We start from the raw sequence: 111723 nt of genomic DNA, 5'->3' as shown, positions 1-111723 counted from the left end.
GCGCCCACCCGGGTCAGGGTGGCGACCGTCGGCGCGACGCCGCCGTCGGCCTTCACGTCGATGTTGAAGCGGACCTGCGGCCAGGCGTCCAGCACCTCGTCCAGCCGGGGTACGACGGCAGCGCCGCCGACGCGTACCGAGGCGAGGTCGGCCCAGCTCAGGTCGGCGATGCGCCCCGCCTCACCGGTGACCCGCGTGAGCGTCGGGTCGTGGAAGATCACCGGGACGCCGTCGGCGGTGGCGTGCACGTCGGTCTCCACGTACCGGTAACCGAGTCCGACGGCCCGGGCGAACGCCGCGGTGGTGTTCTCGTCGCCCTCGGCGGCGCCGCCGCGGTGGGCGAACGCCAGCGGCGCGGGCGCGTCGAGGTAGGCGGATCGGTTGAGCACGCGAGGCAGTATGCACGCGACCGGTGGAGCGCAGGTGGCCTGTCGGCGACATTCGTCCGCGCGCGGGGCCCTGGCGCCCCCGTCACCCCCGTGGGACGGGAGCGCCAGGGGGCTTACCGGTCGGCCCCGCCGCGCACCACGTACCCGCCGGCGAGGATCGGGTACCGGGGGCGTACGCCCGCCTCCGGTGGCAGTTCCGTCTCGGGATCGAGGCAGCCGGTGGGTGGCGGCGCGGTCCCGTTCTGGGCCTGGGCGTCGACGATCACGTCGGGCTGCCGACCACCGTCGATGATCTTCACGTAGTAGCCGTGGTTACGGACCGGGTCGACGCCGTCGGGCACGATCGCCGTGAACACCGCGACGTTCCCCCGCACACGCAGGCAGGTCACGTCGGCCCGTCCCCGCGCGATCTCGGTGCCGTCCGGCAGCGCGTGCCGGTAGCGGAACTCCCCACGCGTCGCACCGTCGGCGGTCGTGACCGCCGCGACGCCGAACCAGATCCGGTGCCCCACCGTGTTCGGCTCGTCGTACACGAAATGCCCCGACCCGGCGACCAGCGCCAGCGGCCTCGGAGGCGACGTGCCGTTCGGCGCGGTGGACTGCGCCCACGCCGTCGTCGACCCTGCGGCGACGAGCGCGACTGTCGCCGCCGCTGCCGTCCCGACCCGTGCGTACCAGAGCATGGAAAACTCCCTCGCGTCGATGGCTTGACGGTCTCCAGCCTCGTCGCAGCCCCGAGCGCGCTGATCCCCACGCCGAGCCAACCGCCTCCCCTGCCCGGGGGAAACCCCCCGGTCGCCCCCCCGGTCGCGCCGATCTTGCAGTTTGTGTCGCCGTTATGGCCGGCTCGCCCGGTATGTCGCGACAGAAAGTGCAAGATCGCGAGGGCGGGGGCGTGGGCGTGGGCGTGGGGTTAGGGGGTGCGGCGGTGGGTTCGGGTGGTGTCGGTGGGGCGGCCGGGGTCGACGTGGTGGGGGCGGTCGGGTTCGTCGGGGCGTAGGGGGGCGAGGGTGTCGGTGAGCGCGTCGACGATCCGGTTGGTGGCCCGGCGGGCCGCGCCGGGGTGGGCGGCGTCCGACTCGCCGAGGTCGACGGGTACGCCGAAGTGCACCCGGATCACCGGCCGGCGCCACAGCGCGCGGGCGATGCCGCGCAGCATCCCCTTCGGCGTCCGGTAGGGCAGCACCTCGTGCGCGCCCCACTGGGCGACCGGGATGACGGGAGCGCCGCACGCCAGCGCGAGGCGGGCGACGCCGGTCTTGCCGCGCTCGGGCCACATGCCGGGGTCCAGGCCGATGCGTCCCTCGGGGTAGATGAGGATCACCGAGCCGGCCGCGACGGCCTCGGCCGCGTCGTCGAGGGCCTGGTGTACGGCGCTGGTGCCCCGGTCGACCCGGATGTGCCCGACGTGGCGCATGGCGGCCCCGAGCACGGGGGCGCGGAACAGTCCGGCGGTCGCCATGATCCGTGGGGCGATGCCCCGCTCCCGGCAGGCGGCGATCATGACCAGGGGGTCGAAGGGGCTGATGTGGTTGGCGGCCAGCACGAGCGGTCCCCGGCGCAGGTGCGCGGGGACGTCGCCGGTCACCTCGAGGCGGGCGAGCGGACTCACCAGGGCGCGGGCCAGCACGAGGGCGGCCCGCCAGAGCAGTGGTGGCTGCCAGGTCGTCGTGTCCATCAGCGCGCCATCCTCGCACGAGGCGGTGGGGCCGCGAGGGCGAGCGGCCGGGGTGATCAGGGTCATTGGTCCCGGGCCGGTTCGGGCCGCCCGGCCCTGCCCTTCTCTCTACGACGAGCAGTAGTATTTACTACGTCTCGTAGTACGCATAGTTGGGGGTTCAGGTGGACGCGTTGGACGTCGCCCGGTGGCAGTTCGGTGTCACGACCGTCTACCACTTCCTGTTCGTGCCGCTGACCATCGGCCTGTCCGTGCTGGTCGCGATCCTGCAGACGATGTGGCACCGCACCGGCAACGAGCGCTACCTCAAGCTCACCAAGTTCTACGGCAAGCTGTTCCTGATCAACTTCGCCATGGGCGTGGTCACGGGCATCGTGCAGGAGTTCCAGTTCGGCATGAACTGGAGCGACTACTCCCGCTTCGTCGGTGACATCTTCGGCGCGCCCCTGGCCATCGAGGCGCTCGTCGCGTTCTTCCTCGAATCCACCTTCATCGGCCTGTGGATCTTCGGCTGGGACCGGCTGCCCAAGCGCGCGCATCTGGCCAGCATCTGGGCCGCCGCCATCGGCACGAACCTGTCCGCGTACTTCATCCTCGCCGCGAACTCGTTCATGCAGAACCCCGTCGGCTACCGGATCAACCCGGACAGCGGACGCGCCGAGCTGACCGACTTCCCGGCCGTGCTCACCAACAAGGTCGCCCTGATCACCTTCCCGCACACCCTGGCCGGCTCGTTCCTGGTCGCCGGGTCGCTGATCGTGGCGGTCGGCCTGTGGCACGTCATCCGCAACCGCGACTCCGCCGACGCCGGCGCGTACCGCTTCGCCACGAAGTTCGGCTCCTGGGTCGTCCTGGTCGCCTCCGCCGCCGTGCTGTTCACCGGCGACATCCAGGGCAAGATCATGACGGACGTGCAGCCCATGAAGATGGCCGCCGCCGAGGGTCTCTACACCACCGAGAGCCCCGCCTCGTTCTCCGTACTCACCATCGGCAGCCTCGACGGCAGCCGCGAGGTGTTCGCCCTGAAGATCCCGTACCTGCTGTCGTACCTGGGCACCGGCGACCCGAACGGCACCGTGCACGGCATCAACGACCTCCAGGCCCAGTACGCCACCCAGTACGGCGCGGGCAGCTACACCCCGATCATCCCGGTCACCTACTGGAGCTTCCGCTTCATGGTCGGCTTCGGGTTGGCGGCCGGGGCCATCGCCCTGCTGGTCCTGTGGAGCCAGCGCAAGGGCCGTACCCCGCGCAGCAGGTGGCTGCTGCGCGCCGGCCTGGCCATGCCGGTGCTGCCGCTGCTGGCCAACTCCTTCGGCTGGATCTTCACCGAGATGGGCCGCCAGCCCTGGATCGTCTTCGGCGAGATGCTCACCCGCAACGGCGTGTCCCGCAGCGTCTCGCTGACCGAGGTGCTGACCTCGTTCACCGCGTTCACGCTGATCTACGCCACCCTCGCCGTGATCGAGGTCAAGCTCCTGCTGCGCTACGCCCGGGCCGGCGTGCCCGACGTCAGCGAACAGCCCCCCGCCGACGACACCGACGACGCCGAGCGCCCGCTCGCCTTCGCCTACTGACCCCGGAGCCCACCGTGGACCTGACCACCATCTGGTTTCTCCTCGTCGCCGTGCTGTTCACCGGCTACTTCATCCTGGAGGGCTTCGACTTCGGCGTCGGCATGCTGCTGCCCGTACTCGGCCGCGACGACCGCGAACGCCGCGTCCTGATCAACACAATCGGCCCGGTCTGGGACGGCAACGAGGTATGGCTGATCACCGCCGGTGGGGCGATGTTCGCCGCGTTCCCCGAGTGGTACGCCACCCTCTTCTCCGGCTTCTACCTGCCGCTGCTGCTCATCCTGCTGGCCCTGATCGCCCGCGGGGTGGCCTTCGAGTACCGGCACAAGCGCCCCGAGGCGTCCTGGAAGCGCCGCTGGGACGCCGCCATCGTCATCGGCTCGCTGCTGCCGGCGATCCTGTGGGGCGTCGCCTTCGCCAACATCCTGCGCGGCGTGCCCCTGGACGCCGACCACGAGTACGTCGGCGGCCTGGTCGACCTGCTCAACCCGTACGCCCTGCTCGGTGGCGCGACCACCCTCGCGCTGTTCCTGACCCACGGCGCGGTGTTCCTCGCCCTGAAGACCACCGGCGACATCCGCGAGCGCGCGGGCGCCCTCGCGGTGCGCCTGGGCGTCGGGGCCGCCGTGCTCGCGGTGGGCTTCCTGGCCTGGACGTTGAGCATCCGCTCCAGCGCGGCCGCCGTCGTGCTCGCCGTCGGCGCGGCCCTCGCGCTGCTCGGCGCCCTCGCAGCCGCCAGGGTACGCCGGGAGGGCTGGGCGTTCACGGGTACGGCCGTGGCGATCGGTCTGGCCGTGGCGACCCTGTTCGCGGCGCTGTTCCCGAACGTGCTGCCGTCCACCCTCGACGCGGCGGGCACGCTCACGGCCACCAACGCGGCCTCCACCCCGTACACCCTGAAGATCATGACCTGGGTGGCGGTGATCTTCACTCCGGTGGTGCTGGCCTACCAGGCGTGGACGTACTGGGTGTTCCGCAAGCGCATCGGCGTAGCCAACATCCCCCAACACTGACCCCACCCCCGCCCCCGCCCCGCCCCGGGCCCGCCCCCGCCCCGCCCAACCCCGGCGATCATGGACTTGTGGTGCCCGACGTGTACGTGTCGAGGGAGATTTGTCATCCACCACAACTCCATGATCGGCGGGGGTCGTCGGGCCGGGGATATCGGCTGGTCGGCATCGGGGCGCGCCGCTACGGTGTGCCGATGCGCGTTCGTGAACTCACCGTCGACGACCTGGACGACGCCTGGGAGCTGGGCCGGTTGGCCTTCGGCTCCAGCCAGGAGCGTCCCCCCAGCACCAGGGTCGAGGTGCCCGGCATGACCCGCTACGGCGCGTTCGACGACACCGGCCGGCTCGTCGGCAAGGCCGTCGACCTGCACCACGACCAGTGGTGGTCCGGGCGGCCCGTCGCCGCGGCCGACGTCGCCGGGGTGGCGGTCGCCCCCGAGGCACGGGGACGGGGCGTGGCGCGCGCCCTGCTCACCGCCCTGCTGGCCGGCGCCCACGAGCGCGGCGCGGCGATCAGCGCCCTGTACCCGACCATCGCCGCCCCCTACCGCGCCTGCGGCTGGGAGACCGGCGGCGTGCTGCGCACCGTCCACCTCGCCACCGCCGCGCTGCCCCGGCACCGGCCCGCGTCGCACCTGACCGTCCGGGCCGGCACGCCCGCCGACCTGGACGCCGTCGCCGACCTGTACGAGCGGGTGGCCCGCCACCGCAACGGCATGTTGACGCGCCGGGGAAAGATATTCGACTTCTTCGACGCCGACGCGAAGCTCCCCGGTGACGGGCTCACCCTCGTCGAGGACGACGGCGACCTGGTCGGCTACGCCACCTGGGAGCGGGGCCGCGGTTACGGCGCGGACTCGGTCCTCACCGTCGACGAGGCCCTGGCCACCACCGCCGACGCGGCCCGGGAACTCGTCGGCGTGCTCGGCAGCTGGGCGAGCGTCGCGCCGACCCTGCGGTGGTGCCCCCTCGACGGTGACGCCGTCAGCACCGTCCTGCCGCTGGAGGCCGCCCGCGACCACGAGCGGGACCTGTGGATGCACCGGCCGGTCGACGTCGTACGGGCGGTGAGCGAGCGTGGTTGGCCCGTCCACACCCGAGGCGTCGTCGACTTCCACCTCACCGACCGGCTCGCCGAGTGGAACACCGGCACCTGGCGGTTGGCCGTCGCCGACGGCGCCGCCGAGCTGACCCGACTCAACGGCGACGCGGACCTGCGGCTGGACGTGCGTGGCTTCGCGCTGCTGTATGCCGGGGCGGCGCGGGCCCGTTCGGTGGCCCAGGCCGGACTGCTGCACACCGCGGGCGTCGAGCCGGACGCCCTGGACCTGCTGGGCGCTGGCGGCCCGGCGCAGCTGCTCGACTACTTCTGAGCGGTCCCGTCGGCCAGTTCGTCGTTGGCCCGTTCGGTGACGAGCGCGAGGACGCGGGCGGCGACGTCGGCCTCGGCGGGCGCGATGTCCCCGTACAGCCGGGCGGTGATACCCCCGACGGCCTCGGCGACGCGGGCCTGCGTGGCGTGGCCGGCGTCGGTGAGCCGCACCTGCGGGTCGGTGGTGTCGTCGAGCCGCGCCAGGCCGGCGTCGACGAGGCCGGCGATCGCCTCGTGCACGGTCGACTCGTCGACCTTGCGGGCGTTGGCGAGGCGCTGCACGAGCGGGGTTCGGCTGACGGGGCCGGCGGTGAGGGCGTTGAGCGTGAGGACCTGGCCGAAGTCGACGCCCAGGGGCGCGACGGCGAGGTCGAGCAGGGCGCGGGTGGCGAAGTGGGCCTGACCGATGACCTGACCGTTGAGAGTGGACACGATGCCTCCTTCGAAACGTTGGCTTGACCAACGTTGGTGGAGCCAACGTAGCACGCTTTGTGGGTCACACCAACGATTGCTGTTAGGCTGCCGCCATGGACGCCTCCGCCCCGCAGTCACCCGCCGGGCTGCGTACCACCCCGAGTTGGCTGCTCAGCCAGACCGCCGCCCACGCCGGCCGGCTCATCAGCGCCGGCTTCGCCGCGCACGACCTGCGCGGCTACCACTACCGGCTGCTCGCCGCGCTGGCCGAGAGCGGACCCGCCAGCCAGGCCGACCTGGGACGTCGCTGCGGCATCGACCGCAGCGACGTCGTGGCCGCCGTCAACGACCTGGCCGGTCGGGGACTGGTGGTGCGCGCCCCCGACCCGGCCGACCGCCGCCGCAACGTCATCAGCCTCACCGACGCCGGGGCCGACACGGCCCACCGGATGACCGACACCGTCGCCCGCGTGCAGGACGACCTGCTCGCGCCCCTGTCCAGCGCCGAACGCGAGCAGCTGACCCGCCTGCTCACCCGCCTGCTCGACCATCACGGCGGCTCCTGACCCGACATGACGCCGGCCCCGGCCGTCCCCGGCAGGAGGCAGCGCTCAGCTCGCCTCGCGCAGCTCCGCCAGCCGGGCCTCGATCTCGGCCAGCTCCGCACGCAGCTTCTCCGCCTGCTGCTCCGCCTCGGCCCGCTCGGCGCCCAGGATCTGCTCCACCGCCTCCTGCACACCCGGCACGTCCACCAACGCCACCATCTTCAGCGCCTCGGCCGGCTTCACCACGTACGGCTTCGCGAGGGCCTTGCTGCCCTGCTGCGCGGCGACCGTCCACTCGCCGTCCGCGTACGCCAGCGTCACCGTCAGGCCCGCGGGCCCCTTGGGCTTCGCGGCCTTGACCGCCCGCCGCGCCGGCGGCTTCTCGGCCTGCTCCACCTTCGGCTCCTCCTGTCGCTGCGCGGGCACCCGCGGCGTGTCCAACACGAACTCCGGCGCCGCCACCGCGGGCGCCTCCGGCTCCGGCTCCGGTTTCGGCTCCGCCACCCGACGGCCCGCGCCCTTGGGCGCGACCGCCAGGTCGGCGGGGGAGAACGGCAACTCGTCACGGCCGAAGCGCACCACGACGAACTCGTCGGACGCGTCCGGATCGGTCAACTCGACCACCTGGCCGACCTGACCGGCGATCTGCCCCGCCGACGCGGTGAACACCACCCTCGGCTTACGGCCGGCCGCCAACGCCTCCCGGATGCTCTGCACCTCGTCAGTGGACAAACCCTGGCCGGCATCCATCACAACCCTCTTCCGTACACCTGTTTGATTGCTGTCTTGATACCAGTCGGCTCCGACACCCGCCGCACGGGGCTCAGGGCGTGTGTGAAAGCCCCTGGCCGGCCTGCGGCAGGCCCGGCCGTTGGCTGGACTCCGCCTCGGCTCGACCGAGGACTTTCACACACGCCCTAACCGCCGAGGGCCCGCAACGCCCGATCGGCGTGGTCGTTCATGTTGACCTCGCTGTGGATCACCTCGATGACCCGCCGGTCCGTGCCGATCACGAACGTCATCCGCTTCGTGCTCAGCGCCTCCAGCGGCACCCGCCGCCGCACCCCGAACGCCCGCGCGACCGTGCCGTCCACATCCGACAGCAGCGGATAGTCGAACCCGTGCAGCGTCGAGAACTCGGCCTGCTTGGCCACCTCGTCGCGGCTGATACCCACCCGCGACGCGCCCAGAGCCGTGAACTCCGCCGCCAGGTCCCGGAAGTGGCAGCTCTCCGCCGTGCACCCACGCGTCATCGCCCCGGGATAGAAGAACAGCACCACCGGCCCCGACGCCAGGAACTCCGACAGCCGCCGCGGCGTGCCCGTCTCGTCCGGCAGCTCGAAGTCGTCCACGACATCGCCGACACCCACACCCGCCACCGCGCACCTCCGTTGTCCGACCGACCGCGCGGTGAGCGTAAGCGATCAGCCCTGCGGCGCCTCGTGCGCCACCAGCACCACCGCCCGCCGCGTGTGACCCTCCTTACGACGACTCGTTCACGCCGGTCGCGGTAGCGTCGGCGCAACCCCACCGACACCCGTGGAGACGCCATGGCACCCGTCACCGTCATCACCGGCGGTGGCCGCGGCATCGGCGCGGCCACCGCCCGCCGCCTCGCCGCGGCCGGCCACCACATCGCCCTGTGCTACCGCCGCGACGACGCCGCCGCCGCGACCGTCCTGGCCGACCTGCACGCCGCCGGCGTCCAGGCCATCGCCGTACGCGCCGACACCACCGACCCCGACCAGGTCACCGCCCTGTTCGACGCCGCCGCGCAGCTCGGCCCCCTCACGGGCCTGGTCAACAACGCCGGCGTCACCAGCCTCATCGGCCCGTTCACCGAGCTGCGCGTGGACGACCTGCGCCGCGTCGTCGACGTCAACCTCATCGGGTACGTCCTGTGCGCCCAGCAGGCCGCCCGCCGCCTCACCGACGGCGGCGCCATCGTCAACGTCTCCTCCGCCGCCGCGACCCTCGGCAGCCCGGGGGAGTACGTGCACTACGCCGCCGTCAAGGCCGCCACCGACACCCTCACCGTGGGCCTGGCCAAGGAACTCGCCCCGCGCGGCATCCGCGTCAACGGCGTCGCCCCCGGCCTCGTACGCACCGACATCCACACCGACTCCGGCGTACCCGACCGCGCGGACAGCGCCGCCGGTCGCATCCCGCTGGGCCGAGCCGGCGAACCCGACGAGATCGCCGCCGCCATCGCCTGGCTCCTCAGCCCGGACGCCTCCTACACCGCCGGCGCCGTGCTGCGGGTCTCCGGCGCCCTGTAAGCGCGGGCGGTTCGTGGGCCGGGACGTCACGCGCCCCGGCCCACCGCTCTCAGTGCGTGAACAGCTTCGCCGCCGTGATCACCGTCTGCACGACCCCGTAGCCGAGCAGCACCGCCACCACCAGCCAGGAAATCCACAACCGGGCCTGCTGCCCCTGCCGACCGTCGTCACTCATCGCGTCCCGCTCCTCTGCGCCGCCGTGACCTCGTCCACGTCCTGCTCCGCCGGCTCGTGGTAACGCTGCGGCACCGGTCGCACCAGCAGGTTCGCCACGAACCCGACCGCCAGGACACCCACCATCGTGAACAGCGCCGGCCGGTACGCCGCCGCTGTCAACGTGCCCGGCTTGCCCTGCGCGTCGAGGAACCCGTTCACGATCAACGGACCCGCGACACCCGCCGCCGACCAGGCCGTCAACAACCGACCGTGGATCGCCCCCACCTGGTACGTGCCGAACAGGTCCCGCAGGTACGCCGGCACGGTCGCGAACCCGCCGCCGTAGAACGACAGGATCACGCACGCGAACAACACGAACAACGCCGTCGCCGTGTGCCCGAACAGGGCCAGCAGCGCGTACATCGCCATGCCCACACCGAGATACACCAGGTAGATCGGCTTACGGCCGATGACGTCCGACGTCGACGACCACACGAACCGGCCCGCCATGTTGAACAACGACAGCAGACCCACGAACCCGCCGGCCGCCGCCACCGACACCGCCGACGTCCCGTTCTCCCGGAAGAAGTCCTGGATCATCGGGCTGGCCTGCTCCAGGATGCCGATACCGGCCGTCACGTTGCAGAACAACACCACCCACAACAGCCAGAACGACCGGGTCTTCACCGCGTTCGCCGCCGACACGTTCGCGTTCGTGACCAGCGGCTTCGCCGCCACCGACGCGGGATCGAAGCCCGCCGGCCGCCAATCCTCGGCCGGCACCCGCACGTTCGCCACCCCGAACATCATGATGACGAAGTAGCCCAGGCCCAGCGTCACGAACAACCACACCAACGCGCTGCCCGACGCCGTCGAACCCGCGTTCGACGGGTCGTAACCGGGGTCGTAGAACGACAGCAACTGCCGCGACAGGGGAGAGGCCACCATCGCCCCACCACCGAACCCCATGATCGCCAAACCGGTCGCCAGACCCGGCCGGTCCGGGAACCACTTGATCAGCGTGGACACGGGGGAGATGTAGCCGATACCCAGACCGATGCCGCCGAGCAAGCCGTACCCCAGGTACAGCAGCCACAACTGCTTCGTGGCGATGCCCAACGACCCCACCAGGAAACCCGCCGCCCAGAAGCAGGCCGACACGAACATGGCCTTACGCGGCCCGTTCGCCTCCACCCACGTCCCGGCCACCGCGGCCGACAACCCCAGCATCACGATCGCGATGCTGAAGATCACCCCAATGGCCGTCTGACCCGTGTCGAAGTGCGCGATCAACGAATTCTTGTAGACGCTCGTGGCGTAGACCTGGCCGATACAGAGATGGATGGCCAACGCCGCCGGGGGAATCAGCCACCGGCTGTAGCCCGGTGGCGCGACGGTGTGCCGACGATCGAGTGCGGACAGCATGCGCTGCTTCCTCTCCGAGGCGGACGAAACGTGGCCACAACGTGCCCACCCCACACCCGAGGAGCAAACCTCACCGTCGCCGGACGGTCCCTCCCGTGAGCTGAGCGGTCACTCAGCCCACGCCGCGACTACCCCAGGTCCGGCGCGTGCCAGCCACCCGCCAACGCCTCCGCGTCCGCCGGACCCCAACTACCCCTGTCGTACGACCGCACCGGCGCCGCCAGATCAAGGATCGGCTCCACGATCCGCCACTCCTGCCGAATCGTCTCCGCCCGCGCGAACCGCAGATGCTGCCCGTCCATCGCGTCGTCGAGCAACCGCTCGTACGCCTCCTGACGGCGACCCAACGCCGCCCCGAAGTCCACCGACAGGTCAACCGGCCGACTCGCCACCTCCGCGCCCGGACTCTTCGCCTGGATCGACATCGTGATGCCGTCCCCACGACCCAACCGGAACCGCAACAGGTTCGCCGGCGCCACCGCCCCACCCTCGGCAGGGATCAACGACCGCTGCGGCCGCTTGAACTCGACCACCACCTCCGTCGCCGTCCCCGGCAACGACTTACCCGTCCGCAGATAGAACGGCACACCCGCCCACCGGGGCGAATCCACCGTCAACCGCGTCGCCACGAACGTCTCCGTGTTCGAATCCGGCGCGACACCCGGCTCGTCGCGGTAACCCCCGTACTGCCCCCGCACCGTTGAGGCCGGCGACAACGGCACGATCTGCCGCAGCACCGCCGCCTCCGCCTCGCGGAACGCGTCCACGTCGTCACCCGCCGGCGCGTCCATCGCGATCAACGCCACGACCTGCAAAATGTGGTTCTGCAACACGTCCCGCGTCGCACCCACCGTGTCGTAGAAACCGGCCCGACCCTGCGTACCGAAACCCTCGGCGAGCGTCACCTGCACGTTGTCGATGTGCTCACGGTTCCACAACGGCTCGAACAGCCGGTTCGCGAACCGGAACGCGTACAAACCCTCCACCGCCTCCTTACCGAGGTAGTGGTCGATCCGGAACACCCGACTCGCGTCGAAGGCCGCCCCCAGCGTCCGATCCAACTCCTCCGACGACGCCAGGTCACGCCCGAACGGCTTCTCCACGATCACCCGACCACGGTCGGCCAACCCGACCGCCGCCAACCCCCGCACCACCGAACCGAACACCATCGGCGGAATCGCCAGGTAGAAGATCGGCCGCTGCGCGTCACGCAGACGCTCCGCCAGCCGCTCGTACGTCGCCGGATCCGCGTAGTCCCCGGAAATCATCGACAGGTTGGCCGCCAACGCGTCGAACGTCGCGTCATCCACCTCGTCCGTGGCCTCCGCCACGGACTTACGGGCGGTCGTCACCAACTGCTGGTCATCCCAGGGGGAGCGGGCCACCCCGATCACCGGAACGTCGAGACGCCCCCGCCGCGTCAACTCGTACAGCGCCGGAAACAGCTTCTTCGAGACAAGATCACCTGTCACACCGAACAGCACAACCGCGTCTGAGCGCACGCGCATGACACTTCCATCCGATCATGTGGACCTGATCTTCCGAACGGACAACGGCGCGTCCCGCCGGAGGAATTCCCAGCGAGCGGCCCACGTGAGGTCGGCGACAACGACGGCGCATACCCGGCCAAAAAACCGCAGCTCAGGCTGTGACGCGCACGACACCCACCCTGATCGACGGCTCTCGATCATCCTACGGTCCGCGAACCCCGCCACTCCACCCCCGCACGCCGATGCGCCACAACGGGAGATGATGCGACAGCAGCCCGTGCACCCCCGGAAGGACCGGAATGACCCTGGTAGCCGACCGCTCACCACACGCCGGCCCCGACGTGGTGTGCCTGCCGATGTTCGGCACGACCCGCGCCACCACCGCCGCCGCCTTCCACCCCGCCCTCGCCGACACCGGCCTACGGGAGACGTACCTGGACCTGCCCGGCCACGGCGACACCCCACCCACCTGCCGGCCCACCTCCCAGGCGCTGCTCACCACCATCTGCGCCTGGCTGGACCACCACATCGACGGACCGGCCCTGCTGGCCGGCGCCTCCTACGGCGCCTACCTCGCCGCCGGCATCGCCCGCCAACGCCCCGACCTCGTCCGCGGCCTCCTCCTCGTCTGCCCCGGCATCACCATCGCACCGGCCAGCCGCACCCTGCCCGAGCACCGCCCGCCCCCGGGACCCACCGGCTGGCTCGACGACGCCCCCACCGACCTGCGCCCACACCTCGACACCGCACTGGGCCACCGCACCCCGACCGTCGTCGCCACCGTCCTGCGCGCCCTGAACACCGGCGGCCCCGGCGACGACACCTTCCAGCAGGAACTGCGAACAGGACCCGGGTACGCGCTCCCCGACGAGACCACCGACACCCCCTTCGACAGGCCCGTCAGCGTGCTCACCGGCCGCCAGGACGGCATCGTCGGCTTCGCCGACCAGTTCCACGCCATGCGCCGCTACCCCCGAGGCACCTACACCACCGTCGACCAGGCCGGGCACTACCTGCCCTTCGAACAACCAGCCCTGCTCCGCGCCCACACCCAGGACTGGCTCCGCCGAACCTGACAGCCCGGGGCCGGTACGCGACAATGACCGCCATGGCTGACCTGGGCGACATCAAAGCCGCGCTGCACTACTACCTCCGCAGGAACCGCGACGACCTGATCTGGAAACTCGACGGCGTCAGCGAACGCGAGGCCCGAACACCCCGCACCACCACCGGCAACAACATGCTGGGCGTCATCAAACACTGCCTCAACGTCGAGGCCGCGTACTTCGGTCCCACCTTCGGCCGCGAGTTCGCGACACCCGAGGAACTGGTCCCGCTCGACGCGTTCGACGACGACCCCCAGGCGGACTGGTACGCGTACGAGAACGAGACCAAGGACGGCCTCATCGACCTGTACCGCCGTGTCGCAGCGTTCGCGGACGAGACGATCGACCAACTGCCGCTCGACGCGCCGGGGCAGGTGTCCTGGTGGCAACCCGGCCGCCAGGACGTGACACTGGCCCGGATCATCGCGCACGTCAGCGGTGACCTCTGCCGGCACGCCGGTCACCTCGACATCATGCGCGAACAGCTTGACGGAGCGGTCGGGTGGCGGCAGGACGGCACCAGCATCCCCGACTACGACTGGCCGGCGTACGTCGACAAGCTGCGCAAGCTGGCCGACCAGTTCGACTGACCGAGCCCGGGGGACAAGGGCCGCCCGAACCGCGCTGCCCGGCCGACGCATCCCCGCGCCGGCCGGGCAGCCACCCCGCCTCGATCACCCACACCACACGGCCGAGGCGGCACTAGTTACCGACGCCGAGGCCCGACATGAACGCCGTCGGGTAACGGTCACCCCGCGCGGCACCCTTCGGCACGGCCGCCTCGATCTCTTCGAGATCCCCGGCCGACAGCTCCACGTCCAGCGCCGGCAACGCCTCGGCCAGCCGCGCCCGGGTACGCGCACCGACCAGCGCAACGATCGACGAATCCTGCGCCGCCACCCACGCGATCGCCAACTGCGCCACCGTGCACCCCTTCGCGTCGGCGACCCGGCGCAACGCCTCCACCAGCGCGAGGTTGTGCGACGCGTTCTCGGCCAAGAAGCGAGGACTGCGGTTACGCGCATCGTCCGCCCGCCCCGGCACCCAGTTCCCCGAGAGCAGGCCACGGCTCAGCACCCCGTACGCGGTCAGCCCGATGCCCAACTCCCGCAGCGCGGGCAGCACCTCGGCCTCGACCGCCCGCGACAGCAGCGAATACTCGATCTGAAGATCAGCGACCGGATGGACGGCGTGCGCCCGCCGAACGGTCTCCGCATCAACCTCGGAAAGCCCCACATACCGTACGTAACCGGCGTCGATCAGCTCCTTGATCGCGCCGATCGTGTCCTCGATCGGCACCGACCGGTCCAACCGGGCCGGCCGGTAGATGTCCACGTAGTCGACGCCGAGCCGGGTCAGCGAGTAGCTCAGGAAATTCCGCACCGAAGCCGGGCGGGAGTCCTGGCCGGCGAACCGCATGCCCGGCCCCACCTGCTGCCCGAACTTCACACTCAGCAGATAGCTGTCCCGCTCGCGTCCCCGCAACGCCTCCGACAGCAGCAGCTCGTTGTGCCCCATCCCATAGAAGTCACCCGTGTCGACAAGCGTGACCCCCGCGTCCAACGCCGCCCGTACGGTGGCGATGCTCTCCTCACGATCGGCCGGGCCGTACGCGCCCGACATACTCATCGCCCCCAGCCCCACCGCCGAAACCGTGGGACCCGTGTTGCCCAGAGTGCGTGTCTGCATCGAAACTCTCCCTCAGCGGTCGATCTCGCCTCCACCCTGCGCCGCATTCCGGCCCGCCGGCAGCGGAGCGCTTATCGTGGGAGCGCCACTCCCTGGCTCGGCGACCAGTCCCCGAGGCAGCATGGACGCATGCAGCGTGAGCAGCTCGCCGACTTCCTGCGGCGCCGGCGCCAGGCCATCCGCCCCGCCGAGGTCGGCATCACCGACGGCCCCCGCCGCCGCACCGCCGGCCTGCGCCGCGAGGAGGTCGCCATGCTCGCCGGCATGTCCGTCGACTACGTCGTCCGCCTCGAGCAGGGCCGCAGCAGCCAGCCGTCGACCCAGCTGCTCGGCGCCCTTGCCCGCGCCCTGCGCCTGAGCGACGACGAGCGAAACCACCTGTTCCACCTGGCCGGCCACCAACCGCCGCCCGCCGACGGCACCGCCCGCCTCGCCCGGACCGGCCTGGTCCGCATGCTCGACCTGCTGGGCGACACCCCCGCCATGGTCCTGTCCGACCTCGGCGAGATCCTGGCGCAGAACCGCATGTCGATCCTGCTCAGCGGCGACCACACCACCGGGCTGACCGGCGATCGACGCTACGTCGCGTACCGCCACTTCACCGACCCGACCATCCGCGACCTCCACGGCCCCGACGAATGGCAGCGGCATGCCCGCCAGCAGGTCGCCGACCTGCGCGCCGTGGCCGGCCGGCGGGCCGGCGACCCCGTGGTGACCGGCCTGATCGAGCGGTTGCGGGCGGCGAGCGACGACTTCCGCCGACTGTGGGCCGAGCACGAGGTGGCGGTGCGCCGGGCCGACCGCAAGACGTTCCGGCACCCGCGCGTCGGCCGCCTCACGATGGACTGCGAAACCCTCGTCACCCCCGACCTGGGCCAGCAACTGCTGGTGCTCACCCCGGCTGACGCGGAGGCCCGGGAGAAGCTTGAGCTGCTGCGCGTGCTGGGGATCGAGGAGTTCCCTGCCGGCGTACCGCACTGATACCAATCAGGTCGGCAAGCCGAGCTGGGGGAGAGGCGGCCGGAACGACGCTGCCCGGCCGGCGCGTCTCCGCACCGGCCGGGCAGCCACACCGCGCCGATCAGTTGTCGGCGCCCAGGCCCTTCAGGTCCTGCATCATCTCGGCGAAGTCGGTGGTCTCCGCCGCCGGCGGCGTCTCGATGGTGACCGCCCGGCCGTAGTCGGTGTAGTCGACCATGAAGTCACCCATCGTGCCCATGTTCGTACCCGCACGACGCGGCCGGTACTGCTCGTCGACCCAGAGGTCGATCTTGACCTCGTTGACATCCGCCGCGGCGAACTGCTTCTCGACACCGGCCCGCAGCTTGGCATCGACCTGAGCCAACTGCGTGGCCACGGGAGTGGTGACGGCGTAGTGGACCGTCCGCGCCCCGTTCACGGTCTCCTCACCGACGACCGTCACACCCTCGGACGCGAGCAGCGTCTTGACCTGCTTGGTCGGGTCGATGTCCTCGAAGCGCTTGCTGAAGTCCATTCCGGCCTGCTGGCCGATGCTGGACATGTCCATCTTCAACCAGCGCTTACCGCCCATGCTGGCGCGGTCCTTCGCCGGTACCTCGACGTAGAACGCGGTCCCGATCAACCGGACGGTGGTCGGGCCGTCGCTCGGGTCCGCCATGGTCACCTCGGCCTTGACCGGGTCACCCAGGTCCAGGACACCCTGCATGGAGATCTTCTGGCCGCCGGCGGTTCCCGTCATCGTCAACGTCACCGAGTCGCTCTTGTCGGTGGCGTCGATCGTCTTCTGCAAGGACCCCTTGAGGTCGCTGGCGAGAAGCTCAAGGACGCTGGTCTGCTTCGGCGCGTCGGACGGGCCGGAGGTCATGCCGCAGGCCGACACGGCGAGCGCGGTGAGCGCCGAGACCGACACGACAGCGGTCTTCTTCCACAGTGACACGTGTGCTTCTTTCCCGGATGGATGGTGGGGATCTCCCCAGTAGATCGACGACACGGTAGCCCACACTGTCGATATCCGAGTCCCGTCCGGACATTCGATAATGCACATTATGTAAAGTAGCCTCCTGGGGGCCCGCCTCCGACCTCCCGCGCCGGGCGACCCAGCTCCGCGATCCTGAACGGTCATGATCGTGCTCGAACCACGAAGTAGTGGCCTCCACCGCGTACCCAGACCACTCGATCCTGGATCGAGCACGATCATGGGCGAGTTCGCGGCCGAGGAGCGTCGGGGTTGCGCCGCTTCGGCGGACGGAACGGCGCGCCCCAGGCGTCAACGCCGTCGCTGGTTGCGGGGCCCGGCCGGGTCGGCAGGCCGCGACATCCTTCTCCCCCTCTCCCCTCCCTGTCGGGCAACGCGAGAATCATGCATAATATGGCTTATGCATGACAAACAGGACGAATCGCTCAAGGCGCTGATCGAGGAGTTCCTGACCGCCCGGGCCACCCGTAAGCCCTCCCCCCACACCCTGGCGGCCTACCGGCGTGATCTGTACGCCGTCGCCGCCCTGGTCGCCGACGGTGACGCCACTCCCCTGCCCCTCGACGATCGGACGATCACCGACCTGTCCCCCCGTGTGCTGCGGGCGGCGTTCGCCCGGTTCGCCGCTCCCCGGGCCCCCGCGTCGGTGCACCGCGCCTGGTCCACCTGGAACAGCTTCTTCACCTTCCTGGTGACCGACGGTGTGGTGGCGGGCAACCCGATGTCGGCGGTCGATCGGCCGCGGGCCGTCCTGCCCGAGCCGAAGCCGCTGCGCGGCGCGGACACGCCCGAGGTGCTGCTGGCGGCGGTGGCGCGTGAGGGCGGGCGGCAGCGGGACCCGTGGCCGGAGCGGGACGTGGCGGTGTTGGCGGTGGCGTTGTGCGCCGGGTTGCGTCTGTCGGAGCTGCTGGCGTTGCGGGTGGGGTCGCTGGGTGGGCGTCCGGGTGAGCGGCGTGTGGAGGTGGCGGGCAAGGGCGGGCGACCCCGGGTGGTGCCGATCGAGGCTGATCTGGACCGGGTGCTGCTGGACTATCTGGCCAGTCGGGCGCGGCGTTTCGGGTCGCGGTCGGTACGCCCGGACTCGGCGTTGCTGGTGGATCGGCGGGGTGAGCCGTTGCGTCGTGGTGGTCTGCAGTATCTGGTCGAGTCGTGTTATCGGCGGGCGGGTATCGGGGACCGGGTGCCGAAGGGGGCGCGGTTGCACGCGTTGCGGCACACGTTCGCTACCCGGTTGGCGGAGGACGGCGCGGGCGCGGCGGAGATCATGCGGTTGTTGGGGCACGCGTCGTTGGCGTCGTCGCAGACGTACATCGAGGTGACGGCCGGGCAGCAGCGGGAGGCGATCCGCGCGAGTCGTACCCATCGGGTGTTGGCGGCTCTTGTGTCGACGGAGGGTGACCCTCCGCGCTGAGGGCGCGCGGCGGGTCAGCCGAGGTCGACGAGCAGGGGTCGGTGGTCGGAGATGGTGGACGCCGGGGTGGTGACGGCCCGTACGGGTGGGAGCGCGTCGAGGGCGTGCCGGTCGGCGAGGATGTGGTCGAGTTGGACGCGGGGTTGTCCGGCGGGGTAGGTGGGGCGTCGGCCGAGTGGCTGCCAGCGGGACACGAGGCGGGCCGGGCCGGCGGGGAGGTTGAGGTCGCCGAGCAGGACGCGGGGGGCCGGTAGGGCGCGCAGGGCGCGAACGGTCTGGCGGAGTTGGCGGGCGTTCCAGCCGGGTACGAAGGACAGGTGGGTCGCGGCGACGGTGAGTGGGCCGTGGGGGGTGTCCAGGAGGGCGGCGAGGACGACGCGGGGTTCGTCGTCGAGGAGGATGAGGCCGCCGCCGGGGCCGGGGACGTAGACGGGTGAGCGTACGGGGGCGGGTTTGAGTCGGGTGATGTGCCAGCTGCGCACGGGGTGGCGGCTGATGAGGCCGATGCCGTAGCAGGGTTCGCCGTGGCCGTCGTCGTCGTGGCGCAGGGGGCGGAACCGTTCGCCGGGGGTGCCGACGACGGCGGCGGCGAAGCGGTGGTGTGGGGCGTCGAGGGCGCGGGCGGCGATGGCGGTGAGGTCGAGGTTGCCGCTGCGGCGTTGGTCGCGGTCGACCTCCTGTAGGGCGAGGACGTCGGCGTCGAGGGCGCGTACGGCGGCGGCGAGTCGGTCGGGGTCGACGAGGCCGTCGGTGAGGGATCGTCCGTGCAGCAGGTTGAAGGTGGCCAGGCGCACTCCTGCACCTTACGTGCCCGTGGCAGGGTTGCCGTGTGGTGAAGCTGTTGCTGTGTTCGAAGCTGGTGTTCGTGGCGGTCGGCGCGTGGGGGGTGTGGTTGCGGCGTCGACGTGGCCGGTGAGCGGTGAGTCGTGCCACTTGAGGGCCGCTGGGCACGGGTCGGGTGGGCAGAATTGCGGCCCGTGGACGCTGTATCGCTGAGTACCCTGCTGGCCGCCGCGGCGATGGCCGGGTGGGTGGACGCCGTGGTCGGCGGTGGCGGGTTGTTGCTGCTGCCGGCGTTGTTGGTGGCGGCTCCGGGGGTGCCGGTGGCCACCGCGTTGGGTACGAACAAGTTGGCGGCGATCTTCGGTACGGCGACGGCGGCGGCGACGTACGCGCGGCGCACGAAGGTGGACTGGCGTTTGGCGGGGCCGGCCGCGGGTGTGGCGGTGCTCAGCGCGGGGGTGGGTGCGGCGTTGGCCGGGGCGGTGCCGGCGTCGGCGTACCGGCCGGTGGTGTTGGTGGTTCTGGTGGCGGTGGCCGTGTTCGTGCTGCTGCGTCCCCGGTTGGGGGTGGTGGCGGTGCCGGCGCGGCGGACGCGGGTGCGGGTCGCGGCGGCGATCGGTGTGGCCGGGGTGGGGATCGCCCTGTACGACGGGTTGATCGGGCCGGGTACGGGCACGTTCCTGGTGTTGGCGTTCACGGCGTTGGTGGGTGCGGACTTCGTGCACGGCTCGGCGATGGCGAAGGTCGTCAACGCGGGTACGAACCTGGGTGCGTTGGTGGTGTTCGCGGTGACCGGGCACGTGTGGTGGTGGTTGGGCGCGGCGATGGCGGTGTGCAACATCGCCGGCGCGGTGGTGGGTGCGCGGATGGCGTTGCGTCGCGGTTCGGGGTTCGTGCGGGTGGTGTTGCTGGTGGTGGTGTTGGCGTTGGTGGCGAAGCTGGGTTACGACCAGTGGGTGGCCTGAGGGGCCGGGCGTCAGCTGCGGCGGCTGGGTGAGTCGAAGCGGCCGGCGCGGATCTCGCGCAGGGCCCGGCGGCGGGTGTCGCCGCGCAGGGTGTCGACGTAGAGGGTGCCCCGCAGGTGGTCGGTCTCGTGTTGCAGGGCGCGGGCGAGGAATCCGCTGCCGCTGATGGTCAGTGGTTCGCCGTGCTGGTCGACGCCGGTGGCGGTGGCGTGCAGGGCCCGTACGGTCGGGAAGTACAGCCCGGGGATGGACAGGCAGCCTTCCTCGTCGTCCTGGGTCTCGTCGGACAGTTCGAGGGTGGGGTTGATGAGGTGGCCCCGGTGGCCGTCGGCGTCGTAGACGAAGACCTGGGCGTCGACGCCGATCTGCGGTGCGGCGACGCCGGCGCGGCCGGGCTCGCCGAGCAGGGTGTCCATCAGGTCGGTGACCAGGGCGCGCAGTTCGGCGTCGAAGGTGGTGACCGGCTCGCATTCGGTGCGCAGGACGGGGTCGCCGATGATCCGGATGGGCCGCATGGTCATGGGGGTGAGCCTATCGCCGGCGGTGGTGGTGTCGGCGTCCGGCCAGGGTGGCGCGTACGGGCGCAGTCTTCGCGGCGGCCTCGGCGACTTCGGCGGTGGGGTCGCTGTCCCAGGTGATGCCGCCACCGGCCCAGGTGTGCAGGGCTGCGCCGTCGGCGGCGGCGGTGCGGATGGTCAGGCCGAGGTCGATGCGGCCGGGGGCGACCCAGCCGAGGGCGCCCATGCTGGCGCCGCGGCCGACGGGTTCGGCGGCGGCGATGTGGGTGAGGGCGGCGAGTTTCGGCGCGCCGGTGACGGAGCCGCCGGGGCAGGTGGCGCGCAGCAGGTCGGCGAGGCCGAGGCCGTCGGCGGCGTGCGCGCGGACGGTGGACTCGGCCTGCCACAGGTCGCACCAGCGGCGTACGGCGAACAGTTCGTCGACGGTGACGGTGCCGGTGCGGGCGATCCGGGCGAGGTCGTTGCGTTCCAGGTCGACGATCATGATGTGTTCGGCGCGTTCTTTGGCGCTGGTGAGCAGTTCGGCGCGGCCGGTGGCGGTGGCGGGGCGGGTGCCCTTGATGGGTCGGGTGATGAGGTGCCCGTTGTGGACCTCGACGAGGGTTTCCGGGGAGGCGCAGCCGATGGCCCAGGTGTCGCCGGTGAGGACGCCGCCGTAGCGGGCGCCGGGGAGCGCGCCGAGGCGGCGCAGGGCGGGCAGCGGGTCGCCGGTGTAGGGGGCGCTCGCGTGGCCGACGAGGTTGGTCTGGTAGATGTCGCCGCGGCCGATGGCGGCGCGGACGGCGTCGACGGCGGCGGCGTGCTGCGCGGGTGTCCAGCTCTCGGTCCACGGGCCGAGCCACCACGGGGTGGCCGTGTCGGCGGGGGCGGCGCGGGTGGGTCCGTGGTCGTAGATGACGACGGCGAGGTCGGGCAGGGTGGGCGCGGGTTCGGGCGCGGTGAGCGGGGCGCCGGCCAGTAGGGCGCCGGCGGCGGCGGACAGGTAGAGCGCCGCGCCGCAGGCGTGGTCGCGGGGGTGGGTGGGCGCGGGTCGGTTCAGGTCGCGCAGGTCCAGGCCGTGTGCGGTCAGGAATTCCTCGGCGAGTACGGCGGGGTCGCCGCCGTCGGCGCGTCGCCAGTGCAGTCGGGTTCGTTCGACGAGGCTGTCGCGGCATCCGGGCGGTGCTGCGGGCACATCGACCAGCACCTGTGGGAGCGTTTCCACGCCGTATGGTCCGATCTTCCTCATCCGTTCAGTGGATTTCCCGTACGCCAGGCCGACACCTGCTCGATGCTGGACACCTTCGCTTGGTACTGTGCGTCACTGGTCATGTGAACCATGACACAGTGCCCCCACAGTCCGGAGAACCCGATGTGCCAGCACCAACCGACCTGCCCCTCCGCTGAAGCCACCGACCGGGAAGCCGCCCGGGTCCTCGCCTGCTTCCCTGAGCAGGGCTGGAGCCTGCTCTGCAACGGTGTCATCGTCTTCGAGGACACCGGCGAGCTGCTCCCCGACGGCAGTAGCATCGCACCCCACCGCGGTCCCGCCCGCCACGCCCTCGTGGCCTGACCACAACACGCAGCGTCACCACACCGCGCCGCTGCCGACGTCGCAGCGGCTGCCGGGGCGGTCTGATACCGCCCGCCCCGGCGCCCGTCGTCAGTCCTCGAACGCCTCCGGCGACGGGCACGAGCAGACCAGGTTCCGGTCGCCGTACGCGCCGTCGATACGCCGTACCGGAGGCCAGTACTTCCCGGCCCGGTCCACGCCCGCCGGGTACGCGCCCACCGACCGCGGGTACGGGTGCGGCCACTCGTCGCCGCTGACCATCGCCGCGGTGTGCGGCGCGTTCGCCAGGGGGTTGTCCCCCGCCGGCCACTGCCCCGAGCCGACCTGCTCGATCTCGGCGCGGATGGCGATCATCGCGTCGCAGAACCGGTCCAGTTCGGCCAGGTCCTCACTCTCGGTCGGCTCCACCATCAGCGTCCCGGCCACGGGGAACGACATCGTCGGCGCGTGGAAGCCGTAGTCGATGAGCCGCTTCGCCACGTCGTCCACGCTCACGCCGGTCGCCTTCGTCAACGGCCGCAGGTCCAGGATGCACTCGTGCGCGACCAGGCCCTTGTTGCCCGCGTACAGCACCGGGTAGTGCTCGCGCAGCCGCGCCGCCACGTAGTTCGCGGCGAGGACCGCCACACCGGTGGCCCGGGTCAGCCCCTCGGCGCCCATCATCCGCAGGTACGCCCACGGGATCGGCAGGATGCCCGCCGACCCGTACTTCGCCGCCGAGATCGCCGGGGTGGCGTCGACGTGCGCGCCGAGGGGGTCGCCGGGCAGGAACGGCGCGAGGTGCGCGCGTACCGCGACCGGGCCGACGCCGGGGCCGCCGCCGCCGTGCGGGATGCAGAACGTCTTGTGCAGGTTCAGGTGCGACACGTCCGCGCCGAACCGCCCCGGCTTGGCGAACCCGACGAGGGCGTTGAGGTTCGCCCCGTCGACGTACACCTGACCGCCGGCGTCGTGGACCTTCGCGCACAGCGACGCGATGCCCGTCTCGTACACGCCGTGCGTCGACGGGTACGTCACCATGATCGCGGCGAGCGCGTCCCGGTGCTTGTCGATCTTCGCGTCCAGGTCGACGAGGTCGACGTTGCCGTCGTCGTCGCAGGCCACCACGACGACCCGCATACCGGCCATCACCGCCGACGCCGCGTTGGTGCCGTGCGCCGACGACGGGATCAGGCACACGTCGCGGTGCGTCTCACCCCGCGACGCGTGGTACGACCGGATCGCCAGCAGCCCGGCCAGTTCGCCCTGCGAACCGGCGTTGGGCTGCACGCTGACCGCGTCGTAGCCGGTCACCTCGGCCAGCCACGACTCCAACTGGCCGATCATCTCCCGGTACCCGACGGTCTGGTCGTCCGGCGCGAACGGGTGGATGTGCGCGAACTCCGCCCAGCTCACCGGTTCCATCTCGGTGGTCGCGTTCAGCTTCATCGTGCACGACCCCAGGGGGATCATGCCCCGGTCCAGGGCGTAGTCGAAGTCCGAGAGCCGCCGCAGGTAGCGCAGCATGGCCGTCTCGGAGTGGTGGCTGCGGAACACCGGGTGGGTCAGGAAGTCCGAGGTCCGGGCCAGGTCGGCGGGCAGGGCCGCGTCGGCGTCGCCGTCGAACGCGGGAACGCCGAACGCCTCCCACACCTGCCGCAGGTGCGCGTCGGTGGTCGTCTCGTCGCAGGACATCCCCACCCGGTCGGCGTCGACGAGGCGCAGGTTCACACCCCGCTCGGCGGCGGCCGCGACGACCCGCGCCGCGCCGCCGGGCACCGTCGCGGTGACCGTGTCGAAGAACGCGACGTCCGCGACGTCCACGCCCCCGGCGCGCAGTCCGGCCGCGAGCCGCGCCGCCATGGCGTGGGTACGCGTCGCGATGTCCCGCAGCCCGTCCGGCCCGTGGTAGACGGCGTACATGCCGGCCATCACGGCCAGCAGCACCTGCGCGGTGCAGATGTTGCTGGTCGCCTTCTCCCGCCGGATGTGCTGCTCGCGGGTCTGCAACGCCAGCCGGTACGCCGGGTTGCCGTCCGCGTCGCGGGACACCCCGACGAGACGCCCGGGCAGCATCCGCTCCAGGCCCGCGCGCACCGCCAGGTAGCCGGCGTGCGGCCCACCGAAGCCCATGGGTACGCCGAACCGCTGGGTCGTGCCGGCGGCGATGTCCGCGCCGATCTCCCCCGGCGCCCGCAGCAGCGTCAACGCCAGCAGATCCGCCGCGACGGTCGCCAGCGCGCCGGCGGCGTGCGCCGCCTCCACCAGGGCCGCATGGTCACGGACCGCGCCGGACGCCCCCGGGTACTGCAGGTGCAGGCCGAAGAACTCCGCCGGCAACTCGTCACGCGCCACGTCGACGACCCGCACGTCGATACCGAGCGGCACCGCCCGGCTGGTGATCACCGCGATGGTCTGCGGCAGGGCGTCGGCGTCGACGACGTACACCCTGCTCTTGCTCTTGGACGCGCGGCGCGCGAGGGTCATGGCCTCCGCCGCGGCGGTGCCCTCGTCGAGCATCGACGCGTTCGCGGTGGCCAGGCCGGTCAGGTCGGTGACCATGGTCTGGAAGTTCAGCAGCGCCTCCAGGCGCCCCTGGCTGATCTCCGGCTGGTACGGCGTGTACGCCGTGTACCAGGCCGGGTCCTCCAGGACGTTGCGGCGGATCACCGCCGGGGTGTGCGTGCCGTGGTAGCCCAGGCCGATCATGGACACGGCGACGGTGTTACGGGCCGCCAGGGCCCGCAGCTCGGCGATGGCCTCGGCCTCGGTGGCCGCCGGCGGCAGGTCGAGGGTGCCGTGCCAGCGGATCACCTCGGGGATCGCGGCGTCCATCAGCTCGTCGATGGAGTCGTGCCCGACGACCTCCAACATGCGGCGCTCGTCGTCGGGGCCGGGGCCGATGTGACGGGTGGCGAACTGCTCTACGGACATCAGGGGCGCTCCCGGGCGAGGTCGACGGGTCGGCCTCCCCCTCTGTCACACCCCCGGAGAGGAGCGCTCCACAGTGCCTGCCCACGAGGTCCTTTTGCCTGAGAGGTTCCGGGGAGGATTTGCCCCTTCGGCGCCGCCCTGAGCTTCCGGGCGGTCTCTCCCACGTGGGTGGTACCGGCATGGTCAACGCTACCAGCGCCGGTGTTTCCGGCGGATGTCCTACCCCCGGGGCGGCTGTCACACCGGCACGGTCGACGCCCCGGTGACGCGGTCGGCGAGGATCGGCAGCACCTCGCCCAGCGGCGCGTCGACGCGCACCGTGGCGTACCCGTCACCCCGGGTCGGCCCCTGGTTGACGATCGCCACCGCGATGCCGCTTTTCGCCGCCCGGATCACGAACCGCCGACCGGACATGACCGTCAACGACGAGCCCAGCACCACCACCGCCCGCGCCTGCTCCACCAGCGCGAAACATTGCGCCACCCGCTGCGGCGGCACCGTCTCGCCGAAGAACACCACGTCCGGTTTCAGCATCCCCGTCCCGCAGATCCCGCAGTCCACCGGCCGGAACCGCGCCACCTGCTCGTCCGGGAGATCAACATCACCGTCCGGGTTGATCGCGGCGACCCGGGCCACGAAGTCCGGGTTCGCCTCGCGCAGCCGCCGATCCACCTCCTCACGGGAAGTCAGGTTGCCGCAGTCCAGGCACGTCACCTCGTCCAGGCGCCCGTGCAGCTCCACCACCCGGTCGCTGCCCGCCGCGCCGTGCAACCCGTCCACGTTCTGCGTGATCACCGCGTCGACCAGGCCGGCGTCCTGCAACCGCGCCACCGCCCGGTGCCCCGCGTTCGGCGTCGCCCGGGCGATCAACCGCCACCCCAGGTGGCTACGCGCCCAGTACCGCCGCCGTGCGAGGGGATCCCGGGTGAACGCCTGGAACGTCATCGGGGTGTGCCGGCGGGCCACCCCGCTGGGCCCCCGATAGTCCGGGATGCCCGACTCGGTGGACAGGCCCGCCCCGCTGAGCACGACCACCCGACCACCGGCCACCAGCGAGGCCAACTCCTGCACACTCGTCGTCACCCTCCCATGCTGCCTCAGCGCACCCCCCGATGCCGAACACCGGCCGGCGGCGGTGCTGCTGTCCGTGCCAACGGCGGCGAGGGTGGTGCACGGATCCTTTGGAGCTGATGCCGTCAACGAATCAGACGGTCACGACTGACCTGGGGAACACGGTGCCCCTGCTGATCTCCCCCGGCCCGCGGCCCGCGGCACACCGGTACGGCGGACGATGTCGCAGGGCCCGCAGCACACCGGTACGGCGGACGATGTCGCAGGGCCCGCGGCACACCGGTACGGCGGACGATGTCGCAGGGCCCGCGGCCCGCGGCACAGCCGGCACGGCGGACGATGTCGCAGGGGTCCGTGGCCCGCGGCACAGCCGGCACGGCGGACGATGTCGCAGGGGTCCGTGGCCCGCGGCACAGCCGGCACGGCGGGCGATGTCGCAGACGAGTCAGCTCCAAAGCGGGCGAGGGACACCCGGCCCACCGTCGCGCCCGACTGTCCGGCAGAGGCGAACCACACCGCGACCGGGTCGACGACGCCGGTAGGTTGGGCACATGCGTGTTGTCATCGCCGGAGGCCACGGCAAGATCGCCCTGCTGGTGGAGCGGCGCCTCGCCGAGCGCGGCGACACCGCCGTGGGCCTGATCCGCAACCCCGACCAGGTCGACGATCTGCGCGCCGCCGGCGCCACCGCCGTCGTCTGCGACCTGGAACACGCCGACGTCGACGAGGTCGCCGCGCATCTGCACGACGCCGACGCGGTCATCTTCGCCGCTGGCGCCGGCCCCGGCAGCGGCACCGCCCGCAAGGACACCGTCGACCGGGGCGCCGCCGCGCTGCTCGCCGACGCCGCCACCCACGCCGGCGTCCACCGCTACCTGCTGGTCTCCTCGATGGGCGTGGACCGGCCACCCGCCGCCGGCACCGACGACGTGTGGGCCGCCTACCTGCGCGCCAAACGCGCCGCCGAGGACGACCTGCGCGCCCGCGACCTCGCGTGGACGATCCTGCGGCCCGGCCGCCTCACCGACGACGAACCCACCGGCCACGTCACCCTCACCCCGCACGCCGACCGGGGGGCCATCAGCCGCGCCGACGTCGCCCTGGTCCTCGTCGCGCTCCTGGACGAACCCCGCACCGCCGGCGCGACCCTGGAACTCGTCGACGGACCCACACCGATCGCCGACGCGGTCCACGCCGCCACCACCTGAACCACCACCGGGGTGAGGCCCCACACCTGGGGCCCCCACCCCGGGCGCTCAGCGCTGGTGGTGACGCGGCAACGCCGTCTGCCCCGCCGGACCACTCACGAAGGGCGCCCCCGGCGTCTCCTTCGCGATCCGGTCCATCGTGCGCACCAACTGCTCACTGCCATCGTCGAGATGCCGCGCCGCCGCCTGCATGTGCGACACCATCATCTCGCCGAAGATCCGCAACGCCTCCCGGGTCGCCACCGAATCGTCGAAGCTCGACCCGGCCGAACTGCGGTACTCCGCCACCGCACGCTCAGCCTCCTGCTTCGCCTCCTCCGCCGCCGCCCGCATGTAACTCTCGTACTGCACCCGGGCGTACTCCGCGACCCGCCGCGCGTAGTCGTGCGCCTGCGCGATGATCTGCTCGGCCTCCCGCTGCGCCGCCGACAGCAGGTTGACCTCCTTGGCCGCCGGCACCTTCGCCGCCGCCCCCGCGCTCGGGATCACCCCGTGCCGGTGCAACTCCACCCGATCGGTCAGCCGCTCGTTCTCGGCCCGCAGATGCGCGATCTGCGTCGCCAACAGATCCAACTCGTCGGCGACCTGCACCCGGAACCGATCCACGTCCGCGTGGTCGTAGCCCCGCCGCGCGAACGGCGCCGTACCGAACTCCCACCGCCGAACCCGGTCGGAGGTCATCCGCACCTGCACACCGCCGGACACCTGAATCCCGTCGTACCGGCTGATCGGGTTCGCGCTCATTGGTCACCCCCTGCACTCGACTGCTGGACCGCCGTACGCCACGCCGGGCCGTACCACTGCTTGCCCAGACCCTCGTGATGCACCTGACCCTCGTGGTATCCCGCCCGCGCCAACGTCTGCGCCGAATGCGACACCATCTCGTCCGACCCGCACACGTACACGTGCCGCGAACGCCAGTCGCCATCGGCCAACGCCCGGTCCACCGCGTGCACGAACTCACCCGGCCGGTTCGCGTCCGCGCCCACCACGTACGTCACCGTCAACCACGGAAACGACGACGCCATCTTGTCGATCGCGTCACTGTCGTAGAACTCGCTGCGCGACCGCGCCCCCACATACAGGTCCACCCGGCGACGGGAGCCCTCCGCGGCGATCTGCTCCACCAACGCCTTCATCGGCGCCCAACCCGTGCCCGACGTCAACAACAACAGGTCACTGGAACCCGCCGACCACAACGCCAACCGCTCCCCCACCGGCGCGGCCAGATTGACGCGGTCACCCACCGCCGAGCCGTACACCAACCGCGACGACACCGCGCCACCCGGAGCCGCCCGCACATGCAACTCCAACGTGCCGTCCGCGCGCGGCGCGTTCGCGGGCGAGTAGTACCGCCACGACCGCACCGACGGATGCGACACCCCGATCGACTGCCCCGGGGTGAACGGCAACAGGTACTGCGGACGCACCGTCAACACCGCGACATCGAACGCCCGCCGCTCGTGGGCCACGATCTCCGCCACCCACCACGGCGGGTTCACGGCCTCGGCGGCCTGCGCGGCCTCCGTCATCACCTGCGCGACCAACCCGTACGCGCCCGCCCAGTCCTGAGCCAGCTCGTCGGTCCACTGCTCGGCCAGGAAATGCTGCAACGTCGCCAGCAGCGCCTCACCGACCGCCGGGTAGTGCTCGGCGCGCACCGCGAACTTCCGGTGATCCGCGCCGAGGTCCTGCAGGAAACCCACCAGCCGATCGACCTGGTCCACATGCGACACGATGTGCCCCAACGCGGTGACGAGACGGTCCCGCTGCCCCGCCATGTTCGTCGGGAACATCTGCCGCGTCTCGGGATGCGCCAGGAACAACGTCGAATAGAAATAGAGCGGCACCTCGTCGCCGTGCGCGGCGACGAGGGACCAACTCTGCTTGAGTCGGGCCGCGTCCACGCTCAGACGCCCGGACGCTCTCCGGTGGACACCACCTGGTCCTGCACCTGCCCCAACACCACGCGCACGTGGTCCAGGACGTCGGCGGGCACACCCAGCTCGGTCAGCGTCGTGATCAGGTGCACGCCCACCTTCGCGTAGTGCTCCGCCGGGATACCCAACGGCTGGTGCGCCTCGGCCAGACCACGACCCGCGTACTCGTTCGGGCCGCCCAACACCACCGTCAACATCAACGCGAGGTGCCGACGCTGGGTCGGCATGTCCACAGTGGCGAAATAGCCCGCCAACTCGGGATCGGCGAGGACCTTGTCGTAGAACAGCTCGACGGCCGCCTTAACCGAACTCGCGCCGCCGATGCGGTCGTAGTGCGAGGCGGCAGCGGTCTCTTCCGTAACCGTCACGGTCGTTCCTTCCGGGGTGAAAGGTCGCGCGCGGGGTGACGCGCAGGGGCTACGGCCACCGACGCGACACCCGCATGCCATGGGCACCACGGCGGGGACCGTGACGGACCATAGCGTGCCCGCGACCTCCGGTCAGGGCCCCCCTATCCGATTCCCGACAACTGGTGGACACAGACCGTCATCACGGTTCACCCGAGAATCCACCCACGGCAACCGGAACACCACGGACAGTGTCCAGTGTGGATTCATCGACCGGGGAACGACCACCCGACGTCGACCGCCCTGACCCACAGTCACCAAACAGGTGCGTCCAAAAACTTCACCCACACCAACGGACCGCGCACCGACAGACGCGCAGCGCTACTCAGCCCGCACGCCGCCGCGCCCGCCGCGCCGCCAACTCGTCACCCACCGGATCCGACGAGGACGCCGCCGGCTCCGCCGGGCCGCTCACCGCCGGCTCCGCCGGCAGATGCGACAACGAGCCCTGGATCTCCTTGAAAGCCCCACCGATAGCGATCCCGAACACGCCCTGCCCACCCTGCAACAGGTCGACGACCTCCTCCGGGGAACGGCACTCGTACACCGTCGTCCCGTCCGAGATCAGCGTGATCCCCGCCAGATCCTCCACACCACGCGACCGCAACGCCTCGATCGCCTTGCGGATGTTCTGCAGGGACACCCCCGCATCCAACAACCGCTTCACGACCTTCAACACCACCAGATCGCGGAACGAATACAACCGCTGCGTCCCCGAACCCGACGCGTCCCGGACGCTCGGCACCACCAACGTCGTCCGAGCCCAGTAATCCAACTGTCGATAACTGATGCCCACCGCGTGGCACGCCGTCACACCTCGGTAGCCCACCGAGCCGTCACCCTCAGTCGCCACACCCGGCGACGAGGCACCCGGCTCGTGGACCTGTGTACCCGGATCGGGATCCTGCGGCTCGTGCATCCGGACAACCTCCCCGTCAGTGCGGCGACGCGTCGTTTCTCCGACGCGCACCCCTCGACACGGCAACCCTAACGCCACCTTCAGGGGTTACCGCGGAGGAACCGACACGACACGCCGCGCAGCCACCGAGAAAGATCACCGACCAGACGCCGGCGTCACCCACCGTGACACCAGCCGGCATCCGAACCGCTCAGCCCGCGAAGTCCTCCGGACGCACCTGCTCCAGGAACTCGCGGAACTTCTCCACCTCATCCTCCTGCTCGTCAGGGATAACGATCCCCGCCTCGCTGAGGACCTGCTCGGCACAACGAATCGGCGCACCAACCCGCAACGCCAACGCGATCGAATCGCTCGGACGCGCCGACACCCGCACCCCGTCACCGATCAACAGATCGGCATAGAACACGTTCTCCTTGAGCTCGGTGATCTCCACCGCCTGCAACGGCGCCTGCAACGCCGCCAACACGTCCCGCAGAAGATCATGCGTCAACGGGCGGGCCGGCTTGACCCCCTGCTGCTCATAAGCGATGGCCGTGGCCTCGACCGCGCCGATCCAGATCGGCAGATAGCGGTCGCCCTCGACCTCCCTGAGCAGGACGATCGGCTGGTTGCTGGGCAGCTCCACCCGAACTCCGACCACGCTCAGCTCGCGCACCGCCGCCTCCGTGTCGTCGTCAACCTACGCACCGCGCCCTTCCCTGCACGGTACACGGACCGCAACACGGCCGTCCCATGCGCTACAGCACCACGCCCGCGCCAGAAAGGGGTTACCCCGGCAAGCCTACGGCACGCTTCCCCGAAGAGATCTTTCCGCTCCGCCGCCACCTGCCGGGCACCTCACCGACCCAACGTCGACCGCAAACCCACCCGCACCAACGCCGCGTGCAACTGCTCCGACAACGCCACCAACTCCCGCGCCGTCTCCGCAGCGCGCGCCCGCGCCGCCGGATCACTCTGCCGCGCCAACGGCGCCACCAACTGCGCGAACAACCCGACCTCACGATCGGCCGCAGTCCGATAACCCCGCAGATGCCGCGGCTCCAACCCGTACGCCGCCAGACCCGCCACCGCCGACGCGATGATCAACGCATCCGCGTCATACCACCCCGGCGGATCCGACACCAGCACACCGAGCCGCTCCAACTCCACAAGCGTCGACTCATCGATCCCACTGCGGGCCACCAACTCAGCCCGGCCGAGCCGCACCTGCGACGACTCGGCCGACTCCCGACCCGGAACCGCACCATCGGGCCCCACCGCCACCAACGCCGGCCGCGACCGCTCCGGCTGCTCACCGGACGAATCCCACTCGGCCAACTGCTCACGGATCACCCGCAACGGCAGGTACCTGTCCCGCTGCGCGGTCAACACAAACCGCAACCGCGCCACATCGTCCCAGCTGTACTTCCGGTAACCCGCCGCCGTCCGCTGCGGCTCGACCAGCCCCTCGGCCTCGAGGAACCGCAGCTTCGAAATCGTGGTGTCCGGAAAATCCACCCGCAACTGACCCAGCACCTCACCGATGCTCATCAGCGGCTGGGACCGGGCCGCCCCGGGTGGCGTGGAGGCCGCAGGCTCGTTCACCCCCGGCCGGCCTCCTCCTCCGGGCGCGGACCGGCGATGAACACCACCCGGAACTTACCGATCTGAACCTCGTCACCATTGCTCAACGTGGCCGCCTCGACCCGCTCACGATTCACGTACGTGCCATTCAGGCTACCCACGTCCCGCACCGTGAACGTCCCACCATCACGGTGGAACTCGGCGTGCCGACGCGACACCGTCACGTCATCGAGGAAGATGTCACTGTCCGGATGCCGGCCACTGGTCGTCACATCATGGTCCAACAGGAACCGGGCGCCCGCATTCGGGCCGCGACGAACCACCAGCAGCGCCATACCCGGCGGCAACGAACCGGACATCCGGCTCGGCACCACATCGGTGTCCGGCCCCTCCAGCACTTCGTCGAGCGAGCCGAGATTGAGCGTCGAAGTGACGTCGAGCGGGGGGAACTCGTCGTCTGGCCGCGTCATGGGACCACCTCACGGATCTGATCGGTCGGCGTCGGGTAATGGCGGGTCTGGCCGCCGGGCACTCCCACACCCGGCGGCTGGCTCCCCGTGCCCGGGAAGGCAATTCCGCAACGCACAACTAATGGGTTCTTCTCGGTCGACTGGGCGAGCCTAGCCAGCGCCGAAATGCAGGGCAACCGGACGCGCGCAGACAACCCGCACGCCGGATCAAGCACACTCAGCCTTCGGTGATCTTCTGGTACGCGCCCGCCGTGAGCAACCCGTCCGTCGCCGTCGGATCAGTCGGCGTGATCTCCACCAACCAGCCCGCACCGTACGGATCCGTGTTGATCAGCTCAGGAGTGTCACCCAGCGCCTCGTTACGCGCCGCCACCGTACCCGCGACCGGCGCGTAGATCTCCGACACACTCTTGGTCGACTCGATCTCGCCCAACGAGTCACCGGCCGCCACGACCGCACCCGCCTCCGGCAACTGCACGTACACGATGTCACCCAGCGCGTCCTGCGCGAAGTGCGTGATGCCGACCCGGACCGAACCGGTACCGTCACCCGCCACCCACTCATGCTCGGCGGTGTATCGCAGATCCTCGGGAATCACCAGACGCGTCCTCATCCATCGTGCCCCGGACCACCCGGGCCCGGAGCGGCCGCGCCGGTCAGGAGACCGGACGGGCGTGTTTCCTACTTGGTCGGCGCGTGCAGCGCCGAAACCTCGGCAACCTCACGCTCCCCAAAGGTCACGTTACCGCCGTCACCCCGGACCGACGCCACCACCCCACCAGGAATGTTCAACGCCGTACGCATCGTCGCCGGATCACCGATCACCGTAATCGTGTAGGGACCCGTCAACCGACGCCCCTCCACCATCAACGACCCGTTCTCCCCATCCAGGAAGTACGTCGACGCGATCACCCGCACCGTCGCCCGGTCACCACCGGAGATCTGCATCGCCTCCGCGCCCGCGCCCCGCAACTCCTGCACCGCGTCCAACACCCGGTTCGCCGTGATCGGCTTCACCCCACTGGTGAACTGCACGGTCAACCCCGGACCCACCGCCGGCAACGTACCCGCCAGAATCCCCAGCTCGTCCGCCCGACGCGTCGCCTCGTCCAACGCCGCCTGCCGACCCTGCTCACCCGAGGCCAACTGCCGCTGACTGTCCTCCAACGCCCGGATGTCCTGCTGCAGGCGACTCTCGCGCGCGTCCAGGTCCGACAGGATCCGCACCAGGTCCTCCTGACGCGTCGCACCCAACGTCGGATCCGTCGACGTCGTCTTCAACTGCACGACCAGCGTGAAGCCCAACAACGCCAACAACACCGCGATCATCACCCCGGCCGCGCTCCACCGCGACCGACCCGCCACCGCAGGCGCGGCCGACGACACCTCGGGCTCGTCCGACACCGCCGCCGGCTCCCCCGCCCGCGACACCGCGCGCAGATCCACCGTCGCACCGTCGTCGACCGGCGCCACCTCGGGCTCCGCGTCGGCCGGCTCCGACTCCCGTACCGGCTCGTGCGGCGCCAACGGACTCAACTCGTCCGGATCCGGCGCGTCCGGCCGCGGATCCGGCTCACCCGCCGGCCCACCAGGCCGTCCCGGCGCCGCCGGCTGCGGCCAGCCCGTCCCCGTCTCCGCCTGCTCGTCGCTCATCGCTGTCAAACCTACGCCCGGAACAGGTGCCGACGGATCGCCGCCACATTTCCGAAGATGCGCACACCCAGAACGACCACCACACCGGTGGACAACTGCCCACCCACGCCCAACTGGTCACCCAGATACACGATCAGCCCCGCCACCAGCACGTTCGAGATGAACGACACCACGAACTGCTTGTCGTCGAAGATGCGGTCCAACTTCGCCCGCACCCCACCGAACACCGCGTCCAACGCGGCCACCACCGCGATCGGCAGGTACGGCTGCAACGCCCCCGGCACCGTCGGATCAAGCCACACCCCGAGCACCACACCGGCGAGCAACGCCAGCACCGCGATCATCCGCCACCTCCGGAAGGACTAGCGGTCCCCGGCGAACCCGACGACCCAGGACTGCCGGACCGGCCACCCGACCCCGAAGGGCTCGGACTGACCGACGGCCTGGCGTAGCGTAGCTGCGGCTCCGGAGCCGCCGGCAGGGTGAGGTCCTCCGCCTCCCGCACACCGAACGACAACCCGGTCTTCTGCGCGACCTCCCGCATCAGCGCCGCGTTCCGACTGTCCTCGAACTTGCGGCGCATCGACCCCGGACCCGTCGCCGACACCTCGTACGGCCCCGTCACCGGCCGGAAATCCACCAGGATCGCCTCACCCGCCGAACGGATCGTCGACGTCGACGTCAACCGCTGCCCGTTGATCGCGATCGCCTCCGCGCCGGCGCTCCACAACGCGTTCGCCACACCCTGCAGGTCGCTGTACAGCACCCGCGGCGGCCCCGCGCCCGCACCGGTCACCGCGTCCGCGTTCCCCGGAGCGTCCGCCAGGCGCACCACCACACCGTCACCCCGCACCCGACCCAGCCCGGTGCTCGCCTCCAGGTCCCGCAGACGCGCCGCGGCCGAACCGCTCAACGCCGCGTCCCGCTGCCGGCTGACCTCCTCACGGAGCTGGTCCGCCCGCTCGGACAACCGGTCGGTCTGACTCTCCCGCTCCTTGATCTGCGCCACCAGCCCCGAGCGCGCCTGGGCGCGCCCCGGCTCGTCCGCCATCGTCTGGCGGTACGCCACCGCGAACAGGAAACCCAGCACCACCACCACGACCAGGCCGACCGACCGCGCCGCCCAGCTCCGCGGCGCGTCCGGGGATGATCCCCGCCGACGCGCGGCGGCCGCCGCGTCCGCGTACCCCGGGTCCAGGGGGTTGCGGAACAGCTCGGTGAGGAAGTCCGGCGCGTACACCCGGTCCGGGCGGGGCCGCTTCGGCGGCGTCGCGCTCACGCGGCTGCTCCCCGATTGCGCGCCGCGCGCACCAGCCGCGACGCCTGCACCACGTACATCGCGCCGGCCACCCAGTAGAGCACCAGCCCCCACCAGGCCAGGCCCCAGCCGATCGCGGCCGTCGCCGTCGCCGCCGCACTCCACTCGGTGGCCAGCAGCAGCACGGGGAACGCCGCGAGCAGCAGGAATGTGGCGGTCTTGCCCACGTAGTGCACCGGCGGCGGCCCGTACCCGAAGCGGCGCAGCACCGTCAGCGAGCCGAGCAGCAGCAGCTCGCGGGCCAGCAGCGCCGCCGTGAACTGCCACGGCACCACCTCCCGGGCGGTGAAGGCGAGCAGGGTGGCGAGGATGTAGAGGCGGTCGGCCAGGGGGTCGAGCAACTCACCGAGCCGGCTCACCTGCCGCAGTCGGCGGGCGATCCAGCCGTCGACCCAGTCGGTGGTGCCGCCGATGGCCAGCACCACCACCGCCGCGACGTCCGCCCGGGCCACCAGGAAGAGATAGAGGAACAGGGGTACGCCCAGCAGCCGCCCGAAGCTGATCAGGTTGGGCAGGGTGAGCACCTGGTCGCCGGGCGCCTGGTCACCGGTGTCCCGCGGGTGCTCTGCCTGAGCGGGCCGACGCGACACCGAACCTCCTTCACGGCACGCCCCGACGCCAGGCCGAGATCGGGCGCGGCGGAGGTCGTACGCGCTGTCGGGCCGGCAACCACCGGCTCCCCTGCGGCCCCGGGACGGGACCTCTGCCCTGATACGGCCCGCGATCGTGGTGATCGCGGGCCGGGTAAGTGCGCTGCCACTATATCGGGCTCTCGTCGTCGTCCCGGTCGCCGCACGGCGTCGTGGCCGTGCTGTGGCGTTGTGGTGTGGATCACCACCGCTAGAGCGTCCTAGGACACTGGTGGAAGACGTCAGGCCGTCTGGACCGCTGTCTGCTCGGTCTGCTGCTCCGGCACCGTCTGCGTCGCCGCCCGGCCGAACGCCAACAGGGACGCCAGCAGGTCGTGCTGCGTGCGGGGCGGCATCCTGTCCAGCACGGCCTGCACCGCGCGCTGCCGCCGCTCCGCCAACTCCCGCAGCAGCGTCAATGCGGCGGCCGTCGGCACCAACCGCACCTCCCGCCGGTCGCGCGGATCCGCCACGCGACGCAACAGTCCGGTCGCCTCCAACCGGTCGCACAGCCTGCTCGCCGAGGAGGGCACCACGTCCAGCAACTCCGCCAGACCGTTGACATTGGTCTCCGGCCGACCGCTGATCAGCATCAGCACCCGCAACTGCGTCGGTGGAACCTGGTGCCGCGACGCCGCCGAGTCGAGCACGGCGATCAGCGTCTCTGCGGCCGCGTTGATCGCCGCGGCGAGATCCGTCGGTCGCTCCACCCGATGTCCCCTGCCGTCGTCGCGCTGGTGCCCGCCCGGGACGGTGGCGGCGACTCTCATCCGCCATCCCGCCCACGCGGACCATGCCAGTCGAGGCAGACGACGACAGCGTCGTCGCGCAAATCGGAATCCGCGTGGTAAGCGTGTAGTTCGCGCATCACCGTACCAACCGCCTCGGTCGCCGGCTGCAACCGAGTGGCGCGCAGCGACCGCGCCATCATCCGCTGACCGTACGGCTCCCGGCCGGCCGGCTCGGCCGCCCACACCCCGTCGCTGACCACGAAGATCCGGTCACCGGGCGCGAGCTGGAACTCCTGTAGCTCGTAGCGGGTCTCGGCGAACATGCCCAGCGGCAGCTGCTGGTCCAGCGTCATCGGCTCGACGGTCGCGCCGCGCATCCGCAGCAGGTGCGGCGAACCGGCGTCGACCGCCCGTACCCGCCCGGTGACGATGTCCAGCTCCAGCAGCAACGTGGCCACGTGTCGACGGCCCCGGTGCTGGTAGTAGACCGTGTCCGAGGCAAGCTCCGCCTGCTCGACGAGGCTGCCGTCCGAGCGGCGGGCGTTGCGCATGGCGTTCACGGTGACCGCCGTCAGCAGGGACGCGGCCAGGCCGTTGCCCTCCCCGTTGAGCACCGTCAACGTCAGCCGCTCACCGTCCAACGACCAGTCGAAGTGGTCGCCACCGACGGTGTACGCGGGTTCCAGCTGCCCGGCCAGGTGGAAGGAACGGTGTGCCACGCTGCGCCCCGGCAGCAGGTCCCACTGCATTTCGGCGGCCATGCTGAGCCGCTCCCGGCGACGGGCCCGGCGGTACCGGTCGGTCTCCCGGTCCGCGGCCCGCATCGCCACCGCCAGGTCACCGGCGATGTCGGTGGCACGGCCGGTGACCGCCGGGCCGGGCACGGTCGGCAACTCGATCAGCAGCACGCCGAGGCGCTCCCCCCACACCGTCAGGGGCAGGTAGAGCCGGCAGGCGCCGTCCTCGAGACCGTCGCGCACCGGCTGCTGGCTGGAGAAGCAACGCTGCGCCACGGTGTGCCGGGCCAGGGCCCCGGCCGCCGGCAGGTCCGGATCCAGCACGGGCCAGAGCCCACTGATCCGGTAGTCGGCGACGAACACGTCGGTGCGCACCGCGCCCAACGCCGCCCGGATCGCCCGGTCCGCCGCCTCCGCCAACTGGTCGGGCGCGGCTTCGCGCAGCGCGCGCGACACCCCGTCCGGCGCGTCCACCATGCTTGGCCGTCCCTCCAGAAACTTGCTACAAGGCAAGCATCATACGGAGGCGTCCGGACAACCCGACGTCGCGGGTCAGTCGGCGCCCCGTGTCGCCAGGACGCCGTGGAAGGCGTCCGGCACGTCGACCGGCACGCCGGCGGGCCGCCACCGGTTGACCGGGACGATTCCGTCCGCCGTCGGCGTCCACCGGCCCAGCAGCGGCGCGAACGCCGCCGGAGGTCGCATCCGGAACGCCGGCCCCATCATCGCCAGCGCCCGCGGGTGCGCGGCCAGCTCCTCGGTGTCGAAGTCCACGGCCAGCAGGCTGCCCGGCGCCGCCGCCGCGTACAGCTCGTCGAGAGTACGGGTCAGCGTGCCGTCGTCGAGGAACGCGGCGAGCCCGAGGAAGACCAGACCCACCGGTCGGCGCCCCCACCCGGGGACGAAGCGGTGCAACTGGGCCGGATCGATGGTGCCGATGTCGGTGGCGTCGCCGTAGCCGTAGCCCGCCCGATCGCTGCCGGCGAGGATCCGCTGACCCAGCCGGATCGTCACCGGGTCGACGTCGGTGTAGAGCACCGTGGCCTCCGGGGCGACCTCGTGGACGTTGCCCCTGCTGGGTACCCCCGCCCCGAAGACCAGGAACCCGTCCACGCCCTGCTCGACGATCGCCCGGACCGCCCGGCCGAGGAACGCCCGCAGCTCCGCGAAGACCGGCGCGCACGGCCCGTACGCCTGCTCGAAGGCCGTCGCCGCGGCCACGTCGACGTCGAAGTGGTGCTCCCCGCCGAGCCAAAAGTCGATCATGCGAGCGGTGCTCGGCTCGTCCGGTTCACCCATCGACGACGCTCCTCCCTCAGGTCGTCGCCAGCGTACCGACCGGGGCCCGAGCCGCGGTATCGCTCCGCCGCGCCGCCACGCCCGCGATACTGGCCCGGCAGGGAGGTGGGCGGTGAACTCGGCGAACAGCGCGGCGGTGGTGGTCGGCGTGGACGGCTCGCAGCCGTCCCTGCGCGCCGTGCGCCTGGCCGCCGCCGAGGCGGTCCGCCGGCGCCGGCCGCTGCGGGTGGTGCACGGCTTCATCTGGCCGCTGCTGCGGGTGCCCGTCGCGCCCGCCCCCGACGCGCCGATGGGCGCCGGCCTGCGCCAGCGGGCAGAGGAGCTGGTCGCCGCCGCGGTGGCCGAGGCCGAGGCGACCACGCCCGGGCTGACGGTCTCCGGGGAGATCATCGACGGCGAGGCCGCCGCGGTGCTGGTCGGCGAGTCCCCCACCGCCGCGCTCATCGTGCTCGGCGACCGGGGACTGGGCGGCTTCTCCGCGCTCGTCGTCGGCTCGGTGGCCGTGCAGGTCAGCGCGTACGCCGACTGTCCGGTGCTGGTCGTGCGCGGCGAGCAACGCCCGGACGGGCCGGTGGTGGTGGGGATGGACGGCTCGCCGCCGTCGCTGCTCGCCGCCGATGTCGCCGCCGAGGCCGCGGTGGCGCGCGGCGTGCCGCTGCGCGCGGTGCACGCCTACCGGCACCCCGGCAGCAGCGGTCCCGGCGACATGCAACCCCTGGTGTACGACGAGGCGCGGTTGCACGGGGAGCAGGAGCGGCTACTCGACGGCTGGTTGGACGGGCTGGCCGGACGTCATCCGGGGTTGCGCCTGACGTGCCGGGCGACGCGCGGACGCGCCGGGGCCGTGCTCGCCGAGGCGTCCGCCGACGCCCAACTGCTGGTCGTCGGGGGGCAGGGGCGCGGCGAGGTGACCGGGTTGCTGCTGGGGTCGGTGAGTCAGTCGGTGCTGCACCACGCGCGCTGCCCGGTCGTCGTGGTCCGCGGCCCCCGCTGACGCCCCGGGGTTGGCCCGCCGCCCAACGGGTAGACGGCCGCGGTACGCCAACGGCGACGAAGGAGGCAGCAGATGCCAGGACCACGGCCGGGCAGCAACGCGTACGACAAGCAGCGGGCGCGCCTGCGCAACGCGATCGACGACTCCGGACGCCGGGTACCCGACGGCAAGGCCAACCAGGTCGCCAACCGGATCCTGCAGGAGGATCGCGGCCAACGGGGCGTCGTGCGCGGTGAGCGCACCTACGGTCCCAAGAGCGAACGCGAACCGGGCGACCCGAAGTGAGGGGCGTCGACCTGGCCGACGGCGCGATCGCCGGCGCCGTCGGCAGCACCGCGCTGAACGTGGTCGGCTACCTCGACATCGCGCTGCGGGCGCGGCCGGCGAGCAGCACCCCGGAGCAGACCGTCGACAAGCTGGCCCACCTCGCGCACGTGGATCTGGGGCCGGAGCCCCGGGCGGCCACCCGCCGCTCGGGGCTCGGGCCCCTGATCGGTTACGGGCTGGGCATCGCCGCCGGGATGGCGTTCGGGCTCTACGCGGGCGGCCGACGGCAGCCGTTGCCGATGGCCACGGGTGTGCTGGGCGCGGGCGTCATGGCGATGACCGACGGGTCCATCACGGCGCTGGGCATCAGCGATCCCCGCACCTGGCGCCGCTCGGACTGGATCTCCGACATCATCCCGCACCTGGCGTACGGGTTGACGGCCGCCGCCACCTGGAACAGGCTGCGACGGCCGTCAGGTAACGGTCGTTAGGAGCGGGTGTCGCTGTCGTCGTCGGCGACCGGCTCACCCGCCGGGCCGTACGGCGACACCTGCCCCTTGGGGACCGGCCGGCCGGCGTCCCCGCCCGACGAGCCGCGGTTGAGCGGATGACCCGACGGTCCGGGCCCCTTGCTGTCCTGGCTGGTCGCTCCCTTGGCGTTACGCCGGAACTCCTCCTGCTGCGGGTTGACCACGAGCGTCTCCCTCCCGGTACGGCGGGCGGCATTGACCGCCTCCACCGGCCGCATACCCGCCGGGCCCGACGGCATGCTCCGCGCGTCGGCCGTCGGGAGGGCTAGCCGGGCGCGGGACGGGTACCCCGCTGGTGTGGGTGACGATCGAGCGGTTGTGCGGGTCCTGCTGGACCGGCGGGGCGACACGTACGCCGAGGAGGCCGGTATCCGGCTCTCCGATCGTCCCGGTCCGCTGTACCAGCTCCTGGTGCTGGCCACCCTGCTGAGCACCCGCATCCGGGCCTGCGTGGCGGTCGACGCCGCGCGGGAGCTGTTCGCGGCCGGCTACCGCACGCCGCAGGCGATGGAGGCGGCGAGTTGGCAGCAGCGGGTCGACGCGCTGGGCCGTGGTCACTACCGCCGCTACGACGAACGCACCGCCACCATGCTGGGCACCGGCGCCCGGCTGTGTCTGGACCGGTGGCACGGCGACCTGCGCCGGCTGCACCGCGACGCCCAGGGCGACCCGGCCGGGCTGCGGCGCCGGCTCACCGAGTTCCCCGGCATCGGGCCCACCGGCGCGGACATCTACCTGCGTGAGGCGCAGACGGTCTGGTCCGACGTGCGCCCGTACGCCGACCGTCGGGCTCTCGCCGGCGCGAAGCGGCTGGGCCTGCCGGGCTCACCGGACCGGCTGGCCTCCCTGGTCGACGAGCCGGATTTCGGTCGCCTCGCCTCGGCGCTGGTACGGGTGGCGCTCGGTGAGGAGTCCGCCGGGGAGGTCGCCCGCGTCGCCGCCGGTTGAGCCGCTCACTTGACGGTCTTGTCCCCCGGTCGGGTCAGATGCCACACCAGCAGCGCGGCGAGCAGCGCCAGGACGATGACGCCGCCGGAGATGCCCCGGCCCTCCTCGGGGCTGCGGCCGGTGCTGCCGAAGTAGATCACCGCGAGGCCGGCGAGGACGGTGACGAACGTACGCAACCCTCGGTCCTTCACGTATCGCACCGTAGGCGTGCCGCAGCCGTCCGGTGCCGTTTCGCGCGTGTTGTCCCTCTTCGGGGTTACCTGCTCAGCGCTCGGTGACGAAGCCGCGCAGCCGTACCCGCCGCACCGCCCGGTCGGCCACCTCCACCACCTCGATGGTCAACCCGGGCAACCGCACCGTCTCCCCGGGAGACCCCGGCAGGTGTCGCAACCGGGACAGCACCAGCCCGGCCACCGTCGTGTACTCCCGGGACAGCGGGAAACTCAGCCGCACGCCCACGTCGGGCAGGTCGTGCAGGGGGAAGTCACCGGGCACCAGCAGCGACCCGTCCGACTCCCGGACCACACCCCGCACGTCCCGGTCGGTCTCGTCGTACAGCTCGCCGACGACCTCGGCCAGCAGGTCCTCCAGCGTCACGATGCCGTCGATGCCGCCGTGCTCGTCCACGACGAGGGCCAGTTGCTGGTGCTCCTGACGGAGGGTGCGCAGCGCGTCGGCGACCGGCAGCGTGACCGGCAGCAGCAGCGGCGGCCGGGCCCGCTCCCCCACCGTGCCGACCTCGGCGCGGACCAGGTCGCGGATGTGCACCACGCCAATCACCTCGTCGAGACCACCCGGGCCGGTCACCGGCGCACGGGACCGGCCGGCGGCGGCGAGCAGCCGCACCCCCTCGTCGCTGGGCAGGTCGGCCGGCAGCGTGGTCACCTCCCGCCGGGCCACCAGGATCTCCCGTAGCGTCCGACCGGCGATGTCGAACGCGCCGGTCAGGATCTCCCGCTGCTGCGCCGACAGTCCCCGCTGGCTGGCCAGCATCTCCCGCAACTCCTCCTCGGTCGTCTCCTCGCGGCTGGCCCGCGGGTTGCCGCCGGCCAGGCGGACCACCACGTCGGTCGCCAGGCTGAGCAGCCACACCGCCGGGCGGGACACCCGGGCGAGCAGGTCCAGCGGTCCGGCGCTGAGCAGCGCCCACCGCTCGGCGCGCTGCATGGCCAGCCGCTTCGGCGCCAACTCGCCGACCACCAGCGTGACGAAGGTCAGGGCCACCGTCACCAGCAGCACCGCGGCCGGGCGGGCCGCCGCGCCGAGGAAACCCAGCGGGCCGACCAGCGGCTGGGCGAGCGACACGGCAGCCGCCGCCGAGGCGAGGAACCCGGCCAGCGTGATGCCGAGCTGGATGGTGGCCAGGTAGCGGTTCGGGTCGCGGGAGAGTCGTACCAGCCGCTCGCCGGCCCGACTGCGCCGACCCAACCGCCGCAACTGCCCCTCGCGCAGCGTGACGAGGGCCATCTCGCTGCCCGACAGCGCGGCGTTGACCAGCACCAGGACGGCCACCAGCGCCAACTGCCCCAGTTGACCGCCCACCGCGCACCCCCGTCGACCGCCTCCCGTCACTCAACCGCAGCGCGCCCAACTCCCGGGCCTCTTTAGTCGACCTCCAGGTCGTCAAGCGAGATGGAGTGCGTCATCAACCACCGGGCCAGCGCCGTCATGCCGAACAGCCACAGCGGCACCGACTCGGTGGGGCCGTTCGTCGCGTAGATGGCGAACCGCAGGTCCGGGGCGCGGTACGCCTCGATCCGCCACTGGTGCTGCCGGTCCCGCCAGACCGCCGAAGGGTCCATGGCGTCACCGTAGGTGACCGAAGCCGTCCCGGGGGGCGGCTTGGCGTTCAGGTGACGACGACCCGCGCGTCGTCGGGCAGCCGGCGGGTGGCGCCGCGCCGGTCCAGCAGCTCCAGCAGCGGCACCGCCACCCGTCGGGTGGTGTCCAGCGCCTGCCGGGCCGCCGACAGGGTGAACGGCTGGGGCAGGCCGGCCAGCACGGTGACCGCCGCGTCGAGCGCGTCGGGCAGCAGCACCACGGTGTCGGCCAACCGCAGCAGCGCGCCGGCGCGCACCGCCGCACCGATCTCCCGGGGCCCGAGGCCCAGTTCGATGAGGCGGTCCGCCTCCGGGGCGCGGAACGGCCGGTCGCCGTACTCGGCGCGGACCCGCCGTACGGCCTGGGCCACCGGCTCGGGCAGGGTGTCGACGGCGGCCGTGCCGATCCGACCGGCGTGCACCCGCAGCGGTGGACGCACCAGCGCCTCGACCAGCGCCCGGTCGGGTAGGGCGAGACGCTGCCGCAGCGCGTCCACCGGCATGCCCGGCTCCAACGGGTGCTCCCGCGCGTAGCGGGTGACCTCCTCGGTCACCTGGTCGCCCAGCCGCCGCCAGTGCCCCGGGTCGGCCAGCCAGTCACCGGCGACCGGTGTGGCCTGCACCGGCACACCCATGCGCCGCAGCGCGCCGACCCGGACCAGGCGACGGCGACGCAGCTCACCGGCCAGGTCGGGACGGCCGTCCAGCTCGGCGAGGACCGCCGCGCGGGCGGCCGCCGCGCCCCGGCGGGACAGTGGCGGCGGCGCGACGTCGAGGACCCGCACGCCACCGGCCACGTGGTGACGGCCGGGATCGCGCAGCAGCGCCCGGTCGCCGACCAGCAGCGGCAGCGGGCGGGCCAACCGGAGCCGGACGGTGTCCACGCCGAGCGGCCGGACCCGTACCGGCACGGCCGCCGACCCGACGTGCAGGGTGAGGGTGGCCGGCAGGTCGGCGGCGGGGTCACCGGACAGCCGGACGTCGATGAGGTCGGTGCGGTGGAAACGGCCCGGCGTGAGCAGCGCGTCGCCACGGCCGAGCCGGTCTCGGGGCGTACCCCGGAGGTTGACCGCGACCCGGGCCACGGCCGACACCTCCGGTCGGGCCTCGCCCAGGCGGTGCAGGCCGCGGACCCGCACCGGCTCGTCGGCGCCGGCCAGCTCGAGGGTGTCGCCGACCCGCAACCGGCCGGCGCCCAGCGTGCCGGTGACGACGGTGCCGCTGCCCCGCACCGTGAAGCTGCGGTCCACCCAGAGCCGTACCGGAGCGTCCACGACGGGCTCGGGCAGCCGCGCGACGAGCCGGTCCAGCGCATCGCGCAACTGCGGCAGTCCGGCGCCGGTCAACCCGCTGACCGCCACCGTCTCCACCACGCCGAGGCTGCTGGCCGCGATCTCGGCCCGGGCGCGCTGCGCCGCCGGCCCCGGGTCGGCGAGATCGGCGCGGGTCACCACCAGCAGGCCGTACGCGACGCCGAGCGCGTCGAGCGCGGCCAGGTGCTCGGCGGACTGCGGCATCCACCCCTCGTCGGCGGCGACCACGATCAGCGCGGCCGGCACCGGGCCGACACCCGCGAGCATGTTCGGCACGAACCGCTCGTGCCCGGGTACGTCGACGAACGCGATCGTGCCGCCGGACGGCAGCGTCGTCCAGGCGAACCCCAGGTCGATGGTCATGCCCCGGCGGCGTTCCTCGGCCCACCGGTCGGGTTCCATCCCGGTCAACGCCCGGACCAGCGTCGACTTGCCGTGGTCGACGTGCCCGGCGGTGGCGACGACGAACATGCTCAGTCGTCCCCGGGGACGCGCAGCACGGCCGCCAGGACCGCATCGTCGGCGTCGACGGGCACGCAGCGCAGGTCGAGCAGGAGGCGGCCCCGCACCACCCGGCCGAGCACCGGTTGCTCGCCGGTGCGCAGCGACACCGCGTACCGCTCGGGCAGGCTCAGCGCCCACGACTCCAGCTCGACGCCGGGGGCGCCGCCACCACCGACCACGGCGACCGCCGGGACGACCTCGGCCTTGCGTCCGTCCGCGCCGAGCCGGTCGCGCAACAGCTCCACCCGCCGGCGGAGGGCGCCCGGATCGGCGTGCAGCGCGGCCCGCGTCGGGGTGTCCGGACGGTGCAGGGTGGCGGCCAACGCCGCCAGGGTGAGCTTGTCCACGCGCAGCGCCCGGGCCAGCGGATGACGGCGTAACCGTTCGACGAGCGCGGCGTCGCCGAGCAGCAGGCCGGCCTGCGGGCCGCCGAGCAGTTTGTCGCCGCTCGCCGTGACCAGGGCCGCGCCGGCGCGCAGGGTGGTGGCCGCGTCGGGCTCGTCGGGCAGCAGCGGATCCGCCGTGAGGAGCCCGGAGCCGATGTCGGCGACCACCGGCACGTCGAGGGTGGCGAGGCGACGCACCGGCACGGCCGAGGTGAAGCCGGTGACCTGGAAGTTCGACGGGTGCACCTTCAGGACGAACCCGGTCCGCGGGCCGACGGCGGCGGCGTAGTCGTCGAGCGTCGTGCGGTTGGTGGTGCCCACCTCGCGCAGCCGCGCGCCGGTGCTCTCCAACAGGTCCGGCAGGCGGAAGCCGTCCCCGATCTCGACCAGCTCACCCCGGCTGACCACGATCTCCCGGCCGGCGGCCAACGCCGTGGCCGCCAGAACCAGCGCGGCGGCGCCGTTGTTGACCACGTGCACGGCGGCGGCGTCGGGTACGGCGGCGGCGAGCGCGTCGAGCGCGTCGCGGCCACGGCGGGCCCGCCGCCCGGTGTCGAGGTCCAGCTCGACGTCGGTGTGCCCGGCGGCCGCGACGACCGCCGCGACGGCGGCCGACGACAGCGCCGCCCGGCCCAGGTTGGTGTGCAGCACGACGCCGGTGGCGTTGAGGACCGCCCGGGGGCCGGGCGCGGGCAGGCCGGCGACGGCGGCGTCGCGGACCTCGTCGGGGGCGATCTCACCGCTGCGGGCCCGCTTCTGCGCCTGCGCGACGACGGCCTTGACCCGATCGCGGCCGAGGGTCGCGATGGCCGCCGCCAGCCGCGGATCGGCCAGGAGGGTGTCGGTGCGGGGCACCCGCCGCCGCGGGTCCTCGCTGCCGTCACGCATCACGTCACTCCTGCCGCCGTTGGCGGAGACGGACGGGAATCGAACCCGCCTGGCCCGGGTCCCGGACCACACCGGTTTTGAAGACCGGGAGGGGCACCAGCCGCCTGAACGCCTCCGTCGCACATTCGATCACAACGACGGTGCGACCGCTCAGTCAGTCGCCGGATCCGCCTCGGTCCGTCGGGCGTTCACCCGCTCGCGCTGCGGCACGACCGTGTAGCGGGGGTCGCGGGCGGACGCGACACCGCCGTAGAAGATGCCGAACCGCGTGGCGACCGACGCGCTCAGCAACGCGGCCCCGGACAACGCCCCGACGGCGCGACTGCGCCGACCCAGCAGCGCACCGGCCACCCCGACGGTGGTCAGCAGCCGGCCGGCGCGCAGCAGCCGACCCGGCCGTCCCGACCGGTAGGGCTCGCTGAGCAACCCGAGACGGGTCTCCACCCGGTGCGCGCCGTACAACTCCAGGGCCGCGCCGGCCACCGCCATCCGGCGGGCCGGCCCCGCCTGCGACGGCGGCGCGGCCAGCAGACCGACGCCCGCGCCGCTGGCCAGCGCGCTGCCCGCGAAGATGACCGGCAGCTCGGGGTACGCCTCATGCCACGACGGCACCGCCGTGTCGGCGAGCAGAACCCCGGTGTACGTCGCCAGGGCGGGCGCGGTGACGGCGGCGACCAGCCCGGCGGCGTGCCCGACCGGCGGCAGAGCCCGACCGACCAGCCCGAGCGGTCCGCGCCGGGGCAGCCAACCGGCGGTCTCGGCGATCGCCGCCACCCCGGCGGCCGGCCCGAACGCGCTGAGGATCCAGGTGCCCACGGACATGGGCGAGGTCAGTTTGACGACCCGCAGCATGTGGTGGAACCGCTCCGGCCGGCCCAGGTCTCGGATGAGGAAGACCGCGCTGGCGCTGACGGCGCCCAGCGCGGTGACGCGGCCCGCGCGGCGCAACGCCGGCCGCCGGGTGAGTTGACCTCCCGCGGCCAGCAGCGACGAGCCTGCGGCCAACCCGCCGGTGAACAGGTAGGCGGCGATGTCCCACTTCCAGACCGGGGCCTTGAGGATGGGCCGGCCGTAGTAGGAGGTGAACTCGGCCTCGGGGACCCGCAGCTCCTCTCCGCCACCGCGACGGCCGCGCCGGGGGCGGCGCGCGGCGTTCTCCTGATCCTCGTGGGCTTTCGCCGGCACGGACACGTCGGTGCGGGCGTCCGCCTGCCTCTGGGCCGGCAGGTCGACGTTCGCGGTGGCGAGGCGGTCGCGGAACCGACGGAACCGGTCGCCCACCGGGAGGCGCTCCGGACTCACGAGGATCTCCCCACGAAGGCGGCGACGGTGGCCGCCGCCATGGCCAGGGCGGCGATGCCGGCGCGTTTCCACATCGCCGGCAGGTCCCGGGTGGTCACCACCGGATCCGGCGGCAACCCGTACACCTCCGGCTCGTCCAGCAGCAGGAAGAACGCCCCGTCACCACCCACACCATCACCCGGGTCATGCCCGTACAACCGGGCCTCCGGAACACCCCGCTCGTGCAACGTCGCCACCCGCGCCGCCGCCCGCTCCCGCAACTCCTCCAGAGGCCCGTACTGGATCGACTCCGTCGGACACGCCTGCGCACACGCCGGCGTCATCCCCACACCCAGACGGTCATAACACAGCGTGCACTTCCACGCCCGACCATCACCCTTACGCTGATCAATCACCCCGTACGGACACGCCGAAATGCAGTACCCACACCCATTACAGATGTCCTCCTGCACCACCACCGTCCCGAACTCCGTCCGGAACAACGACCCCGTCGGACACACATCCAAACAAGCCGCATGCGTGCAGTGCTTACACACATCCGACATCATCAACCACCGAAAATCAGACCGACCCTCCACACCGGAACCACGCCCCGGCGGCTGCGCCCCCGGCATACCCAGGAACTCCGGGCCGCCCGACATGCGGGTCGCCGCGCCGGGCGAGCCCGGTGGCAGACCCGGATCCGTGCCGGTGTCGGCCTCGGTCCGCGCCCCGACGGCCGCCGTCGCCGGGCTGACCGCCGGCCCGTCCGGGTAACCGGCGAACGCCGGCGTCGCCCAGCCGGTGCCGCGGGGCTGCTCGACGAACGCCACGTGCCGCCACGAGTTCGCCGTCAACGCCCCCGTGTTGTCATACGACATCCCCAACAGATCCAAACCACTCTCCGGGACGCCGTTCCACTCCTTGCACGCCACCTCACACGCCTTGCACCCGATACACACACTCGTATCGGTGAAGAACCCCATCCGCTCCGGCGCGTCCACATACCCCGCGTCCGGCGCCGGATCGAGCGGCCCGTACAGGGCGTTGGCATGCGGCATCGCTCAGTCCTCCTGGTCGCTGCTGCTGTCGGCGACGTCCGTCGTGACCAGCGGTGGGTAGCGGTGGCTCAGGTTCCCCGATCGCCGCCGGTAGTCCATGACGAGATCCAGCAGGTCCTGGCCCCTCGGACGCCGGCCGGGCCGTACGTCGCACGTGCCGACCTTGCTCTCCTGGATCAGGACGTTGGGGTCGAGGGTGATGCCGAACAGGTCGTTCGCCGAGTCGCCGGTGACCAGACCCTCGAAGCCGAAGTGGTACGGCAGCCACACCTGGTGGATGACCCGCCCGTCCACCCGCAACGGGGTGAGCCGGTCGGTGACCAGCACCTTCGCCTCGATCACCGCCCGGCCGCTGACCAGGTGCGCCCACCCGAGGTGCGCCAACCCGGTCTCGGCGGCCAACTCCGGCGACACCTCGACGAACATCTCAGGCTGCAACTCGGCGAGGGGGCGTACCGTCCGGCTCATCCCGCCGGCGGTGTGGTGCTCGGTGAGCCGGCTGACCGTGAACACGTACGGGAAGACCTGGCTGTGCTCCTGCGGCGGGCTCGGGTTCACCGAGTTCACCGGGTGCGCGTACGACTTGCGCGTCGGGTTGGCCTGCTGTCGGTAGAGCGGGTTGCGCACCGGCGACTCGACCGGCTCGTAGTGGGTGGGCATCGGCCCGTCCAGGACACCACTGGGCGCGTACAGCCAGCCCTTGCCGTCACCCTGCATGACGAACGGGTCGTCGCCGGCGATCCCCTCCGGACCGGACGCTCCGGCCGGCGGCCGGTACGACGGCGGTTTGGTCTTCTCGAAGTCCGGCACGTCGTGGCCGGTCCACTCGCCCTTGTCCGGGTCCCACCAGACGTAGCGTTTGCGCTCGCTCCACGGGTTGCCGTCCGGGTCGGCGGAGGCGCGGTTGTAGAGGATGCGCCGGTTCGCCGGCCACGCCCAACCCCACTCGGCGGCCACCCAGTCCTGCTCGTGGCGGGACTTGCGGCGGGCGGCCTGGTTGACGCCGTCGGCGTACACGCCCGTGTAGATCCAGCAGCCGACGGCCGTGGAGCCGTCGTCGCGGGCCTCGGCGAAGCTGGACAGCGGCTGGCCGGTCGTCACGTCGTACCCGTTGATCTCGCGCAGGACCGACTCGGCGCTGGGCTCCGCGTGCGGACCGTGCGTGGGGTAGTCCCAGGTGAGGTCGAGCAGCGCCCGGTCGCGCGGCAGCGGCGAGCCGGCCAGCTTCTCCCGGAGCTTGCGGCCGAGGTGGTAGAAGAACCACAGCTCGGAGCGGGCGTCACCTGGCGGTTCGACGGCCTTCTCCCGCCACTGCAACAACCGCTGCGTTTGCGTGAACGTGCCCTCCTTCTCCACGTGCGACGCGGCCGGGAGGAAGAACACCTCCGTCCGGCACTCCTCGGGCACGATCTCGCCGGTGGCCACCTCGGGGCCGTTCTTCCAGAAGGTCGCGCTCTCGATCATGAACAGGTCCCGCACGACCAACCAGTCCAGGTTCGCCATGCCCAGACGTTGCGCCCGGCCGTGCGCGGAACCGACGGCCGGGTTCTGCCCGAGCAGGAAGTACCCCTTCGTCTTCCCGTCGATCATGTTGAGGACCTGCTGGTACGTGCCGTGGTCACCGGTCATGCGGGGCAGGTAGCCGTAGCCGAAGTCGTTCTCCGGCGTCGCGGCGTCCCCCCAGTACGCCTTCAGGAGGCTGGCGGCGAACGACCGGGCGTTGCCCCAGAAGCCCTTCTGCCCGGGGTGCCGGATGCTGTCCACCCACTCGTCGAAGGTGGGGTGGTCGGCGTGGTGGGGCATGGGCAGGTAGCCGGGCAGCAGGTTGAACAGGGTCGGGATATCCGTGGAGCCCTGGATGCTCGCGTGCCCGCGCAGCGCCATGACCCCGCCACCGGGCCGACCCATGTTGCCCAACAGGAGCTGGATGATCGCGCCGGCGCGGATGTACTGCACGCCGACGCTGTGCTGCGTCCAGCCCACCGAGTAGATGAGCATGCCGGTGCGTTCCCGACCGGAGTTCGCCGTCCACTCCCGGGCCAGTTCGAGGAACTTCTCCCGCGGGATGCCGCAGACCCGCTCGACCATCTCCGGGGTGTAGCGGGCGTAGTGGCGCTTGAGGATCTGGTAGACGCAGCGCGGATGCCGCAACGTCTCGTCGCGTTGCGTCTGCCCGCCGACCTGCGCGCCGTGCGACTCGTGGCGCAGGCCGGCGGCCGTGTCCCGCTCCTTCGCGGTGTGCCCACTGCCCGAGGAATCCTCGTGCCCCTCGTACTGCCAGCTGTCCTGCACATAGCTGCCGGTCTCGGGATCGAAGCCGGAGAAGAACCCGTCGCCGTCCTCGGTGTCGCCGAACTGGTCGCTGACGATCGTCGCCGCGTTGGTGTAGGCGAGGACGTACTCACGGAAGTCCAGCTCGTTGTCGAGGATGTAGCGGATCACCCCGCCGAGCAGCGCGATATCCGTCCCCGCCCGGATCGGCAGGTACGCGTCGGCCACCGCACTGGTCCGCGTGAAGCGGGGGTCCACATGGAACACCTTCGCCCCGCGACGCTTGGCCTCCATCACCCACTGGAACCCGACCGGGTGCGCCTCGGCCATGTTGGAGCCCTGGATGACGATGACGTCAGCGTTGGCGATGTCCTGCTGGAAGTCCGTCGCACCGCCACGACCGAAGCTGGCCCCCAGACCGGGGACGGTGGCGGAGTGTCAAATACGCGCCTGGTTCTCGATCTGCAACGCCCCCATCGCCGTGAACAACTTCTTGATGAGGTAGTTCTCCTCGTTGTCCAGCGTCGCCCCACCCAGACTGGAGATCCCCAACGTCCGGTTCAGCGGCCGACCCTCGTCGTCGCGGTCCTCCCAGGTCTGCTCGCGGGCCGCGAGGATCCGATCGGCGATCATGTCGAGGGCCGTCTCGAGGTCCAGGTCCTCCCACTGGGTGGAGTAGGGCCGGCGGTAGCGCACGGTGGTCTGGCGCAGTGGACTCGTCACCAGGCTCTTGCTCGCCGCGCCCTTGGGACACAGCCGGCCCCGCGAGATCGGGCTGTCCGGGTCACCCTCGATCTGCGTGACCCGACCGTCCGCGACGAAGACCCGCTGACCACACCCCACCGCGCAGTACGGGCACACCGACCGCGCGACAGAGTCGGCCGTCTCGGTGCGCGCCGTCAGAGCGGCCGACCGCGCCGACTTGGCGGCGGCGCCCCGCCCCAGCGGGTCCGTGCCGGTGAGCTGGCGGTACACCGGCCAACCCTCGATGAACGTCCGTAGACCCATCCCCGACACCCCCTCGCGCGTGACCCCCCGAACATAGGTCAGATGAGGAGTCTTCGCTAATCGAGGGAACGGTCCCACCGGGCCAGGCCCCACACCAGGGCCGGGATCATCACCGCCGCGGCGACGAGGTGCAGCACGACGAGGGTGGCGACGGTGGCGACAGCAGCCCCGCAGACAAAGGGCGGGACCAGCGAGATCGCGGTCAGCGCCACGGCCGTCCACAGGAACCGGTCGGCGGGACGGGCGCTCCACCGACCGAGGACGACGGCGAGAACGACCCCCACCACCGAGAAGACGCCGGTCACCACCGCGAAACCGGCCAACGGGATCGCCTCGCCACCCGCGGGGACCTCGAAGTCGACACCGACCCTCTCGGCGAGCGCGGCGACAACAGTGGTGATCACCATCGCCGCCACGGTGGCGGCCAGACCCACACCGACGAGGCCGAGGAGCCGGTGGGTGCGGTGGGCCGGGGCCGAGACGCTCATCGCACACCGCCCGCCGGGAGGCGCTCCGGCAGCCCGAGCCGCGGGAACTGGTCGGCGTGGAAGATGACGATCTCGGTGATCGCTCCACCGGTGATGCGCAGGACGTCGACGGTCAACGGCAGGTACGCGCCCTCGGCCTCCCGCCAGTGGTAGAACGCGACGGCAGGCTGCCGGTTCACCGAGGTGGCGACGCCCCGCAGGCCCGTCATGCGGTCGAAACCGTCCGCGATCCAGTCGTGCACCACCGCGTCCCGGCCCACGTGCAGACCCGGGGTGGGCGGCATCGAACAGCGCACGTCCTCGCGGAGCATCGTGGTGAGCCGGCCGATGTCCGTGGCCACGCTCGCATCGGTGAAGTCCCGCACCAGCTCGCGCGTCCCGGCGTCCTGCGCGCCGCCGGTCCAGTCCTGCCGCTCGGCCGGCAGGTGCTCCCGCATGCCGGCCCGAGCCCGTTGCAGGGCGCTGTTCACCGAGTTGACCGAGTCGCCGAGCAGGTCGGCGACGTCCTTCGCGGGCCAGCCGAGCACGTCCCGCAGGATCAACACGGCCCGGGGACGCGGCGCGAGGTGCTGGACCGCCACCACGTACGCCAGCTCGATCGTCTCCCGCGCGACCGCCACCGCCTCCGGCTCGTCCGCGTCGCCCGCCGGCACCTCGTCGAGCAGCCGGTCCGGGTACGGCTGCAACCACCGCACCTCACCGCCCCGGGCCGGCTCCGGCCGGCACCTGGCCAACAGGTCCAGGCAGGCGTTGGTGGCGATCCGGTACAGCCAGGCCCGCACCGTCGACCGGCCCTCGAACGTCTCCCGCCGCCGCCAGGCCCGCAGGAACGTCTCCTGCACGGTGTCCTCGGCGTCCTCGAACGACCCGAGCATCCGGTAGCAGTGCACGTGCAACTCCCGCCGGTGCCGCTGCGCCAGCCCCGCGAAGGCGGTCTCGTCGACCTCGGCCAGAGCGCCCGCGCCCTCGCTGCGCGTGTCCGTACCCGTCACGTCATGCTCCCGTCTCGTCGTGTCCCGTCACAGTTATGACGGGCGCGGGCCCGAGAACTCATCACCCGCGCCGACCACGCGTCCGTACGCTCCTCGGCGACACCCGCACCGACGGGCGTTACCCTGACACCATGCAGGCCGTCTCGCCCCCCGCGACCGGCGTGGCCTTCCTGGCCCGCCCGGGTCGCCCGGCTGTCGTGGCGCGAACGCTCACCGAGCTGGCCGGTCCCACGCGGGGCGTCGTCGAGCTGCCGGTGCGGTTGATGTGGAACGCCGAGCGCACCTTCGACCTCGGCGACCCCGACGAACTGCTCTGGATGTACGAGAACGTGCTGCGCGAGACGGCCAGCGCCGACGACCTGCGCACCCTCATCAACGGGCGCACACTGCGGCGGGTGTGGCGGCTGCTCAACCTCCCCCGGGGCGTCCGCCTGGCCTGGGAGAGCCGGCACCGCGGCCTGCGCGCGGCGTGATCGCACCTCACCTGCACGACTTCTACCGGGAAGTGGCCCGGGTGGCGTTGACCGCCGCCGGGCCGTACCGGTTCGTGCTCGGCGGCGGGGTGGCGTGGGCCGCGCACGGCCTGGTGGCCCGGCCCACCGAGGATGTCGACCTGTTCGCCGACGTGGAGGGCGCCGCCGCCGCAGCCTCCGCCGGGGTACGCGCCGCGCTGGAACGCGCCGGATTCACCGTCACCGACGCCGACCCGGACAGCGAACTCGCCGACCTGTTCGACGGGTACGGCCGGGACATGAAGGACTTCGTGGTGAGCCGCGACGGTCGGGAGATCCGACTCAGCCTGGCCCGACTCGACCGGCAGCAGAGCCCGGTGGTGATGGACCTCGGCCCGGTGATGGACGTCCGCGACCTCATCGCCAACAAGATCGCCGCACTGGTCAACCGGCGGGAGGTCCGGGACTTCATCGACGTCGCGGCGGCGCTCGAGCACTACGACGTGACGCAACTGCTGGTACTGGCCCGCCAGGTCGACCCCGCGCTCGACCCGGACGACGTCCGCGCCGCCGGGCGCTACCTCGACCGGCTGTCCGAGACGCGTTTCGGCAGGTACGGCCTCGGCCCGGACGACGTCGCACGGGTGCGCCGGCGCTTCGCCGACTGGCCACGCTGAGACCGGGTGATCGCCGCGGGCGACCACCCGGCCATCGCGGTCACTTGGTCGGTCGACCGCCGGTGACCCCCAGGATCTCGCCCGTGACATAGCTGGACTCCTGGGAGGCGAAGAACACGTACGCCGGGGCCAGCTCGGCCGGCTGCCCGGGCCGGCCCTCCGGGGTGTCCGTGCCGAACTGTTCGACCTTCTCCTTCGGCATGGTGGCCGGGATCAGCGGCGTCCAGACCGGGCCGGGCGCCACCGCGTTGACGCGGATGCCCTGCTCCGCCAGGTCGGCCGCGAGCGCCTTGGTGAAGTTGGCGATCCCCGCCTTGGTGGTGGCGTAGTCGAGCAACTGCGGCGACGGGTCGAACGCCTGGATCGACGCCGTGTTGATGATCGCCGACCCCTCGGACAGGTGCGGGATGGCGAACTTGCAGAGCCAGAACATCGCGTACAGGTTGGTCTTGAGCACCCGGTCGAACTGCTCGGTGCTGATGCCGAGGATGCCCTTGTCCTGCGACATCTGGTACGCCGCGTTGTTCACCAGGACGTCGATACCGCCCAGCTCGCGCACCGTCCGGTCGACGAGGTCCTGGCAGTGCGCCTCGTCGCGGATGTCACCGCGTACCGCGATGCCCCGCCGACCGGCCTCCTCGACGAGCCGGACCGTCTCGCGGGCATCGGCGTCCTCCTCCTCACCCAGGTACGCGATGAGCACGTCGGCGCCCTCCCGGGCGAACGCGAGCGCCACGGCCCGGCCGATCCCCGAGTCACCGCCCGTGATCAACGCCCGCTTGCCGTCGAGCTTGCCGCTGCCCCGGTACGACTCCTCACCGTGATCCGGCCTCGGCGTCATCCCCGCCGTCGAACCCGGCGGCGACTGCTGCTGGCCGGGCTGACCCGACTGCTGGCCGTACTGGCTGGTCGGGTCCTGCTGGGTGTGCTGGTCCTCGTTCACCGGATCTCCTCGCGCTGGTGCCTCCGGTACCGCCCTACCCCACCTCGTCCTGCGGAAACCGGGGCTCACGTGGCGGGAGTGACAGACGGTCGTTATGGTGCGCGAGGCGCTCACGAGGCGCGTCAACCCCCATGGAAAGGCACGTCATGACCTCTGGATCCGGTCCGTCGCGTCGCCAGGTGCTCGCGGTCGCCGCCGCCGCGGCGACCGCCCCGCTGATCGCCGCCGCGCCCGCCCAGGCCACGGGCCCCGCCCGGTCGCGCACCTGGGACCTCACGCTGCTCGGCACGTCGGACACGCACGGCAACGTCTACAACTGGAACTACTACCGGGACGCCGAGTACGACGACAGCAAGCACAACGACGTCGGCGTCGCGAAGCTGGCCACCCTGATCAACCAGATCCGCCGCGAGCGGCGCGGCAAGGCGACGCTGGTGCTCGACGCCGGCGACACCATCCAGGGCACTCCCCTCGCGACGTACTACGCCAAGCAGGAGCCGATCACGGCCACCGGCGAGAAGCACCCGATGGCGCGGGCGATGAACGTCATCGACTACGACGCCGTGACCCTCGGCAACCACGAGTTCAACTACGGCCTGCCGCTGCTGGACCTGTGGATCCGCCAGCTCGGCTTCCCGGCCCTCGCCGCGAACGCGGTCAACGCCAAGACCGGCAAGCCGGCCTTCCTGCCGTACGTCATCAAGAAGGTCTCCCTCGGCTTCGCCGCGCCGACCCTGCGGGTCGGCATCCTCGGCCTGACCAACCCGGGCGTCGCCATCTGGGACCGGGGCAACGTCGAGGGCAAGCTCCGTTTCGACGACATGATCGCGACCGCCGCGAAGTGGGTGCCGATCATGCGGGCCCGCGGCGCCGACATCGTCCTGATCTCCGCCCACGGCGGCGACAGCGGCACTTCCAGCTACGGCCCGGAGCTGCCCAACGAGAACCCGGTGGCGCTGATCGCCCAGCAGGTGCCGGGGATCGACGCGATCCTCTTCGGGCACGCCCACAACGAGGTGGTCGAGCGGTTCGTCACCAACGAGCGGACCGGCACGCAGGTGCTGCTCTCCGAGCCGTCGAAGTGGGGTCAGCGGCTCACCCGCATGGACTTCACCCTCACCCGTGAGCGCGGCCGGTGGACGATCACCAAGAAGGCCGCCACCATGCTGAACACCAACACGGTCGTCGAGGACCCGAAGGTGCTCGCCGCCGTACGGGCCCAGCACGCCAAGACCGTGGCGTACGTCAACCAGGTGGTCGCCACGTCCACCGTGGAGTTGTCGGCGGCGGAGTCCCGCTACAAGGACACCCCGATCCTCGACTTCATCAACCACGTACAGACCGAGGTGGTCGGCGCGGCCCTGGCCGGCACCACGTACGCGGACCTGCCGGTGCTGTCGATCGCGGCGCCGTTCAGCCGTACCGCCGTCTTCCCCGCCGGGGACGTCAAGATCCGCGACGTGGCGGGCCTCTACGTGTACGACAACACCCTCGAAGCCGTCGTGCTCAGCGGCGCGGAGGTCCGCGCGTACCTGGAGTACTCGGCGAAGTACTTCCGCACCGTCGCGCCGGGCGCCCCGGTCGACCCGGAGCAGATCAGCGACGCGGCCGTGCCGGACTACAACTACGACGTGATCTCCGGCCTGGACTACGACATCGACATCTCCCAGCCGGTCGGTCAGCGCATCATCCGACTGGTACTGCCCGGCACCGACACCCCGGTGGCGGACGACGCGCAGTTCGTGGTCGCGGTGAACAACTACCGGCGCAGCGGCGGCGGCAACTTCCCCGGCATTGTGAAGACCCAGGTCTACAACGCGCAGCAGGAGATCCGCCAGCTGCTCATCGACTGGGCACAGGCCAAGGGGACCATCAACCCGGACGACTTCTTCCAGCCCAACTGGCGTCTCGTCCGCGAGGGCGTACCGGTCTTCTGACCGTGGCGCGACGGCGGGCCGTGGGTGGCGACACCCGCGGCCCGTCCGTGTTCTCTCAGCCCTGCACGTTCCAGCGGACCGGGTCCTCGGCCTTCTCCGGCCGGTCCCGCCCGGGATCGGTCTCGGTCAGCGCGACCTGATCCTCCGGACGGACGGCGGGTGGCAGTTCCCCGAACCGGATGTGGCGCAGGAACGCGTACTCGTCGTCGGTGAACGGTTGCTCGGCCATCGGCGCCCCCCTACCTCCCCGTCATTGTCCAACGGCGAGCGCCCGGCACATCGGTCCGTTGGCTGACAGCGTGTCGCTCTCAGGTGGACACCGACACACCCCGTAGAGCGTCCTAGGATCCTGGGTGTATGGCTGACGAGCGCCACAGTTCGCGCCGATCTTGCGCTGACGGTGGGAGAAGTGTTCAGGTTGGGGTGGATTGTCGCCGCAGAAACTGCAAGATCGGCGCGGGCTGCGGGTCAGGACGGGGCGTTGGCGGGCGGGCGGTCTGGGGTGGGTAGGCGGTCCAGCACCGCGAGCGCCGCCCGGATCGGTCGGCGGCGCAACATGTCGTCGAAGCTCGCCCGCCCCTGACAGAAGCGCACGAACATCCGCCAGCCCGGCGGGGTCGCCAGCAGCCCGTGGAACACCTCCGGGCGACGGGTGAACAGGTCGAGCAGGCGGAACCCCGCCCGCATCTCCGACGTCAGGCGGTCGCCTACCGCCCGCTCGTACCCGGCCAGATCACCGGCGGCGACCGCCGCCCCGGCCATCTCGCCGGAACGCAGGGCGAAGCTGATGCCCTCGCGGCTCCACGGCTCCAACAGCCCGGCCGCATCCCCCACCACCAGCACCCGGCCGTTGCGCAACGGCGAGTCCTCCTCGCGACACCGGGTGAGGTGACCCGAATCGTGCGCCGCCGGCAGCCCGGTCAGACCCAACCGGTCGACGAACTGCCGCAGGTAGGCACGCGTCCCCTCCCCCGCGCCCCGGCCCGCGATCACACCGACCGTCAACCGGTCACCCTTCGGGAAGACCCAGGCGTACGAGCCCGGCATCGCCCCCCAGTCCAGCAACAGTCGACCGCGCCACCGCTCCTGCTCGGCGGGCGGCACCGGTATCTCCAGCTCCAGCCCCAGATCCACCTGGCGGTAACGCACCCCCACGTGCCGGGCGGTCACCCCCGAGGAGCCGTCCGCGCCGATCACCGCGCGGGCCGCCAGGGTCGTACCGTCGGCCAGTCGCAGGCGTACCCCCTCGGGATCCTGCTCGATGGCGCGGACCGCGACCTGCTCGCGCACCTGCGCCCCGGCGGCGACCGCCGCCGCGCGCAGGCGGTCGTCGAACTCCTCCCGGCGCACCATCGTCACCACCGGGCTGCCGTTGCGGCGGGTGAACTCCCGCCGGCCGTCGCGGGTGAACGTCACCCGGTCGACCCGGTCGTGCGCCGGCACGTCGATCCGTCCCCGCACGGCGGCCAGGGACGTGCCGATGAGGCCGCCTCCGCAGGTCTTGTAGCGCGGGTGCGTGGCCCGCTCGACAACCAGGGTACGAACGCCCGCGCGGGCAGCGGCGTGTGCCGCGGAGAGCCCGGCGGGGCCCGCTCCGACAACGACCAGATCCCAGACGATCACCGTTGCAGCGTAGGGCCAGCTCGCCCTCCACCGCCCGAACGGGTGGGCATCTTCGGTGCGGCAGGGGGTAACCGAGGCGGCGCAACCGTCCGCGTCCGGCGGGTGGTCGAAGGAGGAGATCATGCAGCGGATGGAGCTGTCGGAGGTCGAGCAGCGGGTGTACGAGGCCGTCACCGCGCTCGAAGCACGCGGCCAGGTGCCCTATCCGGATCTGATCGCCGAAGGATCGGGGCTGACCGAGGAACAGGTGCACGCCCCGCTGCACCAGCTCACCGAGAAGGGTCTGCTGCACCGCGAGGACTCGCCGATGGCCGGCCTCGACTTCGGCCCCCGGTTCTGCGCCCGTCAGATGGCGTGACCCGCGACGGTTGGCCCCCGGTGGTCGGGGTAGCGGTCAGGAATGCATGATCGACCGTCAACGGAGGCCACGATGAACGCGGCGCGCGAGCCGCAGCCGGTCGACGCGGCCGAGAACCGCCGACGCTGGCAGGCCGTCGGCGTCGGGCTGGTCGCCGCGTTCATGACGCTGCTCGACGTGAGCATCGTCAACGTCGCGGTGCCCTCCATCGACCGCTCGCTGCACGCCTCGCCGAGCGACCTGCAGTGGGTCCTCTCGGGGTACGCGCTCACCTTCGGCCTGGTGCTCGTACCGGCCGGCCGCTTCGGCGACTTCCGCGGCAGGCGTAACGCGTTCGTCTTCGGAATCGCGTTGTTCACCCTGACCAGCGCGCTCGCCGGTCTGGCGACCTCACCCACCTGGCTGGTCGCCGCCCGGCTGCTCCAGGGCGCCGCCGCCGGCATCGTCAACCCCCAGGTGATCGGGCTGATCCAACAGCTGTTCCGGGGGCCGGAGCGGGCCCGTCCCTTCGGATTGCTCGGCGCGACAATCGGCATCTCCACCGCCGTCGGGCCACTGCTCGGCGGACTGCTCATCGCCCTCGGCGGTGAGGACCACGGATGGCGGTGGGTCTTCTTCGTCAACGTGCCGGTGGGCATCGTCGCGGTGATCCTGGGCTGGCGGCTGCTGCCCGGTCGACCCGACGGGCAACCCGGCCGCAAGCGACTCGACCCGATCGGTGTGCTGCTGCTCGGCGTCGGCGTGGTGCTGATCCTGCTGCCCCTCGTCCAGGAGCAGCAGTGGCGTACGCCGTGGAAGTGGGCGCTCATCCCCGTCGGCCTGGCGGTGCTGGTCGCCTTCGGGCTGTGGGAACGGTGGTACGCCCGACACCGCGAGCCGCTGTTCGACCTGCGCCTGTTCACCTTCCAGTCGTACACGCTCGGGTCGCTCATCGCGCTCGTCTACTTCGGCGGCTTCACCGCGATCTTCTTCATCTTCACCCTGTTCCTGCAGAACGGCCTCGGCTACAGCGCGCTCGTCGCCGGTCTCGCCATCACGCCGTTCGCGCTCGGGTCCGCCGCCGCGTCCGCTCTGGGAGGACGCATCGTCAACCGGTTCGGCCGGCCCCTGGTCGCCATCGGCCTGCTCGGCGTGGTGATCGGGTTGGCCGCCACGGTGCTCGCCCTGCACCTCGCGCCGGATGCCCCTGCGCCCTGGGTCACCGCTGGTCCGCTCCTCGTCGCCGGCATCGGCAGCGGCCTGGTCATCGCCCCCAACCAGACACTCACCCTCGCCCAGGTGCCCGTACCCCAGGCGGGCAGCGGGGCGGGCATGCTCCAGACCGGCCAGCGGATCGGCGCCGCCGCCGGCATCGCGGCGGTCGGCTCGATGTTCTTCTCCTCGCTGGCCGACAGTCATGGCGACTGGACGACGGCCTTCGAGAAGTCGCTGCTGCTCGCCACGGGCATCATCGCTCTCGCCCTGGTGGCGGCGTTGATCGACATCGTCCGCAACCACCGCCGCTGAGGGTCGTCCGCCGTCAGATCCCGCACGGCTTCCGTCAGTGGTGACGGAGAGACGGCGATGGCCGGCGCCCGTTGTCGGGTGCCGGCCATCGGTCGTTGTTGGCTGTTCGGTGTGTCAGCTGTTCCAGTGCTGGCCGACGAGGTCGGTGGCCTGCTGCTCCCACTGCGCGTAGGCATCGGGGTAGGCGGAGACCTGGACGGTCTGCGCGGCGTCGGTCAGGGGCATGTCCTGCCAGCCGTCAACCTGGCGCAGGCCCTTGAGGAACGCGGTGGTGGAGTACTCGGGGTTGGTGATCTGCTCGGGGGTGCCCCAGCCGGAGGTGGGGCGCTGCTGGAACAGACCCAGCGAGTCATGGTCGTTGGCGTCGCCGAGGTGACCCAGGTTCTCCAGCTTCGACTCCTGCAGGCTCGTCGCGATGGAGATGACCGCGGCGCGCTCGGGTAGGCCGGCCTTCTTGGTGGCGGCGATGATGGCCTTGGCGTTGGCGGTCTGCTCACCGTTGAGGGTGATGTGGGACTGGTCGCCCTGCGGCTTGGGCGCGGCCGTCTGCACCGCGGCAGCGGTGGGCTTGGTGTCCACGGCCGGGGTGGCGGCGTGGGCGGCGATCGGGCCGGCGAAGACGCCACCGGCGAACGCGAGACCAGCAACGGACAGCATGCTCTTGCGGAAGATCGTGTTCATGGGGGTTGCTCCTTCGGGGGTAGGAAACACCCACACGCCACCTGTTGCGGGGGTCGGTGAACATGGGGGTGTCAGCACCTCGTCCGGGCGCTGTGCAAAGACGTGAAGAGGGGGCGGCGGCCGGCGAGCCGGAGGGGCTTGCGGCGCCGGATCCGGGTGTAACGACCCGGGGGGGCCGGGGTCATTCCCGGGGGGCGTGGCGGCCTGCGAGCGGGGGGCTCGTGGCGGCCGGTCCGTGTGTAACGACCCGGCGGGCGGGGCCATTCCCTGCGGCCTGCGGGTGGGTTCCTCGCGGCGGCCGGTGCGTGTGTAACGACCCGATGGCCGGGGCCATTCCCGCAGGCGGGGTGGCCCGGTGGTCCTGCGATCGTCAGGGTGTGTAACGACCCCCGGCCCGCCACGATTCCGGCCGGCGGGTGCCGCCGGTCACCACAGACACCCCACAACCGGACATAGCGCTCAATCGAGGCGATCACGCGGGGGTGATCGACTCCAGATCGCCGATGTCGGGGTATCCGGGACCGGTCGATACCCCCGGATCGGCGATGTCGTGTCGATCATGTTGGTCCGGGACCGGTCGATACCCCCATTTCCGCCAACTCGCGTCGATCATGACGGGAGCACGGGGCGGTACGGGACCGGGCGGACGCGACGACGTGAACTGGCGCCCGTCGGGAGATCCGACGGGCGCCAGTTCGGGGTACATCCGGGGCACTGCCCCGTTGGGTGGTGCCGATCAGTGCGCGGCTCCGCCGAAGCGCTGGCGGCGACGCCAGGCCAGGGTCAGCAGCAGCATGATCGCGCCGGCGCCGACGAGGCCGCCGCCGAGCTTCATGGGCGTACCGATGCTGTCACCGGTGACGGGCAGCGGCTGCTTGCGGTGCAGCACCCGCAGCTCGGTGGACGCGGTCCGGCCGGACTCGCGGCCCGTGGCCGTGAAGGTCAGCAGACCGGTCACCGACGGCTTGTAGCTCTTGGTGAAGCGCCCCTGGGCGTTCGTGTACGCCGTGAAGTTCAGCGGCGCGCTCGCCTGGTACGCCACCGGCGCCATGGCCACGGTGGTGCCGTCGCTGCGGCGGGCCGGCGCGTTGCCGGCGGCCGGGGCTGCCAGCGGTGTGACCGTCACCGAGATGTCGACCGTCTCATTGGGGCCGAAGCCGGTGCCGGTGAGCAGGACCGTCTCGCCCAGGAAGATCGTCGGCCGGTTGACGGTCAGGGACGCGGCGGCCGGCGGGTACGGCGGCGGTTGAGGCGTGCCGCTGGGGGTCGGCTGAGCCGGTGCCGCCCCCGCTGCCGACGGCACGGCCACCACGGCCAGGCCGACCGTGAGCGCCATGATGATGCGGGATAGCCGCATGATTGGTTCCCTCCTACTGGTCACAGCTTCGTGCGGAATGAACTTGGGTGGTCCAAGGGCTGGCGGTGGGGGTCAGCCACAGCTCGGCCTGTCCGACGCCGGTCTTGGCCGTCAGGACGGTGACCTCCAGCGCCCTCTCGACGCCGGGGCCGATGTCGACGTTTGCCGTCGCCACCTGGCGGCGGCGTTCGGTGCCGCTGCCCAGTGCCGTCTCGGCCCCGTCGAGCCGGGCGTCGAGCACGGAGCCGCCCGCCGGGCTGTAGATCGACACCAGCGTGCGCACGGTGTACGGATCGCCAGCCAGACCGAGGCCAAGGATCGACGTGCTGAGCCCTGACTTCGGCGCCGTCGAGCGCAGAGTCACCCGCAGTCGGAGCTCGCGGCGGCCGTCGGGCCGGCATTCGCCGACCGTGAGGCTCGCCGTCGGCCGCAGGTAGTAGCCGAGCTTCGCGCCGCTGCCGTCGTTGAGGAACACGCCGACAGTCGGCACGGTGTCCTGTTCCGGGAGCGTCCCGGCCATCCGGCTGTTGCCGAACGTCCGCTGTTCCTCCGGGTGGGCACTCCAGAACAATATCCGGCGTTCCGTGATAGCACGGTCAAATGCGGACAACAACACCCTAGGGTTGACATTCTTCTTGAAGAAGGCGTCAAACACCGCAGCGGCCGAGGACGCGAAGTAGGCGTCCTGCTGCGTGGTGTCCAGCCGCTGGTAGGTCTCGTTGAGCAGGGTCTGCACGGCCTTTTCGCTGGCCAGCGGCACCCCGCCGGGCACCAGCACCGGACCGGTCGCCTTGAGCAGATAGGACAGCACCACCGGATCCACGGCGAGCACACCGTCGACGGTGGTACCGGTCTTGCGCCGGTACATCTCCCGGTACAGGGCGGCGGCGGTCGGAAAGTGCGGGCTCAGGTTCACGTCGGCGGGATAGATGCCCGGCAGGTCGGTCCAGATCGCCCGGGTCTCGGCGGGCAGCTTCAACGCCGGCGTGAATCGACCGAGGGAGGCGCTGCTGCCCTGCTGGCCCATCCGGACCCGCCCGTTCTCGGCCTCGATCATCGCGTACGCGCCGAACATGCCGCCGGTCGCGCGCAGCTCGGCCAGGTTCTGCGAGACGAGCAGGTAGCGCCGCGAGCCGCCGGCACCGAGTAGCGGCGGCAGCAGCCGAGCACCCTGGTCCGCCGCGGCGGTGAGGCTGGCCAACCGGTCGATCTCGGCACGGAGATCGGTCAGCGCCTGGCGGACCTGGCTGACCAGCGTGTCGGCCGGCACGGCGGCCAGGTCCCGACGGGTGCCCTGCACCGAGTCGTTCACCCGGGTCAGCTCGGCGGAGACCGACGTGAGCCGGGCCAGGTCCAACCGGCCGCCGGCCGGCACGAGGCTGGTCAGGTCCGTGTGTAGCAGGCTGGGGAACGCCTGCCGGGCCAGGTCGTCGATGGCGATGGCGATCAGCCGGACCGCGTCGAGGTCGTCACCGGCCGCCGGGGTGTGCCGACCGATCCTCCAGCTGGGGTCGGACGTGGCGGCCCGGGCCGCACCGGACTGCTCCTGGAGGGCGGAGAGGGTGCGCAGGGCACGGTCGGTGTCCCCGCCGACGACCTGGGCGCTCAGCTCCCGAGCGAGACCGGCGGCGTTGAGGAGATGAGCGCGCGCCTGCCAACCGCGAAAGCCGATCCAGCCACCGGCGGCCAGCAGCAGCGATCCGACCACGAGCGCGCCGAGCAGCGCCCGGCGCAGTCGCGCGCGGCGGCGACGCCGGGACCGGCTTCGTCGTCGACGCGGTCGTTCGCTCTCCGTCACACCACACTCCCGATCTGGGAATCGGACAGTCTGTCGAATTCCCTGACGTTCTTAGCACGTTACGAGGACTCTCGTACCGTTATGGCATTTCTGGTCCTTTACGCGAGTTTTCCTCGCGGCGTCGTCGCTTCCTGCGGGACGCGGCCGGCGGCCTCGTGCAGCAGCCGTTCGATCCGGTCCACGCCGGCGGGCAGCGACATTTCCCGCAGGTACGTCTGCCGCCCCCGGCGACCCATCTCGGTGCGCGCGGGCGGCGGGATGGTGGCGGCCAGCCAGAACCGGTCGGCCAGGGCGGCCCAGTCCTCGGGAGGGCAGGACAGCCCGGCGCGGGCGCGTTCGACCAGCTCGACGGTGTCCCCGCCGGCCGACGCCACCACCGGCGCGGCGCACGAGAGCGCGGCCTGGAGCTTGCCCGGCACCATGCCGCGCAGCTCGGGCAGGTCACGCAGCATGATCAACTGGTAGTCGGCGGCGGCGTACAGCTCGGGCATGTCGACAGGTGACCGCCGTTCCAGGAAGCGGACGTTCTCCGCCTTGAGGTCGGCGGCGAGCCCCCGCACCCGCCGCTCGTCCGCGCCCGAGCCGACCAGGACCAGGTCCATCGTCCGGTCCAGTGCCGCCGCGGCCCGCACCGCCGTCTCCAGACCCTGGCGGGGTCCGATGGTCCCGGCGTGCATGACCACGCACCGACGATCCCGACGGACCATCTGCCGGGCCGCCGCGCCGGGCGTCGCCGGGTAGAAGATGCGCTCGTCGGTCCAGTTGAGGACCAGACGGACCCGGCCGGGGTCGGCACCGGCCGCGACCACCAGGTCACGCATCGACGGCGCGGCCACGGCGACCCGCGCGGCCGAGCGGTAGATGCGGGTCATCGCGGCGTCCATCCGCGCCAACCAGCGGCCGCCGCCGGACGCGTCGACGCCGTCGCGAGCCCAGACATCCTGTACGTGCAGCACGGTCGGCACCCTCGCGAGGAGCCGCAGGACGGCGGCGGTGGCGAAGGTGGTGGCGGGCAGTTGGAAGACGTAGAGCGCGTCCACGCCACCCAGGAACCGGCGGGCCGCCAGCGACGCGCTCCCGGCGAACGACAGGTAGCTGGCCATCCGCGCCCCGGTGGTGGTGGCTCCGCCGGACACCCGCGGCACCCGGCGGACCGACAGCCGGTCGCTGTGCGTCTCGTGATGCCACCGCTGCCGCCACCCCGGATAGACGTGCCCGCCCGGGTAGTCGGGGAATCCGGTGAGCACGCGGACCTCGTGCCCGCGCGCGGCCAACTCCTCGGCGAGGCTGCCGGGGATGAACGCCGGCTCGGGCGGGAAGTGGTACGACAGGATGCCGATCTTCACCGCGGCACCGCCGGTGGGCGCGGCTCGGACTCGGCCGGCGCGGCACCGCGTCCGACGGGGCGGCCCGCGTAGGATGCTGGCAACCCCTTCCCGCGCGCCCAGCGGCGTCGACGCATCACCCTCGCGGTGTGCCGACCCGTGTCCGCATCCACGAGAGGGCTCCCGATGGCCGACCGCGTGCTGTTCGTCTGCCACGCCAACCTGTGCCGCTCGCCGATGGCCGAGTACCTGGCCCGACGGCTGTTGGCCGACCGTCCCGTGCTGGTGTCCAGCGCCGGCACCGACGCGCTGGACGGGTTGTCCATGCACCCGTACGCGGCGGAGGTCGTGACCGAGGAGGGCGGCGACGCGACGGCGTTCAGCAGCCGCACGCTGCGTGCCGAACAGCTGACCGATGCGACGCTCGTGCTGACCGCGACGCGGCGGCAGCGGTCGGTGTGCACCTCGCTCGCGCCCGGCGCGCTGCACCGGACGTTCACCCTGCGCCAGTTCGGCCGGCTTGCGGCGGCGGCCGAGCCGCCCGTCGGATCGACCGACGATCCGCTGGGGGCCGCCATCGCCGCCGCGGCCAGCGCCCGGGGGCGGCTGCAACCCGCCGCCCCGGACGCGGACGACCTTCGGGACCCGATCGGCGGTACCGTCGCCGACTTCCGTCGCTGCGCCGAGGAGATCGAACGCTCGCTACGACCCCTCGCCGCGCTCATCGGGGCAGCCGGGTGAGTTCCTGGGTACGGTCGCTGACACCGTTGACCCCGGCGCCCTCGCTGTGCCGGGCGGCGGGGGCCCGGTCGGTCGGGACCGACGGCGTGGCGGTCGAGGCGACAACCCGGTAGGCCTCGTACTGGTACGCCTCGGCCTTGGCCACCTTCGCCATGTTGAGCACGCAGCCGAGCAGCCGCACCGAGACCGAGTGCAGCGCGCGGGCCGCCGCGGCCACCTGGGTGCGCGACGTACGACCCTGCTGGCTCACCAGCAGCGCGCCGTCGGCCTGGACGGCGACCACGACGCCGTCGGTCACCGCGAGCAGCGGCGCGGTGTCGATGATCACGATGTCCGCGGACTCCCGCAACGCGAGCAGCAGGTCCGCCATCGCCTTGGAGCCGAGCAGCTCGCTCGGGTTGGGCGGCGCGGAGCCACTGGGCAGGACCAGCAGGGACTTGTCGCCCCAGCGCTGCACCACGTCGCCGACCTGGACGTCGCCGACCAACACGTCGGTGAGGCCGACACCGGCGTCCAGGCCCAGGTAGTCGTCGACCTTCGGGCGGCGCAGGTCGGCGTCGACCAGCAGCACACGCCAGCCCGCCTCGGCCAGCGCGATGGCCAGGTTGCACGACATCGTCGTCTTGCCCTCGCCCTGCAACGCGCTGGTCACGGCGATGACCCGGGCCGGCTCGTGCACGTCCACGAAGCGCAGGTTGGTCCGCAGCTTGCGGACCGCCTCGGCACGGGCCGACGTCGCGGCGTCGCCGACGATCAGCGGGGACGTGCGGGCGGCGCCCTCGAACGGGATCTCGCCGAGCAGCGGGCTCCCGGTTGCGCGTTGCAGGCCGGCGGCGTCGCGCAGGCGGACGTCGGCGACGCCGCGCAGGATCGCCAGACCGACGCCGAGGACGAGGCCGAGCAGACCGCCGAGTACGAGGTTACGCACCGGCTTCGGCGAGACGGGGCTCGCGCTGACCCGTGGGCCGCTGACCACCTCGATCTTGATGGGCGACTTGCCCTCGGGTGGCGTCTCGACCTTCTGGACGAGTTCGACGAACTTCGCGGCGAGGGTCTCACTCACCCGCAGGGCACGGGCCTGGTCGGTGTCGGTGATCGAGGCGCGCAGCAGGACGGTGCCCGTCTCGGTGGAGGTGGTCACCCGGCGCTGCACCTCGTCCGCGGTGAGCCCGACCGGCGTCTCGGCCGCGACACTCTGTGCGAGGCGGTCGCTGCTGAGCAGGTCGGCGTACGACTTGACGCGCTGCTGGAGGAACAGCCCGCCCTGGTAGGCATCGGAGACGCCCTGGTTGGGGGTGGTGACGAAGAAGGTCACCGAGGCGACGTACCGGGGCTGGGCCCGTACGGTCAGGAACGCCGAGACGCCCAGGGCCACCATGATCGTGACCAGCACGACCCACCAGTGCCGACGCACGTGACGCAATTGGCGGAGCAGGTCCATCAGGCTTGCCTCCGGACGGGTCCGGTTACGCCAAAGAACTTCACGAAAACCCCCAAGGTCGTCTGTCAACTCGTGAAACCATTAAAGCCCCTCATAGGTCTTATGTCCGGAGTTATGCATTTTCGGCGTCAGTTAGCGTGCCGCCCCGCATGACCAACCCGACAAAGGGCCATTCGGCAGCGGCGACGCCCGGAAAAGTCGGCGACCGATTCCCCGCGCCGATCTCGACCGCAGCGTTGTGTCCCGCGCGATCACGACGTGCCGCGCACCGGATAGGGTCGACAGCGGTGTGCCGGGAAGTCTGGTCGGCGATTGGATCCCTGCCGTCCCGACACCAGAGGTGAGCCCCTTCATGACCGGCCACTCCCCCCACCGCGACCGACTCTTCTCGCGGTCGTCCTGGCCGGAGGCCCGACACCTGGCCGACGTGCTGCGCACCGAGACGGTCGGCGGCGCACTGCTGCTGCTCGGCGCCGTTATCGCGCTGATCTGGGCGAACTCGCCGTGGAGCGCGGCGTACGTCCGGCTCGGCGCCTGGGTGCCCTGGCCGGGCGGCGAGCGCTGGCACCTCGACCTGAGCCTCGCCACCTGGGCCGCCGACGGCCTGCTCGCCATCTTCTTCTTCGTGGTGGGCCTGGAACTCAAACGTGAGTTCGTCGCCGGGGAGCTGCGTGACCCGCGACGGGCGGCTCTGCCGGTGGTGGCCGCCCTGGGTGGAATGGCGCTGCCCGCGTTGATCTACGTGGCCGTGCTCCTCGGCACGGGCGGGGAGGGACTGCGGGGCTGGGCCATTCCGACCGCCACCGACATCGCCTTCGCGCTGGCCGTCCTCGCGGTCGTCAGCTCACACCTGCCGCAGGGCCTGCGCGCCTTCCTGCTCACCCTGGCCGTGGTCGACGACCTGTTCGCGATCACCATCATCGCGGTCTTCTACACCGCCGAGTTCCACCCGCTGCCGCTGCTCGCCGCGCTCGCCCCGATCGGACTGTTCGCCTGGCTGGTACGGCGCGGCCGGACCTGGTGGTGGGCGCTCATCCCGCTCGCGGCCGCCACCTGGGCGCTGGTGCACGCCTCCGGAGTGCACGCCACGGTCGCCGGCGTGCTGCTCGGCTTCACCGTGCCGGTGCTGAACCGCGCCCCTGGCGGGGCGGCGGCGGCCGACCGGACGGAGCCGGACGGCGCGGGCGGGCTCGCCGCGCACCTGGAACACCGGTGGCGACCCGTGTCGGCCGGCTTCGCCGTACCGGTCTTCGCCCTCTTCGCGGCCGGTGTCACACTCCGAGGCACCGACCTCGGGGCCCTGCTGACCGACCCGCTGGTGATCGCCGTGGTGGCCGGCCTGGTGCTCGGCAAGAGCATCGGGATCTTCGGTTCGACCTACCTGCTGGCCCGATTCACCCGCGCCGAGCTGGACGAGGACATCACCTGGTCCGACCTGTTCGGCATCGCCCTGCTGGCCGGGGTCGGGTTCACCGTCTCACTGCTCATCGGCGACCTGGCGTTCGGCGCGGGCAGTACCGCCGACGAGCGGGTCAAGGCGGCGGTACTCACCGGGTCGGTGATCTCCGCGGCGCTCGCCGCCGCCGTACTCGCCCGCCGCAACGCGGCGTACCGGCGGGTGGCCGAGAAGGAGAGTCTCGACGCCGACGGCGACGGGGTGCCGGACGTCTACCAGCGGCCCGGCAAGGACTGACCGGCCGGCCCGCGACGCGCCGTGGTCAGCGGTGGCGGTCGTGCGGCGCCCGCTCCTCGGTCTCGTCGGCGAGGGCGTCGGTCGTGGGGGCGGTGAGATCGTCGGCGGGCACCGCCACCTCCTCCGCGAGGTCCTGCTCGTCGGGCTTGCCGCCGGGCTGCGGCTCGGGAGCGGTGGCGCCGCCGGCGTAGCCGTACTCGTTCGGTTCGTCATGCCGGCTCATGTGGTTATCCTCCCGCTTTTCCCTGTTTCTCTGGTACCGCCCACGGTAAGCGGTGATGGTCGTCCCCGCAGCGCGGCGGGGATTGTCGCCGCGACCACGGCGGCGGGGAACTCAGCGCCGCCGCGAGCAGTTGCCGCAGCGCGACGATCGCGGCGGTGGAGGCAAGGCCGCCCCACGCCGGATCCCCGGCGAGACGCAGCAGCCCGGCCGCCGTCAGAAGGTCCAACAACACGCGTACGGCGACCCGCACGTCGCCCGTGCACACCGCCGTGACGACCCCGACGACCAGAGCCAGTGCGGTCACCACCTCGACCAGGCCGCTGATCACGTCCGTGTCTGCCCGTCGGCGACCTGCCGTTGCTCCTGCCGGATCTCCCGGCCCAGGAAGTAGTTCAGCGCCGTCCGGATCGTGGCGATGGCCGCCAACTGACCGATCTGGGTGAACGACGGTGACACCGCGGTCCGCAACACGTCGGCCGCGAGCTGGAACTCCAGACCGAGCGTCAGGAACCGGCCCAGCGACAGGCGGATCGGGGTGAAAACAGCGGCGGTGCGGTGCCGCAGCCCCTCGACCACGAACCGCACCGCCGCCCAGAGAGCGCCCACGACGATCACCAGCGCGCCGGCCACCTCCACCACGGCGACCAGCACCTCGTCGCCGTGCCGCAGCAGCTCCGCCGGCTCCACCCGCAGGCGTTACCCGCCACCGGGGCGGCTAGTCGGCGCTCACGTCAGCTCGTTGACGGCCTCCAGGATCAGCCAGAGGCCACTGATGGCGAAGAGCACCGCGGCGCCGTACCTGATGGTCTTCTCCGGAAGCCGGCGGCCGAGCATCCGGCCGACCAGGATGGCCAGCGCGTCCGCGGCCACCATGCCCACCGTGGAGCCGAGCCAGGTGCCGAACCAGCCGTACTTGGTGGCCAGGGTGATCGTCGCGAGCATCGTCTTGTCGCCCAGCTCGGCCAGGAAGAACGCCACCGAGACCGCCACGATCGCCGTCTTGCTGGTCTTCTCGGCCTTGCGCTTCTCCTCCTCGGTGAGCTTGTCACCGCGCAGGGTCCACGCGCCGAAGCCGAGGAACGCCACGCCGGCCACCAGCGAGATCCAGTCGGTGGGCAGCACAGCGCCGAGGCCCGAGCCGATGGCGACCGACGCCAGGTGCACCACCGCCGTGGCGACGGTGATGCCGATCAGCACCGGAAGTGGCTTGAACCGCGTGGCGAAGGTCAACGCCATCAACTGGGACTTGTCTCCCAGCTCGGCGACGAAGATGACACCGAAGCTGATGACCAGCGCGGCGAGGAATCCCTCCATGACATCCTTCCCGTTCACGCCGGGAGGAGGTACGGGGGCGCCCTCGACCCGGCTGCTACAGCCTGAGTCGAAGGTCTCGCCCGCCCCGGGGACCGGGGCCGCGTGGCCGGATGCGGAACGCACCAGTATGTCGACCACGACATTGGGGGCTACTCCCCTTCGCGGGATCAGCCTAACCGATCAGCGGGCGAGCCGGACGTCGCGGGTGAAGAGGCTCACCGCGCCCGCGCCAGCGTCACCCCGAAGAGTCCGTCCGGGTCCGTCCAGAAGTGCGCCGCCGCGAAACCCGCCCCGCCCAGTTCGGCGGCCACCCCCTCCGGGCGGAACTTCGCCGACACCTCCGTCCGCAGCTCCTCCCCCGCGTCGAACACCACCGAGAGGTCCAGTACGTGAACCCGCATCGCCCGGGTCGCCCGCAGCCGCATCTCGATCCACTCCCGGTCCGGGTCCCAGCGGGCGACATGCGCGAACGCCTCCGGGTCGAAGTCGGCCCCCAACTCCCGGTTGATCACGTACAGCACGTTGCGGTTGAACTCGGCCGTGACCCCGGCCGCGTCGTCGTACGCGGGCACGATCACCGACGGGTCCTTCACCAGGTCGGTGCCGAGCAGCAGCCAGTCGCCGACCTCCAGCGCGGCGCGCATCGCAGCCAGGAACTCGGCCCGCTCGGCCGGCAGGAGGTTGCCGATCGTGCCGCCCAGGAACACCACCAACCGTCGCCCGCCGGTCGGCAGCCGGTCGAGCTGGCGGGTGAAGTCGCCAACGATCCCCCGGACCCGCAGCCCCGGATAGTCGGCGGCGATCTGTGCGGTCGACCCGAGCAGGGCGCTGACCGAGACGTCGAGCGGGACGAACGTGCCCAGCCCTCCCCGGCGGGTGAACGCGTCCAACAGCAACCGGGTCTTCTCCGACGAGCCCGAGCCCAGCTCGATCAGGGTCTTCGCGCCGGTCAGCGCCGCCACGTCGTCGGCGTGCGCGGCGAGCACCGCCCGCTCGGCCCGGGTCGGGTAATACTCGGGCAGCTGGGTGATCTCCTCGAACACCTCGCTGCCCCGCGAGTCGTAGAACCACTTCGGCGGCAGCCACTTCGCCTCGGCGGTCAACCCCGCCCGGACGTCCGCCCGCAGACCACGCTCCAGGTCCTGCGGCTCAAGGTAGATCTCCAACGGTTCCGCGCTCATCGCCCCCGCCTCTTTCGTGATCGTCAAACACCTCGCGAAGCCCGGCCGGCCACGCTCACCCGGCCGGCAGTCCGCACACCCGCACCTCGTCCGCCGTGGCGGTGACCAGGCGCTGCTGCGGCACCGGACGCCACCCGGCGTCGTCGTCGTGCGGCTCGGACGCCACCACCACCGAGTCCGCGCCCGCGCGCACCGACAGCGCGTGACCGACCGCGGTCGCCACCGCCCGTCGCCCGTCGGTGAGCAGCAGATTCAGCCGCGACCCCGGGGCGGCGGCGTCGACCTCGACAACCGTCCGCCCGACGGCCTCCACCGGGTCGTCGCCCGCGCGCAGCCGATGCCGTACCAGCGCCCACAGCAACGCCGAGTCGGTGGCCGCGTCCAGGGTCAACAGGTCACGCACCGGCAGGCCGGAGGCGAGCGGCACCATCGAATCGGGCCAGCCCCGGATCACGCCGTTGTGGCTGAACAGCCACCGGCCCTCCGCGAAGGGCGCGGCCGCCCCGTCGACCACCGCCATCCCCACGGTGGCCGAACGGACCGCGGCGAGCACCGCGCCGGCACGTGTCACCGCCGCCAGCTCGGCGATCGTCGGGTCGCTCCAGATCGGCTGTGCACGCCGGTAGCGCACCGGAACGCCGTCGTCCGGATACCAGCCGACACCGAACCCGTCGGCGTTGATCGTGCCGCCGCCGCGCATGTCACGCGGCGCCCACGACTGCCGGACCAGCGCGTACGCCGGCTCGAACAGCAACGCGGCCAACGTCACCGGCGGGCCGAGGTAGACCAGGTGCCGGCACATCAGCGCACCCCGCGTCGCGTCGGGCGCCTCACCGCGGCGACTCGTCCGGACCGGCGTCGCGGGCGCAGCGGAAACCACTGAAGATCTGCCGCCGGATCGGATAGTCCCAGTTGCGGAACGTCCCCCGGCACGCCGACCGGTCCGTGCCGAACGAGCCCCCGCGCAGCACCCGGTGGTCGTCGCCGAAGAACACCTCGGAGTACTCGCGGTACGGGAACGCGGCGAAGCCGGGATGACCGGTGAACGTGCTCGACGTCCACTCCCAGACGTCCCCGATGAGCTGGTGCACACCCAGCGGCGAGGCGCCGGCCGGGTACGCGCCCACCGGCGCTGGCCGCAGGTGACGCTGGTCGAGGTTGGCGTGCGCCCCGGTCGGGTCGTCGTCGCCCCACGGGTAGCGGCGGGACCGCCCGGTCGCCGGGTCCCACCGCGCGGCCTTCTCCCACTCCGCCTCGGTCGGCAGACGCTTACCGGCCCACGTCGCGTACGCCTGCGCCTCGTGGAAACACACGTGCACCACCGGCTCGTCGGGGCGTACCGGGTCCCACCGGCCGAAACGCCGGTACGCCCAGCCGTCGCCGTCACGACGCCAGTGCAGCGGCGCGACGAGTTGCTCACGCACCCGATGCTCCCAGCCCTGCGCGCTCCACCACCGCCGGTCGAGGTAGCCGCCGTCGGCGATGAACGCCTCGTACGCGCCGTTGGTGACCGGCGCGGCGTCGATGACGTACGCGGGCAGGTGGACCTGGTGCGCGGGTCGTTCGTTGTCCAGGGCCCAGGGATCGGTGTCGGTGCCCATCGTGAACTCTCCGGCCGGCACCAGCACCTCGCCGTCGACCCGGACGGTCGGCTCGGGCGGCGGCGGTGCGTGCAGGACCGCGTCGCCCGCGCGCAACTGGTGGGTCGCGAGCATCGTCTCGTCGTGCTGCTGCTCGTGCTGCACGATCATGCCGAACGCGAAACCGTCGGCGACCAACGGCCGGTCGGTGAAGCGCACCGCGTCGAGCAGGTCGTACACCTTGTCGCGGACCGTGCCCACGTAGGCGCGCGCCTCCGCCGGCGGAAGCAGGGGCAGCCGTGGGCGGTCCCGGCGGGGCTGCTTGAAGGCGTCGTACAGGTCGTCGATGTCGCGGCGGACCGGCTCACGGCCGCCCACGTCGCGCACCAGCCACAGCTCCTCCTGGTTGCCGACGTGCGCCAGATCCCAGACCAACGGCGACATCAGCGGAGAGTGCTGGCGCATCAGGTCGGCATCGTCGACCGCCTCGGTCAACAGGGCCGTGCGGGAACGGGCACGCGCCAACTCGGCCGCGATCCGCCCCCGCAGCAGCTCACCCTCGGCATGGTCCGTCGTACTCGCGCTCACCGTCGTTCCTCTCGTTCGCGACTGCGGGGCTCGCAAACCCGGCTCACTCCTCGCGCTCACCGGTCGGCCCTGCGGATGGCGGCCAGTCGCCGCCGTAGACCCTCGTGGATGTCGTCGTCGGTGCCGGCCGGCAGCCCCAGGCGGGGCAGGGCGGTCAGGGCCAGGTCGAGCAGCGCGGCCGCGGCGGCGGCCAGCGCCGGGTCGGCGAGGCCGCGCCGGGCGGCGGCCGACCAGCGGTGCGCCACCGGGGCGCCGATCGTGTATGCCGCGTCCACGGTGCCCGCGTCGGCGAACAGCGCACTCAGCACCGCCAGCGGTAGCCGCCAGTCCCGTCCGGGCTGGGCGTCCAGATACCGCAGTTCGAGGTAGCCGCGCGGGCGCACCGGCGGGAAGAGGGTGCTGACGTGGTAGTCGAGGTCGTCGGTGGTGGGCGGGCGGGCCAGCGCGCCGTCCAGCCAGTCGGCGAAGGTGACACCCGGTGGCGGGGCCCAGTCCTGGCCGGGCCGGCGCAGGCACAGCAGCGGCGCGGCGAGCACATAGCGCGTCCAGGCGGCCGTCGGATCGTCGGCGGCGCGGTCGGGCGCCCACACCGGGCGGGTACGCGCCGGATCGATGGCCAGCCACGCGGCCATCCGCGCGGATGCCCAACCGGTGCGCCGCCCGGCGTGCCGGCTGGCCGAGGCGAACGCCGCGAGCAACGGTGGGCCGACGGCGTGCGCCGCCGCCCAGCGCGGGGCGACCTGGTCCGGCTCGCCGATGTCGAGGCACACCTGGAGGCCGGCGGTGCTGTACATCATCGTCCGGCCGGCCGGGCCGCGCCGGTCGAACGCGCGGCGCATGGCGCGGTAGCGGGGAGTGTCCAACACCGGGCGGGGCCGACGGTGCGGGTCGATGCCGCTGCGCCCGAGGGTCAGCCCGGCGGCGGCCAGCAGCCCCGTGACCTGGGCGATGTCGGCCTCGGTGGCCTGGATCAACGCGCCGGTCGAGGTGCCCGGCGGGGTGGAGATCTCCAGCTGGCCGCCCGGTTCGAGGGTCACCGTGCCGCCGTGTCGCAACGGCTCGGCGGGGCTCGCCGGATCCAGCGTGACGGGGCTGTGCCGCCCCAGCGCCGCCCGCAGCCGCGCCGGGTCGACTGCTCGGGCGGGGTCGGCGGCGTCGTGCACGGTCCATTCCAGTTCGACGCCGGTGTACGTCGGAGGGCCGGTCTTGAAGCAGATGCGCGCGAGGTGTCGATTCGCGGCGGCGGACTCGCGCAGGATCTCGCTCTGGTCCAGCTCCGGCGACGTCACCATGGGTGCAGCCTCCCTCGTCGTGCGACGACCGCGTGCGCCGTGCCCCGGCTCCGGAGCACGGGTGCCACCGTAGTCCCGGCCACCGACACTCCCCTGTCCGAGCGTCGACGGGACCGCCAACCCCTGTCTAACAGAAGCGTTTCCCGGTGCAGGGCAGAACGAACCGCGCCGTCCGTACGCTCAGTCGCCGGCCGGGCCGGCCGGGTGCGAGGGCTTGACCTTGGCCTGACCGGGTGGCGTCGCCCGGGCGGACGGCTCCGCAGGCGGCGGCGACGGCGACGGCGGAGCCGATGGGGACGGGGACGGCGGCGGTGGGGACTTCTTCTCGGGCACCAGCCGCTGGCAGTACTCCTCGACCGCGCCGATCCCGCCGGCGGCCGTCACCAACCGCTCGAAGGCCGGCGTTCGCAGTGCCTTCTCCCGCTGCTCGGGCTTCTTGGCCTGCCACGCCTTGCACAAACCGTGCACCTGACCGTTCGGCGACGCTCCGATCGACGGCGAGCCGGACAGCGAGGGGCGGCCGGGCGGTGTCGACCCGCTCGGCGCGACGGACCCGGTCGTCGCGTGCGCGCTGGCAGTGGGTGGCGCGCTAACCGGTGCCGGCGGCGGCGGTTCCGGTGCCGTCTCGAACCCGGCCGCGGCGAATGCGACGCCAGCGGTTGCCGTGGCCGCCAGCGCGCCGATCCACGCCACCGCGCCGGTCGTGAGCCGCAGACGGCGTGGTCGTCGGGCCACGGCGGGCTTCGGGACGGCGCGGGCGGCCCGGAACGCGGACAGCGCAGCCTCCTCGCCCGCCATCTCCGTCGGCCGGGCCGGGCCAGCGGCAGCGGCGAGCAGCCGGGCCAGCGGCTCGGTCCCGGAGTCCGGCGAAGTTCCGGACTGCCGGACGTTCGCCGCACCCGGGTCGGCGATGTCCCGCGGGAGGGCGGAGGCGGCGTCGATGCGGGCGGCGTCGAGCAGCCGTTCGGTTTCGGCACGGCCGGCACGCCGGTCCGACCGGTGCAGGTTCATCCGGAATCTCATCACGTCAGCCCTCCGCCTGCTCGGCGTGTGAGGTCTGCTGCCGGGAACGCCCGATCCGGCGACGAGGGGGCGGGACCACCTCGGCGCCGACCGCCGGTGGGCCGCCGTCGGCCGGCGCGCTCGACGTGTCGGGCGCGAGCAGCGGGGCGGTGGCGTCGCCGTCGACCGACGGCGTGGGTACGGCCTGCCGGTCCAGCAGGGTGGCGAGTCGCCGCAGACCTCGGTGGGCGGCGGTCCGGACGGCTCCGGCCCGGCGGCCGAGCACCCGTCCGGCGGACTCCGCGTCGAGCCCGATCACGGCCCGCAACAACACGGCCTCGGCCTCGCGGGGTGGCAGCGTGGCGATCAGCGCCAGCGCCGCCTCGGTGCTGATCGTCTCGTCGGCCCGCTCGGCGGTGTCGCCGTCGCCGGCCAGCTCGGTGAGCGCCTGCACCGGCACCGGCAGCGACGGACGTCGCCGCATCCGCCGCAGGTGGTCCATGGCCCGGTTGCGGGCGATGGTGACCGTCCACGCCCGGAACTCGCCACCGGTGAAGGTGGGCAGGTCCCGGGAGATCTGCAACCAGGTCTCCGAGGCGACGTCCTCGGCGTCCGCGCCGACCAGGGCGGTCAGGTAGCGCAGCAGGCCCGGCTGGAGGCTGCGGTACAGGAAGCGGAAGGCGTCCTCGTCCCCGGACTGCGCGGCGGTGACCGCTTCGGACAGTTCGGCGGTCACCGGCGGCTCGCGGGCTGCCGGGAACGGATCGACACCACACGCGCCGGCGTTGTGCGGGCATGGCGATCCGGCGGTCCCATCAGCTCCCGCACCCGCACCGCCCCCCGCCGAATCCGATTCGGGCCCGCGCCCTCCGAGGTGTCCACACCCGGCGCGTCGACCCGACGCGCTGCCCGTCGGCGGCCCGAGCCGGGCTAACGGTAGGAGGGGGCGTCTGATGCGACAAGTTGGGATCGCATTACGGAAGAGTGACAATTATCAAGCCGTTCGACCGGCGTGCCGCCGTAACGGACCACGCCCGCAGGGCGCTCCCCGACTCAGGCGATCCTCTTCCGCGACGGACCGGGCATGCGTACGCCGCAATGTGTCAGCTTTTGTGACGTGGTGTCATCGGAGCGTCACACACCGACCCGGCCGCCGGAGGTCGGCCCCCGCGGACCGACGGGTACGAACCCTCGGCGACTCCACCGCAGCGAGCCGTTGGACGCCACTCTGGGTACGGTAATGCTGTGTTGTCATCGGAGGTCGTGCTCAGCGGTCGGTACCGCCTGGACGAACGTGTCGCCACGGGCGGCATGGGCGACGTCTGGCGTGCCTCCGACCTGGTCCTCGGCCGACAGGTCGCGGTCAAGGTCCTGCTGCCGGCGCTGGTCTCCGACCCGGACTTCATCGCTCGCTTCCGGGCCGAGGCGCGGATCATGGCCGCGCTGCGGCACCCCGGCATCGTGCAGGTGTACGACTGCGGCGAGGACGACCTGCCCGACGGCAGTCGGGCCGACTACCTGGTCATGGAGTTCGTCGAGGGCGAACCGCTGTCCAAGCGGATCGAGGCCGCCGGTCACCTCGACGTGGCCGAGACGATGTCGATCGTGGCCCAGGCGGGGCACGCGCTGGGCGCGGCGCACCGGGGCGGCATCGTGCACCGCGACGTCAAGCCGAGCAACCTTCTGGTGCAGGAGGACGGCACGGTCGTCCTGGTCGACTTCGGCGTCGCCCGCTCCACCAACGTGACCAGCATCACCAGCACCAACGCGGTGCCCGGCACCGCCCTCTACATGGCGCCCGAGCAGGCCGCCGGTCGGCCGGTCAGCGGCGCCACCGACATCTACGCGCTCGGGGCCGTCGCGTACTGCTGCCTCACCGGCGGTCCGCCGTTCACCGGTGACAATCCCCTCCAGGTCGCCGTCCGGCACCTCGACGACGAGCCCCCGGAGCTGCCACACGACATCCCGGAGGCGGTCCGCGCCCTGGTGTCGCGGGCTCTCGCGAAGGATCCACTGGATCGCTTCACGAGCGGCTCGGCGATGGCCGAGGCGGCCCGCACCGCGGTCACCGGCGGCGAACCGCCGACGGCGCTGGCCTCGGCGGTGCCGCTGCGCGACGCCGGTCCGGGCACCCGCACCGACGTGCCGGTCGGCGCTGCGGTGGCGGGCACGTCCGACGCGGAACGCCCGCGACGCCGTGGCCCGCTGGTCGGCGCGGCGGTGGCCATGCTGGTCGCCCTGGTCGGCCTCGGCGCGGCCCTGGGCGCGGCGCGCAACACCGGCAACGATCCGGCCGTCAAGGTCCCCACGCAGGGGCCGACGCAGGGGCCGACCCAGCAGGAGGAGTTGCCGGCGGCGAACGAGCAGATGACCGACGACCCGGGCCGGCCGAACCGGCCCACCGTGCCGGACGCCACCACGTCCGCGTCAGTCAGCGCCACGCCGAGCGTGCAGCCCAGCCAGTCGTCCACGCCGCCGTCGCCGACGCCGAGCGCGACCACCGCGCCGCCGCCCAGCGATCCGCCGAAGACCCCGGCGTCGCCGAGCAACTCGCCGGCGACCGAACCCAGCCCCTCCACCGACCCGTCGACCGGCTCCGGGGACACGGTGGGCGGCTGACCAGCCGTCCCACCAGCACCGATATCCCCAAAACGGACTTAGGTCGCCGAAAACCGCTCTAGGCTCTCCGCAGGTCATTTCCACCGTCTGCGGGAGCCCGGGTGAGCGCTGAGAAGCTGGTCGTGATCGGCCAGGGGTACGTCGGACTGCCGCTGGCCATGCGCGCCGTGGAGGCGGGCATGGATGTCGTCGGCCTGGACGTCGACGCAGACCGGGTGAAGCGGCTCGCGTCGGGTGAGTCGTTCGTCGAGGACATCCCCGCCGACCGGCTGGGCCGTGCGCTGGGCAGCGGCCGGTACCGCCCCAGCACCGAGTACACCGACGCCGACGGTTTCGACGTCTGCGTCATCACCGTGCCCACCCCGTTGCGCGACGGCACCCCGGACCTGAGCTTCGTCGAGCAGGCCGGCATCGGCATCGGCCCGTACGTCCGGCCGGGCTGCACGGTCATCCTGGAGTCGACCACCTACCCCGGCACCACCGAGGAACTGCTTCGGCCGCTGTTGGAGTCGGCCAGCGGGTTGACCAGCCCAGGGGACTTCCACCTCGGCTACAGCCCGGAGCGGATCGACCCGGGCAACCCGACGTGGCGACTGGAGAACACCCCGAAGGTGGTCTCCGGGGTCGACGCGGCGTCGCTGGACCGGGTGCAGGGGTTCTACCAGCGGCTCGTGGAGCGCACCGTCGCCGTCGACACCACCCGTGTCGCCGAGCTGACCAAGTTGATCGAGAACACGTTCCGCCAGGTCAACATCGCGCTGATCAACGAGCTGACGATGCTCTCGCACCACCTCGACATCGACGTGTGGCAGGCGATCGACGCCGCCGAGACCAAGCCGTTCGGGTTCCTGCCGTTCCGGCCCGGCCCGGGCGTCGGCGGGCACTGCCTGCCGATCGACCCGTGCTACCTGTCCTGGCAGGTCAAGCGACGCCTCGGCCGGCAGTTCCGGTTCATCGAGCTGGCCAACGACATCAACCACGAGATGCCCGAGCACGTCGCGCAGCGGATCATGGCCGGGCTCAACCGCTCCGGCCGGGCGGTGAGCGGCGCCCGACTGCTGCTGCTCGGGCTCGCGTACAAGCGGAACACCGGCGACATGCGGGACTCGCCCGCCGTCGACGTGGCCCGCCGGTTGCAGGCGCTCGGCGCCGAGGTGCACGCGGTCGAGCCGTACGCGGAGGCCCACCAGATTCCCGCCGGGGTGACCGTCGTCGGGCTCACCGAGCGGGAGGTGCGGGCCGCGGACGCGGTCGTGGTGGTGACCGACCACGACTGCTTCGACTACGACCTGGTGGTCCGGCACGCCCGCTATGTGTTCGACACCCGCAACCGGTGCGTCGGCGAGATGGTCGAGCGTCTGTAGGGCGGACAGGCCCGGCACCGCTGGCCGGTCCCGCCGCCGGGGAAGACGGCGGGGCCGGCCGGCGGATGTCGCTTCGGGCACCCTAGGTCGCTAGTCGGCGAGCGCCTCGACGACGGGCCGCGACAGTGCCCGGCGGGCCGGGAGCACCGAGGCGAGCAGAGCGGCCAGCACCGCCACGCCGAGGATCGACCCGAGCTGACCGAGTGGCAGCACCACGTGGAAGTCCCCGCCGAGGCGGGCCAGCAGCGCCATCCCGGCGGCGCTGACGCCGGTGCCCAGCCCGATGCCGAGGACCGCGCCCACGACCGTCATGAGGATCGCCTCGACCGCGAGCATGGCCCGCATCCGGCCGCGGGTCAGGCCGACCGCCCGCAGGACCCCGTTCTCCCGGGTGCGCTCGACCACCGACAGGCTCAGCGTGTTGGCCACGCCGACGAGGGCGATCACGACGGCCAGCCCGAGCAGCGCGGTGACGGAGGCCAACAGCATGTCCACAGTGCCGGTGAGCATCTTCTTGTACGCGGCCTGGTCCATGAGGTTCGCCGTCGGGTAGCGGGCGAGCACGGCCTCGATCGCGGCGCGGGCCCGCTCGGCGCTCACGCCGCTGGCCGGGTCGATCTCGGCCAGGAAACCCCGTTCGCGGGGAAAGAGCACGGCGAAATCCCGGTCGTCCAGCTCGATGACGTGTCCCTCGGCCGCCGCGCTCCCGACCATGGCCGGTGTGTCGTCGGCGACCACTGCGGCCACCCGGAACGCCCGCCCCTCGATGGTGACGACGGAACCGACCTGCCAGCCGTGCGCCCGCGCCAGCTCCTGGTGCACCAGCACCCGCCCGGGACCGAGTCGGTCGACGTCGCCGGCCACCACGCCGGACAACGTCCGGCCGACCAGCGCCGGGTGGGCGGCCCGGACCTCGATGTCGCCGGTGACGGTGCTGCGCTGCTCGTGCACCACGCCCAGCTCGGGGCGCGCGGCCAGCTCACCGGCGAGCGCGGCGGGCAGATTCTGGCCGATACCGCTGACCACGAAGTCCGTCCCGATCTCGGCGTCGACGCTGCGTTCGATGCCGTCCTTGGTGCTGCGCGCCCCCACCACGAACGCCGACACCAATCCGATCCCGATGACCAGGGCGGTCGCCGTCGCGGCGATCCGACGCGGATTGCGGACCGCGTTCGCGACCGCCAGGCCGACGGTCGTGCCGAACACCCGGCCGGCCGGCCAGCCGATCAGCCGGACCAGCGCCGGGACGAGCAGCGGGCCGAACAGCACGATGCCGAAGAACGCCAACACACCGCCCACCGCCACGAGGAGCACCTGACCGGCGCTGGCCGCTCCGGCGAGCGCCGCGACTCCCGCGCCCAGCACCACCGCGCCGAGGGCCAGTCGCACCCGGCCCGCTCCCCGGGCGGGCTGCACGGCGGCGTCGGTCAGCGCGGCCACCGGGGCGACCCTGGTGCCCCGCCAGGCCGGCAGCAGGGCGGCCGCGACGGTGAGCCCGGTACCCAGCAGCAGGCTGGTCAGCACGGTCGAGCCGGCGACGGTCAACCCGCCGGAGAGCGGCACGTCCAGTCGGGATATCAGCAGCCGGAGTCCGCCGGCGAGGGCCACCCCGAGCAGGACGCCGAGGACGGAGGCGACGAGGCCGAGCACCGCCGACTCCAGGAGCGCGGCCCGGAAGACCTGCCCCCGGGTCGCGCCCACCAGGCGCAGCAGCGCGGTCCGTCGGGTGCGCTGCGCCAGCACGATCGCGAAGGTGTTGGCGATGACGAAGCCGGCCACCACCACCGCGACGCCGACGAAGATGAGCAGCAGCATCAGAAACTGGTTCAGATTGCGGACGGCGTCCTCGACGCCCTCGTCGAGGATCTGCTGGCGTCCCTTCACCTCGACGTCGGCGCTCCCGACGGCGGCGCGCAGCCGCTCGGCCAGCGCCGCCGGGGCGACGCCCGGCCGTGCCGCCACCATGATCCGGTCATAGCCACGCCCGCCGGTGACCGCGACGGCGTCCGCGCCGACCAGGCCGATGAACGGCCCACCGACGTCGCGGACGCTGCCCGCCACGTCGACCGTGCCGACCAGCGTGTACGGGCGGGCCGCGCCGCCGGTCCCGCCGACGAGGACTTCAGCGCCGAGGGTGAAGCCCTCCTTCGCCACGGTCGACGCGTCGAGCACCACCTCGCCCGAGCGGTCGGGCAGGTGGCCGGAGACCACGTCGTACGAGCGCAGGGCCGGCTCGGTGGGGATGGCGGCGAGCACGGCGTAGCCGAGCACCGGCCGCCCGTCGGCGCCGAGGAGTCCGCCGGCGCCGAGCAGCTCACCGGCGGCGGCGGCCACCCCGTCGACGGTACGGACGTCGTCGACCAGCCTCGCCGGGAGCGGCTGGTGGCCGTGCGGATAGACGCCGAGGTCGGTGTGCCGGTCGAAGGTGCCGGCCCGCTGGTACGCGCCCGCGCGCATCCCGTCCACGACGATCAGCGTGCCGGCGATGAAGGCGACACCGAGCACGACGGCGAGCGTGGACAGCAGCATGCGCAGCGCCTCGGCGCGCAGCGTACGGAGGGTCAGGCGGATCATGTGCGGGCTCCCGGTGCCGGCGCGGATCGGACCCCTCCGACGCTATGGCCGGTCCGTTCGGATCGATCTCCACCTGTGCTCTCGACCCGCGTACGCCCCAAGTGGCGCACGGACCCGCCGGCCGTACGACTGCGGTCGTACGGCCGGTCAGCGCCCGGGCGTGACCAGGCCGCTCTCGTACGCGAGCACGACCGCCTGCACCCGGTCGCGCAGGTGCAGCTTGGCCAGGATCCGCCCGACGTGGGTCTTCACCGTCGCCTCGGCCACGTGCGCCTTGACGGCGATCTCGGCGTTGGACAGTCCCTGCGCGACCAACAACAGCACTTCCCGCTCGCGCTCGGTGAGCTGCGCCAGCCGTGGGTCGGCGGTCGGGGCGACGCCGAGCTGGCCGGCGAAGCGGTCCAGCAGTCGCCGCGTGATCGACGGGGCGACCACCGAGTCGCCCCGCGCGACCACGCGGATGGCGTCCAGCAGCTCCTCCGGCGGGACGTTCTTGAGCAGGAAACCGCTCGCGCCGGCCCGCAGCGCGGCGAACGCGTCGGCCTCGGTGTCGAAGGTGGTCAGGACCAGCACCCGGGGCGGACCCGCCGGCCGGTCGGCGCAGATCCGGCGGGTGGCCTCCACCCCGTCCATGGTCGGCATCCGGATGTCCATCACCACCACGTCCGCCTCGGTGCGGGCCAGCACACGCAGGGCGTCCGCGCCGTCGATGGCCTCGCCGACCACCGTCAGGTCGGGCTGCGAGTCCAGCACCATCTTGAACCCGGCGCGCACCAGCGCCTGGTCGTCCACGATCACCACCCGGACCGTCATGCCGCGATCACCTCCGCTGAGGGCTCCGACGGTAGCGGGAGCCGTACCCGCACCTGCCAGCCCCCGGTCGGACGGGGACCCGCGGTGAGGCTGCCGTCGTACACCGTCACGCGCTCGCGCATGCCGAGCAGACCGTGACCGCCGGGCGGCGCCGGGCTGACCACCGGGCGGCCTCGACCGTCGTCGACGACCCGGACCTCGATGGCGTCGGCGGCGTACGTCATCCGGACGTCGACGGTGGCGCCGACGCCGGCGTGCTTGAGCGCGTTGGTCAGCGCCTCCTGCACCACGCGGTAGACGGTCAGCTCGAGGCCCGGCGGCAGGGCCGGTGGCTCGCCGGTGACGGCGTCCCGGACACGCAGCCCGGCGTCGCGGAAGCGGGCCAGCAGGTCGGGCAGCTCGGCCAGGGCCAACCGGCGGTGCTCCGGGTCGGCGGCCACGACGTCCGCACCGGCGGGGCCGGCGTCGCGCAGGACGCCGACGAGCCGGCGCATCTCCTCCAGCGCGGAGCGGCCGGTGTCGGCGACCACCTTCACGGCGGCGCGCGCCTGCTCGGGTCGCGGTCGAGCATGAAGCGGGCCCCGTCCGCCTGGACGATCATCACGGCCATGCTGTGCGCCACCACGTCGTGCAGCTCGCGGGCGATCCGGGTGCGCTCCTCGGCGACCGCGGCCCGGGACTCGGCCTCCCGCTCGCGTTCGAGGGTGGTGGCCCGCTCCTCCAGGCTCAGCACGTAGAGGCGGCGGGTCCGCACGTTCAGCGCGACGAGCCAGACCGCGCCGGTGACCAGCGCGTACCACAGGGCGGTCACCCACCACATGACGACGCCGGGGGTCTGCGCGGCGGCGAGCAGCACGCCCACGGCGGCGACCGCTCCGGCCAGCACGCCGTCGCGCAGGCGCCTGCCGTACTTGACGACGCTGTAGAGCGCGATCAGGACGGCGACGTCGTAGGCGAGCGGCCCCCACCGGGCGATCACCTGGACCAGGGCGAGCGCCGCCACGGCGACGGTGACCGCGCTCGGGTGGGTACGGCGGAACAGCAGCGCCACCGCCATCGCGAGGCCGACGCCGCTGGCGGCCCAACCGCCGGGCTGGGACACGGCCGCGGCGAGACCGACGAACGCCACCAGGCCGGAGACGGCCACGTCGAAGGCGACGCCGCGCAGTGGGCGGCCGAACAGCGTGCGTCTCACGGTCACCCAGCGTACGGGTTGTCGACGGTCAGGGCGGCGTCAGCTCACGCAGGCGGTTGATCTCGATGGCCTGCTCGGTGGCGAGTGAGGTGGCAAGTTCGTTGAGGGTCGCGTCGGCCCCGACCGACAGCAGGTCGGTGGCCATGGTCACCGCGCCCTGGTGGTGGTCGGTCATCATCGTGATGAAGAGCCTGTCGAACTCGACGCCCCGGGCCGCGGCCAGTCGCCGCATCGCGTCGGGGGACTGCATGCCGCGCATGCCGGCGTGGTCGTGCCCGGGCGCCGTCTCGGGTAGCCCGCGGGTGGCGAGCCACCCGCGCAGTACCGCGATCTCCGGGGCCTGTCCGGCGCGGATCCGGTCGGCGTACGCACGGATCCGGGGGTCGGCCGCGTGGTCCACCGCGAGGGCGCTCATCTCCAGCGCCTGCTGGTGGTGCGGGATCATCATCTGGACGTAGACGGTGTCCAGGCCGTTGTAGCGGGGTGGACTGTCGTCGCGCAGCTCGTGCGCGGACCGGGCGACGGCCGGCTCCCCCGGGCGGCCGGGGACGAGGACCGGCGGCGGTGGTGGACCGGTCGGGCCGGTCGCCGTCGGCGTGGGTGACGCCGAGGCGGGTGCGGCGGCCGACCGGCCGGGGTCACCTGCGGCGCGGACGGCCAGCACCACCATTGCCGTGAGGATGGCCGCCGCTATGACGACGGCGAGTAACCGACCACGTCGGACAGTCATGCCACACTCCCCTGAGGTCGAGGTCGCAGCGATCCTATCCATTGAAGACTCGACGCATATGTGACCCAGCTCACATCGATGATCTCCGAGGCTCGGTAAGGTACCGACAACGTCATCCCCCCTTTCGAAGGGCGCCGCCAATGATCAAGTTGGCCACCGCACGGCTCCGACAACTCCGCATCATCAGTCTGGCCGCGACCGGCCTGCTGCTGACCAGCGTCGCTCTGGCGACGCCGAGCAGCGCGCAGGAGGCCGCACCGGCCGCAGCCCCACCGGCCGCAGCCGCCAGCGACATCCCGGGCGTCGACGAGATCCGCAGCAGCCCCAACCTGCGGCAGATCGCCAACCTCCCGAAGCAGGCGCCGTTCGACACGACGGCAGCGCTCAACAGCGACATGGCGTTCCAGGGCAAGTACGCCTTCGCCGGCAACTACAACGGGTTCGTCATCTACGACATCTCCCGGCCCAGCGCGCCCACGATCACCGCGCAGGTGAACTGCCCGGGCTCGCAGAACGACATCTCCGTTTACGGCAACCTGCTGTTCGTCTCCACCGACTCGTCGCGCAGCGACGACTCGTGTGCGAGCGTCGCGCAGCCGGCGTCGGTGAAGGAGTCGTGGGAGGGCATCAAGGTCTTCGACATCAGCGACAAGGCCAACCCGCGCTACATCAAGTCCGTCGAGACCGCCTGCGGGTCGCACACCCACACGCTGGTGCCGGGCAAGGACCGCAAGAACGTCTACCTGTACGTCTCGTCGTACAGCCCGCGGGCCGAGTTCCCCGACTGCCAGCCGCCGCACGACTCCATCTCCATCATCAAGGTGCCGGTGAAGAAGCCGACCGAGGCGTCCGTCATCTCGACGCCGAACCTCTTCCCGGACGGTGGTTTCCCGGGCAGCGAGACCGGCTCGGCGACCACCGGTTGCCACGACATCACCGCGTACCCGGCGAAGGACATCGCCGCCGGCGCCTGCATGGGTGACGGCATCCTGCTCGACATCAAGAACCGCGAAGCGCCCAAGGTGATCACCCAGGTCCGGGACACGGTGAACTTCGCGTTCTGGCACTCGGCCACCTTCAACAACGCCGGCACCAAGGTCGTCTTCACCGACGAGCTGGGCGGCGGCGGCGCGGCCACCTGCAACGAGACCGTCGGCCCCGACCGGGGCGCGGACGCCGTCTACGACATCACCGGCCGTGGCGCGGCGCGGAAGCTGGAGTTCCGCAGCTACTACAAGATCCCCCGGACCAACGGCGACACCGAGAACTGCGTGGCGCACAACGGCTCGCTGATCCCGGTGCTCGGGCGGGACATCATGGTGCAGGCGTGGTACCAGGGCGGCATCTCGGTCTGGGACTTCACCGACTCGCGCCACCCCAAGGAGATCGCCTACTGGGAGCGTGGCCCGCTGTCCACCACCCAGGCCCTGACCGGCGGCGCCTGGTCGACGTACTACTACAACGGCAACATCTACTCCAACGACATCCAGAAGGGTCTGGACGTCCTGGAGCTGAACGACTGGCGGACCTGGTCGGCGAACCTGACCCGGTTCAAGGAGCTGAACGTGCAGACCCAGCCCGGTTACCTGAGCTGGTAGCAACGGACGCCCGACCCGGGCCCGGCCCCTCGCCGAGGGGCCGGGCCCGGCCGCGTCAGCCCCACCCGGCCGGTGGGCCTGGTCACCCAGGCGGGGGTTGACGAGCGCCTGACCGGTCCCTGTGTCAACGTGGTCACCCGTGAAGTCTGCCGCCGGCGCCCCGCCGGCCCCGCCCGAACCGAGCGCGCGCTGGCGTCCCCACCCGCTCGACGTGGTGGCCGTCGTCCTCGCTGCGGCCGGCGCGGTCTGCGCGCTGACCGGGCTGCTGCCCCGCGCCGAGACCACGGCCACCCTGCACCGGATCCTGCCGCTGCTGCTCTTCCTCGGCACCGTGATCGTGCTGGCCGAGCTGACCGCCGTCGCCGGCGTCTTCGACGTGCTCGCCAGCCGGCTGGCCATCGCCTCCCGGGGCCGCTGGGCGGCGCTGTTCCTGCTCTGCGGCGGCCTGGCCACGGTGACCACCCTGGTGCTCAACCTCGACACCACCGCCGTGCTGCTCACCCCGGTGCTGCTCGCCCTGGCCCGCAGCCTGCGCGTCCCGGCCGGGCCGCTCGCGGTCACCACGGTCTGGCTGGCGAACACCGCCAGCCTGCTGCTGCCGGTGTCGAACCTGACGAACCTGCTGGCCGCCGACCGGGTCGGCCTCACCCCCCTGGCGTACGCCGAGCGCATGGCGCTGCCGCAGGTCGCGGCCGTGACGGTCACCATGGCGCTGCTCTGGTACGCCTGGTGGCGGCGGGAACGACCGGACGGCGGACGCTTCGTCCCACCGGCCCCGCACGTACCGGCCGATCCGGTGCTGCACCGCACCGCGCTCGCCGGCTGCCTTCTCTTCGTCGCCGGCATCCTCGCCGGGGTCGAGATCGGGCTCGCCTCCACCGTCGCCCTCGCCCTGGTGCTGATCGGCTTCGTGGTCCGCTCTCCCGCGACGCTGCGCGCCCAACTGGTGCCCGTACGGCTGCTGCTCTTCGTCGTCGGCCTGTTCCTGGTGGTGCAGACCCTGGGCCGGCACGGACTCGACGACCTCGTCGGCGGCCTGGTCGGCGCCGACGGCGGGGCGGTCGGCGCGCTGCGGGCCGGCGGCACCGGGGCGCTGCTGGCGAACGCGGTCAACAACCTGCCGGCGTACCTGGCCGGCGAGTCCGTGCTGCCGACCGTCGACCACACCCGCCTGCTCGCCCTGCTGATCGGCACGAACGTCGGCCCGCTGGCCGCGCCCTGGGCGTCGCTGGCCACCCTGCTGTGGTTCGAACGCTGCCGGGCGGCCGGTGTGACGGTGCCGGTGAAGCGGTTCGTGCTGACCAGCAGCCTGCTCGCCGTCGTCGGCACGCTCGCGGCGGTCGGCGCGCTGCTGCTGGTCAGCTGAGCGCCGTCACCCGGCGGCCCGCTCCACCACGAACATGAAGCAGCCGTAGATCACGTTGCGGCTGTGCAGTTGGTGCACCTGCGGGTCGGCGAACAGCTCCGTGATCACCGCCTCCGGGTCCGTGCCGTCGTGCAGCCGACCGCCGCAGATCCGTCCCTGCCGGTCGTACGCCCGCAGGACCTGGGCGCGTCCCCGCCAGCCCGGCGGGTGGCCGCCGCCGTGGTCCGGGCCCGGGCAGGCGGCGGCGTGCGCGAAGACCGGCCCGATCTCCCGGTACGCGACGGCGGCGATCGGCGGGGCGTAGCCGAAGAGCAGCACCTCCTCCCCCGCCTCGGCGTCGCGCAGGCAACAGCGCAGCGGCTCCCCGCCGCCGGCCAGGCGTCCTTCGACGCGATGGCCGGCGGCGTCCCGCCCGGTCCGACGGACGAGGTCCAGCGCCGCGGCCGGCACGGCGTGGACGATGAAGGTGGCGGTGGTCGTCATGCCTTCCAGCCTGCCCCGTTGCCGGTGCGGGTGCTGGCGGTGATCGGACCTGGCGCTGGGGACGGCCCCGAGCGCCAGCCGGCGGGGCGGAGGCGAGCGACCGTCAGGCGCGGCCGACGGCGAGCTGAAGCTCGGTGACGCCCTGTTCCGGGGCCTCCTGGCAATATTCCAGGTACACCTCGCGGGCGAACCCGTCCGGGCGGTACCCGTTGTCCTCGATCCACCGGGCGAGCGCCTGGACGCTCCGGTCGGCGTCGTCCATCGAGCCGTGGTGCACGATCGTCGCGGCCGTCCCGACCGCCGGCAGGTCCCGCACCGTCACGTCGGGAACCGCCGCGACACCACCGGCGACGCTCACCCCGGCGTGCACCACCACGGCCTCGCCCTCGTCGTCGGCCGGTTCGTACCAGGCGATGGCGGGCCCGTTCGGGGTGATTCCGGCGGCGTCGAGCCGGCGGAACAGCTCCGGGTAGAGCGGCTGGATCACCGGACCGATGTCCTGACTCTGGTAGCTGGGCGCGACCGCGGTCAGCTCCGCGACGCGGACCGGCGGGATTTTCTTGAGTACGACGTCCTGGCTGGTCATCTGACCCTCCGATTCGATCATCCGGAGCCTCGCCTCGACCGCCGCGAGCCGGGCCGTGTCGGCGGCCAGCCGGGCGGCCAGCTCGCTGCGGCGCAGCCGCAGCATGCCGCGCAGCTCGGCGGTGTCGACGGCCTCGTCCACGATCGCCCGCACCTGCTCCAGGGTGAGCCCCAGATCCTTCAGGGCGATCACCCGGTTGAGCCGGCGCAGCTGCGCGGCCCGGTAGAAGCGGTAGCCGGTGTGCGGATCGACGGTCGCCGGGCGCAGCAGACCGATGCTGTCGTAGTGGCGCAGCATCCGCACCGACACGCGGCCCAGTCGGGCGAAGTCTCCAATGGTGAACATGATCCCCTCACGCTGGTCCCTGACACGGTGTCAGAGTCAAGCGTCGGGCGGGGATCAGCTCACCGGTGAGCGGCGGGACGGGCGTGGCCCGACCAGCCGGCGGACCATCGGCGCGGCGTTCCACCTCGCGGCGCCGACCAGGTCACGGGCGTGTTCCAGGACGGTGTAGTCGGGCCGGTTCAACCCGTCGGCGATGGCCCGGTCCAGGTCGTTGCCGCACCGGCTGAGCACCGTGTCGAAGTCGCGGCGGACCGGCTCCAACAGGTCGTAGCCGAAGGCGCGGTGCATCCGGGCGAACAGCGGCTTGTAGAGCCGTACCCGCTCGTGCAACCCCGAGGAGTACGACATGGGGTGCTTCGGCCGCCGCACCACGTAGTCGGGCAGCAGGTCGGCGAACGCCCTCCGCACGATCCACTTCTCCTGGCCGTCGCGCACCTTCAGGTTCAGGGGCAGGCGCATCGCCAACTCCACGACGCTGAGGTCCAGGAACGGCACCCGCGCCTCCACCCCGTGCCCCATGGCGGCCCGGTCCACCCGCTGCAACTCAGTGCGGAACAGGTTGCGGATCCGGTGCAGGAACAGCCGGCGGGACGCGACCGGGTCGACCTGGCGGTACATCGGATACCCGCCGAAAAGCTCGTCGGAGCCGTCGCCGGTGAGCACCACCTTCACGCCCAGGTCCCGCAGCCGCCGGAAGATCGGCACCGACACGACGGCGTTGATGATGTCGCCGTACTCGGTCAGCTCCGAGATCCGGATGGCCTCGCGGACGTCGGCGAGCCGGATGTCGCGCGGGCGTAGCTCGACCACGACGTGCGGCACGTCGAGGTCGGCGGCGAGCCGGCGGGCGTACGCCACGTCGGGGCTGTCCGGCACGCCGACCGTCACCGCCACGCAGTCCGGGTGGATGTCGCGTACCTGCCGCAGCGTCAACGAGCTGTCCAGCCCGCCGGAGAGGACGACGCCGACGGTCAGGTCGGTCTCCACCCGCATCCGGATGGCGTCGGTCAGGGCGGCCCGGACGAGCAGGGTGGCCTCGTCCGGGTCGTCGATGACCGGCAGGCCCTCGCCGATGGTGAGCAGGTCGACGTACGGGCGCAGCCGCACGGGCCCGTCCGCCTCCGCCCAGCCGTGGTGCCCGGGAGGCACCTCGCTCACCGGAGCCTGGTGTCCGACGAGCGCCTTGACCTCGGAGGCGAGGTGCAGGCAGCCCGGCCGTCGGGACCAGTACAGCGGTTTCACCCCGAGCGGGTCGCGGGCCAGGTACGCCCGGCCGGTGGCGCGTTCGACGACCGCGAAGGCGTACTCGCCGCGCAGTCGCGTCACCGCCGCCTCGCCCCACTGCTGAAAGGCCGCCAGCAGCACCTCGGTGTCGCTGTCGGTGCGGAATACCTGCCCGAGGCGGGTGAGCTGCGCGCGCAGCTCCCGGTGGTTGAAGATCTCGCCGTTGAAGCAGAGCAGCCACCGCTCGTCGGTCGACGTCCAGGGCTGCACGGCCCGGTCGCGGTCGACGACGCGGAGCCGGCGGGTGCCGGCGAGCAGTCCCGTCTCACAGCGGGTCTCGGTGACCTCGCCGCGCGGGGCGAGGACGGCGAGCATCCGCCGGAACGTCGCCGGGTCGGCCTCGGGGCCGAGGCTCAGAGCGATGCCGCACACGGTCTCAGACCCCCATCTCGGCCTCGTAGGCCCGCCGCAGTCGACGCCGGGCGGCGGGCGCGAGGCACAGGTGCCAGGCCTGCCCCTCGTCGATCACGTTCAGGTCGCCGGCCTCCTGACGGGCCAGCAACAGCTCCGCGAGAGCGTCGCGCGCGCCGAACCGCGTGAACCAGGCCAGCTCGACGTCGACCGAGTAGCCGAGGCAGTGGCCGCTGGGCAGCATCGCCGCGTAGCCCAGGCGGCGCAGCCGGTACTGGTGCTCGGTGCTGCGGACCAGGCTCGTCACCCAGAGCGGCGGGGTGCCCGCGGGCGCGGCGGCGGCGAACTCCCGGCCCAGTTCGTTGAGGAGCGCGACCACCTCCCGGCGGGCGCGCCGGAACAGCAGACCGGCGGTGTGCGGGGTCGCGTCGGGGCGCAGCCGCCGGCGCAGTCCGCGCGCGGCCCGGCCCAGCACGGTCGCGGGTTGCTCCTGGTACCGGAAGCACAGCAGGTCCCGGCGGCGCAGCCACTCCAGGTCGACGAGTTCGGCGCTGCCGTTGACCTGGTCGTCGGTGTGGAACACGGGGGCGTCCTGCCACCACAGCACGTCGATGCGGGAGAGCAGGTAGATCCGGACCAGCGCGGTGAGATCGCGCGCCGACGTGCGCTCGTTCGGCTGGTAACGGGCCATCTCCAGCAGCAGCGTCTCGCGCGCGCCGAGCAGACCCTGCGGTGTGGCGTCGAGCACGGCCGCCAGGGCCGGTTCGCGCAGCCGCTCGTCGACGAGCACCTGACGCGCCCGGGTGCTGGTGGCGTCGGCCAGGGCCCCCACCTCGACCAGGAGGTCGGCCACCGCCGCCCGGTAGGCGACGAGGTCGGGCGCGGCGCTGGGAAGTCGCCGGGTGGCGGTGCCGGAGGGCCGGCGGCGGGCCGGCGCGGTGGGGGACGTGGGCTGCTGCCCCGGACTACGGCTGGGCACTCGCATGACGGGGTCCCTTCTCCGGTCACGGCGCTGAGTGAATCGCCCTGAAAACACCGTAATCACCAAGACCGGGGGCAGACCGAACGATCCTCCGATTTAGCCCGAACGGACACGACGACCATCGGAGGCCGGCGCGACCGTCAGTCGCCGTCCGCCGGCACCAGGCCCTGCACGATCGGTGGCTGTTCAGCAGTACGACCCTCGGCGTGTCGTACCGCTCAGCAGCCACCGATCGGGGGGGCACGGGACGCTAGCGCAGAGTGGTGACCGTGCGGTCTTCGCCGTTGTAGCTGCGCGCCGCGTCGAACGCGCCGGTCGGGCGCTGCCCACCGGTCACGGCGCGGGCCATCCGCAGGTCCGCGTCGCGGAACCGCAGCGCCAGGCTGAGGTGCGGCACCCACGCTCCCGGGGCGTGCCAGGGGCGGTGTCCGTCGGCCCGGTCGAGGACGTCCCAGACGGCGGCGTGCAGCGCCGTCAACGCCGGCGTGGGCCGGACGAGCCAGACCAGCGGGGCGCTGCCGTCCAGCACGACGACCCGGTCGAGCGTGACCGGCAGCGGCAGCGCCGCGCCGAACAGGTCGGCCAGTTGCCGCTCGACACCGGACGGGAAATCGTCCACGGCCGCCAGGGTCAGGTGGGGCCGGTTCGTCGGATGGATGTTGCGGGCCAGGCTCGGCAATCCGGCGGCGGCCAGCCGCGTCCAGGCCGTCCGGATCGCGGCGTCCAACCCGGGCGAGCAGACCAGTTCCACCGTACGCACGCAGACACGCTAGCCCGAACGCGTCGACCACCCGGGCGCTACGGCGGGTCAGAGCCAGCCGTTGTCCCGGGCGGCGCGGACCGCCTCGGCCCGGTCGGCCGCGCCGAGCTTCTGCACGGCGGCGGAGAGGTGGTTGCGCACGGTGCCGGTGGACAGGTGCACCCGGCGGGCGATCACGGCGACCGGTGCCCCGAACTCGGCCAGCCGCAGCGTCTCCAGTTCGCGGGGCGTCAGCGGGCACGCCGGCAGCGTCAACGCGTCGGCGGCCAGGGACGGGTCGACGTACCGGCCGCCGGCGTGCACCCGGCGGATCACGTCGGCGAGCGCGCCACCGGGCGAGCCCTTGGGCAGGAAGCCCCGGGCGCCGGCGGTCAACGCCTGGCGGAGATGCCCCGGGCGGCCGTGCCCGGTCAACACGACCACCGCGCACTCCGGACGGACGCGGGCCAACTCGGCGGCGACGGCGATGCCGTCCAGGCCAGGCATCTCCAGGTCCACGACGGCCACGTCCGGGCGGTGCGCCAGTGTCGCGGTGACGGCCGTCGGCCCGTCGGCGGCGTGGGCCACCACGTCGATGTCCGGCTCCAGGCCGAGCAGGGCGGCGACCGCAGCCCGGATCAGGTCCTCGTCGTCGGCCAGCAGGACGCGGATCACGACGGCACCGGCACGGTGGCCTCCAGGGTGAACACCGCGTCCTGGCGGCGTACCCGCAGATCGCCACCGGCGGCGGCGAGCCGGTCGGCCAGGCCGCGCAGCCCGTGGCTGTGCTCGTCCGGGCCGTTTCCGCTGGCTCCGTCGTTGGTGACCGTCATCCTCGCCACGTTCCCCTCCAGGTCGATGTGGATTCGGCACCACTCGGCGTGGCTGTGCCGCAGCACGTTGGTGCCCGCCTCGCGGAGCACCGCCGCCAGTTCCGTCGCGGCCGGCTGCGGCAGGTCCAGGGGGGACGACGGCACCGTGCAGCGCACTCCGCAGGACCGAAGCACCTCCGCCACGGCGGCAACCTGCTCGCCGAGGTCGACGACGCGGTAGCCGTGCACGGTCTCGCGTACCTCGGTCAGCGCGGACGCGGCGAGCCGCTGCACCTCGGCGGCCTCCCGACCGGCCCGCTCCGGGTCGACCGGCGCGAGCCGCGCGGCGAGTTCGGCTTTCAGCGCGATCACCGTGAGGCTGTGCCCCAGCAGGTCGTGCACGTCGCGGGCGAAGCGCAGCCGCTCCTCGGCGGCCGCCAGCCGGCCCTGGGCCGCCTGGCCCTGCCGCGCGTCCACCAGGAGGTCCCAGAACCAGACCTGGAAGCCGTTGAGGGCGGCGATGCCCACTCCCACCCCACCGGTCACCGCCAGGTGGCGCGCGACGGAACCGCCGGTCCACTCGGCGACGGCCACCGACACCAGCAGGACGGCGGCTGCCACCGCGACCACGGCCCACGGCCGGACGAGCAGCGGCGCCATACCGATCAGCGCCGCCCCGAGCCAGGCCCACGTCGGCCAGGCGCCGGCCGCCACCGGCCCCACCAGCGGAACGGTCAGCACCGCCGCCCCGACCAGGGCCAGCTGGAAGCGGGACCGCCAGCGCGGGTCGAGCCACGGTGTCACGGCCGCGTACAGCACGGCGGTCTGGGCGATCAGGAAGACCAGTACGCCGACCGCGCCGAGCCCCGCGCGGACCGGCTCGGGCTCACGGAACAGACCGACCACGGGCAACAGGAGACTCGCCCAGACCCCGGTGACGAGCGACAGTAGTGTCGCCTGACGGGCCCGGCGTAGCCGGCGGTCCGCCCGGGGAGTCCCCGTCTCACTCAACACGCGTCGATCCTAGGACCGCGCGCCGCCCGGTCCACCCGTGCGAGTTGTCACGGTCGGACCGTGCGTCACGCACGAATATCCGCTGACGAACGCGCCTGCCCCCTGCGCCGCGCCGCCGGCAGGGTCAGGACATGGAAAAGACACGGATGTACGCCGACGCGACCGCCCTCGTACCGTCGTCCGGGCCACTGACGACCGACCAGCCGGCACCCTCGGACACGGCGTCCCCGGGCCGGGTGTCGCCACCCGCGACCTCTGCCCACCCGAGACCGACCGGCGGCACGCGGCACCTGCTCTGGCATCTCGGCGAGATGGCGCTGGCGATGATCGCCGGGATGCTCCTGCTCGGGCCACTGTTCGGGCTGGCCGGTGCCGCTCTGGGCGCGAGCGGCGCGCTGGCCCGCCCGGAGGTGGCCGCGCTTCTGATGGCCACCACCATGACCATCGGGATGACGGTGTGGATGCGCTACCGGGCGCACCACTGGCGTGGGGTCGGCGAGATGGCCGCCGCGATGTACGTCCCGTTCCTGCTGCTGTTCGTGCCGTACCGGGCCGGCCTGCTCGATGCCGACGGTCTGCTGCTCGGCGGGCACCTGCTGATGGTGCCGGCGATGGTGCTGGTGGCGGTACGGCATCGGCACGAGCCGCCGGCGGTGATCCGTCGACACCCCGCCGTGGTGGCTCTCGCCCGCCGCTGGCCGGCCGGGCTGGCGCTGCTGTTGACCGCGGACATGTGGCTCGATCCGACCGTGCTCAGCCCGTGGACGATGCTGGTGCTGCCCGGCGGCTATCTGCTGATCGGCCTGTTCCGGCGCACGCTGCGCGGGCCGGGTGTGCTCGCCACCCAACTCGTCGGCCTCGCCGTCTGGGGCGCCCTGACGCTGGTCGCGGTGGTGCTCGGGGGACGGACGGCGGCCTGGCTGGTGGCGTTGGGGTGGCTGGGGCACGCCGGCTGGGACATGGCGCGCCACCGCACCGGCCGGGTGGTGCCGCGCGGCTACGCGGAGTTCTGCGGGGTCCTGGACGCGTTGCTGGGAGGCATCATGATCCTGGCGATCCTCACCACCGACGCATGATCCGCCCAGATCGTGCGGCCCCGCCCGCATGTTGTGCCGGTCGGCGCAGCGGCCCCGACGGGGTGATGAAAGGCTTGGCACATGAGTTCCGCACCTGCACAGCACGACGCACCGACCGCCAGCGACCCCGACGTGACCGCGTTCACGGACCTGGGGCTGCGCGCCGAACTGCTGGGCGCGCTGTCCGCCCTCGGCTATGAGGAGCCGACCCCCATCCAGGCCGAGGCCATCCCACCGCTGATCGACGGTCGGGATCTGCTGGGTCAGGCGGCAACCGGCACCGGCAAGACGGCGGCGTTCGCGCTGCCGCTGCTGCACCGGATGCCGGCCCACCGCGACGGCGGGGACCCGGTGGCGCTGGTGCTGGTGCCGACCCGGGAGCTGGCGGTGCAGGTGTCCGAGGCGTTCCACCGCTACGGCAAGGACCTGGGCGCACGGGTGCTGCCGATCTACGGCGGGCAGCCGATCGGTCGGCAGTTGCGGGCGCTCGACAGCGGCGTCGACGTGGTGGTGGCCACCCCGGGGCGGGCCCTGGACCACATCGCCCGGGGCACCCTGCGCCTGGGCGGCCTGGCCACCGTGGTGCTCGACGAGGCCGACGAGATGCTCGACATGGGCTTCGCCGAGGACATCGAGGCGATCCTGGAGCACGCGCCCGCCGAGCGTCAGACGGTGCTCTTCTCGGCCACCATGCCGTCGAGGATCGACGGGATGGCCCGCCAGCACCTGACCGAGCCGGTCCGGATCGAGATCGGCCGGGAACAGCCGGTCGCGGGCGAGACGCCCCGGGTCCGGCAGAGCGCGTACATCGTGACCCGCGCGCACAAGCCGGCCGCGCTGGGCCGGGTCCTGGACGTGGAGTCCCCCACGGCGGCGATCGTGTTCTGCCGCAGCCGCGAGGAGGTGGACCGGCTCACCGAGACGATGAACGGCCGGGGCTACCGCTCCGAGGCACTGCACGGCGGGATGAGCCAGGAGCAGCGGGACCGGGTGATGGGCCGGCTGCGCGCCGGCACGGCGGATCTGCTGGTCGCGACCGATGTGGCGGCCCGTGGGCTGGACGTCGAACAGCTCACCCACGTCGTCAACTACGACGTGCCGTCGGCGCCGGAGTCGTACGTGCACCGCATCGGTCGGGTGGGTCGGGCCGGCCGCGAGGGCGTGGCGATCACCCTCGCCGAGCCGCGCGAACACCGGATGCTCAAGACCATCGAGCGGGTGACCGGCCAGCGGATCGCCATCGACAAGATCCCCACCGTGGCGGACATGCGTACCCGCCGGCTGGAGCTGACCCAGGCGGCGCTGCGGGAGAGCCTGCTGGAGGACGACCTCGACCCGTACCGGGTGATCGTGGAGACCCTGACCGACGAGTTCGACCTCATGGAGGTCGCGCTCGCCGCCGTGAAGCTGGCCCACGAGGTGACGTCGCCGGGCTCCGACGAGGAGGAGATCCCGCAGGTCCCGGTCCGGGCTCCCCGCGAGGGTCGAGGAGAGTCCGGCGGCCGGGGCGGCGACCGACGCGGCGGGGGCCGGCCCCGCTCGGCCGGCGGCAACACCGTCCAGGTCTTCGTCGGCCTGGGCCGGCGCGCGGGCGTACGCCCCCAGGACCTGGTCGGCGCCATCACCGGCGAGACGGGCATCCGGGGTCGGGACATCGGCTCGATCGAGATCGCCGACCGGTTCTCCCTGGTCGAGGTGCCGCAGGGCGTCGCCGACGAGGTGATCTCCGGACTGCGCCAGAGCACGATCAAGGGCCGCAAGGCCACCGTGCGCCGCGACCGCGGCCGCGACGAGCGCTGAGCCGGGCCGTCGGCGACCGCCGGGCACGGCGGTCGCCGACCGGCCCCTGAAGAACCGACCGGGGGCCTCAGAAGGCGTACGGGCCGAAGCGCCCCCACGCCACCACGGCGGCGAGGACGAGCAGCACCGCGCAGGTGATCGCGCCCTGGATCTCCCGCTGACGCTCGGCGGCCGTGTCGCGCTTCTTCCTGTCGCGCAGGTGCACGAGGATGCCGCCGGTCATGACGATGACGAGCCCGACGGCCGCGAGCGGCGTGAGCACGGTGGCGATGCCGGTGAGCGGGGGCAGGACGAGCCCGAGGGCGGCCGCCACCTCCACCGCGCCGAGGGCCTTGACCTGCGACGGCGGGACCGGGTCGACCCACCGCATCATGTCGCGCAGCTTGTCCTTGGGTTGGGTCAGCTTGGCCAGGCCGGCGCCGGCGAAGACGGCGGCGAGCAGGATCTGGATGACCCAGAGCGGCAGGTTCACGGGGTTACCTCCGGGGGAACCGCCTCGCGGCGGAGGTGCTGAGGAGCGTCACCGCGAGACAGTACGGACATCGATGACCCCCGCCGTCACGGGGACGGCGGGGGTCATCGGGCCGGTGGGTCAGGAGACGAAGAGGGCCGGTCCGTCCAGCGCCTCGACGTCGGCCGGGCGCAGCGCCAGGGCGAGCACGTCGGCCACGTCGGCCAGGGTGTGCACGGTCAGCGCCTCGCGCACCTCGGTCGGCAGGTCGTCCAGGTCCGGCTCGTTGCGCGCCGGGATGATGACCTCGGTGAGGCCGGCCCGGTGGGCGGCGAGCAGCTTCTGCTTCACCCCACCGATGGGCAGCACCCGACCGGAGAGCGTCACCTCACCGGTCATCCCGAACTCGGGACGGACCGGCCGCCCGGTGACCAGCGACGCCAGGGCCGTGACCATGGTGATGCCGGCGCTCGGACCGTCCTTGGGCACCGCGCCCGCCGGGAAGTGGACGTGGATCCGCCGTCCGGCCAGGGCGTTCGGGTCGATGCCGAGCCGACGCCCGTTGGAGCGCAGGTACGACAGCGCGATGTGCGCCGACTCCTTCATCACGTCGCCGAGCTGGCCGGTCAGGGTCAGCCCTGGCTCGCCCTCCATGCTCGTCGCCTCGATGAAGAGGACGTCGCCGCCGGCGCCGGTCACCGCGAGCCCGGTGGCGACACCGGGAACCGCCGTACGCTCGGCCGACTCCGGGGTGAACTTCGGCCGCCCCAGATAGCCGCTGAGGTTGTCGGTGTCGACGCGTACCGGCGACGGGTCGGTCGCCAGCGTCACCGTCACCTTGCGCAGGATCTTGGCCAGGGCCCGTTCGAGCTGCCGGACACCGGCCTCGCGGGTGTACTCCCCCGCGATCAACGCGAGCGCCTCGTCGGCGACGGTCACCTCGTCGGCGGTGAGCCCGGCCCGCTCCCGCTGCCGGGGCAGCAGGTGGTCGCGGGCGATGGAGACCTTCTCGTCCTCGGTGTACCCGTCCAGCATGACCAGCTCCATCCGGTCCAGCAGCGGACCGGGGATGGACTCCACCACGTTGGCGGTGGCGAGGAAGAGCACGTCGGACAGGTCCAGGTCGACCTCCAGGTAGTGGTCCCGGAAGGTGTGGTTCTGGGCCGGGTCGAGCACCTCCAGCAGGGCGGCGGCCGGGTCACCGGCGTAGCCGGCGGCCAGCTTGTCCACCTCGTCGAGGAGCACGACCGGGTTCATCGAGCCGGCCTCGCGCAGCGCGCGGACGATCCGGCCGGGCAGCGCGCCCACATAGGTGCGCCGGTGACCGCGGATCTCCGCCTCGTCGCGGACGCCGCCGAGCGACACCCGGACGAAGTTGCGCCCGAGCGCCCGCGCCACGGACTCGCCGAGGCTGGTCTTGCCCACCCCGGGAGGGCCGGCGAGGGCGAGGACCGCGCCGGAGCCGCGTCCGCCGACCACGCCGAGGTTGCGCTCGGCCCGCCGGTTGCGCACGGCCAGGTACTCCAGGATGCGGTCCTTCACGTCGGACAGACCGGCGTGGTCGGCGTCGAGCACCGCACGGGCCGCGGTCAGGTCGGTGTTGTCCTGGGTACGCGTGCTCCACGGCATCTCGAGCACGGTGTCCAGCCAGGTACGGATCCAGCCCGCCTCCGGGGAGGCGTCACTGGCCCGTTCGAGCTTGCCGACCTCGCGCAGGGCCGCCTCGCGGACCTTGTCCGGCAGTTCGGCGCTCTCCAGGCGGGAGCGGTAGTCGGCCGAGCCGTCCGGCTCCTCCTCGCCGAGTTCCTTGCGGATCGCGGCGAGTTGCTGGCGCAGTAGGAACTCCCGCTGCGACTTCTCCAGGCCCTCGCGGACGTCGCTGTTGATCTGTTCGGTGACCTCCTGCTCGGCCAGGTAGTCCTTCACCCAGCCGACCAGCAGTTCCAGCCGGGCGGTGACGTCCGGCGCGGCCAGCAGTTCGGTCTTCTGGTCCAGCGTCAACCAGGGCGCGTAGCCGGCCGAGTCGGCCAGCTCGGAGAGGTCGGTCATCCGCTCCACGGCGTCGATGACCTGCCAGGCCCCGCGCTGCTGGAGCACGGAGGTGACCAGGGCGCGGTACTCGCGGGCGAGTTCCCGGGCGCGGCCGGCGGGAGCGGGTTCGTCGAGTTCGGTCGCCTCGACCCAGAGCGCGGCGCCGGGACCGGGCACGCCGGAGCCGATGCGCGCGCGGGACAGGCCGCGCACGACGGCGGCGGGCTCACCGTCGGGGAGCCGGCCGACCTTCTCGATGGTGGCGACGACGCCGACCGGGCCGTACTCGCCGTCGATACGCGGGACGGCCAGCAGCTTGCGGTCGCCGGTTGCCCGCGCCGCGTCGATGGCGGCCTGGGTGGTCGGGTCGAGGGTCACCGGGATGACCATGCCGGGTAGGAGCACGGCGTCGGTCAGGGGAAGTACCGGAAGAGTTGCCATCGAACACCTGCTATCGCGTTGAGTTGAGCGTGTCTCACTCAAGTAACAAAGCGTTCCCCTTGTTCCGGCGTGTGACCCAGACCACTGTCCGGCGTCCGGTGGCGGACCGGCAGCAGCAGCTCCCGGACCGCCCGACCACCCCCGGCCAGCGCCACGGCGACGGGGATGGCCAGGCTGGTCAGCGCCAGCGCGAGGACCACCCGGGCGGGCAACCCGACCCCCACGGCCAGCGCGGTCAGCACCGTGCAGACGACCAACTTCACCCGGGTACGCGACAGCGGGACCACCGCGGACTCGCGGGCGGGCGCGACAACAGACATGCGCTTCTCCTCGTCTTCTCCGGTGGGCGGTCCCGTCGGGCCGCCCGTGCGGTACGGGCGGCCCGACGGGACAATCTCAGGTGAGCTTGCTCTTGACGGTGTTCACGACACCGCCGGCCAGGCCCGGGTTGGTGCCGTAGAGCCGCGGGTCGCCGGGCGGCAGCACCGGCTCCGGGGCGTTCGCGCGCGGGTTGTCGTCGTACCGGAACTCGCCCTTGCCGTCCGGCGCGGGTCCGGACGCCCACCGCCCCTGCGCGGCGTCGGTGCCCGAGGAGAAGCCCAGGTAGGTGTAGCCGAACTCGTCGGTGAACTCCTCCGAGTCGGGGAAGGCGTCCGGCACCGGCATGTCCTCCAGGCCGTCCTCCTTGAGCTGCTCGACGGCCGCCAGCCACATGTTCTGGTGCATGGTGTCGCGGGCCAGCAGGAAGCGCAGCATCTGCTTGACCCCGGGATCGTCGGTCATGTTGAACAGCCGGGCGACCTGCAAGCGACCCTGCGCCTCGGCGGTGACGTTGAGCTGGAAGTCGGCCAGGAGGTTGCCGCTGGCGGTGACGTACGCGCCGTTCCAGGGCACCCCGCTGGCGTCGACGGGCAGCGCCCCGCCCCCGCCGTGGATGAAGTGCGCCGGGTTCGACCCGGCGTAGACCGCCCCGCCCCCGGGGTTGTCCGCGATGGCCTCCGACAGCGCCAGCGGCGCGTTGTCCAGCAACCGGCTGATCATCGTGACGATCATCTCGACGTGGCCGACCTCCTCGGTGCCGACGTCGAGCAGCAGGTCCTTGTACTTGCCGGGCAACCGGCAGTTCCAGCCCTGGAACAGGTACTGGTTGGCGACCGTCATCTCGCCCCACTTGCCGCCCAGCACCTCCTGCAGACGGCGGGCGAACGCGGCGTCCGGAGCGTCCGGCTTCGCCTCGAACTGCAGGTCCTTCACGTGGCTGAACATGCGACCTCCTCGGTACCGGGATGCTGGCACCAAGGACGATTCCCATCCCCCTGACCCGGCCGGGCCAACGGTGTCCCGCGCGGGTCAGCGCAGCGGGCGGACCGCCGGCAGCAGCACCTCCAGCGCCACGCCCCGCGGGCGCAAACGGTGCGCCCGCAGCGCTCCCCCGTCGGCCGCCACCAGTCGCCGTACGATCCACAGTCCGAGCCCGGACATCCCGACCACGGGGGCTGGACGGCGCAACGCCACCAGCAGCCCCTCGTCCACCCGTCCCTCGTCGGTGACCACGATGCTCAGGCCGGGGCCGCGCAGCGCGGCATACAGACCGACGTGCCCGGTGGCCGGCCCGTGCCGCAGCGCGTTCTCCACGAGGTTCACCAGCACCTGCCGGGTGCGACCGGCCGGCACCGGCCAGGAGGCTGCCCGACGGGTGGCGCGGACCCGGCGCCGGTCCGCCGGCACGAGCGCGGCGGCCTCGCGCAGGAGGCCCGCCAGGGGCACGGTCGACTCCGGTTGGGCCGCCGGCGTCAGCACGCCGGCGCCGGCCGTCGCGTCGCGCAGCAGCCCCTGCAGGTGCACGGCCTGGTCACGGGCCAGCGCGCTGACCGCCCGCCGGTCCGCGCCGGTCAGCGGCCGGCGGTCATCGGCCAGCGCCCGGGTCAACGAGGTCAGGGCGCTGACCGGGGTACGGAACTCGTGGCACAACACCCGCAGCAGCAGGCCCGCGTCGACAGCCGGGGACGCCGGGAGGTCCGAGCCGGGTCGGGTGCGGCGCAATCCTCGCAACAAGCCCTGCCACCCCTGGCGTGCGCGCATCCATCCGACTCCCCCCGATCGGTGCGTACCCGCATGATCGGTACCCGCTGGGGAACGGCCCAGACATGTCGGACGCCCCCAACCTCAGACTCGCCGTCGTGGACGATCACCCCCTGTTCGTCCGTGGCCTGGAGCTGCTGCTTCCGGTGACGACCGACGGACGTGCCGAGGTGGTCGGCTCGACCGGGGACGCCGCGGCGGCGGCCGGCATGGTCAGTCGTTGCCATCCCGACCTCGCGCTCGTCGACCTGCACATGCCGCCTCCTGGCGGCGTCCGGGCGGTGGCCGCCATCCGGCGGACCACGCCTCGCGTACGGGTGGTCGCCATGTCCGGCTCGACCGACCCGGCGCCCGCCCTGGAGGCGCTACGGGCGGGCGCGGAGGGGTTCCTGCCGAAGACCAGCGAACCGGAGGAGCTGCTACCGCCGCTGCTGGCCATCCTCGACGGCTGGGCGGTTCTACCGGCGGAACTGCTGCGCGCCCTGCTCGGACCCGCCCGGGCGGCGTCCGTCGACCTCGATGCCGAGGAACGCCGCCTGCTGCGGGCGATCGCGACCGGGCGCAGCACCGTCGACATCGCCGAGGAACTGCACGTCTCGGAACGGACGGTGAAACGAATGACCGCCTCTCTGCTGCGCAAGTTGCGGGTCTCGAACCGGGCGGAGGCGGCGGCAGTAGCCGGCCACGCCGGTCTGCTCAGCGATTGACACCGCACGGGACCTGCGATTCCGGCCCGTTCGCTGTTTGTGCCGCACTCAATCGCGACGCGCCGAAATGAATGGGACGCATATTGTTGCGGATTCCCCCTGTTATAGGTCAGACTTTGGACACATCCCGCCACACACAGGGAGTAATCGGCAATGGCGAGAAAAGTAATCACGGTGCTGACCGACGACCTCGACGGCGGGAAGGCCGATCGGACGGTCGAGTTCAGTCTCGACGGCGTCGCCTACACCATCGACGTCTCGGACGAGAATGCGGGTGTCCTGCGCAAGGCGCTGGACCCATACATCAATGCGGGTCGGCGGATCGGTCGGGGCCCGGCGGAGAACCAGCGGGCAGTTCGGCGGCCGGGGCGACCCACCGGCGCCGGAATGGACCGCGAACAAAACCGGGCGATCCGGGAATGGGCCGTGAAGAACGGCTACAAGATTTCCGAGCGGGGCCGGATCCCGGTCGAGGTCGTCGAGGCGTACAAGAACCGCTGACACGCGCACACAGCGACGGGGTCCCACCGCTTCGGTGGGACCCCGTCGCTGTGTGCGCGGCCGGCCACCCGGGTGCTGTCCGCCCGGGTGGCCGGCCGCCGATCGACCGGTCAGTTGACGGTGACGCGGATCGAGTCGAACGCGGGGGTCTGGTTCGCCCGCTCCATCATGGGCAGACGGTGCGAGCCGTCACCGGCCCAGACCGAGCACTGCGCGGTTCCCGACTCCGGCAGACCCGGGATCTGGATGGTCACCTCGTCCGGCTGGGCGCCACCGCGGCCGTCCTCGGTGGCGACGAAGAACGCCGGCACCTCCTGCGGCTCGGGCGGCGTGGTCAGGCTGTCCAGCATCCGGCAGGCGGTGTGGAAGTGACCCCGGACCAGGCCCTGGGCGTTGAGCAGCGAACTCTCCACGTAGTAACCACCCTGGCCGGCCGCCAGGAAGCGGTCCCGCACCAGATTCTTGGTGCTGACCCGCAGGGTGAAGGGCTGATTGCGGCCGACCTGCTGCGGGAACTGGGTGATCAGCAGCGACGGGTTGTTGGCGGCGGCGCCGACCTCACCGAACTCGGTGCTGACACAGCGGTTGCCGAGCTGGAAACCGTTGTGCGGCTCCAACCTGCTCTCGTCACAGTTGTTGGCCAGGACGCCGAGGCCCGCGCCGGGAGCGTTGCCGCCGTTGTTCCCACCGTTGTTGTTGCCGCCGGTGTTCCCACCGTTGTTGGTACCGCCGCCGGTGTTCCCGCCGTTGTTGGTACCGCCGCCGGTGTTCCCACCGTTGTTGGTGCCACCATTGTTGTTGCCGGTCGGCTGCACCTGGCACTGAGCGAGTTGCGCCAGACCCTGCGGGCGGGGCCCGACCCGGTCGATGGCGGTCGTGATGCGGTCCAGCACCGCCTTACGCTTGTCGGCCAACGGCCGCAGAATCGCGTTGTTGATGAACGCCTGACCCTTGTTGCCCTCGGCGGCGAGCCGGCGGTCGGCCTCGGCGATCTGGCTCTGCAACTGCGCGAGGTTACGGTCGACCTCGGCGCGCGCCCGCTCCGGCACCTGCGGCAGCTTCGACAGCACGTCCGGACAGGCGATGGCCGAGCCGGTGCCGACCGTGCCGTCCTTTCCGTCCTCGCACTCCGCGACCGACTCCTGACCGTCACCCCAGTGGTTACGCACCCACCGACCGTTCTGCCACGTACGGCTGGTCGAGGAGCCGCTCGGCGCGGTCGAGCCCGGGCTCGGTTCCACGCATTGCCCGGCGGCGGGCCGAGGCTTGTTCGTCCGCCGGTCCTGGGCCGACGAAATCTGGGTGACGGCGACTACCCCACCGAAGACCACCAGCGTGCCGACAACCGCCAACAGACGCTTGCTCCGCGCGATGCCGGGTGACCGGCGCGCCCGAGTGGACCTGCGCATCGAATTGCTCTCCTTCTCGATCCGGTAGTGGATTCCTGCCCTCGGCGGACCGACGGATGTGAGATGGCACGCCATGGCGGCGGCCACCGCGACCTACCCGGTAACGTGTCGATGGCCGACGATGCCCTTTCCGCACCGCCGTCCGCGCCCGGTCGACGCGGTTGGGGAGATCCTCTTCATTCGCGCAGGAGTACGGGACGGCGACGGGGAAGGTTCAACCACCACCCAGAAAAATGCTCGGCACCCGGACGGATCGGGAGCCGAGCGGTCTTCAGCAGCGGAAAGTCGCCGGTCAGTCCACGCAGAGGTGGTCGAAGGCGAAACCGCCGACCAGCTCGTCGCGACGGCGGCTCAGCGCGGCGATCTCGGCGGTGAGGTCCACGCGCGCGAGCAGACCCGTGTCGTCCGAGCGGGCGGCGCGCAGCCGCTCACCGATCGCGACGGTCGCGAGGTCCTCGGCCAGGCGGGCCTCGTCGACCCCGCAGGAGAAGCGCCGGGCGGTGATCGACACCCGTTCGACGAGGCAGCTGTCCAGGCGCGGCTGGACCCAGCTCCACCCCTGTGCCGGCCCCTCGGTCCAGCGCACGTGCAGCCCGCGCACGATCGGGTCGGCGAGCTGCCCCGCCACGTACGCCTCGACGGCCGCCGCCCGCGCCAACGCGCCGAGGTCGTTCACCGGGCCGGTCCGCCCGTCGGGCAGCCGCCCGATGATGTCGCGGAAGCCCACCGGCGCGGGCTCGTCCCCGGTGCCGCCCGCCGCGTAGGCGCGCGCGTCGAGCACGTACTCGATCAGGCGCCGGCCGTGCTCGGCGGCCCGCAGCGTCGGCGAACCGATACGCAGCACGGGCAGGCCGACGGCCGCGCTCACGGCGTCCGTGAGGCGCTCCGCGCGCTGCTCGGCCGACCCGGGGAGCGGGACCGGCCCGATCGTCACGGCGACGACCGGGCGGTGCGTGTCGGGCGCGCTGACCACGAGATCGAACGCCGTCCGGCTGGCCGAGCCCCACTGGCTGCCGGTGACACCCGGTGGGCGACCCTGCACCAGCTCGCTGAGTCGACGCGTCCCGTACACCCGGTGGCCGGCGCGGCTGAACAGCGCGTCGCGTCCACCATCGGCGGGCAACGCCCGCAGCCAGCCGCGGTCGTCGCTGCTCGTCATCTGCCTGATCCATCCGCCGGTCGGTCGAACCGCGCCGAGTCTAGGCGGTCGATCACCCGTCCCGGTGGCGCGGCCCGCCCGGCAGCCGGAGCGCCGCTGCCGTTCGGCTAGCGGCAGGGCGTCGTGACGACGACGGGCGTCCCCGGCAGAGTTGGCGGGCGGCAGTTCCCGGGCGTCGCCGGCCGCCAGGCCGCCGCGACGTTGTGGAACGGATCCTCCGGCCGGTACGCGGCCCACCGGGACAGGTCGTTGCCGCCGTCCAGGCCACCGGCGAGCAGCACACCGGGGGCGCCCCGTCGGAGCGCGGTCAGCAACTGCCGCATGCCGACCGTCGGATAGCCGAGCGCGGAGCACGCCACCTCGCCCTCCCGCCAGCACGTCCAGGCCAGGGCCGGGTCGGCGATCGCCCGATCCGGGTACGGGGCCGTGAACAGGTCGAACACCACCGTCTCGCTGAAGATGGTCCGACCGACGCTCTCCCAGAAGTCGACGGCGTACGCGGCGTCCGGCATCGGCTTGGCGCAGACGGCACGTTCGTCCCGGCAGGTCGCCCCCGGCCCGGTGTAGCGGCCGTGGCTCCAGGCGAGCGCGAGGATGGGCGTGATGCCGGCGGTCGTCAACCGTTGCGCGTACGCCACGAGCTGCTGCCGGTACGGCTCGCCGCCGTAGCGAGGGTCGACATACGACAGGCCGAGCCAGCACGCCTCGTTGAGCGGGATGTACACCGCCTGCACGCCGCGTGCGACGAGCTTGGACACGGCGGTGGCGTCGACCGGGCCGTCCCAGATGCCGCGCCCCTGCACGCAACGGGCCTCCGCGCCGGTGCGCACGAGTGGCGTCAGGTGTCGGGGCGCCGCCGCGTCGATGACCGGGGAGATGCCCCAGAGCTGGTCGCGCACCACGCTGAGGTACGGCGCCTGCCGTTCCTCGCCCGGTGTCAGCACGCGTACGGAGCTGCTCTCGTCGCTGCTTCGCGTCGCGCCCTGGTCGTCGTACACCTGGGCGTACACGATGTAGGAGCCGGCTGGCAGGTCACGCCACTGGGCGGTGTACGGCGCGGTCGTGTCGGTGCCGAGCGAGACGGTGTCCGGCCCGTTGCCGAGGCCGAAGAATTCGACGCGGGTGATCTGTCGACCGGGCGCGGCCGTGGCGACGGCTTCCACCGTGATGGTGGCCGGCGCGAAGAAGTGGTCAGCGTCTTCGGGCTTCGTGATCCGCACGGACGGACGGTTCGGGTCGGGGGTGGGGCTGGGTGACGCGCTCGGCGTGGGGCTCGGCGAGGCCGGTGGCGGGCTCGACGGGGGCGTCGGCGTGGGCCTGGGCAGCACGCTCGTGCAGGTGACGCCGTTGAGCGTGAAGGTCTGCGGGTCGAACCGGACCCCGTGGGTCATGAGGTACGTAAAGGAGACCGGCTGGTCGGCCGGCAGAGTGACACCGGGCAGGTTGCGGATCGTCACCTGCTCGCCGTCCTGTTCCCAGCGCACGCCGTCGACATTCTTGATCTGCTCGGTCGGATAGCGCAGCGAGAAGCGCAGGGTCCACTCCGCGAGTGGCTGACCGACGCTCAGCACGGTGAGGTCACCGCGCAGCATCGACGGATACTGGACGCGGGTCTGGAGCTGCGCCGCGCAGCCGCTGGCGGCGGAGGCCGGGAGGACCACGGCGAGAGCACCCGAGACGGCGACGAGCGCCGCCACGGCCAGAGGGATGACCCGATTCCTCATCAACGACCCCCGTCATCGATATTCGTCACTGGGATCGTCGCCCCGGCCGGCGCCAGACGTCAAGGGCGGGGCCCTGCTCGGTGGGCCCCGGACCCCGCCATTGCAACGTTGTAGGGGGATCTGGGCAACGCCGGCGCTCGCCAACCTGCTGTGACCCGTATCACACTGCCGTCGCGTTCCAGTCGACCTGCCGGGGTGTATCCAGCGAGGTCGCCCGAAGGCGGATCGGCTGGGAGGTCGGAGCATGTCGCGACAGCTGCGGTTCGGCGCACCCACCGCGGACGGGCCGCGTCCGCGCCGACGCGCGGGAGAGCAGCCGCGCCGACCCCGGCACCCGCGACCGGCCGGCGAGCCGACCATTCGCCGTCGACCGACCACGGCTCGGGCGGGACGACACCACCGGCTTCCCGACCGGCCCACCCCCACCCGTGGCACACCGGCCGGTGGCACGCCGCCTGGCGCCGAACCAGCGCGCCGCGACACGGGCGCGGCGGCGCAGGTCGGTCGGAGCGCCGTCGCCGCCGCCGGCCGGGTGCGGGGCATCCGCGACGTCCGCCCGGTCACCGTCCGCGTGGACGACCGGACCGTGGGCCTCGACCTCGACCTCGTCACCGAGTACGGCCACAGCGTGCCCGCCGTCGCCGACGCGCTCCGGCGCGCGGTCGCCGACCGGGTGTACGCCGACACCGGCCGCACCGTCGTCGCGGTGACGATCACGGTGCGGGACCTCGTGGTGCCCGACGCGGACGAGGCCGCTCCCCGCCCCCCGCCCAGGCGGGCAGAGTTCACCACGGCGACCGTCAACCGGGTGGCCTCGCTCCTGCTGGGCATCGCCCTGCTGGCCGGCGGCGCCCTGCTGGCGGCCCAGGCACTGCTGGTGACGCTCGACGTCCCGACGCCGCCGCTGCTGCGCCCCGGCTGGCACCAGACGCTGACCAGCACCCGGTGGGCCGATCCGGGCGTTCGGGTCGCGGCCGGCGCCGCCGTCCTGCTGGGCCTCGTCGTCCTGGCCGCTCAACTGCGCCGGTGGACGCCGGTCCGGCTGCGGGTCGACGAACGCGACGGCTGGCACCTGCGCCGGCGGTGCGTGGAACGTCGACTGACCGAGGCGGTGGACACCGTGCCGGGCGTACGCCGCACGAGGGTGCGCGTCCGACGCCACGGTGACCGGTGGCGGCCCCGGCTGCACGCCACCGGCGACCCCGCGGCCCGCGCCGAGGTCGAGTTCGCCGTACGCCAGGAGCTGCGCCGGCTCGCCCGTCCGCGCGTCGACCGTGTCGAGATCCGGCTGGTGCCCGCCCGGGGGCCGGCATGACCGACGCCGCACACCGCCTACTGTGGACGATCGTCGCGCTGCTGCTGGTGGCCGGCGGGGCGACCGCGCTGGCGATCGGCGCCGGCGCGCTGTCGAGCGGCGGCCCCGACCCGGTCCTACTCGGCGGCGGCCTGGTCGACGCGTGGCGGCTGGCGACGCCTTGGAGCACCCTGGCCGCCGCGGTGGCCGGGCTGCTGACCGCCGTCGCCGGCCAGCGCCTGCTGCACCGGACGGTACGCCGACCCGACCGGCCCCTGGAAGGCATGCTGAGCCACGTCGGCAACCGTCCCGGTCGCACCCGGCTGGCCACCGAGGTGCTCGTACGCGCCCTGGAACGCGACCTGGTCCGGACGGCCGGGGTACGCCGCGCCCGGGTCGTGCTCACCGGCACGCCACCGCGACCCGACGTGTGGGTCCAGGTGGACCTGACCGGCGACGCCCCCGCCGCGCGGGTCCGCGAGCACGTCCAGACCGCCGTCCGCAGGTTCGCCACGACGGCCGGCTGCGAACCCGCACACCTCGACGTGACGGCGCA

General features: G+C 72.4%; 112 protein-coding genes, 1 tRNA gene, 1 pseudogene and 1 riboswitch (2 of these 115 only partly in view). Of the genes and pseudogenes, 33 read left to right on the top strand and 81 right to left on the bottom strand.

All coding sequences use genetic code 11. The features are described 5' to 3' along the window. The 3 genes from ACTFTM_RS16580 to ACTFTM_RS16570 form a co-directional block, all read right to left on the bottom strand. On the bottom strand, nucleotides 1–389 hold the 5' portion of the coding sequence (locus ACTFTM_RS16580) for a glycerophosphodiester phosphodiesterase (RefSeq protein ID WP_449561374.1). 379 nt of this gene lie to the left of the window's left edge; the window shows 389 of its 768 coding nt (coding positions 1–389); its start codon is at nucleotides 387–389; its stop codon lies beyond the left edge, outside the window. Nucleotides 390–502: 113 nt separating this feature from the next. Then, nucleotides 503–1072, bottom strand: coding sequence for a hypothetical protein (locus tag ACTFTM_RS16575; RefSeq protein ID WP_449561373.1), 570 nt, complete (start codon nucleotides 1070–1072; stop codon nucleotides 503–505). A 230-nt stretch (nucleotides 1073–1302) separates the two neighbouring features. Beyond that, nucleotides 1303–2067, bottom strand: coding sequence for a lysophospholipid acyltransferase family protein (locus ACTFTM_RS16570; protein WP_449561372.1), 765 nt, complete (start codon nucleotides 2065–2067; stop codon nucleotides 1303–1305). A 164-nt stretch (nucleotides 2068–2231) separates the two neighbouring features. On the opposite strand from ACTFTM_RS16570, the gene ACTFTM_RS16565 reads away from it, so the two are divergent. The 3 genes from ACTFTM_RS16565 (at nucleotide 2232) to ACTFTM_RS16555 (ending at nucleotide 6027) form a co-directional block, all read left to right on the top strand. After that, nucleotides 2232–3644 carry a cytochrome ubiquinol oxidase subunit I gene (locus ACTFTM_RS16565; protein ID WP_449566656.1) on the top strand — a complete coding sequence of 471 codons (1413 nt, stop codon included), beginning with the start codon at nucleotides 2232–2234 and terminating at the stop codon, nucleotides 3642–3644. Between the two features lie 14 nt (nucleotides 3645–3658). After that, a complete protein-coding gene (cydB, locus tag ACTFTM_RS16560) occupies nucleotides 3659–4657 on the top strand; it encodes a cytochrome d ubiquinol oxidase subunit II (RefSeq protein ID WP_449561371.1) in 999 nt (332 codons plus the stop codon). A gap of 191 nt (nucleotides 4658–4848) precedes the next feature. After that, nucleotides 4849–6027, top strand: a complete 1179-nt coding sequence (locus ACTFTM_RS16555) for a GNAT family N-acetyltransferase (protein WP_449561370.1) — start codon at nucleotides 4849–4851, stop codon at nucleotides 6025–6027. On the opposite strand, the gene ACTFTM_RS16550 is transcribed toward ACTFTM_RS16555, so the two are convergent. Beyond that, the gene (locus ACTFTM_RS16550; protein WP_449561369.1) at nucleotides 6018–6458 is read right to left on the bottom strand and encodes a MarR family winged helix-turn-helix transcriptional regulator; all 441 of its coding nucleotides are present in this window, start codon (nucleotides 6456–6458) and stop codon (nucleotides 6018–6020) included. The genes ACTFTM_RS16555 and ACTFTM_RS16550 overlap by 10 nt on opposite strands. Nucleotides 6459–6553: 95 nt before the next feature. Here ACTFTM_RS16550 and ACTFTM_RS16545 point away from each other — a divergent pair, with 95 nt between their 5' ends. Next, nucleotides 6554–7006: a MarR family winged helix-turn-helix transcriptional regulator gene (locus tag ACTFTM_RS16545; RefSeq protein ID WP_449561368.1), complete on the top strand. Its 453-nt coding sequence runs from the start codon at nucleotides 6554–6556 to the stop codon at nucleotides 7004–7006. Between the two features lie 45 nt (nucleotides 7007–7051). Here the strand turns inward: ACTFTM_RS16545 and ACTFTM_RS16540 are convergent, their stop codons facing one another. Together ACTFTM_RS16540 and ACTFTM_RS16535 are read right to left on the bottom strand one after the other, a co-directional pair. Beyond that, nucleotides 7052–7735, bottom strand: a complete 684-nt coding sequence (locus tag ACTFTM_RS16540) for a hypothetical protein (RefSeq protein WP_449561367.1) — start codon at nucleotides 7733–7735, stop codon at nucleotides 7052–7054. A gap of 167 nt (nucleotides 7736–7902) precedes the next feature. After that, nucleotides 7903–8364, bottom strand: a complete 462-nt coding sequence (locus ACTFTM_RS16535; protein ID WP_449561366.1) for a peroxiredoxin — start codon at nucleotides 8362–8364, stop codon at nucleotides 7903–7905. 171 nt (nucleotides 8365–8535) lie between these two features. Between ACTFTM_RS16535 and ACTFTM_RS16530 the strand changes: the two genes are divergently transcribed. Then, entirely contained in the window at nucleotides 8536–9264 is a 729-nt protein-coding gene (locus ACTFTM_RS16530; RefSeq protein ID WP_449561365.1) for an SDR family oxidoreductase, read from the top strand. A gap of 49 nt (nucleotides 9265–9313) precedes the next feature. Here ACTFTM_RS16530 and ACTFTM_RS16525 read toward each other — a convergent pair whose 3' ends face one another. From ACTFTM_RS16525 to zwf, 3 genes are all read right to left on the bottom strand, one after another. Next, nucleotides 9314–9439: an MFS transporter small subunit gene (locus tag ACTFTM_RS16525; protein WP_363685853.1), complete on the bottom strand. Its 126-nt coding sequence runs from the start codon at nucleotides 9437–9439 to the stop codon at nucleotides 9314–9316. Next, on the bottom strand, nucleotides 9436–10845 hold the full coding sequence (locus ACTFTM_RS16520; protein ID WP_449561364.1) for an OFA family MFS transporter: 1410 nt from the start codon (nucleotides 10843–10845) through the stop codon (nucleotides 9436–9438). Before ACTFTM_RS16520 ends, ACTFTM_RS16525 begins: the two co-directional genes overlap by 4 nt. Before the next feature lie 128 nt (nucleotides 10846–10973). Continuing rightward, on the bottom strand, nucleotides 10974–12353 hold the full coding sequence (gene zwf, locus ACTFTM_RS16515) for a glucose-6-phosphate dehydrogenase (RefSeq protein WP_449561363.1): 1380 nt from the start codon (nucleotides 12351–12353) through the stop codon (nucleotides 10974–10976). A gap of 281 nt (nucleotides 12354–12634) precedes the next feature. Between zwf and ACTFTM_RS16510 the strand changes: the two genes are divergently transcribed. Both ACTFTM_RS16510 and ACTFTM_RS16505 read left to right on the top strand, forming a co-directional pair. Then, the gene (locus ACTFTM_RS16510; protein WP_449561362.1) at nucleotides 12635–13411 is read left to right on the top strand and encodes an alpha/beta fold hydrolase; all 777 of its coding nucleotides are present in this window, start codon (nucleotides 12635–12637) and stop codon (nucleotides 13409–13411) included. A gap of 32 nt (nucleotides 13412–13443) precedes the next feature. Continuing rightward, the gene (locus tag ACTFTM_RS16505) at nucleotides 13444–14031 is read left to right on the top strand and encodes a DinB family protein (protein WP_449561361.1); all 588 of its coding nucleotides are present in this window, start codon (nucleotides 13444–13446) and stop codon (nucleotides 14029–14031) included. Between the two features lie 112 nt (nucleotides 14032–14143). Here ACTFTM_RS16505 and ACTFTM_RS16500 read toward each other — a convergent pair whose 3' ends face one another. Continuing rightward, nucleotides 14144–15130, bottom strand: coding sequence for an aldo/keto reductase (locus ACTFTM_RS16500; protein WP_449561360.1), 987 nt, complete (start codon nucleotides 15128–15130; stop codon nucleotides 14144–14146). A 129-nt stretch (nucleotides 15131–15259) separates the two neighbouring features. Between ACTFTM_RS16500 and ACTFTM_RS16495 the strand changes: the two genes are divergently transcribed. Beyond that, nucleotides 15260–16111, top strand: coding sequence for a helix-turn-helix transcriptional regulator (locus ACTFTM_RS16495; RefSeq protein ID WP_449561359.1), 852 nt, complete (start codon nucleotides 15260–15262; stop codon nucleotides 16109–16111). Between the two features lie 100 nt (nucleotides 16112–16211). Here ACTFTM_RS16495 and ACTFTM_RS16490 read toward each other — a convergent pair whose 3' ends face one another. Next, nucleotides 16212–17048, bottom strand: coding sequence for a hypothetical protein (locus tag ACTFTM_RS16490; protein ID WP_449561358.1), 837 nt, complete (start codon nucleotides 17046–17048; stop codon nucleotides 16212–16214). Between the two features lie 439 nt (nucleotides 17049–17487). Here ACTFTM_RS16490 and ACTFTM_RS16485 point away from each other — a divergent pair, with 439 nt between their 5' ends. After that, nucleotides 17488–18498, top strand: coding sequence for a tyrosine-type recombinase/integrase (locus tag ACTFTM_RS16485; protein ID WP_449561357.1), 1011 nt, complete (start codon nucleotides 17488–17490; stop codon nucleotides 18496–18498). A 14-nt stretch (nucleotides 18499–18512) separates the two neighbouring features. Here the strand turns inward: ACTFTM_RS16485 and ACTFTM_RS16480 are convergent, their stop codons facing one another. Next, nucleotides 18513–19292, bottom strand: coding sequence for an endonuclease/exonuclease/phosphatase family protein (locus ACTFTM_RS16480; RefSeq protein ID WP_449561356.1), 780 nt, complete (start codon nucleotides 19290–19292; stop codon nucleotides 18513–18515). Between the two features lie 183 nt (nucleotides 19293–19475). Here ACTFTM_RS16480 and ACTFTM_RS16475 point away from each other — a divergent pair, with 183 nt between their 5' ends. Continuing rightward, nucleotides 19476–20246 (top strand): sulfite exporter TauE/SafE family protein, encoded by a 771-nt coding sequence (locus ACTFTM_RS16475; RefSeq protein WP_449561355.1) that lies wholly within the window; start codon nucleotides 19476–19478, stop codon nucleotides 20244–20246. An 11-nt stretch (nucleotides 20247–20257) separates the two neighbouring features. Here ACTFTM_RS16475 and def read toward each other — a convergent pair whose 3' ends face one another. Together def and ACTFTM_RS16465 are read right to left on the bottom strand one after the other, a co-directional pair. Continuing rightward, complete coding sequence (def, locus tag ACTFTM_RS16470; RefSeq protein ID WP_449561354.1) at nucleotides 20258–20767, bottom strand: peptide deformylase; 510 nt, start codon at nucleotides 20765–20767, stop codon at nucleotides 20258–20260. 10 nt (nucleotides 20768–20777) lie between these two features. After that, nucleotides 20778–21992: a chorismate-binding protein gene (locus ACTFTM_RS16465; RefSeq protein ID WP_449561353.1), complete on the bottom strand. Its 1215-nt coding sequence runs from the start codon at nucleotides 21990–21992 to the stop codon at nucleotides 20778–20780. A gap of 123 nt (nucleotides 21993–22115) precedes the next feature. On the opposite strand from ACTFTM_RS16465, the gene ACTFTM_RS16460 reads away from it, so the two are divergent. Further along, entirely contained in the window at nucleotides 22116–22316 is a 201-nt protein-coding gene (locus ACTFTM_RS16460) for a DUF5999 family protein (protein WP_089000314.1), read from the top strand. A 90-nt stretch (nucleotides 22317–22406) separates the two neighbouring features. Here the strand turns inward: ACTFTM_RS16460 and gcvP are convergent, their stop codons facing one another. Then, a complete protein-coding gene (gcvP, locus tag ACTFTM_RS16455) occupies nucleotides 22407–25229 on the bottom strand; it encodes an aminomethyl-transferring glycine dehydrogenase (protein WP_449561352.1) in 2823 nt (940 codons plus the stop codon). A 76-nt stretch (nucleotides 25230–25305) separates the two neighbouring features. Next, a riboswitch (glycine riboswitch) is annotated at nucleotides 25306–25402 on the bottom strand. Between the two features lie 64 nt (nucleotides 25403–25466). Beyond that, nucleotides 25467–26312 carry an NAD-dependent protein deacetylase gene (locus ACTFTM_RS16450; protein WP_449561351.1) on the bottom strand — a complete coding sequence of 282 codons (846 nt, stop codon included), beginning with the start codon at nucleotides 26310–26312 and terminating at the stop codon, nucleotides 25467–25469. Between the two features lie 539 nt (nucleotides 26313–26851). On the opposite strand from ACTFTM_RS16450, the gene ACTFTM_RS16445 reads away from it, so the two are divergent. Next, the gene (locus tag ACTFTM_RS16445) at nucleotides 26852–27508 is read left to right on the top strand and encodes an SDR family oxidoreductase (protein WP_449561350.1); all 657 of its coding nucleotides are present in this window, start codon (nucleotides 26852–26854) and stop codon (nucleotides 27506–27508) included. A gap of 48 nt (nucleotides 27509–27556) precedes the next feature. On the opposite strand, the gene ACTFTM_RS16440 is transcribed toward ACTFTM_RS16445, so the two are convergent. From ACTFTM_RS16440 to ACTFTM_RS16370, 15 genes and pseudogenes are all read right to left on the bottom strand, one after another. Beyond that, nucleotides 27557–28252, bottom strand: coding sequence for a DivIVA domain-containing protein (locus ACTFTM_RS16440; RefSeq protein ID WP_449561349.1), 696 nt, complete (start codon nucleotides 28250–28252; stop codon nucleotides 27557–27559). Next, nucleotides 28249–29415, bottom strand: coding sequence for a globin domain-containing protein (locus ACTFTM_RS16435; protein WP_449561348.1), 1167 nt, complete (start codon nucleotides 29413–29415; stop codon nucleotides 28249–28251). Before ACTFTM_RS16435 ends, ACTFTM_RS16440 begins: the two co-directional genes overlap by 4 nt. A 2-nt stretch (nucleotides 29416–29417) precedes the next feature. Then, nucleotides 29418–29816 (bottom strand): group I truncated hemoglobin, encoded by a 399-nt coding sequence (locus tag ACTFTM_RS16430; RefSeq protein WP_421471035.1) that lies wholly within the window; start codon nucleotides 29814–29816, stop codon nucleotides 29418–29420. Between the two features lie 364 nt (nucleotides 29817–30180). Further along, nucleotides 30181–30774 (bottom strand): MerR family transcriptional regulator, encoded by a 594-nt coding sequence (locus ACTFTM_RS16425; RefSeq protein ID WP_449561347.1) that lies wholly within the window; start codon nucleotides 30772–30774, stop codon nucleotides 30181–30183. Between the two features lie 190 nt (nucleotides 30775–30964). Next, nucleotides 30965–31429: a bifunctional nuclease family protein gene (locus ACTFTM_RS16420; RefSeq protein ID WP_007460347.1), complete on the bottom strand. Its 465-nt coding sequence runs from the start codon at nucleotides 31427–31429 to the stop codon at nucleotides 30965–30967. A gap of 182 nt (nucleotides 31430–31611) precedes the next feature. Further along, nucleotides 31612–32304, bottom strand: a complete 693-nt coding sequence (ftsR, locus tag ACTFTM_RS16415; RefSeq protein WP_449566655.1) for a transcriptional regulator FtsR — start codon at nucleotides 32302–32304, stop codon at nucleotides 31612–31614. 50 nt (nucleotides 32305–32354) lie between these two features. Further along, entirely contained in the window at nucleotides 32355–32807 is a 453-nt protein-coding gene (gene odhI, locus ACTFTM_RS16410; protein ID WP_007071101.1) for an oxoglutarate dehydrogenase inhibitor Odhl, read from the bottom strand. A gap of 217 nt (nucleotides 32808–33024) precedes the next feature. Beyond that, nucleotides 33025–33405, bottom strand: coding sequence for a glycine cleavage system protein GcvH (gene gcvH / locus ACTFTM_RS16405; RefSeq protein WP_449566654.1), 381 nt, complete (start codon nucleotides 33403–33405; stop codon nucleotides 33025–33027). A gap of 58 nt (nucleotides 33406–33463) precedes the next feature. Further along, nucleotides 33464–34460: pseudogene (locus ACTFTM_RS16400) on the bottom strand (DUF881 domain-containing protein). Between the two features lie 11 nt (nucleotides 34461–34471). Beyond that, nucleotides 34472–34804, bottom strand: a complete 333-nt coding sequence (locus ACTFTM_RS16395; RefSeq protein WP_449561346.1) for a small basic family protein — start codon at nucleotides 34802–34804, stop codon at nucleotides 34472–34474. Continuing rightward, nucleotides 34801–35739 (bottom strand): DUF881 domain-containing protein, encoded by a 939-nt coding sequence (locus ACTFTM_RS16390; RefSeq protein WP_449561345.1) that lies wholly within the window; start codon nucleotides 35737–35739, stop codon nucleotides 34801–34803. Before ACTFTM_RS16390 ends, ACTFTM_RS16395 begins: the two co-directional genes overlap by 4 nt. Further along, nucleotides 35736–36368, bottom strand: coding sequence for a CDP-alcohol phosphatidyltransferase family protein (locus tag ACTFTM_RS16385; RefSeq protein WP_449561344.1), 633 nt, complete (start codon nucleotides 36366–36368; stop codon nucleotides 35736–35738). The genes ACTFTM_RS16390 and ACTFTM_RS16385 overlap by 4 nt, the downstream gene beginning before the upstream one ends. Nucleotides 36369–36649: 281 nt before the next feature. Continuing rightward, on the bottom strand, nucleotides 36650–37117 hold the full coding sequence (locus ACTFTM_RS16380; RefSeq protein WP_449566653.1) for a MarR family winged helix-turn-helix transcriptional regulator: 468 nt from the start codon (nucleotides 37115–37117) through the stop codon (nucleotides 36650–36652). Nucleotides 37118–37173: 56 nt separating this feature from the next. After that, nucleotides 37174–38352, bottom strand: a complete 1179-nt coding sequence (locus ACTFTM_RS16375; RefSeq protein WP_449561343.1) for a PP2C family protein-serine/threonine phosphatase — start codon at nucleotides 38350–38352, stop codon at nucleotides 37174–37176. 75 nt (nucleotides 38353–38427) lie between these two features. Next, nucleotides 38428–39174: an SAM-dependent methyltransferase gene (locus tag ACTFTM_RS16370; RefSeq protein ID WP_449561342.1), complete on the bottom strand. Its 747-nt coding sequence runs from the start codon at nucleotides 39172–39174 to the stop codon at nucleotides 38428–38430. A gap of 112 nt (nucleotides 39175–39286) precedes the next feature. Here ACTFTM_RS16370 and ACTFTM_RS16365 point away from each other — a divergent pair, with 112 nt between their 5' ends. The 3 genes from ACTFTM_RS16365 to ACTFTM_RS16355 all read left to right on the top strand — a co-directional run bounded on the left by ACTFTM_RS16365 (nucleotide 39287) and on the right by ACTFTM_RS16355 (nucleotide 40926). Further along, nucleotides 39287–40168, top strand: a complete 882-nt coding sequence (locus tag ACTFTM_RS16365; protein WP_449561341.1) for a universal stress protein — start codon at nucleotides 39287–39289, stop codon at nucleotides 40166–40168. A gap of 72 nt (nucleotides 40169–40240) precedes the next feature. Then, entirely contained in the window at nucleotides 40241–40453 is a 213-nt protein-coding gene (locus ACTFTM_RS16360; RefSeq protein WP_088948250.1) for a phosphatidylethanolamine-binding protein, read from the top strand. Continuing rightward, entirely contained in the window at nucleotides 40450–40926 is a 477-nt protein-coding gene (locus tag ACTFTM_RS16355) for a hypothetical protein (RefSeq protein WP_449561340.1), read from the top strand. The genes ACTFTM_RS16360 and ACTFTM_RS16355 overlap by 4 nt, the downstream gene beginning before the upstream one ends. Here ACTFTM_RS16355 and ACTFTM_RS16350 read toward each other — a convergent pair. Continuing rightward, nucleotides 40923–41174 carry a hypothetical protein gene (locus tag ACTFTM_RS16350; protein WP_449561339.1) on the bottom strand — a complete coding sequence of 84 codons (252 nt, stop codon included), beginning with the start codon at nucleotides 41172–41174 and terminating at the stop codon, nucleotides 40923–40925. The two genes, ACTFTM_RS16355 and ACTFTM_RS16350, sit on opposite strands and share 4 nt — an antisense overlap. An 88-nt stretch (nucleotides 41175–41262) precedes the next feature. On the opposite strand from ACTFTM_RS16350, the gene ACTFTM_RS16345 reads away from it, so the two are divergent. Then, nucleotides 41263–41913, top strand: a complete 651-nt coding sequence (locus ACTFTM_RS16345; RefSeq protein ID WP_433538918.1) for an HhH-GDP family DNA glycosylase — start codon at nucleotides 41263–41265, stop codon at nucleotides 41911–41913. 5 nt (nucleotides 41914–41918) lie between these two features. Here ACTFTM_RS16345 and ACTFTM_RS16340 read toward each other — a convergent pair whose 3' ends face one another. From ACTFTM_RS16340 to ACTFTM_RS16290, 11 genes are all read right to left on the bottom strand, one after another. Further along, nucleotides 41919–42104 (bottom strand): hypothetical protein, encoded by a 186-nt coding sequence (locus ACTFTM_RS16340; protein ID WP_355244916.1) that lies wholly within the window; start codon nucleotides 42102–42104, stop codon nucleotides 41919–41921. A 73-nt stretch (nucleotides 42105–42177) separates the two neighbouring features. Next, nucleotides 42178–43455 (bottom strand): hemolysin family protein, encoded by a 1278-nt coding sequence (locus ACTFTM_RS16335; RefSeq protein ID WP_449561338.1) that lies wholly within the window; start codon nucleotides 43453–43455, stop codon nucleotides 42178–42180. Between the two features lie 62 nt (nucleotides 43456–43517). Then, nucleotides 43518–43715 (bottom strand): hypothetical protein, encoded by a 198-nt coding sequence (locus ACTFTM_RS16330; protein ID WP_145781709.1) that lies wholly within the window; start codon nucleotides 43713–43715, stop codon nucleotides 43518–43520. Between the two features lie 47 nt (nucleotides 43716–43762). Then, on the bottom strand, nucleotides 43763–45517 hold the full coding sequence (gene selB, locus ACTFTM_RS16325; RefSeq protein WP_449561337.1) for a selenocysteine-specific translation elongation factor: 1755 nt from the start codon (nucleotides 45515–45517) through the stop codon (nucleotides 43763–43765). A gap of 2 nt (nucleotides 45518–45519) precedes the next feature. Further along, nucleotides 45520–46824, bottom strand: coding sequence for an L-seryl-tRNA(Sec) selenium transferase (gene selA / locus ACTFTM_RS16320; RefSeq protein WP_449561336.1), 1305 nt, complete (start codon nucleotides 46822–46824; stop codon nucleotides 45520–45522). 20 nt (nucleotides 46825–46844) lie between these two features. Then, nucleotides 46845–46940 (bottom strand) — tRNA-Sec (locus ACTFTM_RS16315). 34 nt (nucleotides 46941–46974) lie between these two features. Next, nucleotides 46975–47931 (bottom strand): NrfD/PsrC family molybdoenzyme membrane anchor subunit, encoded by a 957-nt coding sequence (gene nrfD / locus ACTFTM_RS16310; protein WP_449566652.1) that lies wholly within the window; start codon nucleotides 47929–47931, stop codon nucleotides 46975–46977. Nucleotides 47932–48122: 191 nt separating this feature from the next. Further along, on the bottom strand, nucleotides 48123–49166 hold the full coding sequence (locus ACTFTM_RS16305) for a 4Fe-4S dicluster domain-containing protein (RefSeq protein ID WP_449561335.1): 1044 nt from the start codon (nucleotides 49164–49166) through the stop codon (nucleotides 48123–48125). A 3-nt stretch (nucleotides 49167–49169) separates the two neighbouring features. Beyond that, nucleotides 49170–52445, bottom strand: coding sequence for a formate dehydrogenase (fdh, locus tag ACTFTM_RS16300; protein WP_449561334.1), 3276 nt, complete (start codon nucleotides 52443–52445; stop codon nucleotides 49170–49172). A 56-nt stretch (nucleotides 52446–52501) separates the two neighbouring features. After that, nucleotides 52502–52933 carry a DUF6069 family protein gene (locus ACTFTM_RS16295; RefSeq protein WP_449561333.1) on the bottom strand — a complete coding sequence of 144 codons (432 nt, stop codon included), beginning with the start codon at nucleotides 52931–52933 and terminating at the stop codon, nucleotides 52502–52504. Next, a complete protein-coding gene (locus tag ACTFTM_RS16290) occupies nucleotides 52930–53925 on the bottom strand; it encodes an RNA polymerase subunit sigma-70 (RefSeq protein WP_449561332.1) in 996 nt (331 codons plus the stop codon). Before ACTFTM_RS16290 ends, ACTFTM_RS16295 begins: the two co-directional genes overlap by 4 nt. 131 nt (nucleotides 53926–54056) lie before the next feature. Here ACTFTM_RS16290 and ACTFTM_RS16285 point away from each other — a divergent pair, with 131 nt between their 5' ends. Further along, nucleotides 54057–54398 (top strand): hypothetical protein, encoded by a 342-nt coding sequence (locus ACTFTM_RS16285; RefSeq protein ID WP_449561331.1) that lies wholly within the window; start codon nucleotides 54057–54059, stop codon nucleotides 54396–54398. Next, the gene (locus tag ACTFTM_RS16280; RefSeq protein WP_449561330.1) at nucleotides 54395–55054 is read left to right on the top strand and encodes a nucleotidyl transferase AbiEii/AbiGii toxin family protein; all 660 of its coding nucleotides are present in this window, start codon (nucleotides 54395–54397) and stop codon (nucleotides 55052–55054) included. Before ACTFTM_RS16285 ends, ACTFTM_RS16280 begins: the two co-directional genes overlap by 4 nt. Before the next feature lie 40 nt (nucleotides 55055–55094). Here ACTFTM_RS16280 and ACTFTM_RS16275 read toward each other — a convergent pair whose 3' ends face one another. After that, on the bottom strand, nucleotides 55095–55997 hold the full coding sequence (locus tag ACTFTM_RS16275) for an SDR family oxidoreductase (protein WP_449561329.1): 903 nt from the start codon (nucleotides 55995–55997) through the stop codon (nucleotides 55095–55097). Nucleotides 55998–56143: 146 nt separating this feature from the next. On the opposite strand from ACTFTM_RS16275, the gene ACTFTM_RS16270 reads away from it, so the two are divergent. Next, nucleotides 56144–57934 (top strand): bifunctional metallophosphatase/5'-nucleotidase, encoded by a 1791-nt coding sequence (locus tag ACTFTM_RS16270; protein WP_449561328.1) that lies wholly within the window; start codon nucleotides 56144–56146, stop codon nucleotides 57932–57934. Nucleotides 57935–57989: 55 nt separating this feature from the next. Here the strand turns inward: ACTFTM_RS16270 and ACTFTM_RS16265 are convergent, their stop codons facing one another. Together ACTFTM_RS16265 and ACTFTM_RS16260 are read right to left on the bottom strand one after the other, a co-directional pair. Then, nucleotides 57990–58163 (bottom strand): hypothetical protein, encoded by a 174-nt coding sequence (locus tag ACTFTM_RS16265; protein ID WP_355053659.1) that lies wholly within the window; start codon nucleotides 58161–58163, stop codon nucleotides 57990–57992. Nucleotides 58164–58402: 239 nt separating this feature from the next. Next, on the bottom strand, nucleotides 58403–59557 hold the full coding sequence (locus ACTFTM_RS16260) for a geranylgeranyl reductase family protein (protein WP_449561327.1): 1155 nt from the start codon (nucleotides 59555–59557) through the stop codon (nucleotides 58403–58405). A gap of 121 nt (nucleotides 59558–59678) precedes the next feature. Here ACTFTM_RS16260 and ACTFTM_RS16255 point away from each other — a divergent pair, with 121 nt between their 5' ends. Next, on the top strand, nucleotides 59679–59915 hold the full coding sequence (locus tag ACTFTM_RS16255) for a hypothetical protein (RefSeq protein WP_355249091.1): 237 nt from the start codon (nucleotides 59679–59681) through the stop codon (nucleotides 59913–59915). Between the two features lie 72 nt (nucleotides 59916–59987). After that, nucleotides 59988–61421 carry an MFS transporter gene (locus ACTFTM_RS16250; protein ID WP_449561326.1) on the top strand — a complete coding sequence of 478 codons (1434 nt, stop codon included), beginning with the start codon at nucleotides 59988–59990 and terminating at the stop codon, nucleotides 61419–61421. Between the two features lie 114 nt (nucleotides 61422–61535). On the opposite strand, the gene ACTFTM_RS16245 is transcribed toward ACTFTM_RS16250, so the two are convergent. The 4 genes from ACTFTM_RS16245 to ACTFTM_RS16230 all read right to left on the bottom strand — a co-directional run bounded on the left by ACTFTM_RS16245 (nucleotide 61536) and on the right by ACTFTM_RS16230 (nucleotide 66603). Then, nucleotides 61536–62102, bottom strand: a complete 567-nt coding sequence (locus tag ACTFTM_RS16245; RefSeq protein ID WP_449561325.1) for a hypothetical protein — start codon at nucleotides 62100–62102, stop codon at nucleotides 61536–61538. A gap of 736 nt (nucleotides 62103–62838) precedes the next feature. Beyond that, the gene (locus ACTFTM_RS16240) at nucleotides 62839–63459 is read right to left on the bottom strand and encodes a hypothetical protein (RefSeq protein WP_449561324.1); all 621 of its coding nucleotides are present in this window, start codon (nucleotides 63457–63459) and stop codon (nucleotides 62839–62841) included. Between the two features lie 13 nt (nucleotides 63460–63472). Then, complete coding sequence (locus ACTFTM_RS16235) at nucleotides 63473–65257, bottom strand: DUF4012 domain-containing protein (protein WP_449561323.1); 1785 nt, start codon at nucleotides 65255–65257, stop codon at nucleotides 63473–63475. A gap of 98 nt (nucleotides 65258–65355) precedes the next feature. Next, nucleotides 65356–66603, bottom strand: a complete 1248-nt coding sequence (locus ACTFTM_RS16230) for a glycosyltransferase family 4 protein (protein WP_449561322.1) — start codon at nucleotides 66601–66603, stop codon at nucleotides 65356–65358. Between the two features lie 165 nt (nucleotides 66604–66768). Between ACTFTM_RS16230 and ACTFTM_RS16225 the strand changes: the two genes are divergently transcribed. Beyond that, nucleotides 66769–67323 carry an arsenate reductase/protein-tyrosine-phosphatase family protein gene (locus ACTFTM_RS16225; RefSeq protein ID WP_449561321.1) on the top strand — a complete coding sequence of 185 codons (555 nt, stop codon included), beginning with the start codon at nucleotides 66769–66771 and terminating at the stop codon, nucleotides 67321–67323. Here the strand turns inward: ACTFTM_RS16225 and ACTFTM_RS16220 are convergent. Beyond that, nucleotides 67304–68764 (bottom strand): polysaccharide biosynthesis tyrosine autokinase, encoded by a 1461-nt coding sequence (locus ACTFTM_RS16220; protein WP_449561320.1) that lies wholly within the window; start codon nucleotides 68762–68764, stop codon nucleotides 67304–67306. The two genes, ACTFTM_RS16225 and ACTFTM_RS16220, sit on opposite strands and share 20 nt — an antisense overlap. A 352-nt stretch (nucleotides 68765–69116) precedes the next feature. Between ACTFTM_RS16220 and nhaA the strand changes: the two genes are divergently transcribed. Beyond that, complete coding sequence (gene nhaA, locus ACTFTM_RS16215; protein WP_449561319.1) at nucleotides 69117–70457, top strand: Na+/H+ antiporter NhaA; 1341 nt, start codon at nucleotides 69117–69119, stop codon at nucleotides 70455–70457. A gap of 25 nt (nucleotides 70458–70482) precedes the next feature. Here the strand turns inward: nhaA and ACTFTM_RS16210 are convergent, their stop codons facing one another. From ACTFTM_RS16210 to ACTFTM_RS16165, 10 genes are all read right to left on the bottom strand, one after another. Next, nucleotides 70483–70680, bottom strand: coding sequence for a hypothetical protein (locus tag ACTFTM_RS16210; RefSeq protein ID WP_355052466.1), 198 nt, complete (start codon nucleotides 70678–70680; stop codon nucleotides 70483–70485). A 4-nt stretch (nucleotides 70681–70684) separates the two neighbouring features. Then, on the bottom strand, nucleotides 70685–71008 hold the full coding sequence (locus ACTFTM_RS16205; protein ID WP_449561318.1) for a hypothetical protein: 324 nt from the start codon (nucleotides 71006–71008) through the stop codon (nucleotides 70685–70687). Beyond that, nucleotides 71005–71367, bottom strand: a complete 363-nt coding sequence (locus tag ACTFTM_RS16200) for a DUF1622 domain-containing protein (protein WP_449561317.1) — start codon at nucleotides 71365–71367, stop codon at nucleotides 71005–71007. The genes ACTFTM_RS16205 and ACTFTM_RS16200 overlap by 4 nt, the downstream gene beginning before the upstream one ends. 39 nt (nucleotides 71368–71406) lie before the next feature. Then, complete coding sequence (locus ACTFTM_RS16195; RefSeq protein WP_449566651.1) at nucleotides 71407–71994, bottom strand: TMEM165/GDT1 family protein; 588 nt, start codon at nucleotides 71992–71994, stop codon at nucleotides 71407–71409. A 215-nt stretch (nucleotides 71995–72209) separates the two neighbouring features. Continuing rightward, a complete protein-coding gene (gene egtD / locus ACTFTM_RS16190; RefSeq protein WP_449561316.1) occupies nucleotides 72210–73175 on the bottom strand; it encodes an L-histidine N(alpha)-methyltransferase in 966 nt (321 codons plus the stop codon). Nucleotides 73176–73230: 55 nt separating this feature from the next. Next, on the bottom strand, nucleotides 73231–73977 hold the full coding sequence (gene egtC, locus ACTFTM_RS16185) for an ergothioneine biosynthesis protein EgtC (RefSeq protein ID WP_449561315.1): 747 nt from the start codon (nucleotides 73975–73977) through the stop codon (nucleotides 73231–73233). A 28-nt stretch (nucleotides 73978–74005) separates the two neighbouring features. Further along, the gene (gene egtB, locus ACTFTM_RS16180; RefSeq protein WP_449561314.1) at nucleotides 74006–75343 is read right to left on the bottom strand and encodes an ergothioneine biosynthesis protein EgtB; all 1338 of its coding nucleotides are present in this window, start codon (nucleotides 75341–75343) and stop codon (nucleotides 74006–74008) included. Between the two features lie 56 nt (nucleotides 75344–75399). Beyond that, nucleotides 75400–76635 (bottom strand): ergothioneine biosynthesis glutamate--cysteine ligase EgtA, encoded by a 1236-nt coding sequence (egtA, locus tag ACTFTM_RS16175; protein WP_449561313.1) that lies wholly within the window; start codon nucleotides 76633–76635, stop codon nucleotides 75400–75402. A 180-nt stretch (nucleotides 76636–76815) separates the two neighbouring features. Further along, nucleotides 76816–77658 carry a hypothetical protein gene (locus ACTFTM_RS16170; protein WP_449561312.1) on the bottom strand — a complete coding sequence of 281 codons (843 nt, stop codon included), beginning with the start codon at nucleotides 77656–77658 and terminating at the stop codon, nucleotides 76816–76818. Nucleotides 77659–77662: 4 nt separating this feature from the next. After that, the gene (locus ACTFTM_RS16165) at nucleotides 77663–78373 is read right to left on the bottom strand and encodes an RNA polymerase sigma factor (RefSeq protein WP_449561311.1); all 711 of its coding nucleotides are present in this window, start codon (nucleotides 78371–78373) and stop codon (nucleotides 77663–77665) included. A gap of 509 nt (nucleotides 78374–78882) precedes the next feature. Here ACTFTM_RS16165 and ACTFTM_RS16160 point away from each other — a divergent pair. Beyond that, a complete protein-coding gene (locus tag ACTFTM_RS16160; RefSeq protein WP_449561310.1) occupies nucleotides 78883–80256 on the top strand; it encodes a serine/threonine-protein kinase in 1374 nt (457 codons plus the stop codon). A 101-nt stretch (nucleotides 80257–80357) separates the two neighbouring features. Continuing rightward, on the top strand, nucleotides 80358–81620 hold the full coding sequence (locus ACTFTM_RS16155; RefSeq protein ID WP_449561309.1) for a nucleotide sugar dehydrogenase: 1263 nt from the start codon (nucleotides 80358–80360) through the stop codon (nucleotides 81618–81620). A gap of 90 nt (nucleotides 81621–81710) precedes the next feature. Here ACTFTM_RS16155 and ACTFTM_RS16150 read toward each other — a convergent pair whose 3' ends face one another. The 5 genes from ACTFTM_RS16150 to ACTFTM_RS16130 all read right to left on the bottom strand — a co-directional run bounded on the left by ACTFTM_RS16150 (nucleotide 81711) and on the right by ACTFTM_RS16130 (nucleotide 86932). Beyond that, on the bottom strand, nucleotides 81711–84194 hold the full coding sequence (locus ACTFTM_RS16150; protein WP_449561308.1) for an ABC transporter permease: 2484 nt from the start codon (nucleotides 84192–84194) through the stop codon (nucleotides 81711–81713). Between the two features lie 147 nt (nucleotides 84195–84341). Beyond that, nucleotides 84342–85007 (bottom strand): response regulator, encoded by a 666-nt coding sequence (locus tag ACTFTM_RS16145; RefSeq protein ID WP_449561307.1) that lies wholly within the window; start codon nucleotides 85005–85007, stop codon nucleotides 84342–84344. After that, the gene (locus ACTFTM_RS16140) at nucleotides 85004–85543 is read right to left on the bottom strand and encodes a sensor histidine kinase (RefSeq protein WP_449561306.1); all 540 of its coding nucleotides are present in this window, start codon (nucleotides 85541–85543) and stop codon (nucleotides 85004–85006) included. Before ACTFTM_RS16140 ends, ACTFTM_RS16145 begins: the two co-directional genes overlap by 4 nt. Then, a complete protein-coding gene (locus ACTFTM_RS16135) occupies nucleotides 85540–86202 on the bottom strand; it encodes a DUF7134 domain-containing protein (RefSeq protein WP_449561305.1) in 663 nt (220 codons plus the stop codon). Before ACTFTM_RS16135 ends, ACTFTM_RS16140 begins: the two co-directional genes overlap by 4 nt. Before the next feature lie 28 nt (nucleotides 86203–86230). Continuing rightward, nucleotides 86231–86932, bottom strand: coding sequence for a DUF305 domain-containing protein (locus ACTFTM_RS16130; protein ID WP_449561304.1), 702 nt, complete (start codon nucleotides 86930–86932; stop codon nucleotides 86231–86233). Between the two features lie 140 nt (nucleotides 86933–87072). Here ACTFTM_RS16130 and ACTFTM_RS16125 point away from each other — a divergent pair, with 140 nt between their 5' ends. Then, complete coding sequence (locus ACTFTM_RS16125) at nucleotides 87073–88530, top strand: LVIVD repeat-containing protein (protein WP_449561303.1); 1458 nt, start codon at nucleotides 87073–87075, stop codon at nucleotides 88528–88530. A 139-nt stretch (nucleotides 88531–88669) separates the two neighbouring features. Then, nucleotides 88670–89896 (top strand): SLC13 family permease, encoded by a 1227-nt coding sequence (locus ACTFTM_RS16120; RefSeq protein WP_449561302.1) that lies wholly within the window; start codon nucleotides 88670–88672, stop codon nucleotides 89894–89896. Nucleotides 89897–89902: 6 nt separating this feature from the next. Here ACTFTM_RS16120 and ACTFTM_RS16115 read toward each other — a convergent pair whose 3' ends face one another. The 7 genes from ACTFTM_RS16115 to ACTFTM_RS16085 form a co-directional block, all read right to left on the bottom strand. Continuing rightward, complete coding sequence (locus tag ACTFTM_RS16115; protein ID WP_449561301.1) at nucleotides 89903–90379, bottom strand: DUF1203 domain-containing protein; 477 nt, start codon at nucleotides 90377–90379, stop codon at nucleotides 89903–89905. Nucleotides 90380–90482: 103 nt separating this feature from the next. Further along, nucleotides 90483–91310, bottom strand: a complete 828-nt coding sequence (locus tag ACTFTM_RS16110) for a MerR family transcriptional regulator (RefSeq protein ID WP_449561300.1) — start codon at nucleotides 91308–91310, stop codon at nucleotides 90483–90485. Nucleotides 91311–91364: 54 nt separating this feature from the next. After that, the gene (locus ACTFTM_RS16105) at nucleotides 91365–92966 is read right to left on the bottom strand and encodes an asparagine synthetase B family protein (RefSeq protein ID WP_449561299.1); all 1602 of its coding nucleotides are present in this window, start codon (nucleotides 92964–92966) and stop codon (nucleotides 91365–91367) included. A gap of 4 nt (nucleotides 92967–92970) precedes the next feature. Beyond that, nucleotides 92971–93930 carry a DUF5715 family protein gene (locus ACTFTM_RS16100; RefSeq protein WP_449561298.1) on the bottom strand — a complete coding sequence of 320 codons (960 nt, stop codon included), beginning with the start codon at nucleotides 93928–93930 and terminating at the stop codon, nucleotides 92971–92973. 247 nt (nucleotides 93931–94177) lie between these two features. Beyond that, nucleotides 94178–94687, bottom strand: coding sequence for a 2'-5' RNA ligase family protein (locus ACTFTM_RS16095; protein ID WP_449561297.1), 510 nt, complete (start codon nucleotides 94685–94687; stop codon nucleotides 94178–94180). Between the two features lie 48 nt (nucleotides 94688–94735). Next, a complete protein-coding gene (locus ACTFTM_RS16090) occupies nucleotides 94736–95341 on the bottom strand; it encodes a response regulator transcription factor (RefSeq protein WP_449561296.1) in 606 nt (201 codons plus the stop codon). Then, on the bottom strand, nucleotides 95338–96492 hold the full coding sequence (locus ACTFTM_RS16085; RefSeq protein WP_449561295.1) for a sensor histidine kinase: 1155 nt from the start codon (nucleotides 96490–96492) through the stop codon (nucleotides 95338–95340). The genes ACTFTM_RS16090 and ACTFTM_RS16085 overlap by 4 nt, the downstream gene beginning before the upstream one ends. A 131-nt stretch (nucleotides 96493–96623) precedes the next feature. Between ACTFTM_RS16085 and ACTFTM_RS16080 the strand changes: the two genes are divergently transcribed. Together ACTFTM_RS16080 and ACTFTM_RS16075 are read left to right on the top strand one after the other, a co-directional pair. Then, nucleotides 96624–97568, top strand: coding sequence for a hypothetical protein (locus ACTFTM_RS16080; RefSeq protein ID WP_449561294.1), 945 nt, complete (start codon nucleotides 96624–96626; stop codon nucleotides 97566–97568). 81 nt (nucleotides 97569–97649) lie between these two features. Then, the gene (locus tag ACTFTM_RS16075; protein ID WP_449561293.1) at nucleotides 97650–99368 is read left to right on the top strand and encodes a DEAD/DEAH box helicase; all 1719 of its coding nucleotides are present in this window, start codon (nucleotides 97650–97652) and stop codon (nucleotides 99366–99368) included. Nucleotides 99369–99435: 67 nt separating this feature from the next. Here ACTFTM_RS16075 and ACTFTM_RS16070 read toward each other — a convergent pair whose 3' ends face one another. The 5 genes from ACTFTM_RS16070 to ACTFTM_RS16050 all read right to left on the bottom strand — a co-directional run bounded on the left by ACTFTM_RS16070 (nucleotide 99436) and on the right by ACTFTM_RS16050 (nucleotide 104373). Then, nucleotides 99436–99840 (bottom strand): DoxX family protein, encoded by a 405-nt coding sequence (locus ACTFTM_RS16070; protein WP_449561292.1) that lies wholly within the window; start codon nucleotides 99838–99840, stop codon nucleotides 99436–99438. Between the two features lie 120 nt (nucleotides 99841–99960). Further along, on the bottom strand, nucleotides 99961–102291 hold the full coding sequence (gene lon / locus ACTFTM_RS16065) for an endopeptidase La (protein ID WP_449561291.1): 2331 nt from the start codon (nucleotides 102289–102291) through the stop codon (nucleotides 99961–99963). Nucleotides 102292–102329: 38 nt separating this feature from the next. After that, nucleotides 102330–102611 carry a hypothetical protein gene (locus tag ACTFTM_RS16060; protein WP_449561290.1) on the bottom strand — a complete coding sequence of 94 codons (282 nt, stop codon included), beginning with the start codon at nucleotides 102609–102611 and terminating at the stop codon, nucleotides 102330–102332. A gap of 76 nt (nucleotides 102612–102687) precedes the next feature. Continuing rightward, nucleotides 102688–103557 carry a manganese catalase gene (locus ACTFTM_RS16055; RefSeq protein WP_449561289.1) on the bottom strand — a complete coding sequence of 290 codons (870 nt, stop codon included), beginning with the start codon at nucleotides 103555–103557 and terminating at the stop codon, nucleotides 102688–102690. Between the two features lie 84 nt (nucleotides 103558–103641). Further along, on the bottom strand, nucleotides 103642–104373 hold the full coding sequence (locus ACTFTM_RS16050) for a sensor histidine kinase (RefSeq protein WP_449561288.1): 732 nt from the start codon (nucleotides 104371–104373) through the stop codon (nucleotides 103642–103644). 98 nt (nucleotides 104374–104471) lie between these two features. On the opposite strand from ACTFTM_RS16050, the gene ACTFTM_RS16045 reads away from it, so the two are divergent. Together ACTFTM_RS16045 and ACTFTM_RS16040 are read left to right on the top strand one after the other, a co-directional pair. Next, on the top strand, nucleotides 104472–105080 hold the full coding sequence (locus ACTFTM_RS16045) for a response regulator (protein ID WP_449561287.1): 609 nt from the start codon (nucleotides 104472–104474) through the stop codon (nucleotides 105078–105080). Between the two features lie 153 nt (nucleotides 105081–105233). Then, nucleotides 105234–105581, top strand: a complete 348-nt coding sequence (locus ACTFTM_RS16040) for a histone-like nucleoid-structuring protein Lsr2 (RefSeq protein WP_449561286.1) — start codon at nucleotides 105234–105236, stop codon at nucleotides 105579–105581. A 110-nt stretch (nucleotides 105582–105691) separates the two neighbouring features. Here the strand turns inward: ACTFTM_RS16040 and ACTFTM_RS16035 are convergent, their stop codons facing one another. The 3 genes from ACTFTM_RS16035 to ACTFTM_RS16025 form a co-directional block, all read right to left on the bottom strand. After that, nucleotides 105692–106990 (bottom strand): hypothetical protein, encoded by a 1299-nt coding sequence (locus ACTFTM_RS16035; protein ID WP_449561285.1) that lies wholly within the window; start codon nucleotides 106988–106990, stop codon nucleotides 105692–105694. 292 nt (nucleotides 106991–107282) lie between these two features. Beyond that, nucleotides 107283–108149: a hypothetical protein gene (locus ACTFTM_RS16030; RefSeq protein ID WP_449561284.1), complete on the bottom strand. Its 867-nt coding sequence runs from the start codon at nucleotides 108147–108149 to the stop codon at nucleotides 107283–107285. A gap of 107 nt (nucleotides 108150–108256) precedes the next feature. Beyond that, the gene (locus ACTFTM_RS16025; RefSeq protein ID WP_449561283.1) at nucleotides 108257–109873 is read right to left on the bottom strand and encodes an Ig-like domain-containing protein; all 1617 of its coding nucleotides are present in this window, start codon (nucleotides 109871–109873) and stop codon (nucleotides 108257–108259) included. A 244-nt stretch (nucleotides 109874–110117) separates the two neighbouring features. Between ACTFTM_RS16025 and ACTFTM_RS16020 the strand changes: the two genes are divergently transcribed. Continuing rightward, nucleotides 110118–111188, top strand: coding sequence for an Asp23/Gls24 family envelope stress response protein (locus ACTFTM_RS16020; RefSeq protein WP_449561282.1), 1071 nt, complete (start codon nucleotides 110118–110120; stop codon nucleotides 111186–111188). Further along, nucleotides 111185–111723 carry the 5' portion of a hypothetical protein gene (locus tag ACTFTM_RS16015; protein WP_449561281.1) on the top strand. 22 nt of this gene lie beyond the right edge of the window, so the window shows 539 of its 561 coding nt (coding positions 1–539); the start codon lies at nucleotides 111185–111187; its stop codon lies beyond the right edge, outside the window. The genes ACTFTM_RS16020 and ACTFTM_RS16015 overlap by 4 nt, the downstream gene beginning before the upstream one ends.

The organism is Micromonospora sp. RB23 (assembly GCF_053585025.1).
Note: the sequence above shows the minus strand (reverse complement) of the source record. Positions and strands in the feature narration are given on the sequence as shown.

Bases quoted from the DNA above. Each gene is read 5' to 3' on its own strand.
- ACTFTM_RS16575 (WP_449561373.1), bottom strand. From the start codon at position 1,072: ATGCTCTGGTACGCACGGGTCGGGACGGCAGCGGCGGCGACAGTCGCG.
- ACTFTM_RS16570 (WP_449561372.1), bottom strand. From the start codon at position 2,067: ATGGACACGACGACCTGGCAGCCACCACTGCTCTGGCGGGCCGCCCTC.
- ACTFTM_RS16555 (WP_449561370.1), top strand. From the start codon at position 4,849: ATGCGCGTTCGTGAACTCACCGTCGACGACCTGGACGACGCCTGGGAG.
- ACTFTM_RS16545 (WP_449561368.1), top strand. From the start codon at position 6,554: ATGGACGCCTCCGCCCCGCAGTCACCCGCCGGGCTGCGTACCACCCCG.
- ACTFTM_RS16540 (WP_449561367.1), bottom strand. From the start codon at position 7,735: ATGGATGCCGGCCAGGGTTTGTCCACTGACGAGGTGCAGAGCATCCGG.
- ACTFTM_RS16530 (WP_449561365.1), top strand. From the start codon at position 8,536: ATGGCACCCGTCACCGTCATCACCGGCGGTGGCCGCGGCATCGGCGCG.
- ACTFTM_RS16525 (WP_363685853.1), bottom strand. From the start codon at position 9,439: ATGAGTGACGACGGTCGGCAGGGGCAGCAGGCCCGGTTGTGGATTTCC.
- ACTFTM_RS16520 (WP_449561364.1), bottom strand. From the start codon at position 10,845: ATGCTGTCCGCACTCGATCGTCGGCACACCGTCGCGCCACCGGGCTAC.
- zwf (WP_449561363.1), bottom strand. From the start codon at position 12,353: ATGCGCGTGCGCTCAGACGCGGTTGTGCTGTTCGGTGTGACAGGTGAT.
- ACTFTM_RS16510 (WP_449561362.1), top strand. From the start codon at position 12,635: ATGACCCTGGTAGCCGACCGCTCACCACACGCCGGCCCCGACGTGGTG.
- ACTFTM_RS16505 (WP_449561361.1), top strand. From the start codon at position 13,444: ATGGCTGACCTGGGCGACATCAAAGCCGCGCTGCACTACTACCTCCGC.
- ACTFTM_RS16500 (WP_449561360.1), bottom strand. From the start codon at position 15,130: ATGCAGACACGCACTCTGGGCAACACGGGTCCCACGGTTTCGGCGGTG.
- ACTFTM_RS16495 (WP_449561359.1), top strand. From the start codon at position 15,260: ATGCAGCGTGAGCAGCTCGCCGACTTCCTGCGGCGCCGGCGCCAGGCC.
- ACTFTM_RS16485 (WP_449561357.1), top strand. From the start codon at position 17,488: ATGCATGACAAACAGGACGAATCGCTCAAGGCGCTGATCGAGGAGTTC.
- def (WP_449561354.1), bottom strand. From the start codon at position 20,767: ATGACCATGCGGCCCATCCGGATCATCGGCGACCCCGTCCTGCGCACC.
- ACTFTM_RS16465 (WP_449561353.1), bottom strand. From the start codon at position 21,992: ATGAGGAAGATCGGACCATACGGCGTGGAAACGCTCCCACAGGTGCTG.
- ACTFTM_RS16460 (WP_089000314.1), top strand. From the start codon at position 22,116: ATGTGCCAGCACCAACCGACCTGCCCCTCCGCTGAAGCCACCGACCGG.
- gcvP (WP_449561352.1), bottom strand. From the start codon at position 25,229: ATGTCCGTAGAGCAGTTCGCCACCCGTCACATCGGCCCCGGCCCCGAC.
- ACTFTM_RS16445 (WP_449561350.1), top strand. From the start codon at position 26,852: ATGCGTGTTGTCATCGCCGGAGGCCACGGCAAGATCGCCCTGCTGGTG.
- ACTFTM_RS16440 (WP_449561349.1), bottom strand. From the start codon at position 28,252: ATGAGCGCGAACCCGATCAGCCGGTACGACGGGATTCAGGTGTCCGGC.
- ACTFTM_RS16425 (WP_449561347.1), bottom strand. From the start codon at position 30,774: ATGCACGAGCCGCAGGATCCCGATCCGGGTACACAGGTCCACGAGCCG.
- ftsR (WP_449566655.1), bottom strand. From the start codon at position 32,304: ATGAGCATCGGTGAGGTGCTGGGTCAGTTGCGGGTGGATTTTCCGGAC.
- odhI (WP_007071101.1), bottom strand. From the start codon at position 32,807: ATGACGCGGCCAGACGACGAGTTCCCCCCGCTCGACGTCACTTCGACG.
- ACTFTM_RS16395 (WP_449561346.1), bottom strand. From the start codon at position 34,804: ATGATCGCGGTGCTGGCGTTGCTCGCCGGTGTGGTGCTCGGGGTGTGG.
- ACTFTM_RS16375 (WP_449561343.1), bottom strand. From the start codon at position 38,352: ATGGTGGACGCGCCGGACGGGGTGTCGCGCGCGCTGCGCGAAGCCGCG.
- ACTFTM_RS16370 (WP_449561342.1), bottom strand. From the start codon at position 39,174: ATGGGTGAACCGGACGAGCCGAGCACCGCTCGCATGATCGACTTTTGG.
- ACTFTM_RS16360 (WP_088948250.1), top strand. From the start codon at position 40,241: ATGCCAGGACCACGGCCGGGCAGCAACGCGTACGACAAGCAGCGGGCG.
- ACTFTM_RS16330 (WP_145781709.1), bottom strand. From the start codon at position 43,715: ATGGACCCTTCGGCGGTCTGGCGGGACCGGCAGCACCAGTGGCGGATC.
- selB (WP_449561337.1), bottom strand. From the start codon at position 45,517: ATGTTCGTCGTCGCCACCGCCGGGCACGTCGACCACGGCAAGTCGACG.
- selA (WP_449561336.1), bottom strand. From the start codon at position 46,824: ATGCGTGACGGCAGCGAGGACCCGCGGCGGCGGGTGCCCCGCACCGAC.
- ACTFTM_RS16305 (WP_449561335.1), bottom strand. From the start codon at position 49,166: ATGCCGCATGCCAACGCCCTGTACGGGCCGCTCGATCCGGCGCCGGAC.
- ACTFTM_RS16295 (WP_449561333.1), bottom strand. From the start codon at position 52,933: ATGAGCGTCTCGGCCCCGGCCCACCGCACCCACCGGCTCCTCGGCCTC.
- ACTFTM_RS16285 (WP_449561331.1), top strand. From the start codon at position 54,057: ATGCAGGCCGTCTCGCCCCCCGCGACCGGCGTGGCCTTCCTGGCCCGC.
- ACTFTM_RS16270 (WP_449561328.1), top strand. From the start codon at position 56,144: ATGACCTCTGGATCCGGTCCGTCGCGTCGCCAGGTGCTCGCGGTCGCC.
- ACTFTM_RS16265 (WP_355053659.1), bottom strand. From the start codon at position 58,163: ATGGCCGAGCAACCGTTCACCGACGACGAGTACGCGTTCCTGCGCCAC.
- ACTFTM_RS16255 (WP_355249091.1), top strand. From the start codon at position 59,679: ATGCAGCGGATGGAGCTGTCGGAGGTCGAGCAGCGGGTGTACGAGGCC.
- ACTFTM_RS16250 (WP_449561326.1), top strand. From the start codon at position 59,988: ATGAACGCGGCGCGCGAGCCGCAGCCGGTCGACGCGGCCGAGAACCGC.
- ACTFTM_RS16245 (WP_449561325.1), bottom strand. From the start codon at position 62,102: ATGAACACGATCTTCCGCAAGAGCATGCTGTCCGTTGCTGGTCTCGCG.
- ACTFTM_RS16240 (WP_449561324.1), bottom strand. From the start codon at position 63,459: ATGCGGCTATCCCGCATCATCATGGCGCTCACGGTCGGCCTGGCCGTG.
- ACTFTM_RS16225 (WP_449561321.1), top strand. From the start codon at position 66,769: ATGGCCGACCGCGTGCTGTTCGTCTGCCACGCCAACCTGTGCCGCTCG.
- ACTFTM_RS16220 (WP_449561320.1), bottom strand. From the start codon at position 68,764: ATGGACCTGCTCCGCCAATTGCGTCACGTGCGTCGGCACTGGTGGGTC.
- nhaA (WP_449561319.1), top strand. From the start codon at position 69,117: ATGACCGGCCACTCCCCCCACCGCGACCGACTCTTCTCGCGGTCGTCC.
- ACTFTM_RS16210 (WP_355052466.1), bottom strand. From the start codon at position 70,680: ATGAGCCGGCATGACGAACCGAACGAGTACGGCTACGCCGGCGGCGCC.
- ACTFTM_RS16195 (WP_449566651.1), bottom strand. From the start codon at position 71,994: ATGGAGGGATTCCTCGCCGCGCTGGTCATCAGCTTCGGTGTCATCTTC.
- egtD (WP_449561316.1), bottom strand. From the start codon at position 73,175: ATGAGCGCGGAACCGTTGGAGATCTACCTTGAGCCGCAGGACCTGGAG.
- egtC (WP_449561315.1), bottom strand. From the start codon at position 73,977: ATGTGCCGGCACCTGGTCTACCTCGGCCCGCCGGTGACGTTGGCCGCG.
- egtA (WP_449561313.1), bottom strand. From the start codon at position 76,635: ATGGTGACGTCGCCGGAGCTGGACCAGAGCGAGATCCTGCGCGAGTCC.
- ACTFTM_RS16170 (WP_449561312.1), bottom strand. From the start codon at position 77,658: ATGAGATTCCGGATGAACCTGCACCGGTCGGACCGGCGTGCCGGCCGT.
- ACTFTM_RS16150 (WP_449561308.1), bottom strand. From the start codon at position 84,194: ATGATCCGCCTGACCCTCCGTACGCTGCGCGCCGAGGCGCTGCGCATG.
- ACTFTM_RS16145 (WP_449561307.1), bottom strand. From the start codon at position 85,007: ATGACGGTCCGGGTGGTGATCGTGGACGACCAGGCGCTGGTGCGCGCC.
- ACTFTM_RS16130 (WP_449561304.1), bottom strand. From the start codon at position 86,932: ATGACTGTCCGACGTGGTCGGTTACTCGCCGTCGTCATAGCGGCGGCC.
- ACTFTM_RS16125 (WP_449561303.1), top strand. From the start codon at position 87,073: ATGATCAAGTTGGCCACCGCACGGCTCCGACAACTCCGCATCATCAGT.
- ACTFTM_RS16115 (WP_449561301.1), bottom strand. From the start codon at position 90,379: ATGACGACCACCGCCACCTTCATCGTCCACGCCGTGCCGGCCGCGGCG.
- ACTFTM_RS16110 (WP_449561300.1), bottom strand. From the start codon at position 91,310: ATGTTCACCATTGGAGACTTCGCCCGACTGGGCCGCGTGTCGGTGCGG.
- ACTFTM_RS16100 (WP_449561298.1), bottom strand. From the start codon at position 93,930: ATGCGAGTGCCCAGCCGTAGTCCGGGGCAGCAGCCCACGTCCCCCACC.
- ACTFTM_RS16080 (WP_449561294.1), top strand. From the start codon at position 96,624: ATGGAAAAGACACGGATGTACGCCGACGCGACCGCCCTCGTACCGTCG.
- ACTFTM_RS16075 (WP_449561293.1), top strand. From the start codon at position 97,650: ATGAGTTCCGCACCTGCACAGCACGACGCACCGACCGCCAGCGACCCC.
- lon (WP_449561291.1), bottom strand. From the start codon at position 102,291: ATGGCAACTCTTCCGGTACTTCCCCTGACCGACGCCGTGCTCCTACCC.
- ACTFTM_RS16060 (WP_449561290.1), bottom strand. From the start codon at position 102,611: ATGTCTGTTGTCGCGCCCGCCCGCGAGTCCGCGGTGGTCCCGCTGTCG.
- ACTFTM_RS16055 (WP_449561289.1), bottom strand. From the start codon at position 103,557: ATGTTCAGCCACGTGAAGGACCTGCAGTTCGAGGCGAAGCCGGACGCT.
- ACTFTM_RS16050 (WP_449561288.1), bottom strand. From the start codon at position 104,373: ATGCGCGCACGCCAGGGGTGGCAGGGCTTGTTGCGAGGATTGCGCCGC.
- ACTFTM_RS16040 (WP_449561286.1), top strand. From the start codon at position 105,234: ATGGCGAGAAAAGTAATCACGGTGCTGACCGACGACCTCGACGGCGGG.
- ACTFTM_RS16035 (WP_449561285.1), bottom strand. From the start codon at position 106,990: ATGCGCAGGTCCACTCGGGCGCGCCGGTCACCCGGCATCGCGCGGAGC.
- ACTFTM_RS16030 (WP_449561284.1), bottom strand. From the start codon at position 108,149: ATGACGAGCAGCGACGACCGCGGCTGGCTGCGGGCGTTGCCCGCCGAT.
- ACTFTM_RS16025 (WP_449561283.1), bottom strand. From the start codon at position 109,873: ATGAGGAATCGGGTCATCCCTCTGGCCGTGGCGGCGCTCGTCGCCGTC.
- ACTFTM_RS16020 (WP_449561282.1), top strand. From the start codon at position 110,118: ATGTCGCGACAGCTGCGGTTCGGCGCACCCACCGCGGACGGGCCGCGT.